The sequence below is a fragment of the Polynucleobacter sp. MG-27-Goln-C1 genome (assembly GCF_018881905.1).
Lineage (GTDB): Bacteria > Pseudomonadota > Gammaproteobacteria > Burkholderiales > Burkholderiaceae > Polynucleobacter.
On sequence record NZ_JACVPM010000001.1, the window covers coordinates 337,141 to 452,483 of the forward strand.

General features: G+C 46.5%; 104 protein-coding genes, 1 tRNA gene, 1 other RNA gene and 2 pseudogenes (2 of these 108 only partly in view). 75 read left to right on the forward strand and 33 right to left on the reverse strand.

The window, feature by feature from the left end:
* Nucleotides 1-123 carry the 3' portion of a hypothetical protein gene (locus ICN14_RS10340; RefSeq protein WP_255535920.1) on the forward strand. Its footprint begins 9 nt before the window's first position, so 123 of the gene's 132 nt are visible here — the last part of the coding sequence; the start codon falls outside the window, past its left edge; its stop codon occupies nt 121-123.
* A 103-nt stretch (nt 124-226) separates the two neighbouring features.
* Here the strand turns inward: ICN14_RS10340 and ICN14_RS01780 are convergent, their stop codons facing one another.
* The 5 genes and pseudogenes from ICN14_RS01780 to ffs all read right to left on the reverse strand — a co-directional run bounded on the left by ICN14_RS01780 (nt 227) and on the right by ffs (nt 2,243).
* Complete coding sequence (locus tag ICN14_RS01780; protein WP_216224404.1) at nt 227-886, reverse strand: putative quorum-sensing-regulated virulence factor; 660 nt, start codon at nt 884-886, stop codon at nt 227-229.
* Between the two features lie 8 nt (nt 887-894).
* Nucleotides 895-1,174: pseudogene (locus ICN14_RS01785) on the reverse strand (Fis family transcriptional regulator).
* Between the two features lie 26 nt (nt 1,175-1,200).
* Complete coding sequence (locus ICN14_RS01790; protein WP_216863196.1) at nt 1,201-1,503, reverse strand: HigA family addiction module antitoxin; 303 nt, start codon at nt 1,501-1,503, stop codon at nt 1,201-1,203.
* A 4-nt stretch (nt 1,504-1,507) separates the two neighbouring features.
* Nucleotides 1,508-1,783 carry a type II toxin-antitoxin system RelE/ParE family toxin gene (locus ICN14_RS01795; protein ID WP_216224405.1) on the reverse strand — a complete coding sequence of 92 codons (276 nt, stop codon included), beginning with the start codon at nt 1,781-1,783 and terminating at the stop codon, nt 1,508-1,510.
* Between the two features lie 362 nt (nt 1,784-2,145).
* An RNA gene (gene ffs / locus ICN14_RS01800) (signal recognition particle sRNA small type) lies at nt 2,146-2,243 on the reverse strand.
* Between the two features lie 32 nt (nt 2,244-2,275).
* Here ffs and dnaX point away from each other — a divergent pair.
* From dnaX to rlmD, 12 genes and pseudogenes are all read left to right on the forward strand, one after another.
* Nucleotides 2,276-3,949: a DNA polymerase III subunit gamma/tau gene (gene dnaX, locus ICN14_RS01805; RefSeq protein ID WP_216224406.1), complete on the forward strand. Its 1,674-nt coding sequence runs from the start codon at nt 2,276-2,278 to the stop codon at nt 3,947-3,949.
* A 40-nt stretch (nt 3,950-3,989) separates the two neighbouring features.
* Nucleotides 3,990-4,313, forward strand: coding sequence for a YbaB/EbfC family nucleoid-associated protein (locus ICN14_RS01810; RefSeq protein ID WP_046330302.1), 324 nt, complete (start codon nt 3,990-3,992; stop codon nt 4,311-4,313).
* A 25-nt stretch (nt 4,314-4,338) separates the two neighbouring features.
* The gene (gene recR, locus ICN14_RS01815) at nt 4,339-4,962 is read left to right on the forward strand and encodes a recombination mediator RecR (RefSeq protein WP_216224407.1); all 624 of its coding nucleotides are present in this window, start codon (nt 4,339-4,341) and stop codon (nt 4,960-4,962) included.
* Between the two features lie 208 nt (nt 4,963-5,170).
* On the forward strand, nt 5,171-6,583 hold the full coding sequence (locus ICN14_RS01820; RefSeq protein WP_216224410.1) for a carbohydrate porin: 1,413 nt from the start codon (nt 5,171-5,173) through the stop codon (nt 6,581-6,583).
* 175 nt (nt 6,584-6,758) lie between these two features.
* Nucleotides 6,759-8,285 carry a TolC family protein gene (locus ICN14_RS01825; RefSeq protein ID WP_216863197.1) on the forward strand — a complete coding sequence of 509 codons (1,527 nt, stop codon included), beginning with the start codon at nt 6,759-6,761 and terminating at the stop codon, nt 8,283-8,285.
* A 6-nt stretch (nt 8,286-8,291) separates the two neighbouring features.
* Nucleotides 8,292-9,566 carry an efflux RND transporter periplasmic adaptor subunit gene (locus ICN14_RS01830; protein WP_370624794.1) on the forward strand — a complete coding sequence of 425 codons (1,275 nt, stop codon included), beginning with the start codon at nt 8,292-8,294 and terminating at the stop codon, nt 9,564-9,566.
* Complete coding sequence (locus ICN14_RS01835) at nt 9,567-12,644, forward strand: CusA/CzcA family heavy metal efflux RND transporter (RefSeq protein WP_216224413.1); 3,078 nt, start codon at nt 9,567-9,569, stop codon at nt 12,642-12,644. It begins immediately after the preceding gene.
* A 34-nt stretch (nt 12,645-12,678) separates the two neighbouring features.
* Nucleotides 12,679-13,473, forward strand: coding sequence for a 5'/3'-nucleotidase SurE (surE, locus tag ICN14_RS01840; RefSeq protein WP_216224414.1), 795 nt, complete (start codon nt 12,679-12,681; stop codon nt 13,471-13,473).
* A gap of 29 nt (nt 13,474-13,502) precedes the next feature.
* Nucleotides 13,503-14,126 (forward strand): annotated as a pseudogene (locus ICN14_RS01845) (protein-L-isoaspartate(D-aspartate) O-methyltransferase); the annotation flags it as partial.
* Nucleotides 14,123-14,917, forward strand: coding sequence for a peptidoglycan DD-metalloendopeptidase family protein (locus ICN14_RS01850; protein ID WP_255535921.1), 795 nt, complete (start codon nt 14,123-14,125; stop codon nt 14,915-14,917). The pseudogene ICN14_RS01845 and the gene ICN14_RS01850, both read left to right, overlap by 4 nt.
* Before the next feature lie 31 nt (nt 14,918-14,948).
* Entirely contained in the window at nt 14,949-15,770 is an 822-nt protein-coding gene (locus ICN14_RS01855; protein ID WP_216224416.1) for a 3'-5' exonuclease, read from the forward strand.
* The gene (rlmD, locus tag ICN14_RS01860) at nt 15,763-17,190 is read left to right on the forward strand and encodes a 23S rRNA (uracil(1939)-C(5))-methyltransferase RlmD (RefSeq protein ID WP_216224972.1); all 1,428 of its coding nucleotides are present in this window, start codon (nt 15,763-15,765) and stop codon (nt 17,188-17,190) included. The genes ICN14_RS01855 and rlmD overlap by 8 nt, the downstream gene beginning before the upstream one ends.
* 76 nt (nt 17,191-17,266) lie before the next feature.
* On the opposite strand, the gene ICN14_RS01865 is transcribed toward rlmD, so the two are convergent.
* The gene (locus ICN14_RS01865; RefSeq protein WP_216224417.1) at nt 17,267-17,968 is read right to left on the reverse strand and encodes a Bax inhibitor-1 family protein; all 702 of its coding nucleotides are present in this window, start codon (nt 17,966-17,968) and stop codon (nt 17,267-17,269) included.
* Nucleotides 17,969-18,262: 294 nt separating this feature from the next.
* Here ICN14_RS01865 and ndk point away from each other — a divergent pair, with 294 nt between their 5' ends.
* The 15 genes from ndk to ICN14_RS01940 all read left to right on the forward strand — a co-directional run bounded on the left by ndk (nt 18,263) and on the right by ICN14_RS01940 (nt 35,370).
* Nucleotides 18,263-18,688, forward strand: coding sequence for a nucleoside-diphosphate kinase (gene ndk, locus ICN14_RS01870; protein ID WP_015421250.1), 426 nt, complete (start codon nt 18,263-18,265; stop codon nt 18,686-18,688).
* Nucleotides 18,689-18,779: 91 nt separating this feature from the next.
* Nucleotides 18,780-19,973, forward strand: a complete 1,194-nt coding sequence (gene rlmN / locus ICN14_RS01875) for a 23S rRNA (adenine(2503)-C(2))-methyltransferase RlmN (protein ID WP_216224973.1) — start codon at nt 18,780-18,782, stop codon at nt 19,971-19,973.
* An 18-nt stretch (nt 19,974-19,991) separates the two neighbouring features.
* Nucleotides 19,992-21,260 carry a flavodoxin-dependent (E)-4-hydroxy-3-methylbut-2-enyl-diphosphate synthase gene (gene ispG / locus ICN14_RS01880; protein ID WP_216224418.1) on the forward strand — a complete coding sequence of 423 codons (1,269 nt, stop codon included), beginning with the start codon at nt 19,992-19,994 and terminating at the stop codon, nt 21,258-21,260.
* A 44-nt stretch (nt 21,261-21,304) separates the two neighbouring features.
* Nucleotides 21,305-22,642, forward strand: a complete 1,338-nt coding sequence (gene hisS, locus ICN14_RS01885) for a histidine--tRNA ligase (protein ID WP_216224419.1) — start codon at nt 21,305-21,307, stop codon at nt 22,640-22,642.
* Nucleotides 22,643-22,689: 47 nt separating this feature from the next.
* The gene (locus ICN14_RS01890) at nt 22,690-23,349 is read left to right on the forward strand and encodes a tetratricopeptide repeat protein (RefSeq protein ID WP_216224421.1); all 660 of its coding nucleotides are present in this window, start codon (nt 22,690-22,692) and stop codon (nt 23,347-23,349) included.
* A complete protein-coding gene (bamB, locus tag ICN14_RS01895) occupies nt 23,349-24,503 on the forward strand; it encodes an outer membrane protein assembly factor BamB (protein ID WP_216224422.1) in 1,155 nt (384 codons plus the stop codon). Before ICN14_RS01890 ends, bamB begins: the two co-directional genes overlap by 1 nt.
* Complete coding sequence (gene der / locus ICN14_RS01900) at nt 24,500-25,864, forward strand: ribosome biogenesis GTPase Der (protein WP_216224424.1); 1,365 nt, start codon at nt 24,500-24,502, stop codon at nt 25,862-25,864. The genes bamB and der overlap by 4 nt, the downstream gene beginning before the upstream one ends.
* Before the next feature lie 196 nt (nt 25,865-26,060).
* Nucleotides 26,061-26,303, forward strand: coding sequence for an RNA chaperone Hfq (gene hfq / locus ICN14_RS01905; protein WP_114653200.1), 243 nt, complete (start codon nt 26,061-26,063; stop codon nt 26,301-26,303).
* On the forward strand, nt 26,263-27,537 hold the full coding sequence (gene hflX / locus ICN14_RS01910) for a GTPase HflX (RefSeq protein WP_370624795.1): 1,275 nt from the start codon (nt 26,263-26,265) through the stop codon (nt 27,535-27,537). The genes hfq and hflX overlap by 41 nt, the downstream gene beginning before the upstream one ends.
* Nucleotides 27,530-29,050, forward strand: coding sequence for an FtsH protease activity modulator HflK (gene hflK, locus ICN14_RS01915; RefSeq protein ID WP_216224426.1), 1,521 nt, complete (start codon nt 27,530-27,532; stop codon nt 29,048-29,050). Before hflX ends, hflK begins: the two co-directional genes overlap by 8 nt.
* Nucleotides 29,050-29,922: a protease modulator HflC gene (gene hflC, locus ICN14_RS01920; protein ID WP_216224428.1), complete on the forward strand. Its 873-nt coding sequence runs from the start codon at nt 29,050-29,052 to the stop codon at nt 29,920-29,922. Before hflK ends, hflC begins: the two co-directional genes overlap by 1 nt.
* An 18-nt stretch (nt 29,923-29,940) precedes the next feature.
* On the forward strand, nt 29,941-31,104 hold the full coding sequence (locus ICN14_RS01925; RefSeq protein WP_216224430.1) for an ATP phosphoribosyltransferase regulatory subunit: 1,164 nt from the start codon (nt 29,941-29,943) through the stop codon (nt 31,102-31,104).
* A gap of 51 nt (nt 31,105-31,155) precedes the next feature.
* Nucleotides 31,156-32,496 (forward strand): adenylosuccinate synthase, encoded by a 1,341-nt coding sequence (locus ICN14_RS01930; protein ID WP_216181013.1) that lies wholly within the window; start codon nt 31,156-31,158, stop codon nt 32,494-32,496.
* Between the two features lie 61 nt (nt 32,497-32,557).
* On the forward strand, nt 32,558-34,771 hold the full coding sequence (locus tag ICN14_RS01935) for a malate synthase G (RefSeq protein ID WP_216224432.1): 2,214 nt from the start codon (nt 32,558-32,560) through the stop codon (nt 34,769-34,771).
* A 95-nt stretch (nt 34,772-34,866) separates the two neighbouring features.
* Nucleotides 34,867-35,370, forward strand: a complete 504-nt coding sequence (locus ICN14_RS01940) for a hypothetical protein (protein ID WP_216224433.1) — start codon at nt 34,867-34,869, stop codon at nt 35,368-35,370.
* A 92-nt stretch (nt 35,371-35,462) separates the two neighbouring features.
* On the opposite strand, the gene ICN14_RS01945 is transcribed toward ICN14_RS01940, so the two are convergent.
* Together ICN14_RS01945 and ICN14_RS01950 are read right to left on the reverse strand one after the other, a co-directional pair.
* Nucleotides 35,463-35,618, reverse strand: coding sequence for a hypothetical protein (locus tag ICN14_RS01945; protein WP_215333306.1), 156 nt, complete (start codon nt 35,616-35,618; stop codon nt 35,463-35,465).
* Between the two features lie 73 nt (nt 35,619-35,691).
* Nucleotides 35,692-36,186: a hypothetical protein gene (locus ICN14_RS01950; protein WP_216224434.1), complete on the reverse strand. Its 495-nt coding sequence runs from the start codon at nt 36,184-36,186 to the stop codon at nt 35,692-35,694.
* 82 nt (nt 36,187-36,268) lie between these two features.
* On the opposite strand from ICN14_RS01950, the gene ICN14_RS01955 reads away from it, so the two are divergent.
* From ICN14_RS01955 to ICN14_RS01970, 4 genes are read left to right on the forward strand one after another with little or no spacing between them, the layout of a single operon-like run.
* Nucleotides 36,269-37,498 (forward strand): MFS transporter, encoded by a 1,230-nt coding sequence (locus tag ICN14_RS01955; protein WP_255535923.1) that lies wholly within the window; start codon nt 36,269-36,271, stop codon nt 37,496-37,498.
* 29 nt (nt 37,499-37,527) lie between these two features.
* Entirely contained in the window at nt 37,528-38,214 is a 687-nt protein-coding gene (locus ICN14_RS01960; RefSeq protein WP_216224435.1) for a dienelactone hydrolase family protein, read from the forward strand.
* A gap of 30 nt (nt 38,215-38,244) precedes the next feature.
* On the forward strand, nt 38,245-39,030 hold the full coding sequence (locus ICN14_RS01965; protein ID WP_216224436.1) for a DUF4239 domain-containing protein: 786 nt from the start codon (nt 38,245-38,247) through the stop codon (nt 39,028-39,030).
* A gap of 18 nt (nt 39,031-39,048) precedes the next feature.
* Complete coding sequence (locus ICN14_RS01970; protein WP_216224437.1) at nt 39,049-39,546, forward strand: hypothetical protein; 498 nt, start codon at nt 39,049-39,051, stop codon at nt 39,544-39,546.
* Nucleotides 39,547-39,600: 54 nt separating this feature from the next.
* Here ICN14_RS01970 and ICN14_RS01975 read toward each other — a convergent pair.
* A tRNA-Leu gene (locus ICN14_RS01975) sits at nt 39,601-39,687 on the reverse strand.
* A 143-nt stretch (nt 39,688-39,830) separates the two neighbouring features.
* Here ICN14_RS01975 and rnr point away from each other — a divergent pair.
* Genes rnr through ICN14_RS01990 form a run of 3 tightly spaced genes read left to right on the forward strand, consistent with a single transcriptional unit; the run spans nt 39,831 to nt 43,238 of the window.
* Nucleotides 39,831-42,233 carry a ribonuclease R gene (gene rnr, locus ICN14_RS01980; protein WP_216224439.1) on the forward strand — a complete coding sequence of 801 codons (2,403 nt, stop codon included), beginning with the start codon at nt 39,831-39,833 and terminating at the stop codon, nt 42,231-42,233.
* Nucleotides 42,234-42,262: 29 nt separating this feature from the next.
* Nucleotides 42,263-43,018, forward strand: a complete 756-nt coding sequence (rlmB, locus tag ICN14_RS01985) for a 23S rRNA (guanosine(2251)-2'-O)-methyltransferase RlmB (protein ID WP_216224440.1) — start codon at nt 42,263-42,265, stop codon at nt 43,016-43,018.
* A gap of 34 nt (nt 43,019-43,052) precedes the next feature.
* A complete protein-coding gene (locus ICN14_RS01990) occupies nt 43,053-43,238 on the forward strand; it encodes a DUF2892 domain-containing protein (RefSeq protein ID WP_216224441.1) in 186 nt (61 codons plus the stop codon).
* A gap of 11 nt (nt 43,239-43,249) precedes the next feature.
* Here the strand turns inward: ICN14_RS01990 and trxC are convergent, their stop codons facing one another.
* Nucleotides 43,250-43,672: a thioredoxin TrxC gene (gene trxC / locus ICN14_RS01995; protein ID WP_216224442.1), complete on the reverse strand. Its 423-nt coding sequence runs from the start codon at nt 43,670-43,672 to the stop codon at nt 43,250-43,252.
* 29 nt (nt 43,673-43,701) lie between these two features.
* Nucleotides 43,702-44,670, reverse strand: a complete 969-nt coding sequence (gene tal, locus ICN14_RS02000) for a transaldolase (protein WP_216224443.1) — start codon at nt 44,668-44,670, stop codon at nt 43,702-43,704.
* A gap of 109 nt (nt 44,671-44,779) precedes the next feature.
* Here tal and rpiA point away from each other — a divergent pair, with 109 nt between their 5' ends.
* Complete coding sequence (gene rpiA / locus ICN14_RS02005; RefSeq protein WP_216224444.1) at nt 44,780-45,490, forward strand: ribose-5-phosphate isomerase RpiA; 711 nt, start codon at nt 44,780-44,782, stop codon at nt 45,488-45,490.
* 222 nt (nt 45,491-45,712) lie between these two features.
* Here rpiA and ICN14_RS02010 read toward each other — a convergent pair whose 3' ends face one another.
* The gene (locus ICN14_RS02010) at nt 45,713-45,985 is read right to left on the reverse strand and encodes an oxidative damage protection protein (protein WP_216224445.1); all 273 of its coding nucleotides are present in this window, start codon (nt 45,983-45,985) and stop codon (nt 45,713-45,715) included.
* Between the two features lie 63 nt (nt 45,986-46,048).
* Nucleotides 46,049-47,413, reverse strand: a complete 1,365-nt coding sequence (gene argA, locus ICN14_RS02015; RefSeq protein ID WP_216224446.1) for an amino-acid N-acetyltransferase — start codon at nt 47,411-47,413, stop codon at nt 46,049-46,051.
* Between the two features lie 65 nt (nt 47,414-47,478).
* Between argA and hrpA the strand changes: the two genes are divergently transcribed.
* The 14 genes from hrpA to ICN14_RS02085 all read left to right on the forward strand — a co-directional run bounded on the left by hrpA (nt 47,479) and on the right by ICN14_RS02085 (nt 68,712).
* Nucleotides 47,479-51,513, forward strand: a complete 4,035-nt coding sequence (hrpA, locus tag ICN14_RS02020) for an ATP-dependent RNA helicase HrpA (protein WP_216224980.1) — start codon at nt 47,479-47,481, stop codon at nt 51,511-51,513.
* A gap of 60 nt (nt 51,514-51,573) precedes the next feature.
* On the forward strand, nt 51,574-52,602 hold the full coding sequence (locus ICN14_RS02025) for a cytochrome D1 domain-containing protein (protein ID WP_216224448.1): 1,029 nt from the start codon (nt 51,574-51,576) through the stop codon (nt 52,600-52,602).
* An 8-nt stretch (nt 52,603-52,610) separates the two neighbouring features.
* On the forward strand, nt 52,611-53,381 hold the full coding sequence (locus tag ICN14_RS02030; protein ID WP_216224450.1) for a polysaccharide deacetylase family protein: 771 nt from the start codon (nt 52,611-52,613) through the stop codon (nt 53,379-53,381).
* Between the two features lie 15 nt (nt 53,382-53,396).
* Complete coding sequence (locus ICN14_RS02035) at nt 53,397-54,374, forward strand: sterol desaturase family protein (RefSeq protein WP_216224452.1); 978 nt, start codon at nt 53,397-53,399, stop codon at nt 54,372-54,374.
* A gap of 42 nt (nt 54,375-54,416) precedes the next feature.
* Nucleotides 54,417-55,277, forward strand: a complete 861-nt coding sequence (locus ICN14_RS02040) for an EI24 domain-containing protein (RefSeq protein ID WP_255535924.1) — start codon at nt 54,417-54,419, stop codon at nt 55,275-55,277.
* Nucleotides 55,270-56,133, forward strand: a complete 864-nt coding sequence (locus tag ICN14_RS02045; protein WP_216224454.1) for a molybdopterin-binding protein — start codon at nt 55,270-55,272, stop codon at nt 56,131-56,133. Before ICN14_RS02040 ends, ICN14_RS02045 begins: the two co-directional genes overlap by 8 nt.
* A gap of 197 nt (nt 56,134-56,330) precedes the next feature.
* Nucleotides 56,331-57,746, forward strand: coding sequence for a type I glutamate--ammonia ligase (gene glnA / locus ICN14_RS02050; RefSeq protein WP_216181088.1), 1,416 nt, complete (start codon nt 56,331-56,333; stop codon nt 57,744-57,746).
* An 11-nt stretch (nt 57,747-57,757) separates the two neighbouring features.
* Nucleotides 57,758-58,894, forward strand: coding sequence for a nitrogen regulation protein NR(II) (gene glnL, locus ICN14_RS02055; protein WP_216224455.1), 1,137 nt, complete (start codon nt 57,758-57,760; stop codon nt 58,892-58,894).
* Nucleotides 58,891-60,342, forward strand: coding sequence for a nitrogen regulation protein NR(I) (gene ntrC / locus ICN14_RS02060; protein WP_216224457.1), 1,452 nt, complete (start codon nt 58,891-58,893; stop codon nt 60,340-60,342). The genes glnL and ntrC overlap by 4 nt, the downstream gene beginning before the upstream one ends.
* Nucleotides 60,335-61,183: an exodeoxyribonuclease III gene (gene xth / locus ICN14_RS02065; RefSeq protein ID WP_216224459.1), complete on the forward strand. Its 849-nt coding sequence runs from the start codon at nt 60,335-60,337 to the stop codon at nt 61,181-61,183. The genes ntrC and xth overlap by 8 nt, the downstream gene beginning before the upstream one ends.
* A gap of 80 nt (nt 61,184-61,263) precedes the next feature.
* A complete protein-coding gene (locus tag ICN14_RS02070) occupies nt 61,264-62,943 on the forward strand; it encodes an efflux transporter outer membrane subunit (protein ID WP_216224460.1) in 1,680 nt (559 codons plus the stop codon).
* A complete protein-coding gene (locus ICN14_RS02075) occupies nt 62,940-64,193 on the forward strand; it encodes an efflux RND transporter periplasmic adaptor subunit (RefSeq protein ID WP_216224461.1) in 1,254 nt (417 codons plus the stop codon). The genes ICN14_RS02070 and ICN14_RS02075 overlap by 4 nt, the downstream gene beginning before the upstream one ends.
* Before the next feature lie 2 nt (nt 64,194-64,195).
* Nucleotides 64,196-67,333 carry an efflux RND transporter permease subunit gene (locus ICN14_RS02080; RefSeq protein ID WP_216224462.1) on the forward strand — a complete coding sequence of 1,046 codons (3,138 nt, stop codon included), beginning with the start codon at nt 64,196-64,198 and terminating at the stop codon, nt 67,331-67,333.
* Between the two features lie 80 nt (nt 67,334-67,413).
* Nucleotides 67,414-68,712, forward strand: coding sequence for a lipase family protein (locus ICN14_RS02085; RefSeq protein ID WP_216224463.1), 1,299 nt, complete (start codon nt 67,414-67,416; stop codon nt 68,710-68,712).
* A gap of 73 nt (nt 68,713-68,785) precedes the next feature.
* Here the strand turns inward: ICN14_RS02085 and ICN14_RS02090 are convergent, their stop codons facing one another.
* The 4 genes from ICN14_RS02090 to ICN14_RS02105 all read right to left on the reverse strand — a co-directional run bounded on the left by ICN14_RS02090 (nt 68,786) and on the right by ICN14_RS02105 (nt 75,045).
* Nucleotides 68,786-70,912, reverse strand: a complete 2,127-nt coding sequence (locus tag ICN14_RS02090) for a M3 family metallopeptidase (RefSeq protein ID WP_216224464.1) — start codon at nt 70,910-70,912, stop codon at nt 68,786-68,788.
* Nucleotides 70,913-70,980: 68 nt separating this feature from the next.
* The gene (folD, locus tag ICN14_RS02095) at nt 70,981-71,841 is read right to left on the reverse strand and encodes a bifunctional methylenetetrahydrofolate dehydrogenase/methenyltetrahydrofolate cyclohydrolase FolD (RefSeq protein ID WP_216224465.1); all 861 of its coding nucleotides are present in this window, start codon (nt 71,839-71,841) and stop codon (nt 70,981-70,983) included.
* An 8-nt stretch (nt 71,842-71,849) separates the two neighbouring features.
* Nucleotides 71,850-72,497, reverse strand: a complete 648-nt coding sequence (locus tag ICN14_RS02100; protein ID WP_216224466.1) for a response regulator transcription factor — start codon at nt 72,495-72,497, stop codon at nt 71,850-71,852.
* A 43-nt stretch (nt 72,498-72,540) separates the two neighbouring features.
* Nucleotides 72,541-75,045, reverse strand: a complete 2,505-nt coding sequence (locus tag ICN14_RS02105) for a PAS domain S-box protein (RefSeq protein WP_216224467.1) — start codon at nt 75,043-75,045, stop codon at nt 72,541-72,543.
* A gap of 203 nt (nt 75,046-75,248) precedes the next feature.
* Here ICN14_RS02105 and aceE point away from each other — a divergent pair, with 203 nt between their 5' ends.
* Genes aceE through lpdA form a run of 3 tightly spaced genes read left to right on the forward strand, consistent with a single transcriptional unit; the run spans nt 75,249 to nt 81,077 of the window.
* Nucleotides 75,249-77,945 (forward strand): pyruvate dehydrogenase (acetyl-transferring), homodimeric type, encoded by a 2,697-nt coding sequence (aceE, locus tag ICN14_RS02110; protein WP_216224470.1) that lies wholly within the window; start codon nt 75,249-75,251, stop codon nt 77,943-77,945.
* A 15-nt stretch (nt 77,946-77,960) separates the two neighbouring features.
* Nucleotides 77,961-79,271 carry a dihydrolipoyllysine-residue acetyltransferase gene (gene aceF, locus ICN14_RS02115; protein ID WP_216224471.1) on the forward strand — a complete coding sequence of 437 codons (1,311 nt, stop codon included), beginning with the start codon at nt 77,961-77,963 and terminating at the stop codon, nt 79,269-79,271.
* Between the two features lie 9 nt (nt 79,272-79,280).
* Nucleotides 79,281-81,077, forward strand: coding sequence for a dihydrolipoyl dehydrogenase (gene lpdA, locus ICN14_RS02120; protein WP_216224473.1), 1,797 nt, complete (start codon nt 79,281-79,283; stop codon nt 81,075-81,077).
* A gap of 103 nt (nt 81,078-81,180) precedes the next feature.
* On the opposite strand, the gene ICN14_RS02125 is transcribed toward lpdA, so the two are convergent.
* Nucleotides 81,181-81,747: a phasin family protein gene (locus ICN14_RS02125; RefSeq protein WP_216224475.1), complete on the reverse strand. Its 567-nt coding sequence runs from the start codon at nt 81,745-81,747 to the stop codon at nt 81,181-81,183.
* A 203-nt stretch (nt 81,748-81,950) separates the two neighbouring features.
* Between ICN14_RS02125 and ICN14_RS02130 the strand changes: the two genes are divergently transcribed.
* The gene (locus ICN14_RS02130; protein WP_216224477.1) at nt 81,951-82,838 is read left to right on the forward strand and encodes a DMT family transporter; all 888 of its coding nucleotides are present in this window, start codon (nt 81,951-81,953) and stop codon (nt 82,836-82,838) included.
* 110 nt (nt 82,839-82,948) lie between these two features.
* Nucleotides 82,949-83,989 (forward strand): serine hydrolase, encoded by a 1,041-nt coding sequence (locus tag ICN14_RS02135; protein ID WP_216224479.1) that lies wholly within the window; start codon nt 82,949-82,951, stop codon nt 83,987-83,989.
* A gap of 29 nt (nt 83,990-84,018) precedes the next feature.
* Here the strand turns inward: ICN14_RS02135 and ICN14_RS02140 are convergent, their stop codons facing one another.
* The 13 genes from ICN14_RS02140 to ICN14_RS02200 all read right to left on the reverse strand — a co-directional run bounded on the left by ICN14_RS02140 (nt 84,019) and on the right by ICN14_RS02200 (nt 95,817).
* Nucleotides 84,019-84,837: an IclR family transcriptional regulator gene (locus tag ICN14_RS02140; protein WP_216224480.1), complete on the reverse strand. Its 819-nt coding sequence runs from the start codon at nt 84,835-84,837 to the stop codon at nt 84,019-84,021.
* 84 nt (nt 84,838-84,921) lie between these two features.
* The gene (locus ICN14_RS02145) at nt 84,922-85,953 is read right to left on the reverse strand and encodes a quinone-dependent dihydroorotate dehydrogenase (RefSeq protein WP_216224482.1); all 1,032 of its coding nucleotides are present in this window, start codon (nt 85,951-85,953) and stop codon (nt 84,922-84,924) included.
* 9 nt (nt 85,954-85,962) lie between these two features.
* Nucleotides 85,963-86,718: an arginyltransferase gene (locus ICN14_RS02150; protein ID WP_216224483.1), complete on the reverse strand. Its 756-nt coding sequence runs from the start codon at nt 86,716-86,718 to the stop codon at nt 85,963-85,965.
* Complete coding sequence (gene aat / locus ICN14_RS02155; protein ID WP_216224484.1) at nt 86,715-87,452, reverse strand: leucyl/phenylalanyl-tRNA--protein transferase; 738 nt, start codon at nt 87,450-87,452, stop codon at nt 86,715-86,717. The genes ICN14_RS02150 and aat overlap by 4 nt, the downstream gene beginning before the upstream one ends.
* Before the next feature lie 13 nt (nt 87,453-87,465).
* Nucleotides 87,466-88,026 carry an NUDIX hydrolase gene (locus tag ICN14_RS02160; protein ID WP_216224485.1) on the reverse strand — a complete coding sequence of 187 codons (561 nt, stop codon included), beginning with the start codon at nt 88,024-88,026 and terminating at the stop codon, nt 87,466-87,468.
* 9 nt (nt 88,027-88,035) lie between these two features.
* The gene (locus ICN14_RS02165) at nt 88,036-89,862 is read right to left on the reverse strand and encodes a bifunctional chorismate-binding protein/class IV aminotransferase (protein ID WP_216224486.1); all 1,827 of its coding nucleotides are present in this window, start codon (nt 89,860-89,862) and stop codon (nt 88,036-88,038) included.
* Nucleotides 89,863-89,899: 37 nt separating this feature from the next.
* On the reverse strand, nt 89,900-90,448 hold the full coding sequence (locus ICN14_RS02170; protein WP_255535953.1) for a peptidylprolyl isomerase: 549 nt from the start codon (nt 90,446-90,448) through the stop codon (nt 89,900-89,902).
* 79 nt (nt 90,449-90,527) lie between these two features.
* A complete protein-coding gene (locus ICN14_RS02175; RefSeq protein WP_216224487.1) occupies nt 90,528-91,169 on the reverse strand; it encodes a 2-hydroxychromene-2-carboxylate isomerase in 642 nt (213 codons plus the stop codon).
* The gene (locus ICN14_RS02180; RefSeq protein WP_216224488.1) at nt 91,166-92,479 is read right to left on the reverse strand and encodes a replication-associated recombination protein A; all 1,314 of its coding nucleotides are present in this window, start codon (nt 92,477-92,479) and stop codon (nt 91,166-91,168) included. The genes ICN14_RS02175 and ICN14_RS02180 overlap by 4 nt, the downstream gene beginning before the upstream one ends.
* Nucleotides 92,480-92,488: 9 nt before the next feature.
* Nucleotides 92,489-92,968 (reverse strand): DUF3429 family protein, encoded by a 480-nt coding sequence (locus tag ICN14_RS02185; RefSeq protein WP_216224490.1) that lies wholly within the window; start codon nt 92,966-92,968, stop codon nt 92,489-92,491.
* A 42-nt stretch (nt 92,969-93,010) separates the two neighbouring features.
* Nucleotides 93,011-93,865: a 3-hydroxybutyryl-CoA dehydrogenase gene (locus ICN14_RS02190; protein WP_216224492.1), complete on the reverse strand. Its 855-nt coding sequence runs from the start codon at nt 93,863-93,865 to the stop codon at nt 93,011-93,013.
* Between the two features lies 1 nt (nt 93,866).
* Nucleotides 93,867-94,574 carry a glutathione binding-like protein gene (locus ICN14_RS02195; protein WP_216224982.1) on the reverse strand — a complete coding sequence of 236 codons (708 nt, stop codon included), beginning with the start codon at nt 94,572-94,574 and terminating at the stop codon, nt 93,867-93,869.
* 40 nt (nt 94,575-94,614) lie between these two features.
* A complete protein-coding gene (locus ICN14_RS02200; protein ID WP_216224494.1) occupies nt 94,615-95,817 on the reverse strand; it encodes a methionine aminotransferase in 1,203 nt (400 codons plus the stop codon).
* Between the two features lie 68 nt (nt 95,818-95,885).
* Here ICN14_RS02200 and yaaA point away from each other — a divergent pair, with 68 nt between their 5' ends.
* Together yaaA and ICN14_RS02210 are read left to right on the forward strand one after the other, a co-directional pair.
* Entirely contained in the window at nt 95,886-96,662 is a 777-nt protein-coding gene (gene yaaA, locus ICN14_RS02205) for a peroxide stress protein YaaA (protein ID WP_216224496.1), read from the forward strand.
* 11 nt (nt 96,663-96,673) lie between these two features.
* Nucleotides 96,674-97,885 carry a DUF2863 family protein gene (locus ICN14_RS02210; RefSeq protein ID WP_216224498.1) on the forward strand — a complete coding sequence of 404 codons (1,212 nt, stop codon included), beginning with the start codon at nt 96,674-96,676 and terminating at the stop codon, nt 97,883-97,885.
* Nucleotides 97,886-97,963: 78 nt separating this feature from the next.
* Here the strand turns inward: ICN14_RS02210 and ICN14_RS02215 are convergent, their stop codons facing one another.
* Nucleotides 97,964-98,338 (reverse strand): hypothetical protein, encoded by a 375-nt coding sequence (locus tag ICN14_RS02215; protein ID WP_216224500.1) that lies wholly within the window; start codon nt 98,336-98,338, stop codon nt 97,964-97,966.
* 12 nt (nt 98,339-98,350) lie between these two features.
* A complete protein-coding gene (locus tag ICN14_RS02220) occupies nt 98,351-99,340 on the reverse strand; it encodes a malate dehydrogenase (RefSeq protein WP_216224502.1) in 990 nt (329 codons plus the stop codon).
* 151 nt (nt 99,341-99,491) lie between these two features.
* On the opposite strand from ICN14_RS02220, the gene ICN14_RS02225 reads away from it, so the two are divergent.
* From ICN14_RS02225 to accD, 18 genes are all read left to right on the forward strand, one after another.
* Nucleotides 99,492-100,229 carry a GntR family transcriptional regulator gene (locus tag ICN14_RS02225; RefSeq protein WP_216224504.1) on the forward strand — a complete coding sequence of 246 codons (738 nt, stop codon included), beginning with the start codon at nt 99,492-99,494 and terminating at the stop codon, nt 100,227-100,229.
* A 143-nt stretch (nt 100,230-100,372) separates the two neighbouring features.
* Nucleotides 100,373-100,792: a succinate dehydrogenase, cytochrome b556 subunit gene (gene sdhC / locus ICN14_RS02230; protein WP_216224506.1), complete on the forward strand. Its 420-nt coding sequence runs from the start codon at nt 100,373-100,375 to the stop codon at nt 100,790-100,792.
* Between the two features lie 24 nt (nt 100,793-100,816).
* Nucleotides 100,817-101,182: a succinate dehydrogenase, hydrophobic membrane anchor protein gene (gene sdhD, locus ICN14_RS02235; protein ID WP_114691369.1), complete on the forward strand. Its 366-nt coding sequence runs from the start codon at nt 100,817-100,819 to the stop codon at nt 101,180-101,182.
* Nucleotides 101,183-101,185: 3 nt separating this feature from the next.
* Entirely contained in the window at nt 101,186-102,964 is a 1,779-nt protein-coding gene (gene sdhA, locus ICN14_RS02240) for a succinate dehydrogenase flavoprotein subunit (RefSeq protein WP_216224508.1), read from the forward strand.
* A gap of 17 nt (nt 102,965-102,981) precedes the next feature.
* Nucleotides 102,982-103,686: a succinate dehydrogenase iron-sulfur subunit gene (locus ICN14_RS02245; protein WP_216133342.1), complete on the forward strand. Its 705-nt coding sequence runs from the start codon at nt 102,982-102,984 to the stop codon at nt 103,684-103,686.
* Nucleotides 103,683-103,952: a succinate dehydrogenase assembly factor 2 gene (locus ICN14_RS02250; RefSeq protein WP_216224509.1), complete on the forward strand. Its 270-nt coding sequence runs from the start codon at nt 103,683-103,685 to the stop codon at nt 103,950-103,952. Before ICN14_RS02245 ends, ICN14_RS02250 begins: the two co-directional genes overlap by 4 nt.
* Before the next feature lie 81 nt (nt 103,953-104,033).
* Entirely contained in the window at nt 104,034-105,347 is a 1,314-nt protein-coding gene (gene gltA, locus ICN14_RS02255) for a citrate synthase (RefSeq protein WP_216224510.1), read from the forward strand.
* A gap of 18 nt (nt 105,348-105,365) precedes the next feature.
* A complete protein-coding gene (gene leuC / locus ICN14_RS02260) occupies nt 105,366-106,775 on the forward strand; it encodes a 3-isopropylmalate dehydratase large subunit (protein ID WP_216224511.1) in 1,410 nt (469 codons plus the stop codon).
* 9 nt (nt 106,776-106,784) lie between these two features.
* Nucleotides 106,785-106,991, forward strand: a complete 207-nt coding sequence (locus tag ICN14_RS02265; RefSeq protein ID WP_216224512.1) for a hypothetical protein — start codon at nt 106,785-106,787, stop codon at nt 106,989-106,991.
* Nucleotides 106,992-107,018: 27 nt separating this feature from the next.
* Nucleotides 107,019-107,666: a 3-isopropylmalate dehydratase small subunit gene (gene leuD, locus ICN14_RS02270; RefSeq protein WP_216224513.1), complete on the forward strand. Its 648-nt coding sequence runs from the start codon at nt 107,019-107,021 to the stop codon at nt 107,664-107,666.
* A gap of 23 nt (nt 107,667-107,689) precedes the next feature.
* Nucleotides 107,690-108,763, forward strand: a complete 1,074-nt coding sequence (leuB, locus tag ICN14_RS02275; protein ID WP_216224514.1) for a 3-isopropylmalate dehydrogenase — start codon at nt 107,690-107,692, stop codon at nt 108,761-108,763.
* Between the two features lie 40 nt (nt 108,764-108,803).
* Nucleotides 108,804-109,961 carry an aspartate-semialdehyde dehydrogenase gene (gene asd, locus ICN14_RS02280; RefSeq protein WP_216133335.1) on the forward strand — a complete coding sequence of 386 codons (1,158 nt, stop codon included), beginning with the start codon at nt 108,804-108,806 and terminating at the stop codon, nt 109,959-109,961.
* A complete protein-coding gene (locus ICN14_RS02285; protein ID WP_216224515.1) occupies nt 109,961-111,346 on the forward strand; it encodes a FimV/HubP family polar landmark protein in 1,386 nt (461 codons plus the stop codon). The genes asd and ICN14_RS02285 overlap by 1 nt, the downstream gene beginning before the upstream one ends.
* Before the next feature lie 5 nt (nt 111,347-111,351).
* On the forward strand, nt 111,352-112,182 hold the full coding sequence (truA, locus tag ICN14_RS02290) for a tRNA pseudouridine(38-40) synthase TruA (protein WP_216224983.1): 831 nt from the start codon (nt 111,352-111,354) through the stop codon (nt 112,180-112,182).
* 38 nt (nt 112,183-112,220) lie between these two features.
* A complete protein-coding gene (locus ICN14_RS02295; RefSeq protein WP_216224517.1) occupies nt 112,221-112,895 on the forward strand; it encodes a phosphoribosylanthranilate isomerase in 675 nt (224 codons plus the stop codon).
* 32 nt (nt 112,896-112,927) lie between these two features.
* Nucleotides 112,928-114,121 carry a tryptophan synthase subunit beta gene (gene trpB, locus ICN14_RS02300; protein ID WP_015421170.1) on the forward strand — a complete coding sequence of 398 codons (1,194 nt, stop codon included), beginning with the start codon at nt 112,928-112,930 and terminating at the stop codon, nt 114,119-114,121.
* Between the two features lie 48 nt (nt 114,122-114,169).
* Nucleotides 114,170-114,967, forward strand: a complete 798-nt coding sequence (gene trpA / locus ICN14_RS02305; RefSeq protein ID WP_216224518.1) for a tryptophan synthase subunit alpha — start codon at nt 114,170-114,172, stop codon at nt 114,965-114,967.
* Nucleotides 114,968-114,989: 22 nt separating this feature from the next.
* Nucleotides 114,990-115,343, forward strand: partial view of an acetyl-CoA carboxylase, carboxyltransferase subunit beta gene (gene accD, locus ICN14_RS02310; protein ID WP_216224519.1) — the start only. It continues 534 nt past the right edge of the window; the window shows 354 of its 888 coding nt (coding positions 1-354); it begins with the start codon at nt 114,990-114,992; its stop codon lies beyond the right edge, outside the window.

Here is a 115,343-nt window from a genome sequence, read left to right on the forward strand (position 1 = left end):
TTAAATAACTTCAACGGCATCTCATTCGCAGTGATCGTAGTTTTGTCTTACTGCACCGTATTAAAAAACACGAAGCGCAACGAGCGTAGTAATACCCAAGTATTTAGCCGCAAGTATCAGTAAGGAAGCAGAAGTAAAGCGGAAGTAAAGAAAAAACAGAACAAGCAGCAGCTGCCTGGAAGGGGAATAAGGAAATCACGGATTCCTTATTCCCTAGTAAAGGCATTTATTTGGCTTCAAGAGCTTTGCGCAAGAATTCCGATACGTTGTCTTGACGCAGCATCCATTGCTTATAGTCAGATGGAACCATGCTGATCAACTCACCTTTGTGTTTACCAAAAGGCATAACGGTTGGAATGCGAGCTTTCTCAGACATCTCCCATAAAGCATCTAAAGAAGATGGCTTCAGCTTCTCAATGATCTGTCCAAGAATCTTAGAGCAGATCCACACATCAGCTAACGCGCTATGCGCATCACGCAATTGCTCTCTAGCAGTAGCTCTTTCAAAGTAATAGAGCAGGGCGCTTTGAGTATGACTATCTAAATCAGGCCAAAGGCTGCGAGCGAGAGCAAGGGTGCAAATACGTTTAACTTCAGGCTTGCCAATAGCCTCCCAGTCAAAATCAATGCTGTGACCAATGATGTACTTAGTGCCGGCAGGCAATCTAAATGAAGTGCTAGCAGGGCAGTTAACCAATTCCTCATCCATGATGTGGTGAGTTGCCAAAGCACCCAAGCTAATTGGCTTGCCGGGGTTGTAACGCTGGACCCAAGGATTACCAACCGCTAGAGGATTGATGGAAGTGACGTCTAAAGATGCGGCCTCAATAATGACGGCATTGTTCTTATCGGTTGCTTCTACATCGAAAATAATGGCTTGTGGCATGGGCTTCTTTAGTAAAAGATATTTGAGTGACTATTGTGCCTTGAGTTCGGCTTGTCCTTGCCAAGTGCGGATGCAGCGCTTGTTGATGTCAGTGGCGTGAGGCTTGCATCTGATTCAGCTGGTAAGCATTTTCTTGGCCACTAAAGTCTTGGTAAGCCTTTGCTTAATCATTTCTTGTTCAATTTGCCAGGCGATAACTCTTCTGACTGCCACTGCACTAGAGTGGTCAAAGATCGATTCTTGTTTTAAGAAATCATCAAAGCTACTGCCAATATATTTCTTCTTCATGAGTAACCTCTAGCCTTAAGGTGGAGTTACGCTGCCAAAAGGCCATTGAATAATGGAATCTTTGGCAAGATTTTTTTGAGCTTCAACTCTGCATGCCACAAATCGTATTTAGATTGCATTTCAATCCAAAGCTGGGGCCCATTGCCCAAGAAGGTTCCGAGTCTTAGGGCGAGCTCAGGCGTGATGGCGCTTTTTTCAGAGAGAACGGCATGTAATGTTTGTCTTGATACCCCAAGATGCTTTGAAAATTCAGTGACAGAAATTCCCAAGGTGGGGAATACATCCTCTCTCAGAATGGCTCCAGGGTGGGTAGGGGATCTTTTGCGCATGATGTTAGTGATAGTTTTCTAAGTTAACTCGGTAAGCATTCTCTTCAAGCCACTCAAAAGTGATGCACCAGGGACCATTAATATGAATGCTAAATCTTTTAGGCTTTCCTTCTAATCCGTGAAAGTTAAATCCGGGGACATTTAAATCGCTCAAACTCATTGCAGAATCTATTGCATCTAGGCGCCGAAGAGTTCTGCTAACTAAAACTCTATTAATTTTGCTACTTTTACCTTCGGTAAATAATTCTTGTAAACCTTTGTGAATAAACGATTGAATCATTCAGGCATTTTAATTCTGAATGCTCAAGTGTAAAGTAAGACCTTACACTTGTAAAGGCTTAAAAAGCTTGTGCTTATTCCACTCCCTATGAATTCTTGATAGTCTTATGACTTAATCTTTTCCTACGCCCAAATCATCCTAAATCCCTGTTCTTTAACCTCCTAAACCTCTACGCTGAATCTTTCTGACTACCGGGGGATTAGGCATGCACCTAGCGATTGAATGTAGACATAAGCAACAACGCCTGTTTAGATTAGTAATGGATTCCCGGGTAGTCCTAGTTCTACTGATTATTTGGATGATTTGGGGAATCTTCAGGGTCTTAAAGATCCTGTAATCAAGCTAAATCTGGCTTGGGGAAGGTGGACGAGCCCGACCCCCGGCACTGACAGAATTGGGTTTGGCTGCTTCGTTCCCGACCTGACCAGGTTATCCAAACCGCCATGCGGGGAGGCCCGTCCAATTCCATTTTAGCTTGTTAGAATGTAATACATGACAGCATTGGCTTTAGCCCGTTCGTGGCGCCCTAAAACTTTCTCCCAATTGGTAGGACAAGACCATGTGGTTAAGGCATTAACCCATGCCTTAGACCAAGGTCGACTACACCACGCTTGGCTCTTTACAGGCACTCGTGGGGTCGGAAAGACCACAATCGCCCGCATTATGGCCAAAGCCCTCAATTGCACCGGGGAAGATGGCCAAGGGCGCATGACCTCAGAACCCTGCGGAAAATGCCCAGCTTGCCTCGAAATCGATGCTGGACGCTTTGTTGACTATATCGAGATGGATGCTGCGAGTAATCGCGGGGTAGACGATATTGCAGCTCTATTAGAGAAGGCAGCCTACGCTCCAAGTAATGCGCGTTACAAGGTCTACATGATTGACGAGGTGCACATGCTCACCAATCATGCCTTTAATGCCATGCTCAAAACGCTCGAAGAGCCGCCTGAACATGTGAAGTTCATACTGGCGACTACTGATCCACAAAAGATTCCAGTAACGATTCTGTCCCGCTGCTTGCAGTTCAATCTCAAGCAAATGCCAGTACCGCTCATCGTTGAGCATTTAGAAAAAGTACTCGCCGCAGAAAAAGTGGATTGCGAAACCAATGCATTGCGTGTTTTAGCAAAAGCAGCACAAGGCTCCATGCGCGATGCCTTATCACTCACTGATCAAGCCATTGCATACGCCGCTGGCAAAGTATCTGAAGAAGCAGTGCGCGGCATGCTCGGCACATTAGACGATGCATACCTCATCAGAATTCTAGATTCACTAATAGCTAAAGATGGCGCAACGCTATTGGCAATTGCCAATGAAATGGGTGAGCGCAGTATGTCTTTCTCATTAGCACTTGCAGATTTATCAAGCCTCATTCAGAAAATCGCTGCTGCACAAATCGTTCCAGAATCTGTTTTAGAAGATTGGCCTGAAGCTGCAGAAATTCGTCGCTTAGCTAGCGCACTGACAAAAGAAGAAGCGCAACTCTTCTACCAAATCAGCATTACTAGTCGCCCAGATTTATCACTAGCTCCAGATGAGCAAACTGGTTTTGCCATGACGCTCTTGCGCATGTTGGCCTTTCGTCCCGGAAATGAAACGCCAGGTAGAGCAGGGAATTCAGCGCCACCAGTAGCAAGCGCCCCAAGACCAGCGGCACCAGCAAATCAAACTGCTGCTCCGGTCAGGTCGGCGCCTGCAGCATCTGCTCCAGCACCTATGGCGGCTAAGCCTGCCGCTTCAGCTCCTCTAGCTCCTGCACCAGCGGTCACTGCATCTGCAGCCAATCGTCCAGACTGGCATGCCTTGATGCGTCAGTTGCCGGTTAAAGGTTTGGTTCAGCAGTTAGCGTTTCAGACAGAGTTACAAGATTGGGAAGATTCACCAGCAGGCGTGCGCGCTACTGTTGTGACGCCAATGCCGCAGCTGGCTTCAGAAGCGTCAGTTGGTCGTCTGGCTGATGCATTAAGCGCACACTTCGGCAAGCCGATCAAAGTATTAATAGAGAAGGGTGAAGTTGAAGGCAAGACAGTAGCTAAAGTCGATGCGCAGATTCATCAAGAGAAAAGACAAAACGCAGAGCAGATGATTGCTCAAGATCCATTTATTCAGCAATTAGAAAAAGAGTTTGGAGCCAAAGTAGTTGGTGGTTCTGTTAAGCCTCTTTAATTGTCAGATTTAACAATATTAGATACAAGGAAATAAAGCGATGATGAAAGGTGGCCTTGCTGGTTTGATGAAACAAGCCCAGCAGATGCAAGAGAAGATGAAAGTAGCGCAAGAGCAATTGGCTGCGCTAGAAGTCACTGGCCAAGCAGCCGGTGGTTTGGTTAAAGTCACCATCTCTGGCAAACACGAAATGAAACGCGTTCAGATCGATCCAGGTGCAATGGATGATCGCGAAATGCTGGAAGACTTATTAGTCACTGCCTATACAGAAGCATTCAAACAAGTAGAAGCCGCTAGCTCACAAGTGATGTCTGGTGCTACTGCTGGTATGCCAATGCCTCCTGGCTTCAAGTTGCCTTTTTAATCATTAATAAAAAACTGTTTATTTAATGGCACGTCAAGAAGCTCCACAAGATGCCCTCGGTCGATTGATCGAGGCATTGCGTGTATTGCCTGGAGTAGGGCCAAAGTCAGCACAACGCATGGCTTTCTATTTGCTGCAGCACGATCGCAATGGTGCAGCAGTTCTTGCCCAGTCATTAGGTGAAGCTGTAGATACAGTGGGGCACTGCGCTCGTTGCAATACCTTCTCTGAAACCCAAATCTGCGCAACTTGTAATGATGATCGTCGTGATCCATCTTTACTATGCATTGTGGAAACACCGGCTGACCAAGTGATGGTCGAGCAGACATTAAGTTTCAAGGGCAATTACTTTGTATTGATGGGCCGCATCTCGCCACTCGATGGCATGGGTCCGAATGAAATCCATTTCGATCGATTGCTTAATCGCATTGAATCTCCGGATACTGGAGTGCCAGTCAGAGAAGTTGTTCTGGCTACGAATTTCACAAGTGAAGGTGAGGCCACAGCCCACTACATTGGTGAAGTACTCAAATCCAAAGGTATCAAAGTCACCAGAATCGCCAGAGGTATTCCGGTAGGTGGTGAACTTGAGTATGTGGATGCAGGCACCTTGGCCAGAGCGCTGATGGATCGCCGTACTGTTGGCTGAGCGCCACCTCAGCAACATCTCTCACTCCAATCGTCACTAAATCGACATAAATTCTAGGTAAATTGCCTCTTTTTGGGGATAATTTGGCCTGCACCACTGTTGAGCTTCAATCTCACGCCGTGCCTATCCGAGTTGTCTTGTTTTTACCCCGGTAGATCTGGCCCTTAATCTTCATTGGCCATTGATGCTAAGCATGATGAAATTGTGAATGACCCACAAATCCTATCTTCTCCTGTTGAGCTTGCTTGCTGCCTTTTGCAGCACGACTACGCTCGCCCAGAAGGCGGGATCTGGCTCAGACCAAATTGCCACTTTTGCTTCTCCAATTGCCGATTTGCCTACAGAGGGTGAGTTGTTTGGGTTGCCTGTAAATATTCACGGCCAAACGACTTACATCAATCAGCGTTATAACAATTTCAATTCATCCTATTCTGGTCAGAATAGTTTGGATGCTCAGAAGTCGATGAGTTACACATGGTCTGGTACCTTGTTCTTTGGCGCACGTCTTGCGCCGAATACCGATGTCTACTTCAACCCAGAAGTAGTGTCTGGTGTGCCATTCTCCGATCTTTCTGGTTTAGGTGGTTTCACAAACGGTGAGGCGACTAAAGCCAATGGCGCGCAAGCCAAGTTTTATTCTGCGCGTGCTTTTGTTCGTCAAACGATTAATCAAGAGGGCGATAAAGTCGTTCTGGAGAATGAAGCCAATCAAATTACGCAAACTGTCAGTAGTAATCGTGTTGTATTGACTGGCGGTCAGTTCTCTACACTCGACATCTTTGATGACAGCCGTTACGCTAAAGATCCCCGCATTCAGTTTATGAACTGGGGCAATATGACCTATCTGGCCTATGACTACGCAGCTGATGCGAGAGGCTACAGCTGGGGCTTGGCGGGTGAGTGGTATCTCGATAACTGGGTGATGCGCGCCTCACGCATGCTTGCTCCTAAATCACCAAATGGCCGTGATCTTAATTGGCAAATCTTCAACACCTATGGCGACCAAGTAGAAGTAGAGCGTCAACATAACATTGCCGATCTTCCTGGCAAAGTCAGCGTCTTGGCTTATCGTAACAAGATGATGTTGGCTCGTTTCTCAGACGCCACTAATTATGTAATTCAAAATAATGCGCAGGGCACTCAAGCCATTAACAATGTTCGCAACAACATGCAATACAAAACCGGTATTGGTTTGCATGGAGAACAAGCTTTAACAAAAGACCTCGGTGTCTACGGTCGCGCATTTACATCAGATGGCCATACCGAAACAATGTCCTTCACTGAAGCAGACAACTCGATCTCTGTTGGTATGGGCATGAACGGTACAAGTTGGAAGCGCCCAAACGATAGTATTGGCATATCCGTGATGCAAAACGGCTTATCTAGCTATCGTCGTTCCTACCTGCAAGCAGGGGGTGTGTCTTATTTCATTGGTGACTACGCTAGCCCAAGTCAGACTATTTCGTATTCTCCTGAGCGGATCGGTGAGGTCTATTACAACGCCACTGTCATTAAGAATGTTCTAGCAGGATTGAACTTTCAGCACATCATTAATCCCGCCTATAACTCTGCCCGCGGACCGGTAAACATCCTATCTTTTAGGGTTCACGCCGAGTTTTAAGCATTGCAAGGTGGTTCAGATTAATTATTGTCTTTAGAATCAATAAGATACGAAACTCCAATAATTCGACTTTTGGGATTTCTCACCTATAATCGTTCAACCCCCCTAAAAATTCAGGGAAACCTGCATCTGGGGCTATAAAAACAGCATTAGTACAGATTTAGAGGCAGCCGATTTGATTCACGGCCATAAAAAAACGAGCACATTTGTTGATGCAAGATTAACCCCCAAGCACCGGGTTGCTTGTGCCGTCGCTTCCTTATTTTTTGTATCTTCTGTTTTTGCCCAGTCAAATGCCCCCATACCGGCTAGCGTCACAGTCCAAACGAATGAATCGAAGGACTCTTTGTCAGCGCCGCCAGTTGTAAGTAATGAAACTGCTAATCCTGCCAATGCCGCATCGTTGTTTGCACCAGTAACGAAGAGCGATACACCCAAGATCTACACCAAGGGTGCACCATCAGGCCCGGCTGAAATGGATTTGCGTCAGCTCTGGACTGAACTGAAATTAAACAACCCGCAGTTGTCTTCATTGCGTGAGTCATACCTATCTGCCAAAGCCACTGTGCCGCAAATCAATGCGCCAGCCAACCCGCAGGTCGGTTTGGTGTGGTCTGGTATGCCAGTCAATTCACCATTTGCTTTGGGTGGGGCTAATGCACCAACACCGCAATATCAAAATGGCATCAGTAGCAATAACGCCATATCCATTGCTCAGCCGTTTCAGTTCCCAGGTAAAAAGAGCCTGGCATCAGACATTGCCAATACCAATGCGGAAGCCTTGCTTGCCCAAAGTGAAGCAACCTATTTGCAGTTAGGTGCACAGCTTTCGACTCTGTATTACGGTGCATTGGCATCGCAAAAGCAATTGCAAGTTTTAAAAGAGTCTGTCATGCGTTTGGAGATGATTAAGAACGTCGCTAAGGCGCGTTACTCCAACAATGCGGCTGCTTATGTTGAATACCTCAATGCGCAGGTGGCACAAAGTGCAGCGCAAGCAGATCAATTTAATGTAGAGCGCCAACTATCGGTTGCTCTAAACAATATCAATACTTTAGTAGGTCGCCACTCCAGAGAAAAGCTTGTACTGCGTGGGGATGTCCGCCGCGCAATGAATAGTGTCCCAACATTAATTGAGTTAGAAGACTATGCCGAAACAAGTCATCCCTCATTAAAGAGTTCAGCATTGCAGTTAGAGGCAGCACGCAAAGGCGTGGATTTGGCGAAGAAGGCTTATTTGCCAGACTTCCAAGTGATTGGTTCTTCCTTTACCCCGCGCGGCCCATTCTCGGCCAATAACGGCGCGATGTTCTATCAGTTTGAGTTGGACTTAATTATTCCCTTGTATTTCTTCACGAAAGAGAAATACGGGGTAGAGCAGGCACAGCGCAATCAAGCTGCAGCCGAAGCGGGCAATATCTCCAATCGTCAACAGATTGTGCTGGCGGTGAATGGTGCCTATGCTGCGTATGAGCAAGCAAAGAATCAAACGCAATTTCTCAAAGAGCGCCAAGTTCCCCAAGCAGATGCTGCTTATAAGGTTGGCCTCACTCAGTACTCCAATAATGGTCAGGGATTTAATGATTTGCTGACAGCGCAAACCCAATTGCGCAATCTCGAAGTTCAATTGGCGCAAGCGGAGAGCAATCTTCTCCAAGCGCAAGCAGTGTTGCTAGTGACATCTGGCAAAGAACCTTTTTAAGGAGCAGTGTTGAAAGACAAAATTCTTTCTTTTCTAAAGCAGTTTGCTGATAAAGCAAAGCCTATTACTGATAAGGCATTACATTTTGGTGGCCACAGACTGCAGGTAGCTCTTGCAAGTGTTGCTGGCCTGTATTGGAATCTCAGCCCACAAAATCGTCATCGCGTTCGCTTGGCTGCCTTTGCTTTTGCCATTCTTTCAGTGGGTATTGTGGTCGGCCGCATTACCAATGTGAACCGTAACGTCAAAATTGAAGCCTCTGATAAGGCATTGAAAGTAGAGAAGAGCGGCATCTTGGAGTTAAAGCTTGCTGGCATCAAGCTCAACCCAGAAATTTACATCTTCCAGACTGCAGAAAAAGTCCAGGTACCCATCGACATCAAAGTGCCAGGTCGTTTAGCGTTCAATGCTGAAAAGTCTAAAGTTCTTTCTGCGCGCGCACCAGGGCGTGTAGAGCGCATCTATGCATTTGATGGTGCCGAGGTCAATATTGGTTCTCCAATAGTAGAGCTCTATAGCCCAGAATTTCTGTCTGCTCAGCAAGAGTATTTGCTTTCATCAAAAATGGCGAAAGTATTAGAGACTAATAAGACCATGAGCGACTTGCTAGGTGATGCCCGCATTACCCAACAAGCTGCCGCAAACCGTATGCGTAATCTCGGTGCTGGCGATGGTGATATCAAAGCAATTGAAACGACTGGCAAAACCCAAAACAATTTAGTAATGCGTTCCCCACTCAAGGGAGTGGTAGTCAAGCGTAATGTCGAGCCTGGTTCAGCTTTAAGTGCTGGTGATGTAATTGCCACTTTGGCCGATCCAAAGCAACTTTGGTTCTTGGGCAATGTATTTGAGCAAGATTTCCGCTTGATTAAGCCAGGTCAAAAAATGATTCTGCAAGTGGAAGCCTATCCAGATAAAGAATTTGTGGCTTATGCGAATTACGTTGCCCCAACGATTGATCCGCAAACTCGCGCTTTATTGATTCGTGCAGATATTGAGAACAACGACGATCTCCTGCGTCCAGATATGTACGCTTCTGCCAAGTTAACTACTGGCATGGCGGATGCAATTGTTGTCCCACAAACGGCAGTAGTGCGTATTCGTGAGATGCGTTATGTCATTGTGAAAGCTGGTGATGAGGTTTACCGCCGCTTGCCGGTTAAAGGCTATGACCTCAATAGCAAAGCTTTTGCCATTACCGAAGGTGTAGAGCCAGGTTCACGTGTCTTGGCTGAAGGCGCAGTCTTGTTAAACGATCGATTCGCAAAGCAGGAAGACTAAGTGAGCGCGTTTACTTCCTTTATTCGAGGTGTACTTGAGAAACGTGTGCTGGTCATCGTTGGCTCGATCGTGCTCCTCGGTTTGGGAATGTTCAGCCTTTCTAAGCTACCAATTCAGCCTTACCCAGGCGTAGCGCCATTAACGATTCAGGCGATTTCACAATGGCCAGGAAGAAGTACGACTGAGGTAGAGCAGCAAGTTACGATTCCGGTCGAGAATGCCTTGGCCGGTATTCCAGGCTTGCAAGCCTTCCGTTCGGTCTCTTTGTTTGGTTTATCTGTTGTTACCTTGAAGTTCAATGACACGACTGATCCATTTAAAGCGCGCCAAACATTTATTACCAGTCTTGCGAATGTGAGCTTCCCGCCTGGAGTCACTTCCAGTATCAGTCCGGATTCGGATGCGACTGGCGAGATCATGCGTTATGAGGTGAAGTCGGATTACGCTTCATCGACTCAATTAAAGACGCTACAAAACTACGAGATCTATAAAGAGCTCAAACAAACTCCTGGTGTAGCTGACGTTTCCTCTTTTGGTGGCAAGGTTCGCCAATACCAAGTGATTGTCAGCCCGGAGAGTCTGCAGTCTAAGGGCGTTACCGTTAATGAGCTGATTGCTGCTTTAACGAATGCCAATAGCAATACTGGTGGCGGCCTATTACCCAGCGGTGAACAGCAATTTGTAGTCCGTGGAGTAGGACTCTTACGCAATATTGATGACATTAAGCGGGTAGTGATCTCCATTCACAATGGAGTGCCCATCCGAATTGGTGACGTAGCTGGGGTAGAGATTGGTAATGCACCGCGTTTGGGTTTATTCCAGTTCAATGAAAACCCAGACTCTGTTGAAGGCATTGTTTACTTACGCCGTGGCGAGAATGCCACTGAAGTTTTAGCTCGCGTTCGCAATACCGTTGAAAATATCAACAAACAAGTACTCCCACCCGGAATTGAAGTGGTGCCGTTCTATGACCGACAAGTGCTCTTGGATATCACCATCGGCACTGTGAAGCACACATTGTTCTTTGGCATTTCTTTAGTTCTCGCGGTACTCTTTTTCTTCTTGGGTAATTTGCGCGCAGCAGCAGTAGTAGCAGCAGTGATTCCATTAGCGCTGTGCGTCTCATTTATTCAGATGCATCTGTGGAGCGTGCCTGCGAATTTGATTTCTCTTGGCGCGATTGACTTTGGTGTGATCGTTGACTCTGCAGTGATTCTGACGGAGAACGTCATGCGCCACTTGGAAGAGGGTGGCAAGCGCCTCAATCAAAGCATTATCTTAGCGACCAGTGAAGTGCAGCGCGCCATGATTTACTCGACTGGAATCATTATTGTTGCCTACTCCCCATTATTCTTCATGGGCGGAGTAGAGGGCATCATCTTTAAGCCAATGGCATTCACCATGGGCTTTGCTTTGATCGCTGCCATGGTTCTGAGCTTAACCTTCTTGCCAGCCATGATCTCTTTGGTATTTGGCGAGAACTTACATCACAAACCACCGGGATTTATTACCAAGCTTCTGAATGGCTACAAACCGCTATTGAGAAAGTGGATGGATCGCCCATTAACGGTTGTATCTGTTGCGGTATTTGTTCTAGGTCTGACCTTATTAAGTGTGACTCGTCTGGGAACAGCCTTCTTGCCAACCCTGGAAGAGAACAATATTTGGTTGCGCGTCACTTTGCCAAATACCGTTGATCTCGACTACTCTGTCAAGATAGCCAATCAATTGCGTGAGACTTTCTTAAAGCAACCTGAGATTGATAAGGTTGCAGCCCAGATTGGCCGTCCCGATGATGGTACCGATTCCACTGGTGTATTTAATCAAGAATATGGTCTCTATTTAAAGAGTCCTGACAAGATGCCAAGCGGCTCCAGCAAGAAAGACCTGATCGCCCACCTTGAAACTGAGCTTAATAAAATTCCGGGTGTTACTTATAGCTTTTCTCAGTACATTCAGGACAACGTGAATGAAGCGCTCTCCGGCGTGAAGGGTGAGAACTCCGTCAAGATTTACGGAACTGACCTAGAGGTCTTAGATCAAAAAGCCCATGAGGTGATTGATCAGCTCAAAAAAGTACGCGGCGTAGCGGACGAGGGCGTTCTCAAAGAGTTGGGTCAGCCGACTTTAAATATTCAGATCGATCGTGAACGTGCCGCGCGTTACGGTATTAACGTGAATGATATTCAGACCGTGGTTGCTAACGCCATTGGTGGTGCTGCAGTTACCAACCTCCTTGAGGATGAAAAGACTTTTGGCATAGCCATTCGTTTAAATGAAGGTAGTCGCAATGACGTGGCCGATATTGGCCACCTCTTAGTGGACTCGCCTAACGGGCCATCCATTCCCTTATCGATGGTGGCAACTGTTCAGTTAAGTGACGGTCCATTCTTTATCTATCGAGAAGCAGGCAAGCGTTACATCGCTATTAAGTTCAGCGTACGTAACCGTGACTTAGGTAGCGCGGTGGAGGATGCTCAATTCTTGGTTGAGAAAAATATCACCTTGCCACCAAACTACTCGATTAGTTGGGATGGTCAATTCAACCAAATGAAACAAGCGCAGAAGAAATTGATGTTGATCGTGCCATTGGCATTACTGGGCATCTTCTTGTTGCTGGTTAGTGCTTTTGGTAATTTCCGTGATGCGGTGATCGTCATGATCAACGTGCCATTTGCAGCTATTGGTGGCGTGATTGCTTTGCATCTTGCGGGCGAGACTTTGAGTATTTCTGCTTTCTTTGGATTCTTATCCTTATTTGGCATTGCAATTCAGGATGGTGTGATTCTGATCTCCTTTATTAATAAGACCGCCGCTACCGAGCATGGCGAGATGAAAGATGTCATGGTGGAGGGTGCTTCCTTGCGCGTTCGTCCGGTATTGATGACGGCTGCGCTTTCTGGTTTAGGACTCTTACCAGCTGCTTTATCTCACTCGATTGGCTCTGAGGCTCAACGTCCTCTGGCTTTGGTGATTGTGGGTGGCATGGTGACAACGACTATTTTGACCCTCTTGGTACTGCCAGTAATATATGGATGGTTCAGAGGTCGTTCATTGACCCCATTGGCAAAAGCCTAAGAGTATTGATCAGAAATCAAAGGGTATTCCAAGCATGAGTGAAAACACAAAGCAGCCACATATTCTGATTTCAAATGATGATGGCTATCTTGCTCCTGGTCTTTTAGCTCTGGTCAATGCCATTCGCCCATTGGGTCGTGTAACAGTCATTGCCCCAGAGCAAAATCACAGTGGCGCCTCTAACTCTCTCACGCTTTCGCGACCACTCTCTATTCATCGTGTAGCTGGAGGTGAGCGTGATGGATTCTTATTCATTAATGGCACTCCAACTGACTGTGTGCATATTGCGATGACCGGTTTCTTGGATGAGAAGCCTGATCTCGTAGTTTCTGGAATTAATCAGGGCGAGAACATGGGCGAAGATACTCTGTATTCCGGTACTGTTGCTGCGGCAGTTGAAGGTGTGATGTTCGGTGTTCCTGGTATTGCTTTCTCACAAATTGATAAAGGCTGGAACCGCATTGAAGATGCTGCAAAAGCAGCGCACGATATCGTGGCTCAAATGCTGGTATCTAAGTTGGCGCATAGCGAAGGCCCTGCAACTTTGCTGAACGTGAACATCCCAAACCGTCCTTATGCTGATCTGTATCGCTGGAGAGTTACTCGCTTGGGTAACCGCCACCACTCCCAGCCGGTGGTAGTTCAAAAAAGCCCTCGCGGCGAATTGATTTACTGGATTGGTGCAGCAGGGGATGCAAAAGATAGTTCAGAAGGAACAGACTTTCATGCGATTGATGATGGCTGCATCTCGATCACGCCAATGCAATTGGATCTAACTCATCATGCCCGTTTAGCCGCTATGCGTGCCAATGGTTGGGATCGCGGTTGAGGCCAGCCGCTGAGCGTAATGCCGGTCATCGGCAAGCCTTAGCAGCGAAAGTACTCGCTGCTGGGATTAAGCACGGCAAAACATTAGAAGCGATTGCGACTGTTCCACGCCATGCATTTATGGATGCAGGTATGCATCCTCAAGCTTACGAAGATACCGCTTTACCAATTGGCCATTCACAAACGATTTCTAAGCCATCTGTAGTGGCTCGCATGATCGAGCTATTGCATAAGCCCAAGCAGTCGCTAGGCAAAGTATTGGAGATTGGTACCGGCTGTGGATACCAAGCAGCAGTACTCAGTTTGCTATCAGATGAGGTGTATTCCATAGAGCGTATTCGTCCATTGCACGATATGGCTAGAGAAAAACTGCGCCCATTTCGGATTAAAAATCTGCGCCTGATCTACGGGGATGGCATCTTAGGTTTGCCCCAAGCCGCTCCATTTGACGGAATTATTCTGGCAGCAGCAGGCTTAGGTATTCCAGACGCCTTACTAGATCAATTGGCCATTGGCGGGCGCTTAGTCGCCCCAGTGGCCAAAAATGAGAAAGAGCAGCAATTGATCATGGTGGAGCGGATGAGCTCCCAGCGCTATCAAAGAACCGTTCTGGACGAGGTCTTTTTTGTCCCCTTACAATCAGGGGTAGTATGAAAAACCCAATGAATACCTTGCCTAAATACTTCTTATTGCTAGCAGCAATTGCATCCCTGGTGCTCAATACGGGTTGTTCAACGACTCCAAGAGCTAAGCCAGCGAATGTCGTTGATCGCACCAATGGAAACAGTGAGCCTACGCCTCCTGGTTACTATCGTGTGAAGCGTGGTGATACTTTGGCTCGGATTGCATTGGATAACGGTCAATCTCCTCGCGATGTGGCGCAGTGGAACAATATGTCGAACCCCAATCAGATTGAAGTAGGGGATTTGATATTAGTGAAGCCACCAGCAGGGTCTAAGTCTGCGGTAAAACCAGTCGCCAAGCCGCCAACAAATATTGATACTGCAAAAACAGATGCGCCAAAGGTTGATGCTGCCAAGGCAGATACACCAAAACCAGAAGCTCCAAAAGAAATGGTTGCTGAGCCTGGAATTCGTTTGTCATCCCCAGCTAAAGGCAAAATAACTGAAGAGTTCAATGACAAGAACAAAGGCATTGATATCGCCGGTAAGTTAGGCGATCCTGTGACCGCAGCTTCAGATGGAAAAGTGGTTTACGCCGGCAACAGCTTGCGTGGCTATGGCAATCTAGTCATCATCAAGCATGACAATACCTATCTCACAGCCTATGCTCATAATCGTACACTTCTGGTTAAAGAAGGTGACACGGTAAAGAAAGGGCAGAAGATTGCTGAGATGGGCGATACCGATGCTACTTCGGTAAAGCTCCACTTCGAACTCCGCGTGAATGGCAAGCCAGTAAATCCAACGCCATACTTGCAGTAATCGCCATCAATAAATTGCTAGTGATTTAAGTATGGCAACGGTTCTCGTCTTCGATATTGAAACTATTCCGGATGTAGCTGGACTACGTCGCCTCAATGACTATCCTGATACATTGTCAGATAGTGAAGTCGCTGCTAAAGCGATGGCAGAGCGCGCTGAGAAAACAGGTAGCGAGTTTTTGCCACTCTATCTACAGCGTATCTGCGCTATCTCCTGCGTCATACGCAGAACAACCAAGGATGGCTCACCGCAAATAAAGGTGGGAACCTTGGGCAACCCTCAAGATGATGAGAAGGTATTGATACAGACCTTCTTTGAGCTCGTTGAAAAATATACCCCCCAGTTAGTGTCTTGGAATGGCAGTGGTTTTGATCTGCCAGTTCTGCACTACCGCGCATTAGCAAACCATGTGCAAGCACCGCGCTACTGGGAGATGGGTGAGAGTCAAGAAAACGATAGCCGCGAATTTAAGTGGAATAACTACATTAGTCGTTATCACATGCGTCATCTCGACTTAATGGACCTACTGGCTAAATTTAATGGTCGCGCCAATGCGCCTTTAGATGGATTGGCAAAGCTCTGCGGTTTCCCGGGCAAGATGGGCATGGATGGCAGTCAAGTCTGGCCTGCTTATCAAGAAGGCAGGATTGATGAGATCCGTCGCTATTGCGAAACCGACGTTGTTAATACCTACTTGATGTACTGCCGCTTTCAGTTGATGCGTGGAGGCTTCTCATTAGAAGAGTACAAAGAAGAAATCACTTTCGTTAAAGCCTATTTAGAAAAAGAATCTAAAGAGCCGCATGGCGAGCAGTGGCAAGAATACCTCTTGGATTTCGCTCCCGATGCGTAGAGGTGAAAAGCCAGTCCATATCGTTGTGACTGAGCCAGTACGAGTTGACTCCCTTGATCTAGATGCCCAAGGCATTGCACGCCTAGCTCCGAATGAAGCAGAGGCTGCCGAGGGCCAAAGTGGTAAGGTCATTTTTATTCAGGGGGCACTGCCAACTGAGCTCGTTACCTATGTCATCACACGTGACAAAGCCCGTTTCAGTAAGGCCAAGGTACTCGACATCCTCAAGCCTGCAGTATTTCGAGCTGAACCCAAGTGCAAAGCATTTGGGGTTTGTGGTGGTTGCACCATGCAACACTTGGATATACGGGCGCAAGTTGCAATGAAGCAGCGTGTACTTGAGGATGATCTCAAGCACATAGCAAAAGTCGCCCCCGAAGAAATTCTTCGCCCCATGGGTGGTCCCGCTTGGGAGTACCGTCATCGCGCGCGCTTAAGTGCGGTTAATCGCTCGATCAAAAAAGGCACCGTGCTGATTGGGTTTCATGAAGGGAAGAGTGGTTATGTTGCTGACATGACTGCTTGCGAGATTTTGCCTAAACACGTTTCCGATCTGCTTCCAGAAATGCGTAAATTGGTCATGGGCTTATCCATTGTCGATCGCATGCCGCAGATTGAGATTGCTGTAGGCGAACCAGAGGATCCCAATTCGGATGATCCAAAAAAATCAAAGCCAGTCACTGCATTGGTTTTCAGAAACCTCCTACCTTTAACACCAGCTGATGAACAACTGCTCAGAGACTTCGCAGACACCCATCAAGTCTGGGTGTGGTTGCAGCCTAAAGGCATTGAAACCGTTGCTCCGTTCTACCCATTAACGGGCAAGCTTTGTTACCGCCTGCCCGAATTTGAAATCGAGATGCCGTTTAAGCCGGCGGATTTCACGCAAGTGAATCACATGATGAATCGTGCTTTGGTCAGTAGGGCGATTCGCTTGCTGGAAGTGAAGCCAAGTGATCGAGTCCTCGACTTGTTCTGCGGTATTGGTAATTTCACATTGCCGCTCGCAAGACGAGCAAAAACTGTATTAGGTATCGAGGGCTTAGAAAGCCTGACCACTAGAGCCAAAGCCAATGCGGAACACAATCAGCTCGCCGATAAAGTCAGCTTCATGCAAAGCAATTTGTTTGAAGTGACAACAGAAACAATTGCCTCATGGGGCAAAGCTGAGCGCTGGCTAATGGACCCTCCGCGTGAAGGCGCCATGGAGATCTGCCAAGCGCTAGCCTTACTGCATGAGCAGCGCAGTGACTTGCCACCGCAGCGCATTGTGTATGTCTCTTGCAATCCAAAGACGCTAGCTAGAGATACTGACATCCTTTGCCATCAAGCGGACTATGTCCTCAAGAGTGCGGGCATCGTCAATATGTTCCCTCACACTTCACACGTGGAGTCGATGGCGGTATTTGAAAGACCCTGAGGAATGAACAGGCAAGTATCGAGATAAAGAAAAAGGCACCCGAGGGTGCCTTTTCTATTGAAGCTTGAAGCAATACTTAGTCTCTATTGCCACCCACAATACCCAAGAGTGCGAGCAAGTTGGTGAAGACGTTATAGACATCTAGGTAGATAGCTAAAGTAGCCATGATGTAGTTAGTCTCGCCACCATTGATGATGCGCTGGACATCAACCAAGATGAAGGCCGAGAAGATCGCAATTGCCAAAACCATCACAGTCAACATCAAGGCAGGTAACTGCAACCAGATGTTGGCCAATGAAGCCACGATCAAGAGCAGTACGCCAACCATCAACCATTTACCCATGCCTGAGAAATCGCTCTTGCTCACGGTAGCAATGGTTGCCATCACAGCAAAAATTGCACCTGTGCCGCCAAAAGCCAGCATGATTAAGGTAGCGCCATTGCTGTAGCTATTGAGTGTGTAGCCCACCAAGCCGGACATCATGATGCCCATGAAGAAGGTGAAGCCTAAAAGCAGCAGAACACCAGCTCCGGTGTCTTTGTTTTTCTCAATTGCCCAGAAGAAGCCAAAGGCGATTGCCATAAAGACGATGAAACCCATAAAAGGGCTGCTCGCCATGAAGTTAAGCCCAAATGCAACGCCAAGCCATGCGCCAATGACAGTAGGGACCATTGAGAGCGCCAAAAGGGCATAGGTATTGCGAAGTACGCGGTTGCGTATCTGTGGGGTGCTAATCGAGCTGGTTTGCCCAAAGCCGTAAGAGTTGAGATCACTCATATTGACTCCTTTTTCATAGTTAATACACGAGCCCACAAGGGGCTGTTGTCAGTAAGTATAGACAAAATGGGCTAATTTCAAGCCCCCCATGAAAAGGACTACAAGTTAAAGGGTTATGCCCTGTAAATTCAATGGCTTAGCTACGCCCAGATCAGGGTAAATACGGTCAGGCGATGTATAATTCGGGGGTCGCTGAATTCCTGGCGCGTTGTAGGAAATAGGGCAGAAGTTCACCCTGGGTCCAAATTGGCGCCAATTTCAGCAAAATCTTTGAAATCACTATTGGAGTTTTACATGGCTATCGAACGCACCCTTTCTATCATCAAACCAGATGCTGTTGCAAAAAACGTCATCGGCAAGATCTATGACCGTTTTGAATCTGCTGGTTTGAAGATTGTTGCGTCCAGAATGGCGCATTTGTCACAAGCTGAAGCTGAGCAGTTCTACGCTGTGCACGCTGCACGTCCTTTCTTTAAAGATTTGGTGAGCTTCATGATTTCTGGTCCTGTAATGATTCAGGTATTAGAAGGCGAAGGCGCAATTGCTAAGAACCGTGACTTGATGGGCGCTACTGATCCTAAGAAAGCTGATGCTGGCACTATCCGTGCTGACTTCGCTGACAGCATCGATGCAAACGCTGTTCATGGCTCTGACGCTCCTGAAACTGCTGCTGTCGAAGTTGCATTCTTCTTCGCTGGCATGAACGTTTTCAATCGTTAATTCACGATTGTTAACGAATAACCTATTTAATACATAAGTAGGCGCATTGACCTCCCCGCGCGTAAATCTCTTAGATTTTGACGCTGACCAAATGGCAGCGTATGTCGCGGGGTTGAATGAAAAGCCCTTTAGGGCGAAGCAACTCATGCAGTGGATACACCAACGTGGTGTTTCTGACATCAACGACATGAGTGACTTAGCAAAAAGCTTTAGAGCAACACTGCTCGATAAAGCAGAAGTCCTTTCTCTCCCGGTAATTAAAGATGAGCATGCAGCAGACGGCACCCGTAAATGGTTGCTAGATGTTGGCGCTGGTAATGCTGTGGAGTCTGTATTTATTCCTGAAGATGATCGTGGCACCTTGTGCATCTCCTCTCAGGCCGGTTGTGCAGTCAATTGCCGTTTTTGCTCAACAGGGCATCAAGGATTCTCGCGTAACCTGACCTCTGGTGAAATTATTGGCCAGCTCTGGTTTGCTGAGCATTTACTCCGCACCGATCCGAATGCAGTTCGCCGAATTGAAAAATACCCAACACCAGGCTGGGAGCACACCGGTCGTGTGATCTCGAATGTGGTCTTGATGGGTATGGGTGAGCCCTTGCTCAACTATGACAATGTTGTGACTGCTTTGCGTTTAATGCTCGATGACAGGGCTTATGGTTTATCACGTCGCCGTGTGACCGTATCGACTTCTGGCGTCGTGCCGATGATCGATCGCTTGGCACAAGATTGCCCAGTAGCATTGGCAGTGTCATTGCATGCACCGAATGACAAGCTGCGTGATCAACTGGTTCCGCTAAATCAAAAATATCCTTTAAGAGAATTACTTGCTGCGTGCGAACGGTATTTGCCTTTTGCCCCAAGGGATTTCTTAACCTTTGAATACTGCATGCTCGATGGCGTGAATGACTCTGACATTCAGGCAAAAGAGTTGGTGCGCTTATTGGCGAACATCAAGTGCAAGATCAATCTCATTCCATTTAATCCATTCCCTGAATCTGGATTAAAGCGCTCAACAGCGCAACGTGTACATGCTTTCGCCAGCATATTGTTAGACGCTGGCATAGTGGCTACTGTTCGTAAAACCCGTGGTGATGATATTGCTGCTGCCTGTGGCCAGTTAGCAGGTGACGTAGTCGATCGCACTAGAGTGCGTGAGCGTGCGGTACATGACAAAAAAATAGAGCATGATTTAGATGATGATGCTCAAGAGCTCGAAGATGAAGAAGAGCAAGAGTATCAAGCCGAGCACCCAGTGCAATGGCTCAAAAGATTAGACGACTGATTTCAGAATACAAGTCCAATGAGTAATTCATCTCACAATCTTCCAAAGCTCCCTTTAGGCCCATCACCTAAGAGAGCTACTCGCCAGGCAACGGTTGCCTGGAAAACGAACATCATTACTGTTGGTGGCGATGCGCCAGTACGCGTCCAATCCATGACCAATACCGATACTGCTGATGCAGTGGCTACTGCAATTCAAGTGAAAGAGTTGGCGCGTGCCGGTTCAGAGATGGTGCGTATTACGGTAGACACGCCAGCCGCAGCTGAAGCGGTGCCTTATATTCGTGAGCAGTTGGACAAGATGGATGTGTTGGTCCCATTGATTGGCGACTTCCATTACAACGGCCACACTTTATTAAATGACTATCCAGAGTGCGCCAAAGCTTTATCCAAATATCGTATCAATCCGGGTAACGTAGGTAAGGGCGCAAAACGCGATCCGCAATTTGCACAAATGATCGAAGCCGCTTGTAAATATGACAAGCCGATTCGGATTGGTGTGAACTGGGGCAGCCTAGACCAAGACTTGCTCGCTAGCATTATGGATGCCAATGCAGCCTTGCCAGTCCCCAAGACTGCGCAAGAAGTGATGATTGAGGCATTGATTCAATCCGCATTGCAGTCTGCAGAAAAGGCTGTGGAGTTCGGTATGAACCCCAATCAAATTTTGCTGTCTTGCAAGGTAAGCAATGTGCAAGATTTAGTAGCTGTGTATCGCGATCTCTCGCGTCGCTCTGATTACCCATTACATCTGGGTCTTACAGAAGCAGGCATGGGCAGCAAAGGCATTGTGTCTTCAACAGCGGCAATGGGCATCTTGTTGCAAGAGGGTATTGGCGACACGATCCGCGTTTCTTTAACACCTGATCCTGGCGCGCCACGTGAGAACGAAATTATTGTGGCGCAAGAGATTTTGCAAACCATGGGATTGCGTAATTTCACACCCATGGTGATTGCTTGTCCTGGCTGCGGTAGAACGACAAGCACGACTTTCCAAGAGTTGGCTGCCAACATTCAGTCCTACCTGCGTCAACAAATGCCGGTCTGGAAAAAAACCCACCCAGGCGTTGAGGCAATGAATGTTGCCGTCATGGGCTGTATCGTGAACGGTCCGGGGGAGAGCAAGCACGCCAATATTGGCATCTCGTTGCCCGGCACTGGCGAGACTCCAGCAGCCCCCGTCTTTGTGGATGGCGTCAAAGTAAAGACTTTGCGTGGTGAGAACATTGCCCAAGAGTTTCAGGTGATTGTGGATGAGTACGTGAATCAGAATTACGCACCGAAATAAATTAAGCAAAATAAGAACAACAAAGAAGAACTGAAGCGCACATCATGACTGACCAGGCTAACCAAGCTAATCCAGCTAAAACACAAAAGATCCAGAAGATTAATGGCGTTCGCGGCATGAATGATCTCTTGCCGGCTGATGCTGCGCAGTGGACGCATTTAGAGCATGTCTTGCGTGATCTCACTCGTGCTTATGGCTACGAGTTCTTGCGCACTCCGATTGTGGAAGCGACTGCAGTCTTCCAGCGTGGTATTGGTGAAGTAACCGATATCGTTGAAAAGGAAATGTATTCCTTTGAGGATCGCCTGAATGGTGAGCAACTCACATTGCGCCCAGAAGGTACTGCTGCTGTAGTTCGCGCTGTAGTTGAAAACAATCTTCTCTATGAAGGACCAAAGCGTCTTTGGTACACGGGGCCGATGTTCCGCCATGAGCGTCCACAACGTGGTCGCTATCGCCAGTTCCATCAATTTGGTATTGAGGCGATGGGTTTTGCCGGCCCCGATATTGATGCTGAAATCATTTTGATGGGTCAGCGCCTATGGGATGAGCTGGGCTTAAAGGGTGTGCGTCTAGAGATTAATTCTTTAGGGCAAGCCCCTGAGCGTGCTGAGCATCGTGCCGCCTTGGTAACGTACTTCGAGAAAAATAAAGAGCAGCTCGATGAAGATTCGCAACGTCGCTTGCTAACGAACCCATTGCGTATCTTGGATTCTAAAAATCCAGCAATGCAGGATTTGATTGAAGGCGCGCCAAAGTTATTGGATTTCTTAGGCAAAGAGTCACTCAAGCATTTCGAGGCAGTTCAGGCATTAATCAAGGCAAACAACATTCCCTGCAAGATCAACCCCCGCTTAGTTCGCGGTTTGGATTACTACAACCTGACTGTTTTTGAGTGGATTACCGAAGAGTTAGGTGCTCAGGGCACGATTGCTGGTGGTGGTCGTTATGACCCCTTGATCGAGCGCATGGGTGGTAAAGCTGCTCCAGCTTGCGGTTGGGCCATGGGTATGGAACGTGTTTTGGAGTTGATGAAGGTTTCGGGATCCTTGCCAGAACCGCAAGCTCAGTGCGATGCCTTTGTAATTCACCAGGGTGGCGAAACCTTGAATGCTGCCATGATCATTGCCGAGCGCCTGCGTAATGCCGGTATCGATGTTGTCCTCTTTTGCCCTCCAGATGGCCAAACTGCCAGCTTTAAGTCACAAATGAAGAAGGCAGATGCGAGCGGGGCTGCCTATGCAGTCATTATTGGGCCGGATGAATTGGCTAAAAATGAGGCTCAGCTCAAGGATTTACGTAGCAGCGGCGAACAAAAGGCTGTAGCGCTAGATAGCCTTGTAGAGGCTGTAATTGATGCCATAGTTGGCGCCACCGAATAGAATTAAGACATTAATATTAAAAACTGTATTTATTAGCTTGGATTGACATGCCTTTAGACCTAGAAGAACAAGAACAAGTAGATCAACTTAAAGCATTCTGGCAAAAGTATCGCAACCTGATTACCGGTGTTGTGACTGCTGCTTTATTTGCTTATGCAGCCTATAGTGGATTCCAATGGTGGCGCACTAGCCAAGCTGCAGCTGCTTCTCAGTTATACGAGACGATGGTTACCGCAATTAACAAGGGTGATAAAGATCAAACCTTGCGCGCCGCTGATGATTTGCAAAAGCAGTTTTCTGGCACCCCTTATGCAGCCATGTCTAGCTTGGTAGCTGCGAAGATTGCATCTGATGCGGGTGACTCAGCAAAGGCCATGGATTATTTACGTTGGGCTGCTAAGAATTCTTCTGACCAGGGTTATTTGGCTTTAGCTAAATTACGTTTGGCAGCGCAATTGATAGAGCAGGGTACTGAAAAAGATTTTGCGGAAGCGGATGCCATTCTGAAAGAAAAGCCTGTCTCAGGCTTTGAGGCATTGTGGTTAGAGCGTCGCGGCGATTGGTATTTGGCTCAAAAGAACACGGCAGATGCCCGCAAGAGTTATGAGGCTGCATGGAAGCAGTTGAATGATGCAAAAGAATTCCCTGAAGAGTCGCGTCGTCTCTTGAAGGTTAAATTGGATGCCGTCGGAGGAGTAGCTCAGTGATGATGGATTGCAAACGTGTAGCAAAACTAGCAACTACAACCCTCATATTGGGTTCTGTGGTGCTGGCCTTAACGGCTTGTTCTGGTGGCTCACGTGTACGCAAGCCTGCTGAGCTCGTCCCGGTTACCAATCAATTTGACTTAACTCCCGTATGGTCAACCAGCGTCGGTTCATCTGAGACATTTAACTTTCATCCTGCGGTAGCGGGTGATGCGGTCTATGCCGCTTCTCATCGCGGAAATCTCACTAAGCTTGATTTACGTACCGGTGAAAAGTTGTGGGAAGTATCAGTGCCAGATCGCTTGTCTATTGGCCCTGGATCTGACGGTCGCACTACAGCGGTAGTCACCACCAAAGGCACTGTTTATGCTTACGACGATACCGGCAAGGCTATCTGGAATGTTAGCGTTGGCAGTGAAGTGTTATCTGAGCCAGTGGTTGCAGGTGGCGTAGTCATCATCCGCGCGTTGGATAACCGCTTTATTGGTTTTGATGCGCAGACGGGTGTGCGTAAGTGGACTTATCAACGTCAACAATCTGCACTGTCTTTGCGCGTAGGTTACGGCATGCTGGCGATTGGTAATGAGGTCATTGTGACTGGATTTTCTGGTGGTCGTTTTGGCATGATCGCCATTGCAAACGGTGGTCTAGTTTGGGAAACCCCAGTCTCCTTTCCAAAAGGCTTCTCTGAAATTGAACGCCTTAATGATGTGACTGCTAAGCCAAGTATGGAAGGCGAAATTATTTGCGCTGTTTCTTATCAGGGTCGTGTAGGTTGCGGTCAAGCGCGTACTGGAAACCTTTTATGGTTTAAAGATTACTCAAGCTTTACTGGTACAGCACAAAGTCCTGATCTCGTTTTCTCCTCCAATGAAAAATCCTATGTCACTGCGTTTGCAGTCAAGGATGGCTCACAAGTTTGGGAAAACACGCAGCTGACATTTAGGGATGTTGGTGAGCCGATGGCGGTTGGTAAAGTATTACTCGTAGGTGATGCACAGGGTTATGTGCATGCACTTTCACAAGCGAATGGTGAAATGCTGGCACGCATTCGTCATGACAGTAGTTCAATCACAGCCGCACCGATTGCGGTGAATGGCCTCATCTTGGTTCAATCTCAAGGTGGCAAACTAGCGGCGTACAGTCCAAAATGAATCCAGTAATTACTATTGTCGGTCGTCCTAACGTTGGTAAATCGACACTCTTTAATCGCTTAACGCGTTCCCGTGATGCCTTGGTTGCCGACTTCTCGGGTTTAACTCGCGATCGTCACTACGGCAAAGGCCGTATTGGTGAACGTGCATTTATTTGCGTAGACACTGGCGGTTTTGAGCCGGTAGCTAAGACCGGCATCGTTGCTGAGATGGCCAAGCAAACCAAGCAAGCTGTAGCTGAATCCGACATCATTATTTTTTTGGTGGATGGCCGCTTGGGTATGGCACCGCAAGACCGTGTGATTGCCGATTTCTTGCGCAAGACAGGTAGACCAGTCATCCTAGCGGTGAATAAAACCGAAGGTATGCAAGCTGGCGTAGTTACTGCAGACTTCCATGAAATGGGTCTTGGTGAGCCGTTCCCGATTTCATCAGCACATGGTGATGGCGTGCGTGGCTTGATCGATGATGCTTTGGATTCCTTAGGCGTTCCAGAGCCGGAACCAGAAGAGCAAGAAAACGACCCTAATCGCCCAATGAAGATTGCGGTAGTGGGGCGTCCTAACGTCGGTAAATCCACCTTGATCAATAAATTGATCGGTGAAGAACGCGTTATTGCATTTGATATGCCAGGTACAACGCGCGACGCAATTGAAGTTCCTTTCGAGCGCAATGGCAAACCTTATATCTTGGTTGATACCGCAGGTTTGCGCCGCCGCGGAAAAGTATTTGAGGCAATTGAGAAGTTCTCAGTTGTAAAAACATTGCAAGCGATTGCCGATTGCAATGTGGTCATCTTGATGCTCGATGCCCAACAGGATATTTCAGAGCAAGATGCACATATCGCCGGCTTTATTGTGGAAGCAGGGCGTGCATTGGTTGTTGCTGTCAATAAATGGGATGGTTTGGATGCCTACGTTAAAGAGCGTGCGCGTTTAGAGATTGCTCAAAAGTTGCGCTTCCTCGACTTTGCAAACGTACACCCCATCTCAGCTAAAAAAGGCACCGGCCTTAAAGAGTTATTTAAAGATGTTGACCTCGCTTACGCTGCAGCGATGGCGAAATTACCAACGCCTAAGCTCACCCGTATCTTGCAGGAGGCGATTGAGCACCAGCAGCCTAAGCGTGTGGGTATGGGTCGTCCAAAATTACGCTATGCCCACCAAGGTGGTATGAACCCCCCTATTGTGGTGATTCATGGAACATCCTTGAGCGGGGTTACTGATAGCTATAAGCGCTACCTAGAAGGTCGTTTTAGAGAAGTCTTCAAGTTACGCGGCACCCCATTGCGCATTCAGATGAATACAGCCAAAAACCCCTATGTTGATGCGGACAAAGGCAAAAAAGGCAAAAAGAAGTAAAAATAGCGATATAGCTTTAATTGTGTTTGAACTATGTTTTAGACGGAGGGGCTTGATTTTTCAATATCAGACCCCTTATGTTGGAGGTAGACAGCAGCAGTAAGCAGCAGCAAGCAGCAGCAAGCAGCAGATTGATAAATAAAAAAAGCAAGACTCCCAAAATAGAAGCAGCGTATAAAAACCAATAAGGAGCAGTATGAATAACAGCAAAATCCAATTGCTACAGGATCCCTTCCTCAATGCTTTGCGCAAAGAGCATGTTCCTGTCTCCATCTATCTTGTTAACGGCATCAAGCTGCAAGGCAATATTGAATCTTTCGATCAATACGTAGTCCTTTTGCGCAATACCGTGACTCAGATGGTTTACAAACACGCCATTTCCACGATTGTTCCTGCTCGTGCAGTGGAGTTCCGTACGGAAGAAGTTAGCTCTGTATAAAACAGGCGTAGATGCGGCGCGTGCCGTTCTAGTAGGAGTCGATACAGGCCGCGAGGATTTTGCGGACAGCATGGCAGAGCTCAGCCTTTTGGCTGAGAGTGCTGGCTCCATACCTACAACTAGTGTGATTGCCCGTAAGGGTAAAACTGACCCGGCTTTATTTATTGGCTCAGGCAAGGCAAATGAAGTCAAAAAAGTGATGGAAGAGCAAGGTGCCGAATTGGTCATCTTTAACCATCCGCTATCTCCAACACAGCAACGCAATCTCGAGCGCCATATTGGCTTTCATGTCATGGACCGTACGGGCCTGATTTTGGATATCTTTAGTCAAAGAGCGCAAAGCCATATTGGTAAAACTCAGGTTGAGCTGGCTCAAGTGCGCTATCGCATGTCTCGTTTAGTACGTGCCTGGAGCCACTTGGAACGTCAACGAGGCGGTATCGGTGTACGCGGTGGCCCTGGTGAAACCCAGATGGAGCTTGATCGACGGATGCTGGCAACTAAGGCCAAGCGTCTAGAAACAGAGCTTGAGAAGCTCCAGCGCCAGCAAAGAACCCAAAGAAGGGCTCGCAATCGCAAGGATGTCTTTTCAGTATCCCTGGTTGGGTATACCAATGCTGGTAAGTCCACATTGTTTAATTCCCTCACAAAAGCAGGGACATATGCCGCAGATCAGCTATTTGCGACCCTGGATACCACCTCCCGCAAGGTCCATATAGATGGCGTAGGCTCCATTGTGGTCTCGGATACAGTTGGATTTATCCGCGAATTGCCTCACCAGTTGGTAGAAGCGTTTAGGGCCACCTTGGATGAAACCATCCATGCGGACTTGATTTTGCACGTCATTGACGCCTGTAGCCCAGTTGCAAGGGAGCAAAAGGCCGAAGTAGAGGCTGTTTTACGGGAAATCGGCGCTGACGACATCCCTCGAATTGAGGTGATGAACAAAATTGACCAGATGCCCCAGACCTTTACGGAAGGTGCAGTCCTGGTCCGCGATTCTGAGGGAATTCCGAGCCAGGTTTTCCTCTCTGCCAAGACTGGCCTAGGCCTGGATTTATTGCGTTCAGCCCTCGCCGAATGCTCTCAAATGACTGATAGAATAAGGGTCGAGCAGAATCGTGCCAAGGTCCAAATGGCCCCAGACGAGTTTTTAGCTCCTTTACCCGAACGACCAGAGACTTCTGAATTTAATCCGATTCCCAACCGAAAATATTCACCAAACGATGCGTAAATTTCTTGAGCTGTTTTCGGTCAATGATCCAGGCTGGGGCAATAGTCAACCAGGCAGTGGATCCAAAGATGCCAAAGGTGGGCAGGGTGGCGATCAATCCCCTCAAGCTGAACCGAGTAATCCTGATGCTGAAAAGCCGGTAGAAGTTCAGCCAAATAAGCAGCCAGCTAAGCCTGATGACCCCCCAGATTTGGATGAACTGTGGCGTGATTTCAATGACCGCCTCAGTGGAATTTTTGGCGGCAAGAAAAAACCCGGCGCAACTTCAAGCAAGCCAGCCAATAAACCGAATAGCACTGATATTCCTCCGCCATCTCAGCGTGGTAATGGCGGTGGTAACAATGGCGGTAATGGCGGCGGTAATGGCGGCGGTGGTATGAGTGCCCCTAATTTCAATTTCACCAATCCTTTTGGCTCTAAAGCTACCGTCTTATTGGCTGCTGGTGGCGTGCTATTAGTTTGGATCTTTAGCGGCTTCTTCATTATCCAAGAAGGCCAAGCTGGAGTGATCTCTACCTTCGGTAAATATGATTACACCGCTAAGCCCGGTATTAACTGGCGCATGCCTTGGCCAATTCAATCTCAAGAGACGGTTAATTTATCTGGCGTGCGATCTGTAGAGGTGGGTCGCCCAACATTAATTAAGGCAACCAATCAAAAAGATTCTTCGATGTTGACCGAAGATGAGAACATTATTGACGTGCGCTTCGCAGTTCAATACAGATTAAAAGATCCTACTGATTATTTGTTTAATAATCGCGATCCTGATGCCACAGTGGTTCAAGCGGCAGAGACCTCCGTTCGTGAAATCGTTGCTCGTAGCAAGATGGATACCGTCTTGTACGAAGGGCGCGAGAAGATCGGTATTGATCTCGCAAACTCGATCCAGAAAATTTTAGACAGCTACAAGACTGGCATTTATGTAACCAGCGTGACCGTTCAAAACGTTCAGCCCCCAGAGCAAGTACAAGCTGCGTTTGATGATGCTGTAAAAGCAGGGCAAGACCAAGAGCGTTTAAAGAGTGAAGGTCAAGCTTATGCAAACGACATTATTCCGCGCGCCAAAGGTACAGCAGCTCGTTTGATTCAAGAGGCTGAGGGCTATAAGGCGCGTGTAGTGGCTACAGCTGAAGGTGATGCTGCCCGCTTTAAACAAGTGTTTGTGGAATATGCAAAAGCGCCCGGCGTGACGCGTGATCGTATGTATATCGATAGCATGCGCGAGATGTATAACAACGTCACTAAAGTTTTGGTGGACACGACTAAAAACAATAGCCTGCTCTATCTCCCACTAGATAAGTTGGTCGCTCAAGTGAGTGCTGAGAGTGCTCAAGTAGCAACAGGCCAAGCACCTGCGACTACACCAACTGGTTCCGTAACAGTCGGTGGTGCAACAGGTAATCCTGCGGCGCCAGTCGCAAGCTCACCTAGTGTTGCCGCTCCGAGTTCTGGATCTGCAAATACTGCTGATAAACGTGATGGCTTACGTAGTCGTGATCGGGAGGCAAGATAATGAATGCAAATCGTCTCCTAGCTAGCATTGCTGGATTAATAGCTCTTGCATATGTTCTGGCATCCAGCGTTTTTATTGTTGATCAACGCAACTTTGCTGTTGTCTTTGCTTTTGGTCAGATTGTTCGTGTGATCGAGCAACCTGGCTTGCAAATCAAATATCCAGCGCCGTTCGAAAGCGTGCGTTTCTTTGATCGCCGTATTCTCACAATCGACAACCCTGAAGCAGAACGTTTTATTACTGCTGAGAAGAAGAATCTCTTGGTGGATTCGTATGTGAAATGGCGCATTGTGGATCCGCGTAAATTCTTCATCAGCTTTAAAGGTGATGAGCGCTTGGCGCAAGATCGTTTAACTCAGTTGGTTCGCTCTGCCTTGAACGAAGAGTTCACCAAACGGACTGTACGTGAGTTGATTTCTGATCAGCGTGAAGAGGTAATGCAAGGTATTCGCAAGAAGGTAGCTGATGATGCTTCAGATATCGGTGTAGAAATTGTGGATGTCCGACTCAAGCGCGTAGATTTGCTCGCTGAAATCAGTGATTCTGTTTATCGCCGTATGGAAGCAGAGCGCAAACGCGTTGCCAATGAGCTTCGCTCTACTGGTGCAGCAGAATCAGACAAGATTCGCGCAAATGCTGAGCGTCAACGTGACACGATTCTGGCTGAAGCTTATCGTGATGCACAAAAGATTAAAGGTTCAGGCGATGCAAAAGCCACTGCGCTTTATGCAGAAGCTTTCGGTCGTGACCCACAGTTTGCACAGTTCTATCAGAGTCTCGAGGCTTACCGCAGCTCCTTCAAAGATAAGAAGGATGTCATGGTGGTTGAGCCTAACGGCGAGTTCTTTAAGTTCTTGCACAAAAAAAATTGAAAGTGAATATTTCAGATCATGAATCGTTGGTTACTTCCTGAAGATATTGCTGATGTTTTACCAGCTGAGGCTCGTAAGGTAGAGTCTCTGCGTCGTGCTATTCTGGATTTGTATGAGTCCTATGGCTATGAGCTGGTTGCTCCTCCGATTTTGGAGTTCTTAGATTCCTTGCTAACTGGCACTGGTTCAGATCTCAATTTGCAAACATTCAAATTGGTTGATCAATTATCTGGTCGTACATTAGGTCTGCGTGCAGACATGACTCCACAAGTGGCTCGCATTGATGCCCATTTACTCAATCGCAAGGGTGTAACTCGTCTTTGCTACGCAGGTTCTATTGCACACGCCCGTACCCCTGTAGGTAGTTCCGCTCGTGAAGAATTACAACTCGGCGCTGAAATTTATGGCTGCGCAAGTTGGGAAGCGGATTTTGAAGCGGTCTCCTTACTATTGCAGACTTTAAGTGTCGCTGGTTTAAACAAGGTTTACCTAGATCTCTCTCATGCTGGTGTGCTTGCAGGAATCTTGGATGGGCAAAGTCTTGAGAAGGGTGATATCGAAGCGCTCTATAGCTTGCTGCAAAGCAAGGATCGACCACGCTTGGCTATTTGGGCTAAATGCCTTCCGACTAAATCTGCCGAAGCTTTAATGGCACTCACAGAATTAAATGGACCCTGCGCACAAGTGTTGGCTAACGCTAAAAAGTCTTTGCCAAAACACAAGTTGATTGATGAAGCCTTAGCTCAATTGGAAAAGCTTGCTGCTGCAATTGCTGCCTTGCCTAATCAGGTTGAACTCAGTATCGATTTAGCTGATTTGCGTGGATATCAATATCACAGCGGTGTGATGTTTGCAGCTTATGTGGATAAGTTTCCTCAGCCTATAGCCCGTGGTGGTAGATACGATCATGTTGGTCAAGCATTTGGACGTCCTCGTCCTGCCACTGGCTTTTCAATGGATTTATTGACTCTCGCCAATCTTGCACCTATAGCCCAAAGAAAGCCCGCCATCGTTGCGCCTTGGATCGTGGACGCCACTCTAGCTAACAAGATTGCTGAATTGCGTAATGCTGGTGAGGTAGTCATACAAGCGATGGATGGCGACGCTGTAGAAACCGCTGAATATATTTGTGATCGTGAGCTAGTAAAGCAGGGCAGCTCATGGGAACTGAAAAAGAAATAACTCGCTTTATTAATAACGTACTAATTCTGTAATTACCTTTTGGATTTCATTATGTCTTCAAAGCAACAAGCTCATGGTCGTAACGTCGTTGTCATTGGCACCCAGTGGGGTGACGAGGGCAAGGGCAAAGTGGTGGATTGGTTAACTGACCATGCTCAAGCAGTGGTGCGTTTTCAGGGTGGACATAATGCCGGTCATACCTTGATCATTGGCGACAAGAAAACGATTCTGCGCTTGATCCCCTCTGGAATCATGCATAAGAACGTGATTTGCTACATTGGCAATGGCGTAGTACTTTCTCCAGAAGCGCTCTTTAAAGAAATTGGTGAGCTAGAAGCTGCAGGATTGGATGTTCAATCTCGTTTGAAGATTTCTGAAGCAACTACATTAATTCTTCCGTACCACGTAGCGATTGACCATGCGCGTGAGAAAAAACGTGGCAATGCCAAGATTGGCACTACTGGCCGCGGTATTGGACCAGCATATGAAGATAAGGTCGCACGTCGCGCCTTACGTGTACAAGATTTGTTTTATCCAGAAAAGTTTGCCGCGCAATTGCGTGAGAACTTGGAATATCACAACTTCATGCTCACAAACTACTACGGTGCTGAGCCGGTAGATTTCCAAAAGACTTTAGAAGAAGCCATGTCTTATGCGGAACGCATTAAGCCAATGGTGGTCGATGTTTCTAGCGCTTTATATGCTGCAGAGCAGGCCGGTCAAAATTTATTATTCGAAGGTGCGCAAGGAACTTTGCTCGATATCGATCACGGTACCTATCCTTACGTAACTTCAAGCAACTGTGTAGCTGGTAATGCGGCTGCCGGATCTGGCGTTGGCCCAGATTCATTGCAATACATCTTGGGTATTACAAAGGCCTATTGCACACGTGTTGGCGCAGGTCCATTCCCAAGTGAGTTGTATGACTTTGATAATCCAGCGAAGCAAGATCCCGTTGGCGTTCGTTTGGCTGAAGTAGGTAAAGAGTTTGGCTCCGTTACTGGTCGTCCACGCCGTACTGGTTGGTTAGATGCTGCTGCATTGAAGCGCTCTATTCAGATCAATGGTTTGTCTGGCTTGTGTATTACTAAGCTTGACGTATTGGATGGCTTTGAGACTATTCGTCTTTGCGTTGGCTACAACCTAGATGGTCAGAAATTAGATGTATTACCGCGTGGCGCTGAAGCTGTTGCGCGCTGTGAGCCGATTTATGAGGATTTCCCGGGTTGGAAGGGAACCACTTTTGGTATTCGTGAATGGGACAAACTCCCAATAGAGGCACAGAAGTTCCTGCGTCGTATCGAAGAAGTTGCAGGAAAGCCGATCGCTATGGTCTCAACAGGACCTGAACGTGATGAAACGATTCTTCTGCAACATCCTTTCAAGGGTTAATAAGATTTCTTTTATTAACTTTTTATATATTTAATTTACCTATTTGTTTCGGAGTTTTTAGATGACTGCACGTACTCAATGCAATAGCCTGCAAGTGGCTACACCGTTGTATCGCTTTATTGAAGATAAAGTTTTGCCTGGTACAGGGATTAAAAGCGCTGACTTTTGGAAAGGTTTTGACGAAATCGTTAAAGACCTAGGCCCAAAGAATGAAGCTTTGTTGGCTAAGCGCGATCGCTTGCAATTGGATTTGGATAAGTGGCACCAAGCCAATCCTGGTCCAATCAAAGATATGCCTGCTTATCGCAAGCATCTGAAAGAGATTGGCTACTTAGATGAAGTGCCAGGAAAAGTTCTAGGCACCACTAAGAACGTTGACGATGAATTGGCTCTTCAAGCTGGTCCTCAATTGGTGGTTCCAGTTCTCAATGCGCGATATGCATTGAATGCTGCTAATGCACGTTGGGGTTCTTTGTATGATGCTCTCTACGGTACTGACGTTATCTCTGAAGATGATGGCGCAACTAAAGCTGGTGCTTACAACCCGATTCGTGGCGCTAAGGTTGTAGCCTTTGCTCGCAAATTTTTAGATCAATCTGCACCGCTGGCCAAAGGTTCGCATGCAGATGCTACCGCGTACACAGTGGATGGCAATAAGTTAGTTGTGAGTCTGAAGGATGGTAGCAAAACCGGCCTTGCTGATGAGAAGCAGTTTGTGGGTTATCAAGGCGATGCTTCTGCACCTTCTTCAGTTCTCTTGCGCAATAACGGTGTGCATATTGATATCGAAATCAATAAGAGCAAAACCATTGGTGCTAGCGATGCTGCTGGTGTAAACGATGTTGTACTCGAGGCAGCGCTTTCTACCATTTTGGATTTGGAAGATTCAATTGCTGCAGTTGATGGCGATGACAAAGTCCTTGCTTATGAAAACTGGTTGGGCATTCTCAAGGGCACATTAGTTGAAGAAGTTAGCAAGGGTGGCAAAACCTTTACTCGCACATTAAACCCAGACCGTAAATACACTGCCGGCATTGGCGCTGTTGATGCTAAAGACGGCGTTGTGACTTTACATGGTCGCTCTTTGTTATTCCTCCGTAACGTTGGTCACTTGATGACTAACCCAGCAATCATCACTGGCGACGGTAAAGAAATTTATGAAGGTATCTTGGATGCAGTAGTTACTGTATTGATCGCTTTGCATGACATTAACCGTCCTGCAACTCAGGCAATCGGTAATACCCGTAAAGGCTCTGTCTATATCGTTAAGCCAAAAATGCATAGCCCTGAAGAAGTTGCCTTTGCTGCTGAACTCTTTGGCCGTGTTGAGAAATTGCTAGGCTTGCCAGCAGATACTGTAAAGCTAGGCATCATGGATGAAGAGCGTCGTATGAGCGCCAACATTAAGGCGGCGATTGCTGCAGCAGGTGCGCGCGTTGCCTTTATTAATACTGGCTTCCTCGACCGCACTGGCGATGAAATGCATACAGCTATGCATGCAGGCCCAATGATGCGCAAAGGCGACATGAAGACCAGTAAGTGGTTATCTGCTTACGAGCGTCGTAACGTTCTGGCTGGTTTGGATTGTGGCTTGCGTGGCCGCGCTCAAATCGGTAAAGGTATGTGGGCAATGCCAGATTTGATGAAGGCCATGGTTGAGCAGAAGATTGTTCACCCTAAGGCAGGCGCAAATACTGCTTGGGTGCCATCACCAACAGCGGCAACATTGCATGCCTTGCACTACCATCAAGTTAACGTAGCGCAATTGCAAAAAGAGATGGAGCAGTTAGATACTGCTGCTGAAGCTGAAGCCCTGATTGATGATTTGTTGACCATTCCAGTGGTGGAAAAAGCCAACTGGTCTAAGGAAGAAATTCAGCAAGAATTGGACAACAATTGCCAAGGCATCTTGGGTTATGTAGTACGTTGGATTGATCAAGGTGTTGGTTGTTCTAAGGTGCCTGATATTCATAACGTAGGCTTGATGGAAGACCGCGCTACTTTGCGTATTTCAAGTCAGCACATTGCTAACTGGTTATTACACGGTATCGTGACTGAAGCTCAAGTGAATGAGACATTGCAGCGTATGGCCAAAGTAGTTGATGGTCAAAATGCTGGCGATGCTTTGTACAAGCCAATGATGCCGAATTACAAAGACTCTTATGCCTATAAAGCAGCTAGCGATCTGATCTTCAAAGGTCTAGAGCAACCGAATGGTTATACCGAGCCTTTGCTTCATGCATGGCGCTTGGAAGTGAAGAAAGCTCACGCTTAAGCCCTCAGTTCTTTGCTCTCAAGATCAAATGGATTTGTCGCGAGGCAAGTCCATTTTTCTTTGGTCTGCAACTTACTTAAGCTCTCAGCCATCCCATGTTTAGCTTTTTAAACCCCTTTGCCAGACTGACAACTGCTCGTGGGCAGGCGTTGGGTTTTCAACTCAATGACGGGGGTAGGGAGGCGGCAGGTTTTAAGGGTGGGGCTGGTGACTGCGTGGTTCGTGCTATCGCGATTGCAACTGAGTTGCCCTACATGCAGGTCTATGAAGATCTACGTGCCGCCAATGCAGTCTATGCGGAGCAAAGAAAGGATAAGTTGGCCAGAAGGCTCAATGCTAAGGGTGCCTCACCTCGAAATGGCAATCACCGCAACGTCTTTCATGACTACATTCTGGGTCACGGTTTTGATTGGGTTCCCACCATGAAGGTTGGGGCAGGCTGCCAGGTACATATGCTGGCCAATGAGCTGCCCTCAGGCAGGCTAATAGTGAAGGTTTCCAAGCACTTAAGTGCGGTAATTAATGGAGTGATTGAAGATACACATAACCCTTCTCGGGGCGGCTCACGCTGTGTCTATGGGTATTACATCAAACGCTAGAGCCTATAAAAGAAAAAGCCTCCAAATGACCGGAGGCTTATTTCATAAAACTGACCAAAAATGGCCTAAAACAGGGGTAAATCAGCTATAAATTACCAATTTCCGCTAGTTTTACGTGATTTCTGTTCCATTACTTTAGCTTCGCTAAATGCAGCTGCCAACAAAGCAAAGAAGTCTTTAATTGCAAATAAAGGCTTAAAGCTAAAAGCGGGTGCCTGGTGAAACTGTACTGAGTTTGAATGTGCCATGGTGAGCTCCTTAAGGGTTAACCCTAATGATACACCCAATCATCCCAAATTGCAGCAATTCGATTGGATTTGCCTAGTAGACGCTGGTATTACGATATTTCTGGTCCCAAGCGTTTTTATAAGCCGTGGTCATGCCGATCATGATGGAAGTGGTCCATGCCAATGAAAAGAGGCCGCTAAAAGAGATGAAAAATGCAAAGGTTTTCCAGCCATCAACCAATGTGTCAGACTCAAAACCTACGGTTGTGTAGCAGCTGCCTGCAAAGAGAACTGCAGCAAGAGGAGTTTTCATGATTTCAAGGCCAATAATGAAGACCGCCCAAAGGAGAATCTCTAATAAGTGAATCAAGGCAAGAAATACAAAGGTTGCATAAAAATGAAAGAAAACCCGGTTGTATTGAGTTAGCTTGATATTGCTCCGGGTCAAACGCTCGAAGCGCATGTACAGGTGGTTGATGGCGCTGCCATGAAACATCAGAATGACAATCAAACAGGCAATTCCCCAGGCGGTATCCCGCGCCAGTAGTACAAAAGGGAAATCGGCGAATGAAGTGAGTATGTTATTCATGGAGTCTGTATTGGGTGGGTTCAGGCATTGATTTCTTTGTGGGTTGATAATGTCATATCTCTAATATCAAGTAAAGAAGCCATTGACCGAGCAGCGCATGCCAGGAGGAAAGCAGAAAGAGCGCTTTTTCTTATTCTCTTTGGCGGGTATTCAATTTACCCACATTCTGGATTTCATGATCATGATGCCTTTGGGCCCCGAATTTATTCGAGAGCTCAATATCAATACGCATCAGTTTGGTCTATTACTCTCTTCCTATACTTTTGCTGCTGCCATTGCCGGTGTCTTCGCTACGTATTTCGTAGACCGCTTTGAGAGAAGGGTGCTTCTTCTCAGTCTTTATGCCTGCTTCATTATTGCCACATTAGTTTGTGGTTTGGCCCCTGATTACCATTCATTATTTATTGCTCGCGCATTTGCGGGTGCGTTTGGTGGCATCTTGGGTTCACTGGTTCAAACCATCATTGCAGATTCAATTCCGTTCGAACGCAGAGGCAAGGCTTTGGGTACGGTGATGTCGGCATTCTCTGTATCGACAGTAGCCGGAGTTCCCTTAAGTTTATTTTTAGCCAATAACATTCCATCCTTAGGATGGCGTGCGCCATTTATCTTTATCGCGCTGGTCTCGAGCCTCATCTTGTATTTAGGCTATCGCAATATTCCTAAGATCTCTGGCCACCTAGGTCACACCCATGAGGGCAGTCGCCTCAGTCAAATCTGGAATATCTTTATTGCCCATCAGCATCTGCGCGCATTTATTTTTATGGCGCTGATTATGTTGACCGGATTTTCCGTGATCCCTTATATCGCGCTCTATCTCACCTCCAATGTGGGGATTGATAACTCCTATATTTCCTTAATCTATCTTTGCGGCGGTATTGCGACACTCATGAGTTCTCGCATCATTGGTCATATGGCCGATCGTTATGGAAAGGTCAAAGTATTTAGAGTGCTTGCTGTGATTAGTCTTATTCCTTTGCTGGTGACGACTAATCTCATGCCGGTGCCGCTGTGGGTGGTGTTGATTAATTCCACTGCATTTTTTATCTTAGTTTCCGGCCGTATGATTCCGGCGATGGCGATTGTGAGTCAAGTGGTAGAGGCCAAAGTTCGGGGAACCTTTATGAGTCTCGTGGGTTCGGTGCAGATGCTGGCCTCGGGGCTTGCTTCAGTTGCTGCTGGTGTTGTCGTCACCATTGGCGCCGATGGGAAGATGGATCACTACAACTTAGTTGGTTATGGTGCAGCTCTGTGTGGCTTGCTTACCTTCTGGTTGGTGGGCTATATTCATACCGATAAACAAGCGCAATAAACCCATTTATTTCTAATAGAGAGATTCACATGATTACATTTCAAAGACCGGACGGCGCTTCAGTAGAGGCTTATTTAGTTGAGCCTGCCAATCCAAAAAATGCTCCTGGCGTGGTGGTGATTCAGGAGTGGTGGGGACTTGATGATGAGATTAAAAATGTCGCTAACCGTTTAGCAAATGCGGGGTACCGCGCTTTGGTTCCAGATCTCTATCGTGGCAAATTGGCTCTCGAGGCAAATGAAGCGGAGCACCTCATGAGCGATCTCAATTTTGGCGATGCTGCCAGTCAAGATATCCGCGGTGCTGTTCAGCACCTTAAATCAACTGGTAGTAATAAAGTGGCTGTCACAGGATTCTGTATGGGCGGTGCGCTTACGGTCCTATCGGCTGGGCTTGTTCCTGAATCTGATGGAACGGTGGTTTGGTACGGATATCCTCCATTAGAGTATGTTGATGCATCAGCTATAACAAAGCCGATGCTCGCGCACTGGGCCCTTCATGATGACTTCTTCGCTATCGCTGGCGTTGATCAACTTGAGGAAAAGCTCAAAGCTGCTGGGGCCAAATATGATTTTCAGCGCTATGACGCTAAGCATGCCTTTGCTAATCCCAAGTCGGATTCGAGAGGTTTGCCACCCCTACAGTACAACCCGGCTGCTTCTGATTTAGCTTGGGAGCGCACTATGACTTTTTTAAAAAATACTCTAGGTAATTAATAGTTAATTAATAGGTAATTAAAGGCGTATATGTTTTTTAATTGGATTTATAAACGGAGCAATGTCCAGATATTGATTATTTTGGTCTTGTTCTTTGTGGTTTTGTTGGATGTAATGCCGCGTATTTTGCAAGCTATCCCGATGTTTGCTCCTACCCAAGACAGCACTCGATTGGGCTTGAGTCTTTTTGGATCGATCATTACTTTAAGCGGCCTCTTAATTGGTTTCTTATTAAATCAAGCTCAAACCAATTTTCGTGAAGTGCAATCCTTAGTCTCTAGAGAGGCTGGTCAAATTAATAATTTGGATCGCCTATTGGTTCGCTATGGAGATCCTGCAATCGCTCCTGTTCGTAAGGAGCTATTTGAGTATATGAATTCGATTGTGTTTGATGAGTGGGATTTGATGAAGGATGGCCTGGGCAGTTCAAAGACCCATATGCTGTGGCGAGGGATTTCTCGCCAGCTTTTATCCTTGGAGCCTCATACCAATAGACAGACGGCGATGTACACCGACATCCTCAAAAAAGCGGAGGAGGTCGCTGAAAGCAGGGAGTCACGAATTGAACGCTCATCAGTGCGCCTGCCGAATTTATTTTGGGTAGTCATCATCATCTGTATGGTGGCCTTGCTCGGCATTAATACCTTGTTCTTGCCATCTGACTCATTTTTTATGGGCTTGAAAATTTTGCCAGTGACCTTGGGTGCGTTAATTTCGCTTTTGGTAATTACAGATCAACCCTTTAAGGGGCAGAGTTGCGTAAAGGCTGACCCATTTCTTAAAATTATTGCGTCCATTAAAACGCGCACCGAATAATCTTCACTTCATTTTTTTATGCATCTTTTCTCAGAAAACCTCGCTGTTGAACTTTCTTCTTACTACCGCAACCTAGCTTTAGGGCATGGTGTGATTCCCAAGGTCTTCACCTTGGTGAATGGGGCAGGAGATCAATACCTCTTTTTTGTTGATGATCTGCGCATGAGCAAAGATGAGGAAGATCAATTCTTGGCTTATATCGTTCAAGAGCATGAGGCGGTTTGCTATGCGCGAGGCACTCTAGTAGTTCTTGAGAAATCCCAACAGTTGATTGAATTCGCAGTAATCGATCAGGATGACGCTGAAGCCATTGTGTGCTCAGCCCAATTAACGCGAGATATTGATGACAAGCCAGTTGGACTAAGTGAGTTTGAAAAGACTTTGGCGCCCAAAAAGACTATCTTCTTTAGCGGTCTCTTTGAGCCCATCAAGTTATCGGATGACAGGGCAGAGGAGTTTGAAAGTCTTTGGGAAGAAATGAAGCCCAAAATCTTGCATCGAACGATGGGAATCTGATCGCCTATTGAAAAAGGGCTATTTAGTCCCCATATAGGTCTTTGTAGGTGTATTTGGTGCCCAGGAAGGGACTCGAACCCCCACAACCTTACGATCGCCAGCACCTGAAGCTGGTGCGTCTACCAATTTCGCCACCTGGGCATGCCGTTATTATAAAGGTATGCGCCTTGTGGCCCACTTTCCAACCCCTTTTGGCTTTTCCCCTTCAGACTTGGTGGTTTGATACAGTAGCCTAAGCAAGAATAATCATTGATATATAAGGCATGTATTGCCGAAGGAATTAAATGCGTAAAGCAAAAAACTTGGTGCCACGAGAGGCTGACCGCTTAGGTACAGTCCAGGGTCACCGAGATGGATTTGGATTTGTGATCCCAGATGACGGCGGTGAAGATATTTTTCTTTCTGAAAGAGAAATGTCCCGCGTCATGCACGGCGATAGAGTCAATGTCAGAGTTTTAGGAACAGATCGCCGCGGTCGCCCAGAAGGTCAGATCGTCGATGTGGTTTTGCATGCCAATAAAGTCGTTATTGGCCGCCTCTTAAATGAGAATGGCGTTTTGATTGTTGCGCCGGAAGATAAACGTATCGGTCACGATATTTTGATTCCGCCAAAAGGTCAGGGCAATGCTAAATTAGGTCAAGTGGTGAGTGTCGAGATCATCGACTATCCAGATAGTTATAGACAAGCTGTTGGTCGTGTTGTTGAAGTATTGGGTGAGATTGATGATCCCGGCATGGAGATTGAAATCGCCGTCCGCAAATATGGCGTTCCACATGAGTTTTCAGCGGCAGTAAAAAAAGAAGCGGATGCATTGCCCGATACCGTCCAGCAATCTGACCTTGAGGGTCGAGTGGATTTGCGTGACGTTCCTTTGGTCACTATTGATGGCGCTGACGCTCGTGACTTTGATGATGCGGTGTATTGCGAGCCAGTCATGTACGGCAAGAGTAAAGCTTGGCGCCTGATTGTGGCAATTGCTGATGTATCCCATTACGTCAAGCCGGGCCAACCTTTGGATGATGAAGGCCTCCTACGCGCAACCTCAGTGTATTTCCCGAGACGGGTCATACCTATGCTGCCAGAGAAGATCTCTAATGGTCTTTGCTCTTTAAACCCTGGGGTTGATCGTCTGTGTATGGTGTGCGACTCTGTTGTGGATAACAACGGAGTAGTGCTGGCCTATCAGTTCTATCCAGCGGTAATGCATTCTGCTCAACGCTTTACATATGATACGGTGTGGGAGATTCTTTCCAATAGCAAGGGTCCTGAGGCAACGCGTTTTGCCGAGTTCAGACCTTTACTCACTAATCTCTATTCCCTATACAAAATTCTATTAGATGCACGTCAAAAACGTGGCGCTATCGAATTTGAAACTACTGAAACCCAAATCATCAGCAATGAACTGGGCAAGATCCTGCGTATTGAGCCGCGTTTGCGCAATGATGCACATCGCTTGATCGAAGAGTGTATGTTGACGGCTAACGTTTGCGCTGCCGACTTTATTGATAAGAATAAGCATCTCAGTTTGTATCGCGTTCACGCTGAACCTTCTGAAGAAAAATTAGTGACTTTGCGTCAAGTCCTTCGCACCTCTGGCTTGTCCTTAGGTGGTGGCGAGAAGCCTAAGCCAAAAGACTATGCCAAGCTCATGCGTGAAATCAAAGAACGTCCTGATGCCAATATGCTTCAGTCCGTTGTTTTGCGCTCTATGCAGCAGGCAATGTACCAACCGGATAACGAAGGCCACTTTGGCCTTGCCTATCCTGCGTACTCGCATTTCACGAGTCCGATTCGACGCTATCCCGATCTATTGACTCATCGTGTCATTAAGGCAATTCTTGCGAAGAAGCCTTACACACCTGTTTTGCCACCTATGGTTCCGCTGAATCTGACTCTGCCGCGTAAGGGCAAAGGTCGTGAAAATGCAGTCAATGCCAAGAAGTCTCATAGCGATGCAAAAGAGGCTGCAGCCAATGGCACGCGTTTACCTAAATTACCGAAAGGCGCCAATGCCGCATTGCCTATTTGGGGTCAATTAGGAGTTCACTGCTCATCCAATGAGCGTCGTGCCGATGAAGCATCTCGCGATGTTGAAGCTTGGCTCAAGTGTTACTACATGCGTGACCATTTAGGTCAGGAATATGCCGGCACAGTGACTGGTGTTGCATCTTTTGGCCTATTTATTCAACTAGAAAACCTCTTTGTTGAGGGTATGGTTCACGTCACCGAATTGGGTGGCGATTACTTCCAGTATGACGAAGCTCGCCAAGAGCTCCGCGGGGAGAGAACAGGCATTCGTTATCGCTTAGGCGATCGCGTACATGTCTTAGTAAGCCGTGTTGATCTGGATGCTCGCAAGATTGAATTTAGTCTCGTCAAGTCCGTTGGTCTGGAGCCGGGTGGAACCACAAATCGTCGTCAAATTGTTTTGGCTAGCGATACTGGCAGGCCAAATAAGAAAGCATCACCCAAAAAAGGTCGGCCAGGTAGTAAAGAGCCGCAGAAGCATTCCGGTGTTAATGTGAATGCTGCTAAGTCTGCCGGTAATCTTGGCGCCAATCAGTCGAAGAATCAAGCTGGACGAACAGCAAGTAAAGTTGCTAAGTCTGGCAAGCCTTCAAGGCCCACTGGTAAACCAGCTGGTACTAAGCCACCAGTCCGCAGCACTAAAGCGCGTCGTAAATAATTAGCAATACAGAATCGAGATAAGTAAAGATGAAGCAAATATTGGTTGGTTTTCATGCAGTACAAGCGCGCTTACGAGTGGATGCGGCAAGTCTTAAGTCAGTTTATTTTGACCCGAGTCGTCGCGATCGTCGTATGGGTGATTTTCTCAAGCAGGCTGAAGAGGTCTTGGGCGAAAGATTACACGCCGCTGACTCTGAGCGTCTTCATAAGCTAGCAGGGCATGATCGCCATCAAGGTGTGGTTGCTCTAGCTGAGAAGATGACGATTGCACGCACCATTACCGAAGTGGTAGAGGATGCAGAAAGCAATCAAAGCAAAGTGATGTTCTTGGTATTAGATGGCGTAACCGATCCCCATAACTTTGGTGCATGCTTGCGTGTGGCTGATGGTGCTGGTGTTGATGCGGTAGTTATTCCTAAGGATCGCTCAGCCTCTATCAATGCTACTGTGAGCAAGGTATCTAGCGGTGCTTCTGAGGTTATGCCGGTGATTACGGTTACCAACTTGGTTCGCAGCATGAAAGAGATGCAAGAAGCCGGTGTTTGGCTGATTGGTACCGACGACGAAGCTGAAAAATCCATTTACGATCTAGATCTCACTGGTCCTATTGGTATTGTCATGGGCGCAGAGGGTGAGGGCATGCGCCGCTTAACCCGCGAAACTTGTGACGAGTTGGTACGCATTCCAATGAAGGGTGTTGTCGAGAGTTTGAATGTTTCTGTGGCAAGTGGCGTATGCTTGTACGAGGCACTAAGACAGCGTTTAGCTAAAGAGCCTAAATAAGCAGTAAATCCATTCATTTACTCAAGAGGCTGCTATGAAATGCAATATCGGACATACTGACCGCGTTCTACGAATGACCGTTGGCGTTACCCTTATGGGCCTTGCAGGTTTTGGAATAACTGGCCCTTGGGCTTGGATCGGCGTCATCCCATTGCTAACTGGCATGATCGGCAATTGCCCGGCCTATAGTATTTTAGGTATCAATACTGCTAAGAAATAAGTGGTAATGCCTTAGGCAAGTAGTTGCTGCACAAATTGCTCTAATTGAGCTGGCGGTAGAGCTCCGCTAACGCGGTGAACCTCTTTGCCGTTCTTAAATCCCGCTAGTGTTGGTATTGAGCGGATATTCCATTGGGAGCCGAGTAGTTGCTCTGCCTCGGTATTTACCTTTATAAATAGCACTTGATTGGCATGAGCTATAGCGCTTGCCTCAAAGGTTGGGCCAAACATCTTGCATGGTCCGCACCATGGTGCCCAGAAATCCACTATCACCGGCATGACTGATTGGGTAAGCAGCTCGCTAAAGTTTGCTGTTGTTGCATTAATGGGTAGCGATAGTAGCTCTTGCTTGCAAGCTCCGCAGATAGGAATCTGATTCAGCCTCTCAGCAGGAACTCGATTGCCTTTGTTGCAATGCGGACAATGAATAATCATCTTGACTCCTTGGTGAGCACTCTAAAGACTTAACTACTTAATAAAGCCTCGAGCTTTTCAGTATCGATACAGAAATTACGTATTCCTTCGGCCAATTTTTCAGTGGCCATTGCATCATTATTCAACTGCAATCTAAAGTTCGATTCATCCAGATTGAGAGGGGAGATATTTTCACTAGCCAGTGCACTTGCTGCATTACTTGCATTGAGCTTTATTTCAACCGCTGCTGTGCTCTTCTGAAGATCGCCCAGCAACTCTGGACTGATGGTGAGCAAGTCACATCCGGCCAGCTCTAGAATTTGGCTGGTATTACGGAAGCTAGCACCCATGATTTCAGTAGCAATCCCAAAGTGCTTGTAATAGTGGAAAATGCGCTTGACGGATGTAACGCCAGGGTCATTTGCACCGCCGTTATCAACATCATTCCAATTGCTGCCGAGTTTGGCTTTATACCAATCAGTAATGCGCCCCACAAATGGTGAAATCAATTTCGCATTGACTGCGCCACAGGCTGCAGCTTGCACCAAGGAGAAAAGCAGCGTCATATTGCAATGAATGCCCTCGGCCTCTAAAACTTTTGCTGCCTGGATACCTTCCCATGTTCCTGCCAGTTTGATCAAGACGCGTTTGCGATTAATGCCATGAGACTCATATAGAGCTATGAGGTGTTTTGCTTTGGTAATAGTTGCCTGAGTATCAAAAGAAAGGCGTGCATCAACCTCAGTCGAAACTCTCCCTGGAACGGTCTTCAAAATCTCCAAACCAAACGCTACCAGGATGTAGTCAACTAAATCGATTGGTTTCATTCCCGGATGGGCTGATTTAACTTGGTTTACCAATGCCTGATAGTTGGCTTGCTGGGCAGCTTTGAGGATCAGGGAGGGGTTGGTTGTGGCATCCTGCGGCTGATATTCCCGCATGCGTTCAAAGTCGCCGGTATCGGCCACCACGGTAGTCAGTTGTTTGAGTTGGCTCAGTGCGGTAGCAGGGGAAGTCATCAGGATCTTGAATGCTCTTATTTAATTAGTCAGTACAACAGATTGAATATCATATGATAGATGCATAAATAAGGCTGTTCCAGTTCAGATAAGGGTGTCGGGCAAGATCATGAATCAAGATCAACTAAAGCAATTAGTAGGTGAAGCGGCGCGGGATGAGGTATTAAAACTGCCTGCTGGCCAGATTCTGGGTGTTGGAACGGGTTCTACCGCCAACTGCTTTATTGACGCCCTAGCACCCCATAAGGCGCATTTCTTAGGAACAGTCTCCAGCTCTAACGCTACGACTGAGCGCCTGCTAAAACATGGTTTTAAGGTCTTGGATCCCAATGAGGTGGATCAGTTGCCCGCCTATGTTGACGGCGCCGATGAAATTGATCCCGCTGGGCACATGATTAAGGGCGGCGGCGGTGCCTTGACCCGTGAGAAGATTATTGCCTCGATGGCAAAGCAATTCATCTGCATTTGTGATTCTTCTAAGCAAGTGACGGTATTGGGTAACTTTGCCTTGCCTGTGGAAATCATTCCCTTGTCCAAAGGAATTGTGACTCAAGAGCTGGCCAAGTTAGGCGGTACGGTAACGCTCAGAATGGCCAAAGAGGCGCGTACAGATTTAGGGCAGACGCCAAGTCAGCCTTTTTTGACGGATAACGGCGGCTGGATTTTGGATGTTGCTGGCCTAAAGATTGCCAACCCAATCGCACTTGAAGCGCAAATTAATCAAATCGCTGGCGTGATCACTGTTGGCCTATTTGCTAAAGAGAAAGCCAATATTTTGCTAGTGAGCAACGCGTCCGGCGTGAGCAGAATCACTTTCTAAATTAAAAAACCCGACGGGGCAGCAAGCTGATCCATCGGGTTTGTTTGCCATGATTCTTCATGGCGCGGGCAAAGAGAAGAGATTTAGTTCCCAATGCCCATAAGCACATAGATATGCTTACGAGTAGTGGCTTTCGCCAATGTAGTCAATCACGAGATCTGACTGACTACGTTTCAATCCTATGCTTCTGGATTTAACTCGTCAAGCGATACTCAAAAATAATTATTCAGCTGGCGGTACATAGCCCTGGGCCATGTCTGCACCGCCTTCAAAGAAGTATTTTTCAACTTGCTTAAGTAGGTACTGACGAGCACGAGGGTCGGCCATATTTAGGCGATTCTCATTAATGAGCATAGTTTGTTGCTTTAACCAGTCGGCCCAAGCCTGCTTGGAAACTTGATTCCAAATTTTCTTGCCTAGCTCGCCAGGAAGCGGGGCAAAGTCCATGCCTTCGGCTTCTTTATTGAGTTTGATGCATTGAACCATGCGTGCCATTTGCAATACCTTTCAAATACGGTGTACTAAATATAAATAATGAAAAAAGTAAATATAAAAAGCTTATAAATCTTTTGTAAGGACCATGGATTTACGATCCCAGTTATAGATCTGCTTTCTTTCTTCAGGAAGATCATCAACAGAGGCGCGCTTAAAGCCACGCTTTAAAAACCAATGCTCTGTTCTGGTGGTTAAAACGAAAAGCTTTTTAATACCTTCGCGTTTTGCCCGCATCTCGACGCGCTTGAGTAGACGTTCTCCATCACCTGAGCCTTGAACATCAGGATCCACTGCGAGACAAGCAAGCTCACCCACGCCATTAGGGAATGGGAAGAGGGCGGCGCAGCCGAAGAGAACGCGATCATGCTCAATAACAGAGAAACGCTGAATATCACGCTCAATGACGTCTTGACCGCGAGCGGCCAAAATACCCTCTTCTTCAAGCGGGCTAGTCAACTGCAGAATGCCGCCAACGTCATCTTGATTGGCTTCACGCAAATTCTCAATATCGGATGAGGCCAACATCATGCCGATACCATCATGGGTAAAGAGCTCTTCTAAAAGCGCGCCATCTTGATTGCACGGCAAGAAGTGGACGCGGCTCACACCAGCACGAATAGCTCTACCAGAGATATTGAGTAAACTCTTCATGCCTTGATCGAGCTCTGGATGATGGGTTACATACTCTTGAAGTTGCGGCATGGAAAGTTCAGTAATGAAATCACCATCATCATCTTTTAAGCCGGCGTAAGGACTTAAGAAAATAAGCTTATCCGCCTTAAGTGCAGCAGCCGTAGATGCAGCAACATCTTCAAAAGCCAAGTTAAACGCCTGACCTGTTGGAGAGAATCCTAAAGGTGAGAGCAGCACAATCTTATTGCTATCTAGTGAAAGCTTGATGGAGGTCGAGTCCACCTTGCGTACTAAGCCAGTATGGATGTAATCGATACCCTCAACTACGCCCACAGGCATAGCAGTAATGAAGTTGCCTGAGATAACTGACATGCGAGAACCTGCCATTGGCGTATTTGGAAGTCCGCGACTAAATGCCGCCTCAATATCCAAACGCAATTCACCAGCAGCTTCTTTCACACACTCCAAAGCCGCAGCGTCGGTGATGCGATAGCTATGCATGGCGCTCTTGCCGAACTGGCTCTTAATATTGCGGAGCGTAAGCTGCTCTTCAATTTGAGGGCGGATACCATGAACTAAAACAATCCGCATGCCCATGGCATGCAACATGGCAATATCTTCAATGAGATTCTCAAGGCCGATTTCTTGGGCTAGCTCACCAGCGAAGGCGATTACAAAGGTCTTCTCGCGGAAGCTATGAATATAGGGCGCAACATCACGCAGCCATCCTACAAAAGGAAAGTTGGAGCTTGATTCTTCGGCGTTTGAGCCGGGGTTTGGTGCATTTGTTGGCATAGTGAGAAAATTATAGGGTGCAAGAGCCTATAAACCAACAAAAACCCAAAGCAAGCCCCGTGTCTGTGCCTGCTTCCAACACCTCACGAAGGCTGGAAATTCGCTTTCCGGAGGAGTTGCCGGTATCAGGCCAGCGTCAAATCATTAAAGATGCCTTGAGCTCCCATCAGGTGGTGATCGTCTGTGGTGAGACTGGGTCAGGTAAAACAACCCAATTGCCGAAGATCTGCTTGGATCTCGGTAGGGGCACCATCAACGGCGGCCGCCTCATTGGGCATACACAGCCTCGCCGTATTGCCGCGACAGCCACAGCGAAGCGTATAGCCCAGGAGCTGGGCACTCCCATCGGCCAGGACGTGGGTTATCAGGTGCGCTTTGCCGATAAGACTAGTCAGGGCGCCTCTATCAAGTTGATGACTGATGGCATCCTGCTAGCCGAGACCCAGAGAGATCCTCAGCTTCGCGCCTATGACACCCTCATCATCGATGAGGCTCATGAGCGTAGCCTCAATATTGATTTTCTACTAGGCTATCTACGTCAGCTCTTGCCTAAGCGTCCCGATCTCAAACTCATCATCACCTCGGCGACTATCGACGCAAAGCGTTTCTCAGATCATTTCACTTTGAATGGCAAATCCGCACCCGTTATCGAGGTGAGCGGTCGACTATTCCCGGTAGAGCAACGTTATGAGCCGCTAGAGCCCGACGCTAAGCCAGACGGGAAAAAAGAGTCCAAAGAGGCCAAAGAAATTCCAGATGCGGTTGCAGAGGCCATCTCCAATGTCTGGCGTGAAGGTGCTTCAGGCGCTGGCGATGTCTTGGTATTCTTGCCTGGAGAGCGAGAGATTCGGGATTGTGCCGAAGCTCTACGCAAAGATCACGTCCTTCAGCAACGCTTTCATCCGGAGATACTGAGTCTCTTCGCCCGACAATCGGTCGCGGAACAAGAGCGTGTATTTAATCCTGGCAATGGTCGACGCATCATTTTGACGACCAACGTTGCCGAGACCTCATTAACAGTTCCCAATATTCGTTATGTAGTCGATAGCGGTTTGGCGCGCGTCAAACGCTATTCCTACCGCAATAAAGTAGAGCAACTCCAGATCGAGCCGATTTCGCAAGCTGCAGCCAATCAAAGGGCAGGTCGTTGCGGTCGTGTATCGGATGGTATTTGCATTCGTCTGTATAGCGAACAGGACTATATCAATCGTCCTAAATTTACCGATCCAGAAATTCTGCGTAGTTCCTTGGCGGCAGTATTACTTCGCATGAGTTCTTTACGTTTACCCCGCATTCAAGAATTCCCATTTATTGATAAGCCTCTTGGTCGGGCGATTGCCGATGGTGTGCAGCTGCTAGATGAGCTGGGGGCTATTGTTTACGACGAAAATTCTGCAGACGACAACAAAGATATCAACAATAGCTTCAAGTTAACCCCTACGGGCAAGCAGCTAGCAGAACTTCCTCTCGATCCCCGAATTGGCCGCATGCTTTTGGCTGCTAAAGAGCAGAATGCATTACGTGAGGTCACCATCATCGCTTCTGCTTTAGCAACACAAGATCCTCGTGATCGACCGATGGATCAAGCTGCCGCAGCGGATCAAGCGCATTTACAGTTTGCAGATGAACGCTCTGAATTTTTAAGCTTTGTGAAGCTGTGGGATTGGTATCAGGATGCGTTGAAACATAAACATAGCAATCGTCAATTAGAAAACTTATGCCGCAGTAAATTTTTATCTCCAAGACGTATGCGAGAGTGGCGTGATGTACATGGTCAACTCCATACGATGTTAGGTGAAAAGGGCTGGAAAGAAAATCCCTCAGCTGCTACATATGAGCAAGTACACCTTTCTTTGTTAACGGGCTTATTAGGTTACGTTGCTAAAAAAGAAGAGGATGAAAAATCCCAAGAGCGCGGTAGCAAGACGGGTAGTTATATTGGCGCGCGTGGTATTCGCCCCTTTATTTGGCCGGGCTCAACTATTGGTAAAAAGGCTGGTGCTTGGATCTTGGCGGGCGAGCTGCAAGAAACCAATCGGATGTATGCCCGAACGATTGCCAAGATTGAACCCCAGTGGGTTGAGAAGGTAGCAGCTCACCGCCTGATTAAATCTCTGAGTGATCCTTTTTGGGATAGTCGCCAAGGTGAAGTCATGGCATTTGAGCGTGGCACTTTGTATGGTTTGCCGATATATCACGGCCGTAGAGTGCGCTATGAGTCTCATAACCCAGAAGAAGCTCGAGAGTTATTTATTAGTCAGGCTCTAGTTCAAGAAGAAATGTTTGGGCGCATGGATACCCCAGCATTAATGAGGGAGACCGAAGCTGACGCTAGAAAAAAATACCCAGGTAGTTTTGAATTCTTCTGGCATAACCGCCGACTAATCAAAGAGATTGAGGCACTAGAGCATCGCTCCAGGCGCCCCGATGTCCTGGTAGATGATGATCTCCTATTCGCTTTCTATAGCTCACGCATTCCGAAATATGTCCTCAGTAGAGAGGGTATGAAGGCTTGGCTCAAGAAGGCGGCCAAGAGCGAGGGCACTAATGAAGAGAGTGCTGACAGTCTCTTACGGTTAGCTAAAGCAGATTTAATGCGCCATGAGGCCGCCGGTATTACGGTAGATCGCTATCCTAAAAAAATGATCGTTGGTGGTAGCGAGCTGAGTTTGACTTATCACTTTGAGCCTGGCAGCCCTAAAGATGGGGTCACCCTGGTTGTTCCGTTGACGCTGTTGAATCAGGTAGATGGTCGCCGCTGTGAATGGCTGGTGCCGGGCATGTGCGAAGAAAAGATCCACCTCCTACTCAAATCACTCCCTCAGAAATTACGTCGTCACTGTGTACCGCTACCGGAGTATGCAAAATCGTTCTTAGAGCGCATGCTGGCAGAAAAGCAGTTTGGAGTGGGGGACTTTTTAGATAGTCTGATTACGGATATTCGTAAAGAGCGTGGTTTAGAAATTAAGCGAACGGATTTCAGGCCTGAATCTTTGCCACTGCATTCATCTATGAATTTCCGTTTAGTGGATGAGCATGGTCGCCAGTTAGAGCTCGAGCGCAATTTATCCCGATTACGTGCTGAGTATGGGGAAACTGCTCGAACTGCATTTCAGGCAATAGCTCAACAAGCGGTGCAAGAGGAGCTGGGCGGTGAAGTTCCAGCGACCACTCCAAGTGCCTCCTTCAAAACAACTCAGAGCGCTAACAACGCTGCAGTAAAAAATGTTGAGCAGGGCGGTTATCGCAGCTGGGACTTTGGTGAGCTACCTGAAACCCTAGAGATTCAAAAAGGTAACCGTACCCTATTTGGTTATCCTGCATTAGTTGATCGTACTGAATCATGTGATCTTGAGGTCTTCGATGATTTGCTTGAGGCCAGAAAATATCACTGGCAAGGATTACGAAGATTATTTGCCTTATCGAATAAAGACACGCTCAAGGCGTTACAAAAACAACTTCCTGGTATTCGGGAACTTGGTTTGCTGTTCATTAATGTTGGCTCAGTAGATGGGTTGATTGAGCAAATTCTCAATCTTGCTCTAGAGCGAGCCTTTATGAATGATCCACTGCCAGTAAATGCCGAGCAATTTGCAGAGCGCCTACAAGCAGGGAAGCCTCGCTTGGCGCTAATTGCTCAGGAGATTTCAAAGCATGCTCTAGCGGCTTTACAGGCCCATGCAGATCTTCAAAAGAAGCTGGCTCAGGCCAAAGCTGCCTCAGCTGCTGCATATACAGATATTCAAACGCAAGTTCAGGGTCTGATATTTCCCAAGTTTGTGTCAGACACTCCTTATGGACAGTTAGTGCATTTCCCACGCTATCTCAAGGCGATTGCGATGCGGATCGATAAATTACGTGTCAATCCTAGTCGAGATGCCCAGTGTCAAAAAGACTGGGAATCTGTGGCTCGTCCATGGCAAAAACTGGTTCAAGGGAGCCGTGGATCTGCGAACTATGCTATGTCTGAAGACCAAGCTTTGACGGATTTTCGCTGGCAGCTGGAGGAGCTAAGGGTGGCCCTTTACGCCCAGGAATTAAAGACCCCAACCCCAATGTCTTTAAAGCGTCTTGAAAAGGTCCTTGCTAGCTTGCGTTAGATCAACTAGGTCTTTGGTTGGGGATCCCGTCTAGGGCGTCAATTGCTTACAATGTAAGTTATGCATACTTATCTCAGTAAAGCCAAATTTGGCACTATTTCAGCCTTGACTGTATTTGCCCTGATCGGGTTTCAGAATGGCGTCTTTGCACAAATTCCAAGTGCAACTGACTCTAAAGGCGAGCCTAAGTTGGCAGTCGTGTTGAACTCTGGAGAAGCAACGGTCAGTTTGATCGATATGCCGAGTCGCAAAGTGATTAAGACTGTGCCCGTTGGTAAAGAGCCCCATCACTTGATGATGACTCCAGATCAAAAGACGCTACTCATTGCAAATGCTGCAGGCAACGATGTTGTGTTAATGAATCCCACTACTGGTGAGTTGACAGGCAAGATTCCTGACATCATTGACCCGTACCAAATTGGCTATTCGCCAAATCATAAGTGGTTTGTAGCAAACGGTAATCGTTTGGATAGGGTGGATGTCTATCATGCTCAAGGCGCAGATCTGAAGTTGGCCAAGTCTGTGAAGTTAGGTAAGACACCAAGTCACGTTGCGTTTACTGCAGATAGCAAGATTGCATTTATTACCCTACAAGATTCCAATGAGCTGGCAGCAATTGATTTGGATAGTCAGACTGTGCTTTGGAAAATGACCACGGGTAAGGTGCCTGCTGGCGTTTGGATGACGCCGGGCGATCAATACCTCCTAGTGGGCATCACTGGTGAAGATAATGTGCAAGTGATTGATTGGAAAAATCGCAAAGAAGTCAAAAGGATCTTTACCGGGAAGGGTGCCCATAACTTCCGTCCCTTGGGCGATAAAAAACATGTGTTCGTCAGCAACCGTATTGCATCTACCATTAGCCTTATTAATATGCAGACCTTGGAAAAGGTAGGTGATATCACTGGTCTGCCTGCAGGCCCGGACGATATGGAGATTACCCCTGATGGAAAAACTATGTGGGTCACATTCCGTTTCTCCAAAAAGGCGGGAGTAATTGATATCCCATCAATGAAGCTAGTTACTGTAATTCCAGTTGGCAAATCTCCGCATGGTGTTTTCTTTACCCCACGTGCTGGTTGGGAATAATTTAGGTAATGCTTCTAAAAGCCCCATTTACAAGACTTGTAGTATTTCTAGCTTTAGCGCTTTTTGCATCCCTTGGGCTTGCGCAAGAGTCACATTGTAAAAAAACGATTTACCTCACCTTTGATACTGGCAATATGTCTGTTGCTCAGACAGTTGCGGATGTATTGAATCGTCAAAATATTAAGGCCACTTTTTTTCTGGCAAATGAAAAAACCAGTCGCGGTGATTTTTCTCTAGATGATTCCTGGAAATATTTTTGGCAAGATCGCGTTCGGGAAGGTCATCATTTTGGTGGCCATACCTTTGACCATCTGTACTTTGTCAAAGATGGTCCCAGTGGAGAGATCTTTGCAAAGCCGCAGTTTGGACCCAAGGCCGGAGTGACGAGTCTATATAACGAAGCGGGCTATTGCCGAGAAATCAGGCGGGTAGATGAACGATTTAAAGAGTTAACTGGTAGCAATATTCAGAAGATCTGGCGCGCACCTGGCGGTAAAGCTTCCCCTCGTTCAATTAGGATGGGTAGCCAATGCGGTTACCACCACATCGGCTGGAGCCCAGCTGGTTTTCTGGGTGATGAGCTGAGTTCACAGACCCACCCAAATCAGATGCTTTTAGATAAAGCGAGCATTCAGCTACAAGATGGCGATATCACCATGGCCCATTTAGGCATTTGGTCACGCAAAGACCCTTGGGCGCCAGCCGTCTTAGAGCAACTCATTGTGAATTTGAAGGCTCGCGGCTTCTGTTTTGCAACCCTGCCAAAACAGGATAAATAAGTCACAATTGGATATATGGATTCCAATCCCTTAATAGCCGCCATCTCATCAGCCTACGCTAGCATGCAAGAGTTCTTGTTCGCTAATGTAGCGGGACTGATTCTGTATCAATTCGATCTCATGTCGATGGCCGAGGATGTCTTTGATGGTATCGATTGGTTTTTATTTGGTTGCATTCAGATCTTGCTAATTGCTGTCATCTTGCGTACGTGGGAAAGATTTTCTCCGGCAGAGATGCAGGAGCGTTTTGCTACAAGCTCTAAGGCAGATATTTTTTATACCTTGTTTCATCGACTGGGTATTTTTCACGGGTTGATCTTTCTCGCCTTATCGGGATTTTTCTTTCAGATCGACTCCGTTTTGCATGACTTCCGATTTGGCAGGCTCAATGTAGAGTCATGGTGGCCTCCGGTAACATCCATCCCCTTGGTTAGCTTTTGCATCTATTTTGTTTTGTTAGACCTAGTGGAGTATTTATATCACCGCGCTTCACATACTTTTAATTGGTGGTGGCAATTACATGCCTTGCATCATAGTCAAACTGTGATGACGGCATGGTCCGACGATCGAAACCATATTCTCGATAGCATCCTGCATGCAGTCGTGTTCGCTTTCTTTGCATTACTTTTCGGAGTATCTCCGAGTCAATTTATTTTGCTGGTGGTATTGAGTCAGTTTATTCAGAGTTGGCAGCACGCCAATCTAAAAATTCATCTTGGGGCCTTCAAATATTTATTGGTATCGCCGATGTATCACCGGATGCATCATGCGGTAGGTTATGGCCATGAAGCTAAAGGCAAGCCTGGTGTTCTGGGAGGCTGCAATTTTGGTGTCTTGTTTCCCTGGTGGGACATGATCTTCAATACTGCGATCTTCCCTAATGAAGTTCATCCTACTGGAGTCAGAGATTTGACTATTTCACCTAATGTATTGCAACAGCAGTGGCAAGGGCTGATGCATTCAGTGCGTGAAATTTTCCCCAAGACGAAGTAATAAACAGCAGTTCACACGCAGCAATGGAAATCTATGGATAGCATGCAGCAGGTTTTTAAGTCTTTTGGCTTGGCTTTAGTTGGCACGATGCATCCCAAAATGCTCTGGCTAAGTCTGCGCCCATTTTTGATCGTTTCTGTCTTATGGGGTTGCTTGATTTGGCTAACCTGGACTCCAGCATTGGAGATGCTCAGCATCTTTTTAACAACATCCATGTTTACTAGCTGGATTCAGGATGGTTTGATTTGGGCTGGGTTTGAAAATGCACGTGCATGGATTGCGCCACTATTTTTTGTCATGCTACTCATCCCATTAATCTCGATCAGCTTATTGGTTTTTATCGCCTTCACTACCGTGCCAACGATTGTCAGAGTAGTCACTAGGCAACACGCTTATAAAGATCTTGAGCGAAAAAAGGGCGGCGGCTTATTTGGCAGCTTTCTTTACACGATCTGGTCTGCCTTGATCTGCTTGGCATTGGTGATGTTGACTTTGCCGGTATGGTGGATTCCACCATTGGTGGCGGTCTTGCCGCCATTACTCTGGGGCTGGTTAACCATGCGCTTGATGTCTTATGACGTACTGGCTCAGCATGCTACTTGTCAAGAGCGCGATAAGCTCTTACATCAACACCGTTGGCCACTATTAGCCATGGGAATTGTTTCAGGAATGCTCGGTGCTGTACCCACGTTTTTCTGGGCAACCTCAGCATTAGCTTTGGTGTTGTTTCCCATTGTGAGTTTTGTTGCTCTTTGGATTTACTCTTTAATCTTTGTATTTGCTGCGCTGTGGTTCACGCACTATTTACTTGAGGCATTAAAAGAGATGCGTAGAAACGAGTTTGATCAATCCTTAAATATAGAAGCACGTGTAATTGATATGGAGCTACCGTACCATGGTTGAGGTGTCAAAACAGGTCAGCATTGATGCGCCTGAGGTCAAGGCTCGTCGCTTTGGTTTGATTGTGATTGGTGATGAGATTCTGTCAGGCCGTCGCCAAGATAAACACTTAAGCAAATTAATCGAACTTTTGAATGAACGTGGCTTGAGTCTATCTTGGGCTAAGTATGTTGCAGATGATCCCGAGCAAATCACCGCAACCCTGAAAGACAGTTTTGCAAGTGGTGATGTTGTTTTCAGCACTGGTGGAATTGGCGCTACTCCTGACGACCATACGCGGCAGTGCGCTGCTTTGGCGCTGGGTACGAAAACCGAACTGCATCCAACTGCGCAAGAATTGATCGCAGGGCGCATCCAATCTATGGCAGAAGGGGATCCTCTAAAAGCGGATCTCAACACTCCTGAAAATCAACACCGCTTCAAGATGGGTGAGTTCCCAATTGGGAGTGACATCATCCCGAATCCCTACAACCAGATTCCTGGCTTTTGTATTCGTGAGCACTACTTTGTCCCTGGCTTTCCGGTGATGGCTGCCCCCATGATGGCTTGGTGTCTTGATACCCATTATCAAAAGCTGTTTCATCGTGAAAACTGGGCAGAGCAGAGCTTTATTGTTCCCAAGGGTATTGAGTCAGTCTTAACGCCTTTGATGGAGCGTATTGAAGCCACATTCTCCGGCGTGAAGGTTTTTAGTCTTCCATCCGTTGGAGACGCCTCTAGGGGTGGCGTTTATGCCGAACGTCATATTGAGTTGGGCATTAAGGGCAATTCAAACTTGCTTGATAGCGCTTGGATTGCTTTGCGTACAGGTACCCAGGCGCTGGGTTACGTAATTCATGATATTTCTAAACCAGACTAAGCACTACTTTGGTGCAAATATAGTATTTTTTAGCATTTTGAGGGGTATTTCAGCACTTAATTAGTGCAATAATGACTGTTCCCGTTTGTTTGCTTCAGTAAATTAGATACATCCCAAGGGCATATTTGATGCCTGGAATAAACAAGGGTGTACACCTTAGGTTTGTATTCCGAATTTAGTTAATAGAGGAGATTTGCATGACGAAGACCGTCGCTGATGTGATGAAGTTGGTTAAAGAGAAAGAATGTACTTTCGTTGATTTCCGCTTTGTAGATACAAAGGGTAAAGAGCAGCACACAACGGTACCTATTTCTGCATTTGACGAAGACAAATTTGAGAGCGGTCATGCATTTGACGGCTCATCTATTGCTGGTTGGAAGGGTATTGAAGCTTCTGACATGTTGTTGATGCCTGATCCAACAGCTTGCTATATCGACCCATTCTATGAAGAGCCAACATTGGTCATCACATGTGATGTGATCGAGCCTTCAGATGGCAAAGGTTACGACCGTGATCCACGTTCGATTGCTAAACGTGCTGAGTCATATTTGAAAAGCACTGGCATTGGCGATACAGCCTATTTTGGTCCAGAGCCAGAATTCTTTATTTTTGACGGCGTCCGTTGGGGTGCTGACATGCAAGGTTGTTTCGTTAAGGTGGATTCTGAAGAGGCTCCATGGTCTTCAGCTGCTGAAATCGAAGGTGGTAATACTGGTCACCGTCCAGGTAAAAAAGGCGGCTACTTCCCAGTTGCTCCAGTAGATACATTCCAAGACATGCGTTCTGAAATGTGTTTGATCCTCGAATCTTTAGGCATTCCTGTCGAAGTGCATCACCATGAAGTTGCTGGCCAAGGTCAAAACGAATTGGGTACTAAGTTCAGCACTTTAGTTGAGCGCGCTGACTGGACTATCTGGCAGAAATACGTAGTTCAAAACGTTGCACACGCATACGGCAAGACAGCTACATTTATGCCTAAGCCTATCGTTGGTGATAACGGTTCTGGTATGCACGTTCACCAATCTATTTGGAAAAATGGCGAGAACTTGTTTGCTGGTAACGGCTATGCTGGCTTGTCAGAATTCGCGTTGTTCTACATTGGCGGCATCATTAAGCACGCTAAAGCATTGAACGCAATTACTAACCCAGGTACAAACTCATACAAGCGTTTGGTTCCAGGTTTTGAGGCTCCAGTGAAGTTGGCTTACTCAGCACGTAACCGTTCTGCTTCGATTCGTATTCCACACGTTTCTAGTCCTAAGGGTCGTCGTATTGAGACTCGCTTCCCTGATCCATTGGCTAACCCATACCTCTGCTTCTCAGCATTGATGATGGCCGGTTTAGATGGTATTCAAAACAAGATTCATCCAGGTGAAGCTGCCGACAAGAACTTGTATGACTTGCCACCAGAAGAAGATGCAAAGATCCCAACCGTTTGTGCAAGCTTGGAAGAAGCATTAGAAGCCTTGAACAAAGACCGTGAGTTCTTGACTCGTGGTGGTGTCTTTACAGACTCTATGATCGACGCATATATCGCTTTGAAGATGGAAGATGTCACACGTTTCCGTATGACTACTCATCCGATCGAATTCGATATGTACTACTCCCTGTAAGCGAAGGAGAAATGTTGAGCGCAGGTCTGTTGCGCAATTCGTTTAAAGGGGCAGCTTCGGCTGCTCCTTTTTTTCCGACATTGCTTGATCAGATGCCCAATGCCATTGTGGTATTTGAGGCTGAGAACCAACAATTGGTTTACGTAAACCCGGCTGCAGAGTCTGCGCTGGATCTCTCGCGTAAATCTCTTGAGGGTCAGTCTGTGCACAACTTATTTGGTGATAACCAATCTATTAAACGCATGATCGAGGAAGTGAAAGCAGGCCATGTGTCTGCTCAACGCCAAGAGATGGTGCTGCATTCCTTACCAGGTAGCATCCATCAAGAGTCGATTCCTGCGCACGTGGTTGTAGCTAGTCTTGAGGATCCAACTCTGATCATGATGGAATGGTTTCCGATTGATCAACAGTTACGAAGTGAGCGTGACGAACGTGTCACTCAGCAAGTTGAAGCAAATAAGCAGTTAATGCGCAACCTAGCGCATGAGATTAAAAATCCTTTGGGTGGCATAAGAGGTGCCGCTCAACTGCTGGAGTTTGAACTTCCAGAAAAAGGCTTGCGTGAATACACCCAAGTCATCATTAAAGAATCTGATCGCCTGCAGAACTTGGTAGATAGATTGCTCGCCCCGCATCGCAAGGCGCACGCTATGGAGTCCTTTAATGTCCACGAGGCATTGGAGCGCGTACGCAGCTTGGTCTTGGCAGAGTTTCCAAAAGGTTTACGAATTATTCGTAACTACGACACCAGCCTTCCTGAGGTTCTGGGTGATCGGGAGCAGTTGATTCAGGCAGTCCTAAATATTGCTCACAATGCTGCTCAAGCTCTCTCAGAGGAAATACAGCAAGGTATCGCCCAAATTGAATTGAAAACGAGGGTGGCTCGCTCCGTAACTATTTCGAAGCATCGCTACAAGATGGCGATGGACTTGCACGTAATTGATAACGGCCCCGGTATTCCAGAAGATATCCGCGAGCGTATTTTCTTTCCATTAGTTTCTGGCAGGGATGGTGGCAGCGGTCTTGGGCTCACTCTGGCGCAAACTTTTGTACAGCAGCATCAAGGCTTCATTGCCTGTGACAGCTGTCCTGGACGGACTGACTTCCATATTCAAATTCCTTACCGTAGGCAGGAGAAAGCATTATGAAACCCGTTTGGATCGTTGATGATGACCAGTCAATTCGTTGGGTGTTAGAGAAGGCGCTGACTCGTGAGAATATTCCCCATAAAAGCTTTTCTAATCCCAATGATGTTCTCAATGCATTGGATAAGGAGGCTCCACAAGTATTGATTTCTGACATTCGGATGCCACGCGGCAACGGTTTAGATCTTTTGCAAAATGTCAAAGAAACTCATCCAATGCTGCCGGTCATCATCATGACGGCATACTCGGATTTGGATTCAGCTGTTTCATCTTTTCAAGGTGGAGCATTTGAATACCTTACCAAGCCATTTGATATTGATAAAGCGGTAGAGTTGATTCGTCGTGCCATGGAGCAGAGTGAGCGCAATCAATCTGGCAATAAAGAAATGAATGGCTGGAGACAGGACTCCACTGAAATTATTGGCCAAGCTCCCGCAATGCAGGAAGTTTTCAGAGCCATCGGTCGTTTGGCTCAGTCACATTCAACAGTCTTGATTACTGGTGAATCTGGTACTGGCAAAGAGTTGGTTGCCCAAGCTTTGCATAAACATAGCCCCCGCGCTAAGGGCCCATTTGTGGCTTTTAGTACTGCTGCAGTGCCTAAGGATTTATTGGAGTCAGAGTTATTTGGTCATGAGCGCGGAGCATTTCCCGGTGCATTAACTTTGCGTCGTGGACGTTTTGAGCAGGCTGATGGCGGTACCTTATTTTTGGATGAGATCGGGGATATCCCTTTTGATCTGCAAACCCGTTTATTACGCGCTTTGACTGATGGTCATTTTTATCGCGTTGGTGGGCAAGATCCCATCAAGGCAAATGTCCGCATCATTGCATCGACCCATCAAAATTTAGAGGCTCGTGTTGCTGCCGGTGCTTTCCGCGAAGATTTACTACATCGCTTAAATGTGATTCGTTTGCGGATGCCTGCCTTGCGCGAGCGCGCTGAAGATATTCCAGTTCTAGCTCATCACTTCATGCTGTCTTGTGCCAAGTCTTTAGGTGTAGAACCCAAAAAACTGTCGGATGATGTCTTAAAAGAAATCGGCGTTATGCCATTTTCAGGAAATGTGCGCCAATTAGAAAACCTCTGCCATTGGTTAACAGTAATGACCCCATCCAATGTGATTGGCGTAAGTGATTTACCTGCCGATATTTTGGCGGAAGCTGGTGAGCAACCTGTTTTATTGCAAGGTGAATCTAACCCCTCCGCTCAAGTTGCTATTAGGGGAGCTTCGGTTGATTGGGAGGGTGGCTTAGGTCGTCTGGCGGTCAAAATGCTTCAAGACGGCGACGCGGAAGTGTATGACGTTCTGTGCTCTAAGTTTGAAAAAGCAGTGCTGCAAGCGGCCCTAGAGGTCACCCGGGGAAGACGAGTTGAGGCGGCTCAGCGCCTTGGTATTGGCCGTAATACGATCACCCGAAAATTGCAGGAGCTCGGCATTGATGGCTGAGTCGATTCGAATAGCGGCCTGGAACGTCAATTCTTTAAAGGTTCGCTTGCCTCATGTTTTAAAGTGGCTCCAGGATCAAGAGAAAGCTAAAAAACCTATTGATGCGCTATGTCTGCAGGAGTTAAAGCTGACGGATGATAAGTATCCGCACAAAGAGCTAGAAGAGGCGGGATACATCAGTATTGCTGCCGGACAAAAGACCTATAACGGTGTGGCCATCATTGTTCGCAAAGCTGCATTAGCATCGATTGCTACGGATCATGAAACAACTTTCCTTAAGTCAATCAGAAACATTCCCGGCAATATTGATGAACAACAGCGTATCTTAGCTGCTACTGTGTGCTTCAAAGGAATGCAACCCATTCGCCTAGTCTCGGCATATTTTCCTAATGGACAATCACTTGATAGCGATAAATTCCAATATAAGTTGGGATGGCTTACAGCGCTTGAAGATTGGTTAAAGGAAGAGTTATATCAAAATACCCGTTTAGCACTCTTAGGCGACTTTAATATCGCTCCTACAGACGAAGATGTGCATGATCCATCCAAGTGGATTGGTCAGAATCTTGTATCCCCTCAAGAGCGGGGCGCATTTCAGCGTTTATTGAATTTAGGCTTAACGGATTCCTTCAGGATGTTTGAGCAGGCGCCTAAATCATTTAGCTGGTGGGATTACCGCATGATGGGTTTTAGAAGAAACGCTGGCATGCGGATTGATCACATTCTCCTAAGTGAAACATTGAAAGAGCAATGTAGCGCCAGCATTGTGGATAAGGAACCCAGAACCTGGGAGCAGCCTTCTGACCATGCTCCAGTGATTGCGGAGATTAAAAAGTCTTAATCTGGGGGTCTAGCGCTTGCGTTAGGACGACATTCTGAATCTTGCTTTATTCTTAATAGAATCTGTAACAGAATCCTTAAATGAAGCAAACAGTTTTGAAAATTAAGCTCTTGAATACCAATGTATCCGTGATCGTCAGCACTTGTATGCTGGCTGGATGCATTATGGTGGGGCCAGATTATTCAAGACCTCCGGTCAAGGCCCCCGATCAATACAAATCATCAGCTCAAACTGAATTTACAGAGTCTTTGGGTGAGAATTCAAACAAGATTCTGGATCCTGTAGATTGGTGGAAGAGCTTCAATGATCCAACGCTAAATACCCTGCTAAAGCAGGCTACAGCCCAAAATCTTACTTTGCAACAAACTGCACTTCGGATATACCAACTGCAAGCCCAACTTGGGGTCAGTGATGCCGCTCTATTACCTTCCGCTAATTTAAGCGCCGCGTATGCAAATAACCGGAATAGCGCAATACAAGAGGCGATTAATGACTCTAATAATTTAGTCTCTAGAAATGCCTTAGTTCAAATGAGCTGGGAGTTGGATTTTTGGGGAAAGAGTCGTCGTGGAATTCAAAGCTCATTGACATCCTATTTATCTGGTGTTGCTGCTTATTACTCGGCTGATGTTTCCTTAACTGCAGATGTTGCTAATACCTATATCAATATTCGCAACTATGAAGAGTTGATCGCTGTCGCAAAAACCAATTTGGCTTTACAAAAAGAAAGCTTGCGCATTGCGGGAGCTCGTTTTAAATATGGCGCCACCTCGATGCTCGATCTAAGTCAGGCGCAATCGCAGTACGAGCAAACCAAGGCTCAGATACCAGGTTTGATTGCCAATTTAAGAAAAAATCAGCACGCCATGAGTATCTTGTTAGGCGAAACCCCGGATTATTACGAAAAGACTTATGGGAATACCAAAGGAACTCTCAAGCCGCCAATTGCGCTAGGTGTTGGTATGCCAAGAGATTTGCTGCGCCGTCGCCCCGACGTTCTTCAGGCAGAGTTTGATGCCGCCTCTAAATCTGCGTTGATTGGAGTAAGTAAGGCGCAGCTATTCCCAACATTTACCCTGGGCGGAACTTTTGGCTATTCCAATTCCAATTACGGAAATTTAACCTCTGCTAATTTATTTAGTTGGGGTAATAGCGCTTCTGGGGTTACTGCTGGACTGTATTTGCCGCTGTTTTATCGTGGTGCGATTGTGGATCAGGTTCGCGTGCAGGATGCTATTTTTCAGCAGAGTCTGCTGGCCTATCAAAATCAAGTCCTGAATGCACAGAAGGAGGTTGAGGATTCGCTCATCACAATCTCTACAACTAAGAGCTCGAAAGAGGATTTAAGTCGCGGTGTTATTGCGGCACAAAGTGCTGCAGATTTGGCTCTTGAGCGCTATAAGGCAGGGCAGAATGACTACACCACGGTGATTACTGCACAGCAATCTTTATTAAATATTCAAAACTCTTTTGTCCAAACTTCATCAAACGAGCTCATCGGATATGTTGGAGCATTTAAGGCCCTTGGTGGCGGCTGGACTGCGGATATGAATCCCCCTAAGTTGCCCGACCAGATGATTTCAGATATGACCGACCGTACAGATTGGGGCTCAGTTCTTACGAGGACAGGCGATCCATTAACAGTTAAGGCAAGCAAGATATTGGTAGACGCCCCAGATCCATCAAATCCCTCACAAGATATTGCTCCAGTCAAAGTAAATACACCTATTCCGCCGACCCAGGGAAGTGCAGCGCCATGAAAGACTTATTAATAAAAACTAAAATTTTGCTCATGCCTTTGTGGCGTCAACTTGAGACGCTATGGAGATCACTCTTAGCTAAATGGAATGAATTTCTTGCAAAGTTAAGTACAGTTGAGATCCCTATTCTTAAAAAGAAACTTGAACCGCGGACAATCGGAATATCTTTATTCGTTCTATTCGCCTTGATCTTGCTGGTTTGTTTGAAATCTTGCGGCAAAGAAGTCAAGCGGTCTCCGACTCCAGTAACAACTGCGCAGCCACTTTCCCAGGAGATTCGTAGTTTTGCAACATTTGACGGTTTAGTGGATCCATATCTCACCGTCAATCTTGATGCACGGGTTAAGGGTTACCTCACCAAGATTGGATTTGCTGACGGAGCTATGGTGAAGAAGGGCGATCTATTATTTGTGATTGAACAAGATCCCTACATTCAGGAGGTGAAGTTAAAGCAAGCCATTTATAACGAAGCCAAAAGCGAGTATGGGCGTCAGAAATCTTTGCTTAAAGAAAATGCAACTTCTCAGGCGGCTGTTGATAAAGCATTGTCCCAATACCAGCAGGCTGAAGCCAATCTCACTCTTGCTAAGATTAATTTAGGCTATACCGAAATCAGGGCGCCTTTTGATGGTCTGATGGGGAGGCATTTGTTGGATGTGGGTGCATATCTAGATGCCACTACAAAAGGTGTTCAACTATCTACCATTCAGCAAATCTCACCAATTTATGTTTACTTCTCCATTAATGAGAGGGATTTTTTAAAGTTTCAAAAAATCCAAGATCCTAATATGGAGCGTAAGTCTGAAGTAAATACATTGCCTATCTTTGTTGGACTTCAAAGCGAAGTTGGTTATCCACATGAAGGTGTATTGGATTACGCCGCTAATTTAATTTCAACTGATACTGGATCCCTGCAATTGAGGGCAATCTTTAAGAATGAGAACTACCAGTTAATCCCAGGTTTATATGCTCGCGTGATGGCCCAGTATGGCGAACCAAGGCAGGCGTTGTTGTTGCCCAAGACTGCTGTGATGACGGATCAAGTGGGTGACTATGTCTTTGTTTTGGATGATGCTATGCGTGCACAACGTAAAGACATCACCCTGGGCCAAGGCTTTGAGAAATACGTTGAGATTAGCAAGGGTTTAACTGCTAGCGATAAAGTGGTTATTAATGGCTTTATTAACTTGAGCATTAATCAGGTAGCAAAACCAACAGAAGTTACGCTTGAGGCAATGCCAGCTCGATAACCATGCTATCTAAATTTTTTATCGAACGGCCGGTACTGGCGAATGTGATCGCTCTAGTCATGCTATTGATTGGGGCAGTATCCATTAATAGTTTGCCGATTGCCCAGTATCCCAACATTGTTCCGCCTACCATTCAGGTGACTGCCAGATATCCGGGGGCAAGTGCGACTCTAGTGCAGCAATTGGTTGCTAGCAATATTGAAACTCAGGTGAATGGCGTTGATGGGATGCTCTACATGGAGTCTGCATCCACTAATGACGGTAACTACACCCTCACTGTTACGTTTAAGGTTGGCACAGACCCTGATTTAGCCCAGGTGAACGTGCAAAACCGGGTAGCCATTGCGCTGCCTTCTTTGCCTCAGGCAGTACAAAAGCAGGGCGTCACAACCAAAACACAATCTACTGCCATTCTGCAGTTCGTCACTCTGACTTCATCTAATCCTGATCATGACGGCTTATTTTTAAGTAACCTCGCAAACCTGAAACTACAACAGCGCCTGGCGCGCCTACCAGGCGTAGCTGCAGCTAATGTGTTTGGTGTTGGTAACTACAGCATGCGAGTTTGGCTGGATCCTGCTCAGCTGAAGATGCGCAATCTCACGCCAAGTGATGTGATTGCTGTCATTAATAAGCAAAACGTCTTGCTCACAGCGGGTCAAATTGGTGCCCCACCAACACCCATGGGCCAAGATTTTCAGCTGACACTCAATGTCACGAGTGCCATGACAACCCCTGAACAGTTTGGAAAAATTGTAGTCAAGTCGGGTAGCAAGGCCGCCATTACTTACTTGCGTGACATTGCCAGAATTGAAATGGGTAGCCAGAATTACAGTCAATTCTTCAAGATCAATGACAGTCCTGCTGGAGGTATCGCAATCTATCAAATGCCTGGAGCTAATGCGATTGCTACTGCACAAGCGGTTCAAGATGAGATGAAAAGTATCGCCAAGACACTTCCTAAGGAGGTGTCTTGGGCTATTCCGTTTGATACCACGATGTTTGTCCAGGCTTCCATTCATGAGGTTTATAAAACACTGTATGAGGCAGGCATCTTAGTTCTGCTCGTGATTATGATTTTCTTGCAGAACTGGCGTGCCACGCTGGTTCCTGCAACCACAGTGCCTGTGACCATTATTGGCGCATTTGCTTGTATGGCCGCTCTCGGCTTCTCAATCAACTTACTTACCTTATTTGCAATTGTCTTATGTATCGGTATTGTGGTTGACGATGCGATTGTGGTGGTGGAGGCGGTATCGAAGAAGGTGGAAGAGGGCGAAGATCCAAAACAGGGTGCCATTGATGCGATGACTGCTTTGATGGGTCCAATTATTGGTATTACCTTGGTCCTAATGGCGGTGTTTATTCCCGCCTCATTCATTGCCGGTATCACCGGACAGATGTATCGTCAGTTTGCTTTAGTGATTGCAGCAACGGCTTTAATTAGCGGTATTAATGCGATTACTTTAAAGCCAACTCAGTCAGCCCAGTACTTAAAGCCGATTGATCCGAACCTAGTTAAAAATAAGCTCTATCAAAAATTTGATTTGTATTTCAATCGCCTAGCAACTTGGTACGGGCACAAGATTGAAGGCTTGATGAAAAATCGCGCCAAAGCCTCTATGGTGGGTATTGCGATTATCGTGGCATCACTCATCGGTTTAATGTTCGTCCCATCAGGCTTTATCCCAAATGAAGATCAGGGCTATCTAGTGGTTTCAACAACCCTGCCTGATGCCGCTTCTTTACAGAGAACGGAAGAAGGGATGAAAAAAGCAGTTGATGTAATTAAGAAGGTTCCTGGCGTTGAAACGGTTGTAGTGATTGGCGGTATTAATCTATTGAACAACAGCAGTTCTCAGTCTAATTCTGGCGCTTTATACGTCATCATGAAGAAGTGGGAAGAGCGGGGCAAAGGTGAAAGCCTCCGCGAAATCTATAACAATATGAATGAAGGGCTTCAGCAAGTTCAAGAGCTCAAATCCTTTGTGCTCTTGCCCCCAGCCATTCCTGGTTTAGGTCTATCTGGTGGTTTTGAGATGAGACTCATGCTCACTGATGGTAGCAATAACTTTGCCAAGTTAGATGCTGCTACGAAGGCTTTTATTGATGAGGCACAAAAACAGCCAGAAATCATGATGGCCTTTACGCCATTCCAAAACAATGTCCCGCAACTCCAGCTGAGTTTTAATGTAGGTAGAGCGGAAACGTTTGGTGTCGAAATCGGGGATGCTTATGATGTATTGCAGTCCTACCTGGGATCCTCTTACGTCAATCAATTCTTCAAGTATGGTCAGACCTACCAAGTCTATGTTCAAGCTGACGGGAAATATCGTAGTGCTATAGAGCAGGTTAACCGCCTCTATGTAAAAAATAAGAGTGGCAATATGGTTCCGCTCGGATCTTTCATTGATGTCAAAGAAACTACTGGACCAGCATTTGCATCGCAATTCCAGCTTTATCCGTCTGCTGCCGTTCTAGGCGCTGCAAAGGATGGCTATAGTTCCGGGGAGGCGATGAAGGCTCTAGAGCAAGTGGCCAAGAATTTGCCTGATGGCGTTGCTTTCCAGTGGGCTGGAATGTCATATCAAGAAGATTTAGTCGGAAATACCGTGATCTTAATCTTTGCGCTATCGATCTTGTTGGTATACCTGGTGCTCGCAGCCCAATATGAAACCTGGATTGCTCCACTGGCTGTCCTGACAGCGGTTCCTCTCTCCCTGTCGGGAACGGTAGTGGCTTTATTGCTTACAGGCCTAGCAAATAATATTTATGTGCAAATCGGTCTAGTTTTAATGATTGCGCTTTCATGTAAGAACTCAATTTTGATTGTTGAGGTCGCCATTGAGTGCAGGCATAAAGGTATGAGTTTCGTAGATGCTGCGCTAGAGGCTTCAAGAGAGCGATTTAGACCAATTGTCATGACCTCCATCGCATTTATTTTGGGTGTCATGCCATTGCTGCTATCTACTGGCGCAGGTGCAGCAGCTCGCATCTCTTTAGGCATCACGGTATTTAGCGGAATGATTGCCTCTACCTGCTTGGCAGTAGCTTTGGTCCCAATCTTTTACGTAGAAATCGAAACCTTCTTTGAGAGGCGAGCCAATAAGAAGGCCAATAAGTCTAATAAGGTCAACTAAATTGATCAGGTTTCCCCATATATGCATCTTAGACAATCTTTACAATTAATTACGCCATTCAATCCTTAGGAAATATTGAAATGAAAAAATTACTCGCTGCGCTGATATTCGGTGTATCTCTATGCTCAATGTCCTCCGCTGTTTTTGCTGACCCTCCAATGCAACCTTTTTATGCTGCTGTAATGAAGATGGCGCCTGAGGGAAAATTGGGGCAAGTTATTAAGCGGGAGCCAGTAAGAACATCCGTTAAAGGTGCTCAAGCATGGAGGATTGCGTATATTTCTTCTGATATTTCGGGTCGCAAAACAATCTCAACTGGCTTGGTCGTAGCCCCTACTGGACCAGTGCCCGCAGGTGGACGCCCTGTGATGTCATGGGGTCACGGCACAACAGGTACAGCACAGAATTGTGGACCATCCCAGGTTTTTGATCCCGTAGTGCCTTTGAATGAGTATTTCTTGCTTGGTGGAAATTCTTGGACAGATTATGGAATTCCAGCAATAGAGGAATTTATTAAGGAAGGATATGTTGTTGTTGCCTCTGACTATCAAGGTTTGGGTGGAGGAGGTAAGCAGCAATATACGATTGCTTCAACCAATGGCATGGATACACTCAATGGTGCTCGAGCTGCTGGCTCCATGAAGGAAACTGGCGCCAATAAAAAGACCTTGATTTATGGCTGGTCCACGGGTGGTGGTGCTGCAATCGCATTAGCAGGAATGCCTGATTACATTAATCAAACCGGTACTGCTTCTGACAATCTTGAAATGATTGGATTCGTTGCCTTAGCTCCTGAAGATATTTCAATACTGGCTCCTGCTGGAAAGTTAACTCAAGCTGCTGCCGATAAATATTTCCAAGAATCACAAACGATGTTTTTGGATAATATCTTTAATTTCACCCACGCAGCTATGTTCTATTGGGGTACCCAAGCGGCTTTTCCTAAACTGAGTTTGTCGGATGTCTTTACTGATGAGGGTGTAAAGGTAGTTGATGAGATTCTTAGTAATAAATGTATGCATGCGGCTAGTGATACATTTAATTTTCTTTATGGCTCAAGCTACGCTAGCCTGTTGAAGAAAAATCCATCAAACACCTTGGCTTGGACTGAGGCAATGGTGAAGGGTGGCGTGCGGACTGTAAAACCTATTGCACCCGTGCAAATTTATTTTGGATCGAAAGATGTTACTGTTCCGCCAATAATGCATAAGCTCTATCAGGAGCAAGTATGTAAATTAGGCGGCAATGTTGGCAGAATGCAGTTGCCTGGAGAGCAGTCCCACTTTACTACCCCTGGAACGTCTAAGCCGTTCTATTTAACCTGGGTTAAAGATCGGGTAGCAGGAAAGCCGCTGGCAAATGCTTGCTTACAGAATTAAAGAGGCAAAGCCTCTCAGTTAAAAAAAACCACCTTCGGGCGTTTTTTATTGGCAACTAACTTCCATTAAATTTCTAAGCCAGGCCACCATGTCTTAATAGGGCATCGATGCTTGGCTCACGTCCTCTGAATGCTTTAAAAGACTCGGCAGCAGGGCGACTTCCGCCCACCTCCAGAATTTCGGTCCGATAGCGTTTGCCAGTTTCTGCATCAAGTACGCTACCAGTGAGTTTTGCAGATTCTTCAAACGCGGCATAAACATCGGCAGAAAGTACTTCTGCCCATTTATAGCTGTAATATCCTGCGGCGTAGCCACCCGCAAAAATATGACTGAAGGTATTGATCCAGCGGGAGAGGGTGGGCTGTGGAATCACATTGAATTGATCCGCAATACTCCTAGATAGATCCAGAACGGCATGGCCTTGTGCATTCTTCGGATCAAAGCTGGCATGCAGACGCCAATCAGTTAATGACATCACAACCTGACGTAGTGTCATATAGCCATTTTGGAAATTCTTCGCTGCAAGCATCTTGTTAAATAATTCTTTGGGGAGCGGCTTGCCAGTTTCAGCATGGGCAGTCATCTTCTCCAAGACTTCCCATTCCCAGCAGAAGTTTTCCATAAACTGACTTGGCAATTCAACAGCATCCCATTCCACACCATTAATTCCAGAGACGCCTAGGGCGCTTACCTGCGTTAATAGATGATGCAAGCCATGACCACTCTCATGGAAGAGGGTGATGACGTCATCATGTGTGATTGTCGGTTGTCGCAGAACGCCATCTACCTTTACTGGCGGTGCAAAGTTACACACTAAATAGGCAACCGGTACTTGAATCTCACTATTTGGTAGCTCGCGACGTCCTCGCGCATCATCCATCCAGGCGCCACCACGCTTACCGGGTCGAGCATAGGGGTCTAAGTAAAAGTAAGCCACGATCTGGTTGTCAGCATTTTTAACCGAGAAGGACTGTACGTCTGCATGCCAAGTTGGTAGGGCGGCAACTTCAATCTTCACTGCAAACAATGTTTGAATGACTCCAAATAAGCCTTCTAAAACCTTAGGTAACGGAAAATATTGTTTCAGCGCATTCTCAGAAAAAGAGTAACGCTCTTGCTTTAATCTTTCGGATGCAAAAGCAATATCCCATGGTTCTAATCCATCGGTGATAGAGAGTTCAGATTTGGCAAACTCAGAAAGCTCTTGCCAGTCTTTGAGTGCAAAGGGTTTTGCCTTTTGTGCAAAGTTGGTTAAGAAGGTGTCGACTTCCTCAGCATTACTTGCCATTTTTGGAGCCAAGCTCAAGGCTGCATAATTTTTAAAACCCAACATGGCTGCTTCTTCATCGCGTAGCTTCAGCTGCTCGAGCATGTTCTGCGTATTATCCCAATCCATTTTTCCTTGGGAGTATTGAGGAGCTAGCTCAGAAGCTCGAGTCACATAGGCTTCATACATGAGGCGGCGGAGTGACCGGTTCTCGGAGTACTGCATCACTGGGTAGTAGGATGGGAAATGTAATGAAAATGCCCAGCCTTGAAGATTCTTTTGCTGAGCAAGATCAGCGGCAGCGGCGATAGCATCTTCTGGCAAGCCCGTTAAATCAGACTTATCGGTAATGTGGTGCACAAAGTGATCTGTCGCATCTAATACATGATCAGAGAATGCCTTGCCTAATAGCGCTTGTTCATCCTGAATCTCTGCGAAGCGTGGCTTTTGTGAATCGGAAAGCTCTGCGCCGCCAAGACGAAAATCTCTTAAGGAGTTTTCAATTACTTTTTTCTGGGCTGTAGATAGCTTTTCATAAGCAGGGCTTTGACTAAGTTCTTTAAACTTTTGATACAGCGCTAGATTTTGACCTAGGCTTGAAAAAAATGCGGTTACCTTAGGCATCATCTCGCCGTAGGCTACTCTAAGTTCCGGGGTGTCTGCCACACTATTCAAATGAGAAATGACCCCCCACGATCTGCCAAGGGATTCAGTTGCATCCTCAAGTGGTTCAAGTAAGTCATCCCAGCTTGCTGGAGTATTTGGATCGGCTGCATGAGCTACCGCTTTTTCTGCTTGCTTCAGAAGAAAATCAATTGCAGGCTCAATGTCTGAAGGTTTTACTTCGGAGTAGGTGCATATGCCTCTTCCGAATGAAATCAGAGGATTCTTTTGGAGTTCAGCGGAGGGCTTTAAAAGTGTTGATGTAGTCATCCCTATAGCTTAATGGACGACGCAAACTTTTGCTAATTAGACGCTGATCAGGCGCAAACCAGAGGGGTTTAGTTTGAAGGCTTCGCCGCTTTTTCTGCTGCTTCTAGGGTATTCATCAGCAGCATCGTGATAGTCATCGGCCCAACACCTCCTGGTACAGGGGTGATCCAGCCAGCGACATATTGAGCTGCATCAAAATCCACGTCGCCACAAAGCTTGCCATCAGGCATACGGTTAATACCAACGTCAATTACAACCGCGCCATGCTTCACCATATCACCAGTAATCATCTTGGGTTTGCCTGTAGCAACTACCAAAATATCCGCATCCTTAGTGTGGTGAGCTAAGTCACGAGTCTTACTATTGCAGATCGTGACTGTAGCGCCTGCTTGCAACAACAGCATTGCCATTGGTTTACCGACAATATTAGATGCGCCAACGATCACTGCGCGTGCGCCACGAATGGGGTATTCGATGCTCTCGAGGATCTTCATGCAACCATACGGCGTGCATGGCTTAAATTCTGGCTGACCAACCATTAGGGCACCGGCATTGGCTACGTGGAATCCATCCACATCTTTTTCTGGGGCAATTGCCTCAAGTACACGTTCCGCTGCGATATGCTCAGGCAGTGGCAGTTGAACCAAAATTCCATGAATGGCGGGATCGGCATTCAGTGTGGCGATGCGAGCAAGTAACTCTTCTTCGCCTAATTCGACTGAGTAACGCTCGAGTACAGAATGAAAGCCCACATCTTCGCAAGCCTTAACTTTGTTGCGGACATACACCTGGCTAGCAGGATTTTCACCAACAACAATCACAGCTAAACCAGGTCTAACGCCTTTGGCGGTGACGATAGCTCCACGCGCTGCAATCTCAGCACGTAATTTTTTAGATAGGGCGACGCCGTCGAGTAACTGTGCAGGCATAGGGGGAATTAATTAGGTTGTGGATCTGAGAGTGCTAAGCGGAGCAAGTCTGCAACGGTATTCACGTTGAGCTTTTCCATAATATTGGCGCGGTGCGCCTCTACAGTTTTAATGGAGATGCCAAGATCATCTGCAATCTGCTTATTCAAACGACCTGCCACAATGCGCTCAAGAACTTGGCGCTCTCGGCCAGTCAGTTTACTCAAGAGGCTTTGGGTAATCTTACGTTGGCTTGCTTGTGAGTAATCAATGCGTGCTTTAGCAAGCATGCGATCGACTAAACCACAGAGATCATTTTCTTTAAAAGGCTTTTCAATGAAATCAACTGCACCGCGCTTCATGGTGGAGACTGCCATTGAGACATCACCGTGACCTGTAATGAAGGCAACTGGCATTGGCAGATTTTCACTAATTAAACGTTCTTGTAATTCAAGACCGGACATCCCTGACATGCGCACATCTAAGATAGCGCAAGAGATCGTAGATTTATCTGTGCTTTGCAGTGACTGCAAGAATCGTTCTGCGCTTGCATGGCAGCGAACAACATAACCATTGCTTTCTAACAACCAGGTGAGGGAGTCGCGGACAGCTTCGTCGTCATCCACAACATAAACCACTTCAGCTTGATTGGGTTTGGTGCTAGCACTGGTATTCATATTGGCTCTCGCAGATCAATCTAAAAAATTCATCAATTAACTATTACCCCTTGGAGCCCGGGGATTCTAGGGGTAATAGTATTGTAAAGGTGCAGCCCGATAGCTTTGTATGTTCTGCGTCCATGTGATTTTTTGCCCAAAGACGACCCTGATGGGACTCAATTACAGATCGGCAAATATTCAAACCCATGCCCATGCCATCGTTTTTAGTGCTAAAAAAGGGCTCAAACATGCGTTTAATGACGGATTCGGCGATTCCAGAGCCTGCATCCGTCACCTGAATCCGCAACATCGCAGGAAAGGTGCTGGTGTCCAGATCTGCCGCAATCCGAACTGGAGGGGCTGACCAGCGTGAGGAGAGGGGGTAAACCTCTCGCAAGCTATCAAGCGAGTTCTTGAGAAGGTTGACAAGTACCTGCAGTATTAAGACTGGATCAACGTCGACCATTGGGAGATTTTCGGCAAGTTCAGTAGCGATGCTTAGTCGATGGCGATGCGCTTCAATCTCTACGAGGCCAACAGCATCATTAATAATTTCACTGATATTGCATGATTTGCGCTGAGGTTCACTACGTTTTACAAAGCCTTTAATACGCTGAATGATGGTGCCAGCTCTATGTGCTTGGTCGGAGGCTTTTTCCAATGCAGGAAGAATATCTTTCTGCATGACGGGGTCTAAGTGACCTTGCAAGCGTTTTGCTACACCCATGCAATAGTTCGAGATAGCTGCAAGAGGCTGATTTAATTCGTGGGCTAATGAAGAGGCCATTTCACCCATCGTGGTTAGGCGGCTAGTAAATTGCATACGCTCTTCTTGTTGGCGCACTAAATCATCGGCTTCAATACGAATCGTAATATCAGTAGCAATGAGTAATTGCGCTAAATGTCCATCAACCCAGGGTACGAAACGTCTGCGAACTTCGTACCATTTTGAAGCTCCATTTGACTCATCTAGCAACTGAATTTCTTCTGACTCTGTTTCTTGATACAGAGAAGAGGGTGGCGCACCTTCAGCTTGAGCCTGCAAGATATTTTGTTTGACATCGCTGTTAGCCAAATCAAAATGACCTTTAGCGGTATCGCCAAATCGCTCACGATAAAAGCGATTTGCAAAGAGTAATTCCCCAGTCTCGTTGGAGACAACTGATACTGCAGCATCTAGACCTTCTAAAACGGTAACGAAGCGTTCTTGTGAGGCTGCCAATTCTTCACGAATTTTCTTTGGTTCAGAAATATCAATTAATGAAGTTACCCAACCCGTTTGCGCACCCTTTTCATTAATCAAGGGTGAGATGAAGGTGCGAGTTTGAATGATTGAGCCATTGCGATGGAGGATTGAGCCCTCGATGCCAAGCTTCTTATCTTGGCTTAGCACCAGCTTGAGAGCTTGATTCATTTTCTCAGTAAGCTCAGTCTTTTGGCCTTCAGGCCAGAAAGCAAAGGGCGGGCTAAGTCCGATAAGTTCATCTGCTGACCAACCGGTCATCTCGCAAAAGGCGGGATTGACGTAGGTGATCATCTTATTCATATCGTGCGCACGAATTCCTACTGGAGTGGAGTTTTCCATTGCGCTACGAAAGTTAGTTTCTGCTCGGAGATTGGCTTCAGCCTCTTGCCTAACTTGCATTTGCTTGAGTACTGACCATAAGCTCCAAACCACGAATGCACTCAAGCCCAGCACTACGCCAATTAGCATTCTGAAAGTTAGATTGGTGGGTGGTGGATAAGTGTCAATACGCAAACTGAGGTTCGGGCTAAGCACACCTATATCAAGACTAGTTTGATTGCTAAATGCACGCTTGGGTGTATTTTTATCTGATGAAATTGCCAGGACCTTATCGTCATCCGTAATTAGGGTGAATCGATATTGACCTTTGAGTTCCCCTGGGATCATTTCAAGTAAACCCTGGGTTGTATATAAGACGGCAACCATCCCTTTAATTTCATTGCCAGAAATTTGAGGCACCGTTTGCCAAAAAACATTCCGAATTTCTTTTGAGATTAACTCATCGCTTGGGACCTCAAGCGCAATGAACTGACTAAATGCCGGCCTATTAGTAGCAGCACTAAGTTCCAGCGTTTTTTTCAGAGCCTGATTAAGAATTCCTGAATTATTGGCTTTATTAAACCAATCTGTTTTTAAGTTATCTAGTGGAATTTTCCACTGACGCTCATTGACTTCATTAATCCAGACGATTTGCGCAATCTCATGATTGCTTTGCAAGAGATTTTCGGCTTGAATAATGAGATTATCTTTTGACTTCGCAGCATCACTGCCGCTAACGTAGTCACGCCCCATTGATTGAAGTACGTCGGTATTGTTAGCAAATCGCAATTGAATGCGTTGCTTGGCAAATGAGAGCTCTCTAAATAGCGCCGCTTCTTGCTGACTCTTTTCCTGGAGCTGCAGGGTGCCCATAATGACACCCATCACCACGGTAAATAGAACAATTGCTATTAATGGTGTGTAGACAAGCTTAAATCCCCGTATTCGACGGATCCATTTCACAGGCTTAAGTTGCCAGATTGAAAATACGATTTTTTTCATGTAATCCGCTTATTTTGCCTGATGGGCACCTTTCTCTAGGCTATTTGGCTGTATTCATACATCTGATTGCGATGCAACAAAATACCACATAGTGAGAAATATTATCATTATGTGGAAAATTGCTTGTTTACACCCATAGACCTTCCTAGAATGTTGCCTATAGAGTGAATAAATAAGACCGATGTGACTAATGGAGGCAGTTTATGGCAGCAGTTCCAGATCAAATTTTGGGTAGCGCAGGAAAGCAAGATGCGGATCCAGGTGAAACCCAAGAGTGGTTGCAGGCGCTAGATGGCGTTATTCGGAATGAGGGTCCTGAGCGTGCTGCGTATCTTATTGACCAGCAGATTTCTCATGCACGTGTGAATGGAGTTAACCAACCATTCCATGCGGAAACCCCTTACATCAATACGATTCCAGTAGAGCAGCAAGCGCGCCTACCTGGTGATCAAAACGTTGAGCATCGAATTCGATCCTATACACGTTGGAACGCAATGGCGATGGTCCTGCGTGCTAATAAAGATACCAACGTAGGTGGACATATTTCTTCATTCCAGTCTGCAGCTACTTTGTACGACGTTGGCTTTAACCATTTCTGGCATGCGCCATCCCCTGAGCATGGTGGTGACCTGATTTTTGTTCAGGGGCATTCAGCTCCAGGTGTTTATGCTCGCGCCTATATGCTCGGTCGCTTGTCGGACGAGCAATTAAATAACTTCCGTCAAGAAGTTGGCGGCAATGGTATCTCTAGCTATCCACATCCTTGGTTGATGCCGGACTTCTGGCAATTCCCAACGGTGTCTATGGGCCTTGGTCCAATCATGGCTATTTATCAAGCGCGCTTTATGCGTTACATGCAGGACCGCGGATTTATTAAGGCAGAAGGTCGTAAAGTTTGGGCCTTCTTAGGTGATGGCGAAACTGATGAGCCAGAATCACTCGGCGCTATTGGTATGGCTGGCCGTGAAAAGTTAGACAACCTCATTTTTGTTGTGAACTGTAACTTGCAGCGTCTTGATGGTCCTGTGCGCGGTAATGGCAAGATCATTCAGGAGCTGGAGGGTGAGTTCCGTGGTGCCGGTTGGAATGTAATTAAAGTTGTTTGGGGTGGCCATTGGGACGCCTTGTTCGCACGAGACAAAAAAGGCATCTTGATGCAGCGTCTTGGAGAAATTGTAGACGGTCAGTATCAAACCATGAAGGCCAAGAACGGTGCTTATGTTCGTGAAATTGTATTCAATACTCCTGAATTGAAGTCGCTAGTAAGTGACTGGAGTGATGATGAGATTTGGCAACTCAATCGTGGTGGTCATGATCCCCATAAAGTATTTGCTGCTTTCCATTCAGCTGTAAATCACAAGAATCAACCTACAGTTATTTTGGCTCACACCATTAAGGGCTACGGTATGGGTGGTTCGGGTGAGGCAATGAACATTGCCCACCAAGCCAAGAAGATGAATGCGGATGATGTACGTCGTTTCCGCGATCGTTTTGAGATTCCAGTTAAAGATGAGCAACTCGATGAAATGCCTTTAGTGAAATTTGCTGAGGGTAGTGCAGAGCTGGAGTACATGAAAGCTCGTCGCCAAGAGTTGGGCGGCTACTTGCCTCAACGCCGCATGAAAGCAGAGAGCTTGCCAGTTCCTGCTCTAGATGTATTTGCACCATTGTTAGAAGCAACTTCAGAGGGTCGTGAGATCTCTACAACGATGGCTTTTGTTCGCATACTCAATACGATTGTGCGTGACAAGGTTTTGGGTAAGCGTGTAGTTCCAATTGTTCCGGATGAGTCTCGTACCTTTGGTATGGAAGGCATGTTCCGTCAACTAGGCATCTGGAATCAATTGGGTCAGCTTTATACCCCAGAAGATCATGATCAACTGATGTTCTATAAAGAGGACAAGACTGGTCAGATTTTGCAAGAAGGCATTAATGAGGCAGGTGGTATGTGCGACTGGATCGCTGCCGCAACTTCATACTCAACTCATGGCGTGCCGATGTTGCCTTTCTACATCTTCTACTCCATGTTTGGTTTCCAGCGCATTGGCGATCTCTGCTGGGCTGCAGGTGATATGCGCAGCCGCGGTTTCTTATTGGGCGGTACTGCTGGTAGAACCACTCTGAACGGCGAAGGTCTTCAGCATGAAGATGGGCACAGCCAGGTTTGGAGTGCTGCTATTCCAAACTGCATCAGCTATGACCCTTCATTCTCATTTGAAGTTGCCGTGGTAATTCAGGATGGTATGCGTCGCATGTTGGCCGAACAGGAAGATGTCTATTACTACATCACGTTGATGAATGAGAACTACGCTCATCCAGCAATGCCAAAGGGCGCAGAGCAAGACATTATTAAAGGTATGTACAAACTCAAAGCCGTTGGTGATGCCAATGCGAAATTGCGCGTACAACTTTTAGGTTCAGGAACGATTTTCCGTGAAGTCATTGAAGCCGCCGAAATCCTACATAAAGATTGGGGTGTTTCTTCCGATCTGTGGGGCTGCCCTAGCTTTACAGAGTTAGGTCGAGATTGGAATGCAGTTCACCGCAATAATCTTCTCAATCCAACAACTGCACCTGCTTTATCCCATGTAGAGAAGTGCCTTAAAGATACTGCTGGCCCAATTGTTGCTGCTACTGACTATGTGCGACTGTTTGCAGAGCAAATTCGTCCCGCAATTCAGCATATGGGTCGTCGTTTTGAAGTATTGGGCACTGATGGCTTTGGCCGTTCCGATACTCGTGAAAAATTACGTGATTTCTTTGAAGTCGATCGTCGCTGGGTTGTATTAACAGCGCTACGTTCATTAGTGGATGCTGGTCAGCTTGATCGCCAAAAGCTAGCAGAAGCGATTAAGAAATATGAAATCGATATCACTAAACCAAACCCAATGACGGTTTGATAAGAGACAGAGACTATGAGCCAACTAATTGATATTAAAGTCCCGGACATTGGGGATTACAAAGATGTGCCCGTCATCGAGGTATTGGTAAAAGCCGGTGACCGTGTTGAAAAAGAGCAGTCTATCGTTGTGCTTGAATCCGACAAGGCAACTATGGATGTTCCATCATCACACTCCGGCGTGGTGAAAGAGGTCAAAGTTAAAGTGGGTGACTCGATTTCAGAGGGCGCTATTGTTTTGGTGCTTGAAGAAAGTGGCGAGGCGACTGCTCCGGCTGCTGCACAAACTACAGCAGCTCCCGCGGCAGTGAAAACTGAAGTAGCAGCCCCAGCTCCTAAAGTGGAGCCTCCGATCGTGCGTGCACCAGCGCCGCCACCCATTAGCAATACACCAGTGGAAGTAGATCCAACCGCAAGTCACGCCAGTCCATCAGTACGTAAGTTTGCTCGTGAGCTTGGCGTCACCGTTCATCAAGTTAAAGGTTCTGGCCCCAAAGGCAGAATTACTCAGGAAGACGTGCAGGCTTTTGTAAAAGCTGCAATGAGTGGTGGGGCTGGCAGTGCATCCAACACATCTGGCGGAAGCTTGGGTGGATTGAATCTCATCCCTTGGCCTAAAGTGGATTTCTCTAAATTTGGAGAGACGGAGCGTCAGCCACTCAATCGCATTAAGAAATTGACTGCAGCAAACCTAGGACGCAATTGGGTCATGATTCCTGCCGTGACTTATCACGAAGATGCAGACATTACTGATCTTGAGGCATTCAGAGTTCTCACGAATAAAGAGAATGAAAAGCAGGGTCTTAAAATCACCATGTTGGCTTTCTTAATGAAGGCTGCTGTGGCTGCCCTTAAGAAGTTCCCTGAGTTCAATAGCTCTATTGACGGTGATGACTTGGTATTGAAGAAGTATTTCAATATTGCATTTGCCGCAGATACGCCAAATGGTCTGGTTGTACCAGTCATTCGTGATGCGGATAAAAAAGGCATTTTTGAGCTTGCTCGAGAAACCTCGGAATTAGCTGCACTTGCACGAGATGGAAAATTAAAGCCAGATCAAATGCAAGGTGCTAGTTTCACCATTTCCTCTCTAGGCGGCATTGGCGGTACCTATTTCTCTCCTATCGTGAATGCGCCTGAGGTTGCAATCTTGGGTGTAAGCAAGGCCGCCATGAAGCCTGTTTGGGATGGCAAGCAATTTGTCCCACGCTTAATTTGCCCATTGTCATTGAGTGCTGATCATCGTGTAATTGACGGTGCTTTGGCAACACGTTTCAATGTCTATATCGCTCAGCTGATGTCCGACTTCCGTCGCGCAGCGCTATAAGGAAAAGATATGGCTAAGCAAATTATTCTCGTACCAGATATTGGTGATTATTCAGATGTGCCGGTTATTGAAGTACTCATCAAAGTAGGCGATGTCATAGAAAAAGAACAGCCCTTACTCATTCTAGAGTCTGACAAAGCAACAATGGAAGTTCCCGCTGATGTAGCTGGAACCATTCTGAGTATTTCCGTCAAGGCTGGCGATAAGGTTGGCAAGGGAAGTGTGGTTGCTGAAGTTGAAGTTGGGGCTGCAGCTGCACCTCAGGCTGCTATACCTGCAGCAAGCCCATCTCCTGCTCCTGCAGCCGCACCAGCAGCTGCTCCTGTGATGAGCGCTCCTATCGCTGGACAATATAGCGGTAAGGTTGATCACGAGTGCGAAGTGCTGGTCTTAGGTGCTGGCCCAGGCGGTTATAGCGCAGCATTCCGAAGTGCGGATTTGGGTATGAGTACTATTTTGATAGAGCGTTACTCCACTTTGGGCGGCGTGTGCTTAAACGTGGGTTGCATCCCATCAAAAGCCTTGCTTCATACGACCTCCGTGATGGATGAAGTGAAGACAATGTCCAAGCATGGCATTAGTTATGGCGCTCCAAAAATCGAAATAGATCAGCTGCGTGGCTACAAAGATTCTGTCATCGCCAAGTTGACGGGTGGATTAGCTGGCATGGCCAAAGCACGCAAGGTGACCGTTGTTCGTGGCCTTGGTCGTTTCTTGGACGCAAATCACGTTGAGGTTGAGTTGACCAAGGGTGATGGCCAAGATTTAGCTGGTCAAAAAGAAGTGGTGCGTTTTCAGAAGGCAATCATTGCAGCCGGAAGTCAGCCAGTAAAACTTCCGTTCTTGCCAGAGGATCCGCGCATTGTTGACAGTACAGGCGCTTTATTGCTCAAGAGCATTCCAAAGCGTATGTTAGTCATTGGCGGCGGCATTATTGGTTTGGAGATGGCTACTGTCTACAGCACCTTAGGTTCACGTATTGATATTGCTGAAATGATGGATGGCCTGATGGCGGGCGCAGACCGAGATTTAGAAAAGGTTTGGGAGAAATTTAATGCCGGCCGTTTTGAAAAGATCATGCTTAAGACTCGCGCATCAAAAGCTGAAGTTAAAGCCGATGGTATTCAAGTGAGCTTTGAAGGTGAGAATGCTCCATCAGAGCCGCAAACTTACGATTTAGTGTTGGTTGCGGTAGGGCGCACACCTAATGGCAAAAAGATTGATGCATCAGCTGCAGGCGTCATTGTGGATGAGCGTGGTTTTATTTCAGTCGACAATCAAATGCGCACCAATGTAAACAATATCTTTGCAATTGGCGATATTGTTGGTCAACCTATGCTTGCTCACAAAGCAGTGCACGAGGGTCACGTTGCAGCTGAAGTTGCAGCTGGTGAAAAATCCTACTTCGATGCTAAGCAGATTCCATCCGTAGCGTATACCGATCCTGAGGTGGCTTGGGCTGGCTTGACTGAGGAGCAATGTAAAGCCAAAGGTATTGCTTATGAGAAGGGCTTATTTCCTTGGGCTGCAAGCGGCAGGGCGATTGCTAACGGACGTGATGAAGGTTTCACGAAGCTTATTTTTGATGCCACAACGAAGCGCATTATTGGCGGTGGAATCGTAGGTACTCATGCTGGCGATTTAATTGGTGAAGTGTGTCTTGCAATTGAGATGGGTGCTGATGCTGTAGATATCGGTAAAACTATTCATCCTCATCCAACCTTAGGTGAGTCAGTTGGCTTGGCTGCTGAGGCTGCTCTTGGTCACTGCACTGATTTACCGCCCGTCAAAAAGAAGGCGCATTAAACAACGTTTCTTTGCTATTGGTTTGATAAGAAAAAGCCCCGATCTCTCGGGGCTTTTTTATTACTACTGTTGCAACAAGAAAACTGTAGCAACAATGTAAGGATTACTTTTTCTTGCTAGCTTTAGTTGCAGGCTTGTTACCTGTTTTGACGGTCTTTTCAACTGTGCTGGTGGCATTGCTCAAGTTTGTTTGAGCAACTTCAACTGCATGCTTTACTGCTTTTTGGCTTGTTTCAAAAACGTTATTGGCGGAAGCGATAGCTTGTTTAATGGCATGCACGGCAGATTCAGATCCTGCTGGTGCATTCTTTGTCCAATCCTCTACCAAGGCATTCATTTTTGTCTGACCCGCTTCAAGTTCTTTTTCAGCAGACTTTGTAAAACTAGCTTGTGTCTCATGGGCTAATTCATATAGATGGCGACTATAGGCCATGATTTTTTCTGCCATTGGCTGCACTGCTTCCGCTTGATGCGCGAGGAGTTGTTGAATATCTTTTACTTCCAAGGCTTTCTTTGCGCTGCTCATGCTATCGCCCAGGCTTTGCTTGGCAATATGCATATTCAGTTCTACCAACTTCTCAATGCTTTGTAAGGCTTGATTGGTCAGTCCACTCAAAGTCTCTAAATTTGCTTTTTGCGCTGCTGCTATCTGTTCTGGCGTTAAGTTCATTTCAATCCCTTTCTTGTGGACTTTATCTCTTTGCTCACTATGAGCTTTATCTTGAGCTTATCAATTTAATTACGCACCATTTTACAGCAATAATGGTGCGGTGCAACATAATAAGTGGGATGCTTAGAAACGGGATGTGAGGATATAAAAAAGCCTAAAATCAGTGATTACATAAAAAACTCCACATTTTCAATAAGTTATCCATGAAATTGAAGCTAGACAGCTTAATAGCACCGTTATTTGTATTGATCTGGAGTACGGGCTTTGTGATTGCGCGTTTAGCAATGCCATACGTGGAGCCAGCCACTTTCCTATTTTGGCGCTTTGCAGGTGTCTTGATGGCTATGGCTTGTCTTAGTCTGGTGTGGAGAATCAGTTGGCCTAGCTGGTCCCAAATGAAACATATTGCGGTTGCTGGGATGTTGCTACAGTTTGGATACCTATTGGGCGTGTGGTTCGCTGTACGTTTGGGAATGACAGCTGGCCTAGTAGCCATCATCGTCGGCCTACAACCAATTTTGACTGCTTGGTTTGCTGCCTGGGTTTCTGAAAGAGTGACTGGTAGGCAGTGGATTGGCCTGGGCTTTGGTTTTGCTGGTGTGGCTTTAGTGGTGGCGGAAAAAATTGGTTTCGCCCATATTCCGTTGTTTAGCTATGTCCTCGCGTTTGCAGCCTTGCTTTCAATAACGTTTGGCACTCTCTATCAGAAGAAATTCTGCCCAGTATTCGATCTTCGCGCCGGCTCATCTATTCAGTTCGGCGTATCTGCTGTCCTCTGCTTTATTTGCATGTATTACTTTGAATCCGGAATTATGGTTTGGAATGCTTCCGTTGTTGGTGCATTACTCTGGGCAATTTTTCCCTTATCCATTGGATCCATTAGCCTGCTCTTCATGATGATTCGTAAAGGGGCGGCAACCAAGGTAACAAGCCTCTTGTATTTGACGCCGCCAACTACAGCAGTAATGGCGTGGTTCCTATTTGATGAGCCATTCACTTTAATGATGGCAGGGGGCTTATTGCTGACTATGACTGGCGTAGTCTTGGTGAATCGCGGACAAACTAGTACTGTTGCAACGATTGCGGAGTAAGGCTGCACTATAGGCAGGTACTTTTACGGCATATGTAGGCAATAATTGCTGCATAGAAGCAAAAGTTATTTATCATTCGGTATGTTAAAAGTTTTGGAAGGTATTTGGGGATGCATTTGAATCGATTTAGGCTCATCGCTCTAGCTGTATTAATGTCATTTGGCGTAGCCGCTTCTTTTCAGGTAAGTGCAGCCAATAAGGATTCTCAAACAGCGAAGACATCTAAGTCATCAACGAAGGCAACTACCAAAGTAGAGATAAAGAAAGTTGCCAAATCTTCCAAGAAATCCAAAGCCGTTCGCACTACAGTTACACGATCTAGCGACTCAGTTGTAGAGGCTAGACCTTCATTTGCAACCGCATTGGGATTGCGCGGACAGCATGATGACCTCAGCCTCAAGTCCAGTGTGGCAATGGTGGTTAACCAAGATACAAAAGAAGTCTATTTTGAAAAGAATCCTTCTGTAAGTCTGCCGATCGCCTCGATCACGAAGTTAATGACCGCAATGGTCGTCCTCGACTCTAAATTGCCGCTTGATGAAACTATTGTCATTAATGCGGATGACGTTCATATCTACAGAACTTCGCGCCTTGCTGGTGGCACAGTTCTAACGCGAGAAGAAGCCCTATTGTTGGCACTCATGTCCTCCGAGAACCGCGCCGCATATACTCTTGGCCGAAATTATCCAGGCGGCATCCCAGCGTTTGTGGATGCCATGAACCGCAAGGCTAAAGAGATTGGCATGACACACTCTCATTTTGCTGACCCAACTGGCTTATTAAGTGAGAATGTAGCATCTGCAGAAGATCTCACGCGTATGTTGAGCGCTGCTTACCAGTACAAAATGATTCGTGAGTTTTCGACTTGGCCAGATTTAACAATGGTGATTGCGAAACGTCCGCAGAAGTTCTTGAATACCAATCGTCTAGTGCGCGCCGGCGATATGAATATCGGTCTCCAAAAAACGGGCTTTATCAATGCGGCTGGTAAGTGCTTGGTGATGCAAGCCAGAGTAAATAACACGCCTTTGTTACTAGTTTTCTTGGACTCTGTTGGTACGCAGTCACGCTTTGCTGATGCTGTTAGGGTGCGTGATTGGTATGAGCGTATGCCATCGGGCGAGCCTCATGCAATTCGTCGCTTAATGTAAAGAATGACGCTAGCGAACGAAATTCAGTTTTAAGTGTTTTGGTCGTTGACCTTAGGTTTGTAACCCATACCCTTAGAAATCTGCAAAGCCGTATCTTGTAGAAGCTTCAGCCAATCGGCTTGAATGCGATCAGTAGGAGAGCTTAATGAAAGTCCTGCTACTAACTTACCGCTGTCATCATAAATCTCAGCAGCAACGCAGCTCACACCGAGCTCTAATTCTTCGTTATCACGAGCGTGACCCAATTTACGCACTTGATTAAGTTCTGAATCCAATTTTCCTAATTCAGTAATGCTATTTCTGGTGTGTCCAGCTAAACCAGTGCGCGTGACATAGGCTCGAACTTGGCTTGGATCATCGCTCGCCAGAAATAATTTACCAACTGATGTGAGGTGTAGTGGTGCGCGGCCACCAATAGCACGAACTACTTGCATACCAGAGCGCTCGCTATAGGCGCGATCAATGTAAACAATTTCATCGCCTTGGCGAACTGAAAGATTGATGGTCTCGCCAGTAAGCTTGTGTAAAGCCCGCATGGGGGCTTGGGCTGCCTCCCGAACTGAGAGCCGCGCTTTAACTAAATTACCAAGCTCAAGTAATTTAAGTCCAAGACGATAGGTGCCACCATCACCACGCTCTACTAGGCGGCAGGCAACTAGATCATTTAAGATGCGGTGCGCTGTAGAGGGGTGTAAATCTGTCTCCTCAGCAAGGTTTTTAAGGCTACTAGACTCTTCGTGTGTTGCCAGGGCATCAAGCAAGTTCATCATGCGCTCAACTACCTGAATGGCTGTTTTGCCAGCCTCGCCAGGTGCTTTTGCTACTTTTTCAGGTTTGCTTGTTGTCATGCTGTTAATTGTAGCGATTTTTAGCAAAATTGCACAATATGAAACGCCATTTCAATGCCAAAAAGCGTTTTGGGACCTGCTAAGTTACTTTCTTAATGCCGCTGCGCACTCAGCAATCAGTTTTGGGCCACGATAGATTAGGCCGCTATAAATTTGAACTAGGCTGGCACCAGCATCCATTTTTTCTTCTGCATCTTTGCCAGACAGAATGCCACCTACGCCAATAATTGGAATGGTATCGCCTAAATACTGCTTAAGACTCTTGACCACCTCAGTGGATGCCGCGCGAACCGGGGCGCCGGACAAGCCACCAGCTTCTTGACCAAATTCAAGCCCTTGAACTGCATCGCGGGCAATCGTTGTATTTGTTGCGATGATTGCATCAATCTTAAATTCAAGTAAGAGATCAGCGATCAGTTTGATGTCATTTTGATCTAGGTCTGGCGCAATTTTTAAAAAGAGAGGCTTGCGAACACCATATCGATCGCACAGTGCCTCACGCGCTAAATGAAGAGATCCAAGTAAGGCGCGTAACATTTCCTCGCCTTGAAGTGCGCGTAAATTTTGTGTATTTGGGGAGGAGATATTGACGGTGATATACGAAGCAACTTCATATACCGCTTCCATGGCTGTCACATAATCGCTGGCGGCATTCTCGATCGGGGTACTTGCGTTCTTGCCAATATTTAAACCAACGATGCCACCATTTTGCCAATATGCAGAGTTGCGAACACGTTTGACACAGGCATCGACACCATCGTTATTGAAACCCATGCGATTAATGATGGCCTGCGCTTGCGGTAAGCGAAACATGCGTGGCTTTGGATTACCGGGTTGTGGCTTCGGAGTAACTGTGCCGATTTCCAAAAATCCAAAACCCAGCGACCCCAGTGCATCAATATGTTTACCATCTTTATCTAATCCGGCGGCAAGTCCAACTGGATTTGGAAAAGTGATGCCGCATAGGTTACGGGGATCTGAAGCTGGTTGCTCAACTAGGTGGCGCAACAAACCCCAGCGTTGCGCGCGGTCTAGATTGCTGAGGGTCAGGTTGTGCGCTTGCTCTGGGTCTAAAGAAAATAACCAGGGGCGTAGAAGAGGGTAACTATCGATCATGGGTAGATATTATGGCCCAATGATGGGTTGCCAATGATCATCCATTAAACCTTCAATGGGCTGGAACTTGGCCTTATAGGACATTTTTTCACTATTCTCAATGTAGTAGCCGAGATAAAGGTAGGGAAGGCCTAACTCTAGGGCCTGCTGAATTTGCCACAGAATGCTAAAGCTCCCATAGCTGGCAGAGGTGTTGCTGGTATCAAAGAAGGTGTACACAGAGGAGATGCCTTGATCCAAGACATCAATCATGCTCACCATTCGAAGACGTCCTGGATGGGGGTCATTCGGACCATCACGAAATTCAACGATTCTCGAGTTCACTCGACTTTGCAATAGAAACTGCATGTACTGATCTTGGCTATCTTCGCTGCCTTGATCCATATCGCCACCAGAATGACGATTACTTTGGTAAGACTGATAAAGCTGATAGTGCTCCTCTTGGTAACCCAAATTCAGAACACGAATATCTAGTCCCGCATGTTTTTTCCAGGAGCGTTTCTGGCTGCGGTTGGGCGAGAACTGCTTCACGGGGATGCGTGTTGCTGTGCAGGCATTGCATTCATCGCAATAGGGTCGGTATGTATATAGACCGCTACGACGAAAACCCGCATTAACTAGTTCGCTATATAAATCAGCATGTATTAAATGGGACGGTGTTGCGACCTGTGAGCGAGCGGTTTTACCCGGCAGATAGCTGCAAGGGTAGGGAGCTGTTGCGTAGAACTGAAGCTCGGTTAAGGGAAGTTCTTTTAATTGGGTCATAGCCAGTGACGCAAAATCGATTTATCAAATGTCCAAGGAATCTCTATATTAGTTTGCTTTAACGCAATTTGCAGATGAGCCAAAAATTTATCCCGAGATATTGGTGCAGCACCTAGAGAATCCAGGTGAGCAGTTTCTTGCTGACAGTCAATCATTGCAACTTGATGTTGCTCACACCAAGCGGCGAGAGTGGCTAAGGCAACTTTGGAGGCATCCGTTTGATGGCTAAACATGGATTCTCCGAAAACCATACCACCAAATGCAACGCAATAGAGACCGCCAATCAGTAACCCATCTTCCGTTACCGCAATACTGTGGGCGTGACCTTGTTCGTGAAGCTGGGTATAGGCATCCATGATTTCATGGGTAATCCATGTGCCATCTTGATCTTTTCTTCTGGCGGTTGCGCAAGAGCGAACGACTGCTCCAAAATCATCATCCACGCAGATATTTTTTTGCGGGTCCGTTAAAAAGTGTCGAATGGTTTTCTTCAGGGATTCGTGGCACTTAAAGTTCTTAGGCTTTAATACCATTCGGGGGTTGGGCGACCACCATAAGACTGGTTGATTGTCTGAGTACCAAGGGAATATTCCCATTTGATAGGCGCGAGCTAGCTGGCCTGGATAAATTCGCTCACTGACTGCTATTAAGCCAGGGACGCTGGGGTCGGGATCTGCGCAATCAATTGGGTTAGGAAATTCATCCTGAGATCCCAGCCAGTTGATGTTGCTCATGTGCTTGCGACGATCAAATTTTTTCTGTTGGCAGAATATCTCTGCTGCGAACACCAAACTCAATGCCTGAATCAAATACACCTGCAGCGCGATCGGCGAAGAACCACTCTAAGGTTTGTTTCACTGTTGGAAAGGCAATCTCATTCCACGGAATATCTTCCTCACTGAATAGATCAACTTCTAGACTCTCTTCGCCTGCGTAAAAGTCGGGAGAGGTCATGGTGGCTAAATAGAAGAGGTGGACTTGCTCTGCATGTGGCACATTGAGTAGCGAGTAGAGTGGGCCAACTTGAACTATGGCGCCAGCCTCCTCTTGAGTTTCTCGTGCTGCACCAGTACTAGTGCTTTCACCGAGTTCCATAAATCCAGCGGGAAGAGTCCAATAGCCATGGCGAGGCTCTATGGCACGACGACACAATAAAACTTGCTTGCCATGTACGGGAATGCTGCCAACCACGTTACGTGGATTGAAATAATGAATGCTCCCACAAGAATCGCAAACATGACGCTCCCGCGAATCATCCGCAGGAATCTTGATGCTAATAGGCGCTGCGCAGTGCGAGCAAAACTTCATGCGGACTTTCTAAAAATGGGCGGGGATGTGGCCACGTAGTGCATTGCTAAGCATAATCTCTTTTGCATTTTGAACATCGGCAATAGTCAGGTTTGCCTCATGGGCATTCCATTTGGGATCATTCAATATGATTGACCTCATTACCCCTGGTAGCAGTCCCGCTGTGACTGGTGGCGTAAGCCAGCGATCGCCGGACTTAATAAAGATGCTGCTTCTTCCACCCTCGGTAACAAATCCTTGTTCGTTAACAAAAAGAGCGTCAAAGCCACCATGTTCTTCTGCCAATTTCCAGGCCAGGTCATAAATATCTCTACTACTCACTTTATGCATCAGTAAAACATTGCCTGAGTAAAGGGTGGCATTACCGGGGCTAGGAAGAACGTCGCTAGCCCAAAAAATCTTCACTGATTCTGGCAGTGAGCTAATTGGAGAGATTTGGTAACTAGGTTTTCCAGCATGATCCAAATTCAATCGCAAGCGATAGTCGGTATCGCTTGAGATATTTTCGCAAGCACTCTCAATAACCATAGCAACTTCGGTCGAGGAGTAGGGAATGCCAAGCGCTAGAGCTGAATCTGTCAAACGTTCTAAGTGAAGCTGTAGATGTTGGGCTTTGCCTTGGTGAACTAGGATTGTTTCAAATAAACCTAATTCACTAGGGAGCTTGCTTAAGAAGGCTGCTTTAATTTGGCACTCCTCCCACTCTTGCGAAGCTTCAGAATCAATCGTAATGCCGGCGCCGATGCCCAATGTAAATGGTGCCGCATGTGAATCAATATTACGTTCGATTTCAAGCGTGCGGATGGGAACGCTAAATGCAAAGTCACCACTGGGATCTATCCAGCCAAGTGCACCGCAATAGTAGCCGCGATCTTGTGACTCCAATTCTTGGATGATTTGCATGCTGCGTTTCTTGGGTGCTCCAGTTACAGAGCCACAAGGAAATACGGCGTTGAGTACATCACGTAATTCAATTCCTGGTTTCATCTCAGCTTGAACAGTTGATGTCATTTGCAATACATCACCGTACCTGGCAACCTCAAAAAGTTCTGGAACAGTAACGGTTCCCGGTAAGGCTAGGCGGCTTAGATCATTACGCAGCAAATCAACAATCATGACGTTTTCTGCTTGATTCTTTGCATCTGCTGATAAGTGCTCTGCTGAATCACTCAATGCACTGGCGGTGCCTTTCATGGGCATAGCTTTGAGAGTATTGCCTTGCTTCTGAATAAATAATTCGGGCGACTGGGAAAGAATATAGTTCGCGTCACTCTCAATAAATGCGCCAAATCGTCCTGGCTGGCGACTTCTTAATCGTGCATAGAGTGAGAGTGGATCACCATAGGCCTCTCCCGTAATCCGAAAGGTATGATTAATTTGGTAAGTGTCGCCATTACGAATGTACTCTTGGATTGTTTCAATATCGGACTTGAATTGGTCCTCATGAATAGAAAAATGAAGGTTAGCAACGCCTGCAACTTGAGAGTCGGAATCTGGGGTCACAATCCGGCTCTTAATGAAGGCATCAGTATCTTGCTTGCTGAAGCTTTCATAAGATTGAAAGGACCATGCCTGTATTAGCGGGTGACTTTTCTGATCGCCATCGATGGGCCCATCAATTTTATGAATGTATAGACCTAATTCATAAGCAAATGCGGCAACAACATATTCGCCCTGACGCAATGCTTCATTGATATTACGCAGGCATTGATCTACAGCGGAAATCGTCTCTGAATAGCTGGACTGAGGATAGACAGTCCAGCACTGAAGCGCATTTTCATATAGGCGGCTGCTAGGCTGAGCTTGAGTGCTCTGGGCATCATCCAGCAAGATCATGCTATTGATCGTTAGAGCTCAAATAGATCTGTAGAAATTACTTGAGAACAGTAGCTGATTCAATCGTAACTGTCTTACTAGGAACATCTGCCATGCGTCCCATTTTCGGTGCCGGTGCAACCATCGTAGGAATTTTACGGATTGCATCAATGGTTTGCGTTCCAGAAATTACTTTGCCAAATACCGTGTAACCATTACCCATCGCATTTGGATAATTCAAGCCTTCGTTGTCCTTAACGTTAATAAAGAACTGGGCAGTAGCAGAATCAGGATCGGAGGTGCGTGCCATTGCAATGGTGTAGGTGTCATTCTTGAGTCCATTTTGAGCCTCTGAAACAACTGGGGCATTGGTCGGCTTTTGAACCAAGTCTGGAGTAAAGCCACCACCTTGAATCATGAAGCCATCAATTACGCGGTGAAAAATAGTACCGTTATAAAACCCGCTGTTAACGTAGTTCAAAAAGTTGGCAGTGGTTTTTGGTGCTTTTACGGAATCAAGTTCAACAACAAAATTTCCCATGGTAGTTTTGAATTCAACCTTAGGGCCTGCAAAGCATGCCGCACTAGTAATTAGGCTGGTAATCATGAATAGGGAGGCAATGATTTTGCGCATAGTGAAGATCCTTAAAAATCTATTAAAAATGGGATAAATCTTATTGTATTGCTCAAAGGCCGGATGGTAGTTGGCCCGCGTGCCGGTAAGCCGCCTCTTCGAACATCTTGGGTCTGTCTAAATAATCCAAAGCCCAGTCGATGGTATCGACCCCCCAAAAAGCATGGCCATCAATCACTAGGGTTGGCACGCCAAATGCACCATCTGCTTTGGCTTTCTCTGTATTGCTAATTAGTTTTGCTTTTGTTTCAGGTGCATCTGGTTTTGGTGTATCCGCTGCCAAACCAAGGTATTGGCAGAATTCTGCCCAGGATAAATTGGGATCTTTGCCTTCAACCCAAACAAATTCAAATGCGCGCTCAACCATTGTCCATTGAGCGTCTTGCTGAGCTAGAAGTCGCTGCGCAGCCACAGTCAGAAAAGGGTGATGATCCGGAAATCGAAATGGCAAGCCAAGCCTGTCAGCAAGCCACACACAGTATTGGTAGGTGTGAGGGCGCTTTGCTTCTACTTCACCAGGTCCACGATTATCGGTTGCTCGAAAGAGGCCTCCGAGCAAGATCGGGACAGGTTGAATATTGACACGCTGTTCAATGCGATGTCGCTGCTTGATATAGAAATACGAAAAAGGAGAGATGATGTCGTAATAAAAAGTCCCAGCAATTGGGGTTGCACTCTTTAGCTCTTCAATCATTTCTTATTCGATTCCTCATCTAATTTGCGTAAGAAGGCCATCTTCTCAGCAATCTGACTCTCTAGACCTCGATCAACCGGCTCATACCAATGTGGTTCAGTCATTCCCTCTGGAAGATAAGACTCTCCAGCAGCATAAGCATGTGGCTCATCATGTGCATAGCGATATTCCTTGCCATGGCCTAACTCTTTCATGAGTTTGGTCGGGGCATTGCGCAAATGATTGGGTACTGGTTTGCTTTGATCGTTCGCAACATACGCTCTAGCTGCGTTGTAGGCCTTATAGCTCGCATTACTTTTTGCAGCAATAGCAAGATACACAACTGCTTGTCCAAGCGCCAACTCACCCTCAGGCGAGCCTAGTCGCTCAAAAGTTTGTGCAGCATCATTTGCCAGCTGCATTGCTCTTGGATCGGCAAGACCAATATCTTCCCAGGCCATGCGAATAATTCTTCGGGCGAGATAGCGCGGATCTGCACCACCATCTAGCATTCGGCAAAACCAATACAACGCTGCATCGGGATTAGAGCCTCGTACTGATTTATGCAGGGCGGAGATTTGATCGTAAAAATGATCTCCGCCTTTATCAAAGCGGCGGGCCTGAACAGTTAAAGCATTCTCGATGAACTGTTGATCAACATTTGTTATGTTGGAGTCGGGGGTAGTAACTGCATTGCGAACTTGTTCAACTAAATTGAGTAGTCGCCTAGCATCGCCATCTGCATGAGAGATTAGGCTATCAATCGCATCTGCCTCGAAAGCAATTTCAGGCATTGCATACTCACGCGCACGATCAAATAATTGCTTTAACTCTGAAGCACCTAAGGATTTAAGTACATATACCTGTGCTCGCGAGAGCAGTGCTGAGTTGACCTCAAATGATGGATTTTCGGTGGTGGCACCAATAAAGGTAAATAAGCCAGACTCAACATGCGGCAATAAGGCATCTTGCTGACTCTTATTAAAGCGATGGATCTCATCTACAAACAAAATAGTTTGTCTGCCGTATTGAGACATGCTTTGTTGAGCTTGTTCAATAGCCTCGCGTATTTCTTTTACGCCTGCAAGTACAGCCGATATCGCGATAAACTCTCGATCAAAAGCCTTTGCAGAAAGTCTTGCTAGGGTGGTCTTGCCGACGCCTGGCGGACCCCAAAGAATCATTGAGTGAGGCCTGCCTGAAGCAAAGGCTAGATTGAGTGGCTTGCCTGTAGCCAGCAGATGTGTCTGTCCAATGACTTCTTCAACAGTTTTTGGGCGCAAGGCCTCTGCCAATGGAGGCGGAGGCGCTTGATCAAATAGATTGCCCATATCTTTGATTTAGTTCTGTACAAACAAAATTACTAGAGCCGCCCAAATTAAGCAGCTAGCTGAAACCAATGTAAGTCGATTGCGTAAAGTGATAAAAGCCGCGCAAGCCTCTTCACTAGAAAAATAGTATTGATAGGTTTCTTTATCAATATTACGTTGGATCACCAAAGCTGATGCCAGGATTACCAGTCCAACTGGAATATAAATGTGTAACGCAACCCAGGCTACTAATGCTGGTATCACACCCCAAATCCAGGCGTTCCGATCTTCCCAGCGATCCCCCGGAGGCGCTTTACCCAGCGTGTGCAAATTAGCGCCCCAATGTAATGCCCCCATGAAAGCAGTAATCACGGCCCCATAACCAGCTAATGACTCTGCACTTAGGTAATTGAGTGGTGTCGGCGCTAACTGCACCATAAGGGCTAGACCCACAAATGGGATTAGGCCGGCGTAGGCTAATTTACGAACTAGGGGTGGTAATGGGTTCACAAAAACTTCTTTATTTAAGTTGATTAATGATGAGTTGAATAATTATTTATCGTAGGTGTAGACGCCGCGTCCGGTCTTGCGGCCAAGGTATCCAGCTGCCACCATCTCACGGAGAAGTGGGCAAGGGCGATACTTGGAGTCGCTAAAATTCTCAAAATAGACTTCCATCACCGCAAGGCAGGTATCAAGACCAATTAAGTCAGCTAAGGCGAGTGGACCAATCGGTTGATTGCAACCTAGCTTCATGCCGGCATCAATGTCTTCAGGGCTGGCAAGACCTTCATGAAGCACGAAGAAAGCTTCGTTAATCATTGGTAACAAAATACGGTTTACTACAAAACCAGGAGAGTTCTTGACGGTGATCGGCTCTTTGCCAATACGCTTAGCCATTTCAATAATGGCTGCGTGTGTTGCATCTGAAGTTTGCAAGCCACGAATCACTTCAACCAATGCCATCATTGGCGGCGGATTAAAAAAGTGCATACCAATAAAGCGGCTTGGGTTGGAATCTAGGGCAGCAAGCTTCGTAATAGAGAGTGAAGAGGTGTTCGTAGCAATAATGGTTTCTTTGCTGACGATCTCATCAACTTGCTTCAATATCTTTTCTTTTACAGCTTGATTTTCGGTGGCAGCTTCAATCACCAATTGAAGGCCCTTGAAGTCAGCATATGAAGTGCTGCCTTTGATGCGCTTTAACGCCGCATCCTTTCCTTCAGCCGTCAGAGTTTCTTTTTTAACAAGGCGATCCAAGCTCTTGCTAATTTGATTCAAGCCGCGCTCAACCGCTGCATCACTGATGTCGACCATTACAACATCTAGTCCAGCAACTGCGCACACTTGCGCGATACCGTTGCCCATCGTGCCTGCACCAATAACTCCGACCGATTGAATCTTCATGCTATTTCCTTTTTTGATACTGTGATGAACCAAATAATTGCTCTCTTGCTTTGTCATCATGCAAGGGCTTGCGTAATGCAGTTAATACTTCAACGCCACGCTTAACAGCAGGGCGCTCACCAATCATTTCAAACCAGCGCTTGAAATGCGGGTACTCATTGATATCGATACCTTGATTCTTCCAATTACGTGTCCATGGGAATATGGCGATATCGGCTATGGAGTAACTCTTTCCAGCAATATAGGGATTATCTTTCAGTTGATGATCGATCACCCCATATAGACGCTTGGCTTCATTAGTGTAGCGATTGATTGCGTACTCAATTTTTTCCGGAGCGTAGATCCGAAAATGGTGGTTTTGACCTAAAAGTGGCCCTAAACCCCCCATTTGGAACATGAGCCATTGCAAGACCTCGTACTTAGCACGAGTGGATTTGGGTAAAAACTTCCCTGTTTTAGCTGCTAGATAGAGCAGGATGGCGCCAGACTCAAAGAGGTGAATCGGTTTACCATCAGGGCCATTGGGATCCGTAATGGCTGGAATCTTGTTGTTTGGGCTAATCGCCAAGAAGTCGGGCTTGAACTGATCGCCGGCACCAATATCAATTGGATGGGCAATCCAGTCTTTGCCTAATTTATATCCACACTCCTCGAGCATGATGTGCACCTTGTGCCCATTTGGTGTTGGCCAGCTATAAACATCAATGATGTCTTTATTAGGTTTGCTTATTGCCATAATCTTTCCTCTTTTATAGGGTTTGTAAACGCTCTAATGCTGCAGAGAGCGTTTTTTCTTCTTTAGCAAAACAAAAACGGATCACGCCTGACTCAACAGGCTTGGAATAAAAAGCAGAAATAGGAATAGTAGCTACGCCAACCTCGGTAGTTAGCCAAGAGCAAAAATCAGCTTCGCTCATCTTAGCTTGGGGGATATTTAACTTAGTGTAGTTCACGCATTGAAAATAGGTTGCTGGGGATGGCAATAATTTGAAACTAGTGCGCTCCAGTCCTTTACTAAAAAAATCCCGCTTAGCTTGGTAAAAAGATGGCAGCGCCAAGTAATGATCTGCATTCTTGAGGTATTCCGCTAAACCATATTGCATTGGTGTGTTCACTGTAAATACGTTGAACTGATGTACCTTGCGAAATTCTTTCATCATCGATGATGGTGCGGCTACATAGCCCACCTTCCAGCCGGTGACATGATAGGTTTTGCCAAAGCTCGATATCACAAAACTTCGCGCCGCTAACTCTGAATGACTTGCAATGCTCACATGATTAAGCCCGTCAAACACCATGTGCTCGTAGACTTCGTCACTTAAGATCAGCGCATTTGTACTTCTCACTAAACTGGCCAAGCGATCAAGATCGGATTTCTGCCAAACCATACCGGTTGGATTATGTGGCGTGTTGATGATGACGAGTCGCGTTTTTGGATTGATTGCTTTCGCAAGCTCATCCCACGGAATTGAATAGGAATTCACACTGCCTTGCTCATCGCAATTGGCGGTCAAAGATACGGCAACAGTTTTGCCGCCAGCTAATTCAATGGATGGGCGATAGCTGTCGTAGGCCGGTTCAATAATGACAACTTCATCGCCTGGAGTGACGCATGACAAGATTGCCGTCAAGATTCCTTGGGTGCCACCAGCAGTGATGGTGATCTCAGTGTCAGGATCGTAGTCATGACCATAAAGCGAAGAAATTTTTTGTGAGACACCCAGACGTAACTCTGCAATCCCGATCATCGGCGGGTATTGATTGTGATCAGCTAGCATCGCCTGATTAACCTGGGATATAAGCTCACGATCGCATGGAAAGTCTGGGAAACCTTGACCCAAGTTGATGGCTTGGTGTTTTGCCGCAAGGGTCGACATTACCGTAAATACCGTTGTCCCCACCTCGGGTAGGCGACTAGGGAAGGCAGGGGTCAGAGGTGGGTTTTGGTCCATGCAGGCGGTTTAGGGCAAATAAGGTAGGTAGTCGCTAGAATGGTAGTAATTCATATTCAAATTGTGCCATGCTGATCGTACTTTCACCCGCTAAATCCTTAGACTACAAAACCCCCGCCAAGGTCAAAGCCCCGACTTTGCCGGAGTTTGTTTCTGAATCAGCAAAGCTGATAGCTGAGCTAAAGAAGCTTTCGCCTCAAGAGGTCGCCAACCTCATGGGTCTATCGGATCAGCTGGCCGCTCTGAATGTCGGCCGATATCGTGACTGGTCCAAGAAATTTACCGATGAAAATAGCAAACCCGCTATTTATGCCTTCAACGGTGATGTCTACGATGGGTTTGACGTGAAGAGCCTCAATGCCAAGGCCATTGATTTTGCACAGGACCATGTCCGCATTCTCTCTGGCTTATATGGTGCATTGCGCCCCTTAGACTTAATGCAGCCTTATCGCTTAGAGATGGGGACATCGTTTAAGAATGCCCGAGGAAAAGATTTATACGCATTTTGGGGCGAGCGTGTGACCGATTCGTTGAAGTGCATCCTGGAGAAGCAAAAGAAGCCTGTGCTCCTCAATTTAGCTTCTGAAGAGTATTTCAAGGTATTGCAAGCCAAGAACTTAGATTGCCCAGTGATTTCTCCAGTGTTTCAAGATGGTAAAGACGGCAAGTTCAAAATTATTTCTTTTTATGCCAAGCGGGCTAGGGGGCTAATGGCTCGCTACGTTGTTGAAAATCGCATTACTGATCCTGCGGATTTGAAGGGCTTTAATTTAGATGGCTACAAATATGTCGCCTCTGAATCAAAACCAGAGAAGCCGCTATTTAGACGCCCCGAAAGAAAGTAGGAGAGTGCACCATGGCTGTTCATCGCACTAAATCCTCGCAACGCGCTTCTCCAGACGTAGAGCGCCTGGTAGCTGACGCCATCTCTTTGGCCGCCTCTGGCAGTCAGATGGAAGATCGTTTTTGGGAAGAGCGTTTAAATGTTCGCTTAATGCGTTTGCTGAAAAGTCAAAATCAGAATGTGATTGATGCTGCACTGGATCAAACCTTCCGTATTAATACCGTAGCTTTTGAGGTGCTAGCAGATTCGGCGGAAACACTTGCTGAATCACTCACCATAGAGCATGAAGGTCAGGGTTGGGATGTGCTGTTATTGGCTCTACCAATCGTTGCACACACGCGCTATCAGATTCCCTCCGGCGCACTGCCATTGAATGTCATTGAATCCACTGCAGCTGCATTGCACAACTCAATTGCTTCTACAGATGCCCGTTTAGCGATTGTTCCTTGGCTCTATAGCATTGATCAAATGCCACATTCACATTGCCAAACTCGCTTGTTGACTGAGGCGCTGGCAACCGCTGCCATCTCTTTAAGTGAAGTCAAGCTAGAGTTGCGTGAGATGTCAGAGACGATTGCAGTATTAGCTGACCCACGTTTCATCATTGCAGCTGTTGCTGCGCCTACAGGAACTCCGCTTTTCCGTTGGCAGGCAGAAGCACCAACGCGACAAGAGCGAGGCGTCAGTTTGATTGGTTGGCAAAACACGATGCAAGAACCCATTGCCTCACTCTTACCGGGCTGTGAGTTTGAGCTTTTGTTACCAGAAGCCTATTTCACAAACTGTCGCTTGGCTGATAAGCAAGTGCGTCCATTGAGTATTCGTGCTGGCGTTAATTTTCTTGAGAGTACCCTGGGAGTTTTGCCCGCTGGATTATCTTGTGTGGTGGGTGCATTTGGTGAGGAGCAGGCGGATGAGTACCGTATTTCATTTAGTTTGAAAGGTTCATCTGAGGTGGTCTATGGCGTCATCTGGCCACTCTATGATCGCGAGAGCGTTGCCAATGATGCTCTGAATGATTTATCTGAGGATGAGAGTCCTATGAAGCGGATTGCGGATGCGCTTCATGATGCTGGCGTTGAAGATGTCTTTCGTCATGCAATGTTGTTTGATCCGGAGCTTTGCGATGATTGCGGCGCGCCACTATTTCCGGACCGATCGGGTGATGCTGTTCACGCTGAGTTGCCGGATGACGCGCCTACACAGCAGCCTTTATTTCACTAGATCAATAACTCTATCCAAACAAGATATGAATAAAAAAAGCCGAGAAATTCTCGGCTTTTTAATTTGATGCGTTTGCTTTTAGTTCTGAATAAAAGGCTCTGAATTTGCAAACAAGTGCGGGAGTTTGCCTGTTTTCATTTCTGCAGTTTGGCAGAAATCAGCAAGACGGGTCCCAGACTTGATGTTAAACAACATTGCTTTGTTACCCAGCACAACAAGGTCATGTCCACTGTTAGCGTTCTTGTAACGCAAGCTTCCTGGTAAGGAATTTTCGCGCTTCAAATCAAACGTTTTGGATTCCCAAGTAATGCGAACCGTTTCTGTTGTACCTGAAGTTTTGAATTGCTTGCTTTCGCTACAAGTCCAAGTGGTTACTTCTTCATTAGCAATAGCGGATGCTGAACCCAAGAGGCCAGCTGTTGCTAGACTAACGATGAGAAGGGATTTCTTCATGTGTAGTGATCCTTAAGAGAGAAGGTGCTTAACGCCAGCTTGTTCTTCAAGCAATTCGTTAAGGGTGTGGTTCATGCGCTCACGTGAGAACTCATCGATTTCCAAACCTTCAACCATCTTGTATTCGCCGTTTTCGCAAATGACTGGATAGCCGTAAATTACTTCAGCAGGAATGCCATATTCACCTTTAGATGGAATACCCATAGTGACCCACTTACCATTTGTGCCAAGGACCCAGTCACGAATGTGATCGATCGCTGCGTTAGCTGCAGACGCTGCAGAAGATAGGCCGCGCGCTTCAATAATGGCCGCACCACGTTTGCCAACAGTAGGAATGAATGTATCTTTATTCCATGCTGCGTCATTGATGCTGTCTTTTACAGATTTGCCATCAATGGTTGCAAAGCGATAGTCTGGATACATTGTTGGGCTATGGTTACCCCAGACAACTAATTTCTCGATATCAGCAACAGGCTTGTTTAACTTGCTAGCCAATTGTGAGAGCGCGCGATTGTGATCCAAGCGCAACATTGCAGTGAAATTCTTCGCAGGAATATCTGGAGCAGATTTCATGGCGATGTAAGCATTGGTGTTTGCTGGATTGCCAACAACCAAAACCTTCACGGTTTTCTTGGCAACTGCATTCAATGCTTTACCTTGCGCTGTGAAAATCTGAGCATTGGCTGAGAGCAAGTCTTTGCGCTCCATACCAGGGCCACGTGGACGTGCGCCAACCAACAAAGCAACGTCAATATCCTTGAATGCTGTCATTGGGTCAGAGTGGGCTGTCATGCCGGCCAACAATGGGAATGCACAATCTTCCAATTCCATCATTACGCCGGTTAAAGCTTTTTGAGCCTTTTCATCTGGAATTTCAAGCAACTGGAGGATTACTGGCTGATCTTTGCCTAGCAAATCACCATTGGCGATGCGAAAGAGGAGGGAATATCCGATTTGACCGGCTGCACCGGTGACTGCAACACGCATTGGGGCTTTTGCCATTACTAATAACTCCAGTTGAGGTTAATTAATTGAAATTCTTTCTATTATCCATTCAAGTGTATGGACTTTCCATTTACACTGTCAATCATGTCTTATATAAGATATGAGATAAGCTTGAATTTTATCCAATAGATGCTGTCCTGGAGTTAATTTGTCATTGATATCTGAACCCATAGCCTCATTTAGCCCGCTTTATGAGCAAATCAAAGCCATGATTTTGGCGAGCTTGCAGGCCTCCGAATGGTTGCCTGGTGACGCTATCCCCAGTGAAATGGAGCTAGCAGCTCGATATGCTGTCAGCCAGGGTACGGTGCGCAAAGCGATTGATGAGTTGGCCGCGCTGAATCTGCTGGTGAGACGTCAAGGCAAGGGTACTTTTGTAGCCACCCATCAAGAAGAAGACTTTCAATACCGTTTTTTACGTTTGGAGCCCGATTCTGGCGATAAGTTGCATCTCAAAAACCAGTTTTTAGCCTGTGAAAATATCCAATCTGATGCCTATATTGCAAAGTTGCTTAAATTAAAGGCAGGTGACCCTATTATTCGAATCGATCGCGTTCAAAGCTCTGCAGGGCGTCCGATCGTTTTTGAGGAGATTTGGTTGCCCAAGGCACGTTTCGAGGGTCTGACCCTGGAGGCCCTTAACGCATGGCCTGGTCCAATGTACGCTTTTTATGAGAGCGAGTACGCCACGCATATGGTGCGAGCCGAAGAAAAGATTAAGGCCGTCCTAGCCAATTCGGAGCTTGCCAGGCACCTCGAAGTTCCAGAGGGGGCTGCCTTGCTTTCTGTTGAGCGTGTGGCTTTTACCTACGGGAATAAACCAGTAGAAATTCGTCGCGCAAGGTATGACACTTCTGATCAGCATTACGACAATAAATTGAACTAGGTAGTACACTCAAAAATCAGTAAAAACCACTATTTAACCCCTTTAAACGCTAAAAAGTCCCCACCACCCCCAAGGTTTCCAATAGAATATGTTGCAACACAACAAAACCACACTGAACCTCCACCGAAAGATTGAGATTACCCATGGTTGATGCACAGCAAAACGTAAAAAAAGATAGACCGGTTTATCGAAATATTGGTCTTGCCCAGTTGATTAAGTACCGCCTTCCTTGGGCTGGAAAAGTATCCATTCTTCATCGCATAAGTGGAGCGGCATTGTTTTTGATGTTGCCATTCTTGCTTTATCTCTTGGATCAAAGTTTGGCATCCGAGATGAGCTACCAAAAATTCCAAGCCATTACTGGCCACGTTCTTGTAAAGATCGTTCTCCTTGGATTGATTTGGTCTTTCTTGCACCATTTCTGCGCCGGCATTCGTTATCTCTTGCTGGATTTAGAGATTGGTGTTGAAAAAGTTGATGCCAACCGCTCAGCGATCTTTGTATTTTTCTTAGGTCTTGCTTTGACTGCGGTTGTTGGTCTCAAACTGTTTGGCTTGTACTAAGCACTTCTTTATTAAGGAAATCTAATGCCTATTTATCAAATTGGACCTAAGCGCTTAGTTGTTGGAGCGCACTACGGCCTTAAAGAGTGGATTATTCAACGTGTAACTGCCATCGTGATGGTTGTTTTCACAATCGTTTTAGTTGTTGATTACTGCATCACTGGTAGCGCGACTTATGAAGGCTGGGCTGCATTGTTTAGCAATCAGTTCATGAAGCTCTTAACGCTTTTATTCTTCATCAGCCTGTTCTATCACGCTTGGATTGGTATCCGTGATATTTGGATGGATTACATCAAGCCAGTCAGCATTCGTTTAACACTCCAAGTGTTAACTGTTTTGTATCTCGTAGCCTGTGCGGCCTATGCCGTACAAATTTTGTGGAAAGTGTAATTCATGACTGCGATTAAAAAAGCATTGCCACGCCGCCGTTTCGACGCGGTAATTATCGGTGCAGGTGGTTCAGGTATGCGCGCTTCTTTGCAATTAGCAGAAGCTGGCTTGAACGTTGCAGTGTTAACTAAAGTTTTCCCAACTCGCTCGCACACTGTTGCTGCACAGGGCGGTATCGGTGCATCACTGGGCAACATGAGTGAGGATAACTGGCACTATCACTTTTACGACACGATCAAAGGTTCTGACTGGTTAGGTGACCAAGACGTGATCGAATTTATGTGTCGCGAAGCTCCTAAAGTTGTTTACGAGCTCGAGCACTTTGGTATGCCGTTTGACCGCAACCCAGATGGAACGATTTATCAGCGTCCATTTGGTGGTCACACAGCTAATTATGGCGAGAAGGCCGTGCAACGTGCTTGCGCAGCTGCTGACCGAACCGGTCATGCAATGTTGCACACTTTGTATCAACGTAACGTTCGCGCAAAAACAAACTTCTTCGTAGAGTGGTTAGCACTTGACCTCATTCGCGACGACGCAGGTGATGTTGTTGGTGTGACTGCGCTCGAAATGGAAACAGGCCAGGTTTACATCTTGGAAACTAAAGTAGTCATGATGGCTACTGGTGGTGCAGGCCGCATTTGGGATGCATCTACAAACGCATTTATTAATACCGGTGACGGTATGGGTCTCGCAGCTCGTGCAGGCATTCCATTAGAAGATATGGAGTTCTGGCAATTCCACCCAACTGGCGTAGCCGGTGCGGGCGTATTGTTGACAGAAGGTTGTCGCGGTGAAGGCGGTATCTTGCGTAATAAAGACGGTGAGCGCTTTATGGAGCGTTATGCACCTACCTATAAGGACTTGGCCCCACGCGATTTCGTTTCTCGTTGCATGGATCAGGAAATCAAAGAAGGGCGCGGTTGCGGCCCTAACGGTGATTATGTGGTTCTCGACTTGACGCATATTGGCGCCGAGACAATCATGAAGCGTTTGCCTTCTGTCTACGAGATTGGCATCAACTTTGCTAACGTTGACGTTACTAAAGAGCCAATCCCTGTTGTGCCAACTATTCACTACCAGATGGGTGGTATCCCTACCAACATCAATGGCCAAGTAGTTGTACCTGCCAACGGCAAGCACAATGAAATTGTTAATGGCTTGTATGCAATTGGTGAGTGCTCTTGCGTATCCGTACACGGTGCAAATCGTTTGGGTACGAACTCATTGCTCGACTTGTTGGTATTCGGTCGTGCAGCAGGTAATCACATTGTTGCGATGGATCTCAAGAACCGTGAATTTAAGCCATTGCCTGCGAATGCTGGCGAACAAACTTTAGCTCGCATTGCTGCTCTTGATAACTCAACATCTGGCGAGTATGCCCAAGACGTTGCCAATGACATTCGTAAAACCATGCAGAAATATGCTGGCGTATTCCGTAACCAAGAATTGATGGATGAAGGTGTTCGTCAAATGGCTAAGCTTACTGAGCGCGCTAAACATTTGTGGCTCAAAGATAAGTCAGAGATTTTCAATACAGCACGTATCGAAGCTTTAGAAGTGGCTAACCTAATTGAAGCGGCAAACGCAACAATGATCTCAGCTGCAGCGCGTACTGAAAGTCGTGGTGCGCACTCACATGATGATCATCAAGAGCGTGATGATGACAATTGGATGAAGCACACGCTTTGGTATAGCGAAGGCAATCGCTTGGACTACAAGCCAGTTGTTCTGAAGCCATTGACTGTTGAGTCTTTCCCTCCAAAAGAACGTACTTTCTAAGCGAAGAGAAATTAAAAATGAGTGATATTCGTATATTTGAAATTTACCGCTACGATCCAGATGTCGATGCAGCGCCACGCATGGAGCGTTACGAGCTTGAATTGACTGGTGAGCGTATGTTGTTGGACGCCTTGATTTCCCTCAAGAAACAAGATGAATCCATTTCATATCGTCGTTCATGCCGTGAAGGTGTTTGTGGCTCTGATGCTATGAACATTAACGGCAAGAACGGTTTGGCTTGCTTGACCAATATGTTGACTTTGCCTAAAGTCATCACATTGCGCCCATTGCCTGGCTTGCCAGTTGTGCGCGATTTAATTGTGGATATGACCTTGTTCTTCAAGCAGTATTTGTCCATCAAGCCTTACTTGGTGAATGACAATCCAGCTCCAGAAAAAGAGCGTCTCCAAAGTCCTGAAGAGCGTGAAGAATTGAACGGTTTGTATGAGTGCATCTTGTGTGCATCATGCTCAACCTCATGTCCATCTTTCTGGTGGAATCCAGATAAGTTCGTTGGCCCAGCTGGTTTGTTGCAGGCTTATCGCTTTATTGCTGACAGTCGTGATGAAGACACTGCACAGCGTTTGGACAACTTGGAAGATCCGTACCGTTTATTCCGTTGCCACACCATCATGAACTGCGTGGACGTATGTCCTAAGCATTTGAATCCGACCAAGGCAATTGGAAAGATCAAGGAATTGATGGTACGTAGGGCGGTATGACCCTTACCAATGCAGAGTTATATCGCTTAAAGAGTGACGCCCGAAGAGGCTTGCTTGAAAACGATTTAATTCTGCAGCGTTTTTTTGAGCGTTACGGCGATCAATTAAATGCAGATGATGGAAAAGTTTTAACCCAGTTGCTAGCCCTAGAAGATAACGACTTGATGGACTTATTAATCGGTCGCAAGGATTCTGTTGCAACATTGGAAAAAGAATCGCAAGAGGCCTCTTTCAAGGCTGTATTACAAAGGCTGAGACAGAAGTAATTCGGCTTTAGCTGCAATAGAAGTGCGGATACATGATCAAATAGTGTATTAATCATCAATTTGAATGACTAAGGATTAGAAATGATTGAATCGGACATCAAGGCAAAATTATCGTTTTCGGACGGAACGCCAGATATTGACTTGCCAATTTACAAAGGCACTATTGGTCCTGACGTAATCGATATTCGTAAGCTTTACGGTCAAACCGGCAAGTTCACCTATGATTCAGGGTTTCTATCCACCGCCTCATGCAATAGTAAGATCACTTACATCGATGGCGATAAAGGTGAGTTGCTCTACCGTGGATACCCAATCGAAGATCTCGCACACAATTGCGACTTCTTAGAAGTTTGCTACCTTTTGTTGAATGGCGAGTTACCAAACGCTAAGCAGAAAAAAGATTTCGAAGAGTTAGTCATGCACCACACGATGGTTCATGAGCAAATGCAATTCTTCTTGCGTGGCTTCCGTCGTGATGCACACCCAATGTCTGTATTGACAGGCTTGGTTGGCGCAATGGCCGCTTTCTACCATGATGAGATTGATTACAGTGACCCGTATGCTCGCGAAGTTGCTCAGATTCGTTTGATTGCGAAGATGCCAACATTGGTTGCTATGGCCTATAAGTATTCTGTTGGTCAACCATTCATCTATCCTGACAATTCTTTGTCATACACAGCAAACTTCATGCGCATGATGTTTGCTACTCCTTGTGAAGAGTACAAGGTTAATCCAGTATTAGTACGCGCTTTGGATCGTATCTTTACATTGCATGCTGATCATGAGCAAAATGCATCCACATCAACAGTGCGCTTGTGCGGCTCTTCTGGCACTAATCCATTTGCCGCTATCTCTGCTGGTATTGCTTGTTTATGGGGCCCAGCTCACGGCGGTGCTAATGAAGCTTGCTTGCAGATGCTCAATGAGATCCAGGCAAATGGTGGCGTAGATAAGATTCATGATTTCATTGCCCAAGTCAAAGATAAGAACTCTAGCGTTCGTTTGATGGGCTTCGGTCATCGTGTATATAAGAACTTTGATCCACGTGCAAAACTCATGCGTGAAACATGTCATGAAGTCTTAAAAGAAATGGGTCTCGAGAATGATCCATTATTCAAGTTAGCCATGACCCTTGAGAAGATTGCATTGGAAGATGATTATTTCGTGAGCCGCAAGCTCTATCCAAACGTCGATTTCTATTCTGGAATTGTTCAGCGCGCATTGGGTATTCCAACAGAAATGTTTACCTGTATTTTTGCTTTAGCAAGAACGGTAGGCTGGATTGCTCAGTGGGAAGAAATGATCACCGACCCTGAGTACAAGATTGGTCGTCCACGTCAGTTATATGTTGGAGAAACTTCACGCAAGGTTCCTAACATTTCCGTACGTAAATAAAAGTTTTAGAGGGTTTACATGTCACGTACGCTTTACGATAAATTGTGGGATGACCATGTCGTCTATTCCGAACAAGACGGCACGGCTACGATTTATATAGATCGTCAGTTATTGCACGAGGTGACAAGCCCTCAAGCTTTTGAAGGATTGAATTTAGCTGGCCGTCCAGTTTGGCGAATTTCTGCCAACCTGGCGGTTTCAGATCACAATGTTCCAACGACAGATCGCTCCGAGGGAATTACTGATCCGATTTCTAAATTACAAGTAGATACTCTGGATCAAAATTGTGATGCCTTTGGTATTACTCAATACAAAATGAACGATCTCCGTCAAGGAATTGTTCACGTGATTGGACCAGAGCAGGGCGCTACCTTACCCGGCATGACTGTGGTCTGCGGCGATTCACACACAAGTACTCATGGTGCTTTTGGCGCACTGGCATTTGGTATTGGTACTTCAGAAGTGGAACATGTATTGGCCACCCAAACCTTGCTCATGAAAAAGAGTAAGAATATGTTGGTGAAGGTGGATGGACGCCTTCAGCCAGGTTCTACTGCAAAAGATATCGTGCTTTCTGTCATAGGCAAGATTGGTACTGCGGGCGGAACTGGCTACACAATTGAGTTTGCAGGTGAGGCGATTCGTAATTTGTCCATGGAAGGTCGTATGACCCTCTGCAATATGGCAATTGAGGCGGGTGCTCGTGCTGGACTAGTGGCTGTTGATGAAACCACTATTGAATACATTCAAGGCAGACCTTACGCCCCTAAAGGTGAGGCTTTGCGTCATGCTTTGCAATACTGGCGCACCTTGCATTCAGATGTGGATGCTAAGTTTGATGCAGTAGTCGAGTTACGTGCGGAAGAGATTGCTCCTCAAGTAACTTGGGGTACTTCACCAGAAATGGTTTTGTCTATTAGTGATCGTGTTCCTGATCCTGAAAAAGAGCGTGATGCGAATAAACGTTCCGCAATGGAGCGTGCTCTTGAGTACATGGGGCTAGTTCCGAATACGCCATTGAGCAATATCTCGATTGATAAAGTATTTATTGGATCTTGCACCAACAGCCGCATTGAAGATATTCGTGCTGCCGCCAAGGTGGTTGATCGCCTTGGTAAGAAAGTTGCCGCTAACGTCAAATTAGCCATGGTAGTTCCTGGCTCCGGCTTGGTAAAAGCTCAGGCCGAACGTGAAGGTTTGGATCGCGTGTTTAAGGCTGCTGGTTTTGAATGGCGTGAACCTGGTTGCTCCATGTGTTTGGCTATGAATGCTGACCGCCTTGAGCCTGGCGAGCGCTGTGCATCGACTTCAAACCGAAATTTTGAAGGTCGCCAAGGCAACGGCGGAAGAACGCATTTAGTAAGCCCAGCAATGGCAGCCGCTGCTGCAATTGAAGGTCACTTTGTTGATGTTCGTAAGATTTCTTAAGGAATATTGATGTCTAAATTATCTTCATTCACTATGATTAAAAAATTAACCATTGTTGCTGTTATCGGCATCATTCTCTCAGCCTGCGCCAATACTATGGAAGGTGTTGGAAAAGATCTTCAGACTATGGGAAATTCAATGGGTGGTAGTAGCAACAGCAATAACAACCAATCCCAAACTAAAGGGAAAGATGTTGTTGTAACCCCCGTTAAGTAAGCACTAGAAATTCAGCAGAAGATCATTATGGAAAAATTTACGGTATACAAAGGATTGGTTGCTCCGCTTAATCGCGAGAACGTGGATACCGATGCCATTATTCCTAAGCAATTCTTAAAATCCATTAAGAAAACAGGCTTTGGTCAAAATTTGTTTGATGAGTGGCGCTATTTAGACCATGGCGAGCCTGGTCAGGATTGCAGTAACCGCCCAATCAACCAGGATTTTGTTTTAAATCAGCCTCGCTATAAGGATGCTGGTATTTTGCTAGCCCGTAAGAACTTTGGTTGTGGCAGCTCCCGTGAGCACGCTCCTTGGGCTTTAGACCAGTATGGCTTCAGATCTGTCATTGCGCCTAGTTTTGCAGATATCTTTTACAACAATTGCTTTAAAAATGGTCTCCTACCTATTGTTCTCTCAGAGATACAGGTTGATCATTTATTCAATGAAACCCTGGCTTTTAGCGGCTATCAGCTCACTATTGACCTGGAAGCCCAGCAAGTCATTACCCCTGACGGGACCGCCTACAGCTTTGATGTGGCCCCATTCAGAAAGCATTGCCTGCTGAACGGCTTAGACGATATTGGCTTAACCCTGCAACATGCAGATAAAATCAAGGCTTACGAAGCTGAGCGCATCCTCAAGATGCCTTGGCTTGCGACACAACTGCCGTAGTTTTATAGAGTTAAAGGCCTTTCATGAAAATTGCAGTCCTACCGGGCGATGGTATCGGCCCGGAAATCGTTGCTGAAGCCGTTAAGGTATTAAATGCGCTCGGCCCTAAATTTGATCTTGAGTTTGCCCCAGTTGGCGGTGCCGCCTACGATGTGGCAGGCCATCCATTGCCACCCGCAACATTAGAGCTTGCTAAAAAAGCAGATGCCATTTTGTTCGGCGCTGTAGGCGACTGGAAATATGACACCTTGGCTCGTGAACTCCGCCCTGAACAGGCTATCTTGGGTTTGCGCAAACATTTGGAATTGTTTGCCAATTTCAGACCAGCTATTTGCTATAACGAATTAACTGCTGCTTCTAGCCTGAAGCCTGAAATCGTTAGCGGCTTAGATATTTTGATTATTCGCGAGCTTAATGGTGACATCTACTTTGGGCAGCCACGCGGCATTCGTACTTCTGAGCTCCCTTTATTTAAGGGCGCACGCGAAGGCTACGACATGATGCATTACAGCGAGCCAGAAGTAGAGCGCATTGGTCGCGTAGCTTTTGAAGCTGCGCGCAAGCGTGGGAAGAAAGTATGTAGCGTTGACAAGGCAAACGTTCTTGAGACATCGCAACTGTGGCGTGATGTCATGATTCGCATTGGCAAAGATTACCCAGATGTTGAGTTGTCACATATGTATGTTGATAACGCAGCGATGCAATTGGTCAAAGCACCAAAGGCGTTTGATGTTGTCGTGACTGGCAATTTATTTGGCGACATTCTCTCTGATGAAGCTTCAATGTTGACTGGCTCTATTGGCATGTTGCCATCAGCATCATTAGATAAAAACAATAAAGGCTTATACGAGCCAAGTCATGGCTCTGCACCAGATATCGCTGGCAAGGGTATCGCTAATCCACTGGCAACTATTCTTTCGGCTGCCATGATGTTGCGTTACTCATTGGGTATGCCATCTGAGGCGGATCGTATCGAGGCAGCAGTTCAAAAGGTTTTGTCGCAAGGCTTGCGTACAGCTGATATCTATACCGAAGGCACGAAAAAAGTTTCTACCGTTGAAATGGGCGATGCTGTAGTGGCCGCTCTTTCAAAATAACGTATTACCCTAAATTAATTCACTCAATAGATCATTCATCATGGCAAATACAAAAACTCCATTAGTAGGCTTAGTCGGCTGGCGCGGTATGGTTGGCAGCGTTCTCATGGAGAGAATGCTGGCTGAGAAGGATTTTGATCTTATTGAGCCTGTATTTTTTAGTACCAGCCAAGCTGGCGGTGAAGTACCACTCTTGAATGGTCAGAAAGTGACTAAGAGCGAAAATACTTTGCTTGATGCGAATGACATCAAGGCGCTCTCACGTTGCGACATTATTTTGACTTGCCAGGGCGGCGACTACACCAATGAGATTTTCCCTAAACTTCGCGCTGCTGGTTGGCAAGGTCATTGGATTGATGCGGCTAGTGCATTACGCATGAAGGAAGATGCTGTTTTAGTTTTGGATCCAGTAAATCGTCCAGTGATTGATAAGGCGTTGGCTGCTGGTGGAAAGAACTGGATTGGTAGTAACTGCACAGTTAGCTTAATGATGATGGCGATGGGCGGCTTAGTTAAGGCCGACATGGTTGAGTGGATTAGTGCCATGACTTATCAGGCGGCTTCTGGTGCTGGTGCACAGAATATGCGCGAACTACTTTTGCAAATGGGCGCATTGCGTGACAGCGTAGCTACAGAGTTAGCTGATCCATCCTCTTGGATTTTGGATATCGACCGCAAAATTACTGAGACTTTGCGTTCCCCTGATTTTCCGAAGAAAAACTTCCGCAATACACCTTTAGCGGGTAGCTTGATTCCTTGGATCGATGTTCCTGTTGAAAATGGTCAAACCAAAGAAGAGTGGAAAGGCGGTGCTGAGTTTAATAAGATCTTGGGCCGTCCTGCATTTAGAACTCCTGGAAGCATTCCAATTGATGGTTTATGCGTTCGTGTTGGCGCAATGCGTTGCCACTCACAAGGCCTCACAGTCAAACTCAAAAAAGATATCCCATTAAAAGAAATCGAAGCTATTTTGGCTAACGATAACCAGTGGGTTAAGGTTATTCCAAATGATCGCGAGACCACTGAGCGTGAATTATCTCCAGCTGCAATTAGCGGCACTTTGACAGTGCCCATTGGTCGTCTCCATAAGATGGCTATGGGACCTGAGTACCTTGGTGCCTTTACTGTTGGCGATCAACTCTTGTGGGGTGCTGCTGAGCCATTGCGCCGTATGCTCCGCATCTTGCTAGAGCACTAATGCTCAGATTTAGCCAAATTCAGTTTGCAAGAGCACTTTGCTTAGTTTGGCTAAGTTGGTCAAGTGCGGCAGGGGCCATTTCTCTTGGCTCCCCAAAACTACTTTCTAGACCTGGTGAACCACTCAAAGTAGAGTTTCCGATTCGGGTTACTGCAGATGAGCAATCTGCGCTCTCGAGTTTGAATGTTGGTATTACTAACAAGGCAGCCTACGATCGTTTAGGAATATCTCAAAAGATACTCGCCCTGAATCCTCAGGCGATGATTTATCGTAATCAACAAGAGCAGTTGATGGTTTTGTTGGAGACGGTTGAGTCGGTGCCAATGACGGATGATCCATTCTTGGACGTCTTAGTCACACTGAATTGGTCTGCGGGAAGCCTTACTAAGACCTATACATTGCTGCTGGGTGATGCTCAAAAAATTCTAGTAAGGCCTGGTCAAACACTATCTGAAATTGCGGCTCAGTTAGCCCCTCAATTGCAGGGTGCTACGCTAGATCAAACCATGATGGCTTTGTTTAAAGCCAACCCCGATGCATTTGCTAGCGGTAGTATTAATCGCTTAGAGGCTGGTGCTGAACTCAATCAACCAAATCAGGCTTTATTGCGCTCGATTAGCCCAGCAGAGGCTCAGCAATTTGTAGCCGAGTCTAATGCGCAGTGGCTATCTGAGCGTGATGCAAAGGGTGGGGCTCAAGGTGGCGCTAATTTAAAAAATGGTACCGATGCGCCTGCAAAAGATCGCCTCAAAATTGGATCAAGTGCTGAAGGCAGTTCTGAAGAGCGCCGCTACACAGAAGATTTAGTCGCTCAAGAAAAAGCGCTGGAGCAGACTCGGGTGCGTGTCGCTGAACTTGAAAAGAATATTGCTGATTTGCAACGACTTCTTGACCAAGCCAAGGGCAAGTCATCCGCATCCACTAAAAATGATGGTTCTTTTGGTTTAGGTGGATTTGCGCCGGCAATCTTTGCTTTGGTATTAATGGGCCTTACAGGTCTTTTACTGTGGTTGTTGGCAAAAAATGCCCGTCGTTCTGAAGTGCGCAATTTTTCAGGCGAAATACCCAAAGTTGCCTCAACTAGCAAGGAGCATCATCCGGCTCATGGTGCAATGCCAGATCGTGCAAAAGCACTGTTCGCTGGAATTGATCTGGATTTAACGCCCGTTAAAAAATCTACCCAGCCTCCAACTGCAGAGGTCAATCCACTTGCTGATGCTCTTCGTGTAAAACTAAATCTTGCTCGTGCCTACATCACCATAGAAGATTTTTCAGCTGCCAAAAAATCACTTCAAGAAATTGTCCATATTGGCAGTTCAATTGATCCTGCAATTACGATCGAGGCTCAGGGTTTATTGGCTGAGCTATCGCACAGAAATTCTTAAGCGGTATTATGCGCATCGCTCTTGGCCTTCAATATGATGGCAGCCCCTATTCAGGATGGCAGTCCCAAGTAAGTCAGAGGACGATTCAAGACGAATTAGAAAAAGCCATTTCATCATTTGTGGGAGTTGATGCCGCCAATGCGAATCCTATTCGCGTTATTACAGCCGGCAGGACAGATACAGGGGTTCATGCCTTAGGTCAGGTTGTTCACTTCGATGTTGATGTTGAGCGAGAAAACTGGTCGTGGGTCAGGGGTGTTAATACTTTCTTGCCAGAATCAATAGTGGTTAACTGGGCTATAGTTGTTCCTGAAGAATTTAGTGCTCGGTATTCTGCTCATGAGCGTACTTATATCTACGCATTGCATGCCGGACCATGCCGCTCACCAATGGCCGCAGATCGCGCTGGTTATGTCATGCTTCCAGCAGATCGTTGGTTTGATGTTGATGCTATGAGAGAGGCTGCCGAATGCTTGATTGGCGAACATGATTTCACCTCATTCCGATCCTCAGAGTGTCAAAGTAAGACTCCAGTAAAAACGATGTATTCCATCGAGATTTTCTCGAATGAGCCTTGGTTGTATTTCAAGATTAAAGGGAATGCGTTTTTGCATCACATGGTACGCAATCTAGTGGGAAGCTTTATTCAAATCGGCGTTGGCAAGCAAAAATCAGGATGGATGGCAGAAGTCTTGGCTGCTAAAGATCGCAGCATTGCTGCGCCTACGTTTTCGCCGGCTGGGCTCTATTTGGCTCAAATTGCCTATCCAGATGGGTTTCAGATACCAAAGCCTTGGCTTGCAAATTCTTGGTTACCTAAGGCGGTATTCGCCTAAGCAGGTCTTTATTTGCTCAAGGCCTTATCATTTCCCATATGGGCTTACTTACTAACTCTCCTGGACGTACTAGGGTCAAAATCTGCGGTCTCAAGACGCCTGCGGATGTGGATGCTGCTGTTGCCGCTGGAGTAGATGCCGTTGGCTTCGTCTTCTATGCACCAAGCCCAAGGTCTGTAACCCCCAATATTGCTGCCGCATTGATTTCCAGGCTTCCAGCTGGGGTAGATGCCGTCGGCTTGGTTGTAAACGCCACAGATGCTGAATTTGAGGCTATTAGGGCGGCTGCCTCTATTACCTTATGGCAGTTTCATGGAGATGAGTCCCCTGAGGACTGTGAGCGTCTAGCTGCGGGGCAGCCATGGATGAAGGCTGCACGCGTTGGGGCAGGCTTCGCATTTGATGATTTTTCCCTACAATATAGGCAAGCAAACGCCTTTTTGCTCGATGCTCTTGTTGAGAGTTACGGTGGAGGGGGCGTTCCTTTTGATTGGTCAGGAATTCCACAAGCATGGATAAGCGCAAACGCGCCTCGGGTCGTTTTGAGTGGTGGATTGAACGTTCACAACGTGGGCGAAGCCATTGCTCGTCTTCATCCTTGCGCGGTTGACGTCTCTAGCGGCGTTGAAATCAGCAAGGGTGTAAAAGATCACGCCTTGATGAAGCAGTTTATTGAGGCAGTGCGAGCCGCAGATGCAAGCACATCAACCTAATCATTTGCTGTAACTAATCAAAAGAGGTATTTATGTACGATAAGCCAGATGCACGAGGGCACTTCGGTCCTTACGGTGGCGTATTTGTTTCTGAGACGCTCATGTTCGCTTTGGATGAACTCAAAGCGGCTTACGCAAAATACCAATACGACCCAGAATTCTTAGAAGAGTTTCATTACGAGCTCAAGCATTTTGTAGGTCGTCCATCACCGGTGTATCACGCCAAGCGTTGGAGTGAGATGCTGGGTGGTGCGCAAATCTATCTCAAGCGCGAAGATTTAAATCACACAGGCGCACACAAAATTAATAACGTCATTGGTCAAGCGATGTTGGCTAAGCGTATGGGTAAGCCGCGAATCATTGCTGAAACGGGAGCGGGGCAGCATGGCGTTGCTACTGCAACTATTTGCGCACGCTTTGGTTTGGATTGCACCGTGTATCAAGGTTCTGTTGACGTAGCGCGCCAAGCTCAAAACGTATTTCGTATGAAATTGCTTGGTGCAAAAGTAGTGCCTGTTGAATCAGGAACGAAAACTCTTAAAGATGCGCTCAACGAAGCGATGCGAGATTGGGTTACCAACGTTGAGGATACTTTCTACATCATTGGTACTGTGGCAGGTCCACACCCATATCCGATGATGGTGCGAGATTTTCAGAGTGTGATCGGTGAAGAGTGCAAAGTACAGATGCCTGAAATGACTGGACGCCAGCCTGACTATGTCATGGCATGTGTTGGCGGCGGCTCTAATGCGATGGGTATTTTCTATCCCTATATCGATTACCCAGAAGTGAAATTGGTTGGTGTTGAAGCTGCAGGCCATGGCTTAAATAGTGGTCTTCACTCTGCAGCACTTTGTGTTGGTAAGCCAGGTGTATTGCACGGTAACCGAACCTATTTATTGCAAGATGAGAACGGTCAGATCTCTGAAACGCACTCTGTTTCTGCTGGTATGGATTATCCTGGCGTTGGTCCTGAGCATGCTTGGTTAAAAGATTCAGGTCGAGCCGACTATGTTGCGGTAACAGATGAAGAGGCACTTAAAGCTTTCCATGATTGCTGTCGTATCGAAGGCATCATTCCCGCTTTAGAGTCTTCACATGCAATTGCTTATGCGTGCAAATTGGCGCCAACACTCTCTAAAGATAAAACCATCTTGGTGAACCTGTCTGGCCGCGGTGATAAAGATATGCATACCGTTGCACAAGCGACAGGCTCCGAAGGTTAATTCGAAGTCACTCACGAAATTACAAAAAAATAATAATTACGAATTGCCATGTCAAAAATTACCGCACTCTTTAATGAACTAAAAGCTTCTGGCAAGAAAGGGCTCATTCCCTTTATTACTGCTGGTGACCCAGATCCAAAACTCACCGTTGAATTAATGCATGCAATGGTTCGTGGTGGCGCTAATGTGATCGAACTCGGAGTTCCTTTTTCGGATCCTATGGCTGATGGACCAGTCATTCAGCGATCATCTGAAAGGGCACTCACTCAGGGCGTTACTTTGCACGGTTGCCTGGACATGGTGAAAGAATTTCGGAAGCTCGACACTAATACCCCGGTAGTTTTGATGGGATATGCCAACCCTGTGGAGCAAATGGGGGCAGAGCGCTTTGCAACTGAGGCCAAAGCTGCCGGTGTTGATGGTGTTCTCGTGGTGGACTACCCGCCAGAAGAGTGCGAGGATTTTGCTGCTCGTATGAAGCTTGCTGGTGTTGACCCAATTTTTCTATTGGCGCCAACTTCATCACCAGAACGCATAAAGGATGCTGCCAAAATAGCTTCTGGTTATATCTATTACGTGTCCATGCGCGGTGTAACTGGTGCATCCCACCTAAATACCCAAGATGTCGCTAGCATCATTCCTAAGATCCGTGAAGCAACCCCGATCCCGATCGCAGTGGGTTTTGGTATTAATGACGCTGAAAGTGCCCGTGCAGTATCAAAAACAGCAGATGCGGTGGTAATTGGTAGTCGGATTATTCGACTTTTGGAAGATTCTGCCCCTGGGCAAGCGGTACAATCACTTGAAACCTTCATACGTGAAATTCGCGTCGCTTTAGATAGTTAATGCACTGGATAGTTAAAAACTGATGAGCTGGATCGATAAATTACTACCCCCACAAATCCAACATACGGATCCTGCTAACCGCAAATCTGTTCCTGAAGGACTTTGGGTTAAGTGCCCTAGCTGTGAAACTGTTCTTTACAGCACAGATATTGAAGCTAATCTCTCGGTTTGTCCTAAATGCAGTCACCATATGCGTATCGGTGCACGTTTGCGTTTGGATAGCTTGTTGGATGAAAAGGGTCGTTATGAGATCGGTGCTGACATCTATCCAATCGATCCACTGAAATTTAAAGATTCAAAGAAATACCCAGACCGTATTAAAGAGGCGAATGATGCCTCTGGTGAGTCCGAGGCCTTAATCGTTCTTGGCGGCAAG

Excerpts from the sequence above, each read along its gene's own strand:
- ICN14_RS02265 (WP_216224512.1), top strand. The coding sequence starts at position 106,785 with ATGTCTAAATTATCTTCATTCACTATGATTAAAAAATTAACCATTGTT.
- ICN14_RS02140 (WP_216224480.1), bottom strand. The coding sequence starts at position 84,837 with ATGACAACAAGCAAACCTGAAAAAGTAGCAAAAGCACCTGGCGAGGCT.
- ICN14_RS02200 (WP_216224494.1), bottom strand. The coding sequence starts at position 95,817 with ATGGACCAAAACCCACCTCTGACCCCTGCCTTCCCTAGTCGCCTACCC.
- ndk (WP_015421250.1), top strand. The coding sequence starts at position 18,263 with ATGGCTATCGAACGCACCCTTTCTATCATCAAACCAGATGCTGTTGCA.
- tal (WP_216224443.1), bottom strand. The coding sequence starts at position 44,670 with ATGACTTCCCCTGCTACCGCACTGAGCCAACTCAAACAACTGACTACC.
- rpiA (WP_216224444.1), top strand. The coding sequence starts at position 44,780 with ATGAATCAAGATCAACTAAAGCAATTAGTAGGTGAAGCGGCGCGGGAT.
- ICN14_RS01810 (WP_046330302.1), top strand. The coding sequence starts at position 3,990 with ATGATGAAAGGTGGCCTTGCTGGTTTGATGAAACAAGCCCAGCAGATG.
- ICN14_RS01780 (WP_216224404.1), bottom strand. The coding sequence starts at position 886 with ATGCCACAAGCCATTATTTTCGATGTAGAAGCAACCGATAAGAACAAT.
- rnr (WP_216224439.1), top strand. The coding sequence starts at position 39,831 with ATGCGTAAAGCAAAAAACTTGGTGCCACGAGAGGCTGACCGCTTAGGT.
- ICN14_RS02090 (WP_216224464.1), bottom strand. The coding sequence starts at position 70,912 with ATGACTACATCAACACTTTTAAAGCCCTCCGCTGAACTCCAAAAGAAT.
- ICN14_RS01890 (WP_216224421.1), top strand. The coding sequence starts at position 22,690 with ATGCCTTTAGACCTAGAAGAACAAGAACAAGTAGATCAACTTAAAGCA.
- xth (WP_216224459.1), top strand. The coding sequence starts at position 60,335 with ATGGCTGAGTCGATTCGAATAGCGGCCTGGAACGTCAATTCTTTAAAG.
- ICN14_RS02125 (WP_216224475.1), bottom strand. The coding sequence starts at position 81,747 with ATGAACTTAACGCCAGAACAGATAGCAGCAGCGCAAAAAGCAAATTTA.
- folD (WP_216224465.1), bottom strand. The coding sequence starts at position 71,841 with ATGCCTGCACAGTTACTCGACGGCGTCGCCCTATCTAAAAAATTACGT.
- ICN14_RS02075 (WP_216224461.1), top strand. The coding sequence starts at position 62,940 with ATGAAAGACTTATTAATAAAAACTAAAATTTTGCTCATGCCTTTGTGG.
- ICN14_RS02130 (WP_216224477.1), top strand. The coding sequence starts at position 81,951 with ATGAAATTGAAGCTAGACAGCTTAATAGCACCGTTATTTGTATTGATC.
- ICN14_RS01865 (WP_216224417.1), bottom strand. The coding sequence starts at position 17,968 with ATGAGTGATCTCAACTCTTACGGCTTTGGGCAAACCAGCTCGATTAGC.
- sdhD (WP_114691369.1), top strand. The coding sequence starts at position 100,817 with ATGCCTATTTATCAAATTGGACCTAAGCGCTTAGTTGTTGGAGCGCAC.
- ICN14_RS02245 (WP_216133342.1), top strand. The coding sequence starts at position 102,982 with ATGAGTGATATTCGTATATTTGAAATTTACCGCTACGATCCAGATGTC.
- ICN14_RS01820 (WP_216224410.1), top strand. The coding sequence starts at position 5,171 with ATGACCCACAAATCCTATCTTCTCCTGTTGAGCTTGCTTGCTGCCTTT.
- leuD (WP_216224513.1), top strand. The coding sequence starts at position 107,019 with ATGGAAAAATTTACGGTATACAAAGGATTGGTTGCTCCGCTTAATCGC.
- ICN14_RS02145 (WP_216224482.1), bottom strand. The coding sequence starts at position 85,953 with ATGATCGATAGTTACCCTCTTCTACGCCCCTGGTTATTTTCTTTAGAC.
- ICN14_RS01945 (WP_215333306.1), bottom strand. The coding sequence starts at position 35,618 with ATGGCACATTCAAACTCAGTACAGTTTCACCAGGCACCCGCTTTTAGC.
- ICN14_RS01935 (WP_216224432.1), top strand. The coding sequence starts at position 32,558 with ATGACTGCACGTACTCAATGCAATAGCCTGCAAGTGGCTACACCGTTG.
- ntrC (WP_216224457.1), top strand. The coding sequence starts at position 58,891 with ATGAAACCCGTTTGGATCGTTGATGATGACCAGTCAATTCGTTGGGTG.
- sdhA (WP_216224508.1), top strand. The coding sequence starts at position 101,186 with ATGACTGCGATTAAAAAAGCATTGCCACGCCGCCGTTTCGACGCGGTA.
- ICN14_RS02030 (WP_216224450.1), top strand. The coding sequence starts at position 52,611 with ATGCTTCTAAAAGCCCCATTTACAAGACTTGTAGTATTTCTAGCTTTA.
- ICN14_RS02080 (WP_216224462.1), top strand. The coding sequence starts at position 64,196 with ATGCTATCTAAATTTTTTATCGAACGGCCGGTACTGGCGAATGTGATC.
- bamB (WP_216224422.1), top strand. The coding sequence starts at position 23,349 with ATGATGGATTGCAAACGTGTAGCAAAACTAGCAACTACAACCCTCATA.
- ICN14_RS02100 (WP_216224466.1), bottom strand. The coding sequence starts at position 72,497 with ATGAATACCAGTGCTAGCACCAAACCCAATCAAGCTGAAGTGGTTTAT.
- aat (WP_216224484.1), bottom strand. The coding sequence starts at position 87,452 with ATGAGCAACATCAACTGGCTGGGATCTCAGGATGAATTTCCTAACCCA.
- ICN14_RS02085 (WP_216224463.1), top strand. The coding sequence starts at position 67,414 with ATGAAAAAATTACTCGCTGCGCTGATATTCGGTGTATCTCTATGCTCA.
- lpdA (WP_216224473.1), top strand. The coding sequence starts at position 79,281 with ATGGCTAAGCAAATTATTCTCGTACCAGATATTGGTGATTATTCAGAT.
- ICN14_RS02035 (WP_216224452.1), top strand. The coding sequence starts at position 53,397 with ATGGATTCCAATCCCTTAATAGCCGCCATCTCATCAGCCTACGCTAGC.
- ICN14_RS02250 (WP_216224509.1), top strand. The coding sequence starts at position 103,683 with ATGACCCTTACCAATGCAGAGTTATATCGCTTAAAGAGTGACGCCCGA.
- ICN14_RS01930 (WP_216181013.1), top strand. The coding sequence starts at position 31,156 with ATGTCTTCAAAGCAACAAGCTCATGGTCGTAACGTCGTTGTCATTGGC.
- surE (WP_216224414.1), top strand. The coding sequence starts at position 12,679 with ATGAGTGAAAACACAAAGCAGCCACATATTCTGATTTCAAATGATGAT.
- ICN14_RS01950 (WP_216224434.1), bottom strand. The coding sequence starts at position 36,186 with ATGAATAACATACTCACTTCATTCGCCGATTTCCCTTTTGTACTACTG.
- gltA (WP_216224510.1), top strand. The coding sequence starts at position 104,034 with ATGATTGAATCGGACATCAAGGCAAAATTATCGTTTTCGGACGGAACG.
- ICN14_RS02190 (WP_216224492.1), bottom strand. The coding sequence starts at position 93,865 with ATGAAGATTCAATCGGTCGGAGTTATTGGTGCAGGCACGATGGGCAAC.
- ICN14_RS01965 (WP_216224436.1), top strand. The coding sequence starts at position 38,245 with ATGTTTTTTAATTGGATTTATAAACGGAGCAATGTCCAGATATTGATT.
- rlmN (WP_216224973.1), top strand. The coding sequence starts at position 18,780 with ATGGCAGCGTATGTCGCGGGGTTGAATGAAAAGCCCTTTAGGGCGAAG.
- aceE (WP_216224470.1), top strand. The coding sequence starts at position 75,249 with ATGGCAGCAGTTCCAGATCAAATTTTGGGTAGCGCAGGAAAGCAAGAT.
- trpB (WP_015421170.1), top strand. The coding sequence starts at position 112,928 with ATGTACGATAAGCCAGATGCACGAGGGCACTTCGGTCCTTACGGTGGC.
- hfq (WP_114653200.1), top strand. The coding sequence starts at position 26,061 with ATGAATAACAGCAAAATCCAATTGCTACAGGATCCCTTCCTCAATGCT.
- ispG (WP_216224418.1), top strand. The coding sequence starts at position 19,992 with ATGAGTAATTCATCTCACAATCTTCCAAAGCTCCCTTTAGGCCCATCA.
- ICN14_RS01855 (WP_216224416.1), top strand. The coding sequence starts at position 14,949 with ATGGCAACGGTTCTCGTCTTCGATATTGAAACTATTCCGGATGTAGCT.
- leuB (WP_216224514.1), top strand. The coding sequence starts at position 107,690 with ATGAAAATTGCAGTCCTACCGGGCGATGGTATCGGCCCGGAAATCGTT.
- ICN14_RS02295 (WP_216224517.1), top strand. The coding sequence starts at position 112,221 with ATGGGCTTACTTACTAACTCTCCTGGACGTACTAGGGTCAAAATCTGC.
- ICN14_RS02165 (WP_216224486.1), bottom strand. The coding sequence starts at position 89,862 with ATGATCTTGCTGGATGATGCCCAGAGCACTCAAGCTCAGCCTAGCAGC.
- sdhC (WP_216224506.1), top strand. The coding sequence starts at position 100,373 with ATGGTTGATGCACAGCAAAACGTAAAAAAAGATAGACCGGTTTATCGA.
- hflC (WP_216224428.1), top strand. The coding sequence starts at position 29,050 with ATGAATGCAAATCGTCTCCTAGCTAGCATTGCTGGATTAATAGCTCTT.
- rlmB (WP_216224440.1), top strand. The coding sequence starts at position 42,263 with ATGAAGCAAATATTGGTTGGTTTTCATGCAGTACAAGCGCGCTTACGA.
- dnaX (WP_216224406.1), top strand. The coding sequence starts at position 2,276 with ATGACAGCATTGGCTTTAGCCCGTTCGTGGCGCCCTAAAACTTTCTCC.
- ICN14_RS02045 (WP_216224454.1), top strand. The coding sequence starts at position 55,270 with ATGGTTGAGGTGTCAAAACAGGTCAGCATTGATGCGCCTGAGGTCAAG.
- glnA (WP_216181088.1), top strand. The coding sequence starts at position 56,331 with ATGACGAAGACCGTCGCTGATGTGATGAAGTTGGTTAAAGAGAAAGAA.
- asd (WP_216133335.1), top strand. The coding sequence starts at position 108,804 with ATGGCAAATACAAAAACTCCATTAGTAGGCTTAGTCGGCTGGCGCGGT.
- ICN14_RS02160 (WP_216224485.1), bottom strand. The coding sequence starts at position 88,026 with ATGAAGTTTTGCTCGCACTGCGCAGCGCCTATTAGCATCAAGATTCCT.
- ICN14_RS02285 (WP_216224515.1), top strand. The coding sequence starts at position 109,961 with ATGCTCAGATTTAGCCAAATTCAGTTTGCAAGAGCACTTTGCTTAGTT.
- ICN14_RS02220 (WP_216224502.1), bottom strand. The coding sequence starts at position 99,340 with ATGGCAAAAGCCCCAATGCGTGTTGCAGTCACCGGTGCAGCCGGTCAA.
- ICN14_RS02175 (WP_216224487.1), bottom strand. The coding sequence starts at position 91,169 with ATGATTGAAGAGCTAAAGAGTGCAACCCCAATTGCTGGGACTTTTTAT.
- ICN14_RS02150 (WP_216224483.1), bottom strand. The coding sequence starts at position 86,718 with ATGACCCAATTAAAAGAACTTCCCTTAACCGAGCTTCAGTTCTACGCA.
- ICN14_RS01970 (WP_216224437.1), top strand. The coding sequence starts at position 39,049 with ATGCATCTTTTCTCAGAAAACCTCGCTGTTGAACTTTCTTCTTACTAC.
- ICN14_RS01940 (WP_216224433.1), top strand. The coding sequence starts at position 34,867 with ATGTTTAGCTTTTTAAACCCCTTTGCCAGACTGACAACTGCTCGTGGG.
- ICN14_RS01795 (WP_216224405.1), bottom strand. The coding sequence starts at position 1,783 with ATGATTCAATCGTTTATTCACAAAGGTTTACAAGAATTATTTACCGAA.
- leuC (WP_216224511.1), top strand. The coding sequence starts at position 105,366 with ATGTCACGTACGCTTTACGATAAATTGTGGGATGACCATGTCGTCTAT.
- ICN14_RS02010 (WP_216224445.1), bottom strand. The coding sequence starts at position 45,985 with ATGGCACGCATGGTTCAATGCATCAAACTCAATAAAGAAGCCGAAGGC.
- ICN14_RS02105 (WP_216224467.1), bottom strand. The coding sequence starts at position 75,045 with ATGAAAAAAATCGTATTTTCAATCTGGCAACTTAAGCCTGTGAAATGG.
- ICN14_RS01850 (WP_255535921.1), top strand. The coding sequence starts at position 14,123 with ATGAAAAACCCAATGAATACCTTGCCTAAATACTTCTTATTGCTAGCA.
- ICN14_RS02180 (WP_216224488.1), bottom strand. The coding sequence starts at position 92,479 with ATGGGCAATCTATTTGATCAAGCGCCTCCGCCTCCATTGGCAGAGGCC.
- recR (WP_216224407.1), top strand. The coding sequence starts at position 4,339 with ATGGCACGTCAAGAAGCTCCACAAGATGCCCTCGGTCGATTGATCGAG.
- ICN14_RS02025 (WP_216224448.1), top strand. The coding sequence starts at position 51,574 with ATGCATACTTATCTCAGTAAAGCCAAATTTGGCACTATTTCAGCCTTG.
- ICN14_RS02070 (WP_216224460.1), top strand. The coding sequence starts at position 61,264 with ATGAAGCAAACAGTTTTGAAAATTAAGCTCTTGAATACCAATGTATCC.
- ICN14_RS01990 (WP_216224441.1), top strand. The coding sequence starts at position 43,053 with ATGAAATGCAATATCGGACATACTGACCGCGTTCTACGAATGACCGTT.
- yaaA (WP_216224496.1), top strand. The coding sequence starts at position 95,886 with ATGCTGATCGTACTTTCACCCGCTAAATCCTTAGACTACAAAACCCCC.
- glnL (WP_216224455.1), top strand. The coding sequence starts at position 57,758 with ATGTTGAGCGCAGGTCTGTTGCGCAATTCGTTTAAAGGGGCAGCTTCG.
- trxC (WP_216224442.1), bottom strand. The coding sequence starts at position 43,672 with ATGATTATTCATTGTCCGCATTGCAACAAAGGCAATCGAGTTCCTGCT.
- trpA (WP_216224518.1), top strand. The coding sequence starts at position 114,170 with ATGTCAAAAATTACCGCACTCTTTAATGAACTAAAAGCTTCTGGCAAG.
- ICN14_RS02135 (WP_216224479.1), top strand. The coding sequence starts at position 82,949 with ATGCATTTGAATCGATTTAGGCTCATCGCTCTAGCTGTATTAATGTCA.
- rlmD (WP_216224972.1), top strand. The coding sequence starts at position 15,763 with ATGCGTAGAGGTGAAAAGCCAGTCCATATCGTTGTGACTGAGCCAGTA.
- ICN14_RS02215 (WP_216224500.1), bottom strand. The coding sequence starts at position 98,338 with ATGAAGAAATCCCTTCTCATCGTTAGTCTAGCAACAGCTGGCCTCTTG.
- der (WP_216224424.1), top strand. The coding sequence starts at position 24,500 with ATGAATCCAGTAATTACTATTGTCGGTCGTCCTAACGTTGGTAAATCG.
- hflK (WP_216224426.1), top strand. The coding sequence starts at position 27,530 with ATGCGTAAATTTCTTGAGCTGTTTTCGGTCAATGATCCAGGCTGGGGC.
- aceF (WP_216224471.1), top strand. The coding sequence starts at position 77,961 with ATGAGCCAACTAATTGATATTAAAGTCCCGGACATTGGGGATTACAAA.
- ICN14_RS02170 (WP_255535953.1), bottom strand. The coding sequence starts at position 90,448 with ATGATTACCAGCCTAATTACTAGTGCGGCATGCTTTGCAGGCCCTAAG.
- ICN14_RS02040 (WP_255535924.1), top strand. The coding sequence starts at position 54,417 with ATGCAGCAGGTTTTTAAGTCTTTTGGCTTGGCTTTAGTTGGCACGATG.
- argA (WP_216224446.1), bottom strand. The coding sequence starts at position 47,413 with ATGCCAACAAATGCACCAAACCCCGGCTCAAACGCCGAAGAATCAAGC.
- ICN14_RS02210 (WP_216224498.1), top strand. The coding sequence starts at position 96,674 with ATGGCTGTTCATCGCACTAAATCCTCGCAACGCGCTTCTCCAGACGTA.
- ICN14_RS01925 (WP_216224430.1), top strand. The coding sequence starts at position 29,941 with ATGAATCGTTGGTTACTTCCTGAAGATATTGCTGATGTTTTACCAGCT.
- hisS (WP_216224419.1), top strand. The coding sequence starts at position 21,305 with ATGACTGACCAGGCTAACCAAGCTAATCCAGCTAAAACACAAAAGATC.
- ICN14_RS01790 (WP_216863196.1), bottom strand. The coding sequence starts at position 1,503 with ATGCGCAAAAGATCCCCTACCCACCCTGGAGCCATTCTGAGAGAGGAT.
- ICN14_RS01960 (WP_216224435.1), top strand. The coding sequence starts at position 37,528 with ATGATTACATTTCAAAGACCGGACGGCGCTTCAGTAGAGGCTTATTTA.